The 99,829-nt window shown below is 41.6% G+C and carries 90 protein-coding genes, 4 tRNA genes and 2 rRNA genes (2 of these 96 only partly in view); 43 read left to right on the top strand and 53 right to left on the bottom strand.

Annotated elements, in window-relative coordinates; all coding sequences use genetic code 11:
• The 5 genes from H0W64_12450 to H0W64_12430 all read right to left on the bottom strand — a co-directional run.
• Positions 1-1,858: ribosomal RNA gene (locus H0W64_12450) — 23S ribosomal RNA — on the bottom strand; it reaches 1,104 nt to the left of the window's first position.
• A gap of 364 nt (positions 1,859-2,222) precedes the next feature.
• Positions 2,223-2,295, bottom strand: a tRNA-Ala gene (locus H0W64_12445).
• A 25-nt stretch (positions 2,296-2,320) separates the two neighbouring features.
• Positions 2,321-2,394, bottom strand: a tRNA-Ile gene (locus tag H0W64_12440).
• 174 nt (positions 2,395-2,568) lie between these two features.
• Positions 2,569-4,107, bottom strand: a 16S ribosomal RNA gene (locus H0W64_12435).
• The 16S and 23S rRNA genes sit together here with 2 tRNA genes alongside, the layout of an rRNA operon.
• A 208-nt stretch (positions 4,108-4,315) precedes the next feature.
• Positions 4,316-5,512: a tyrosine--tRNA ligase gene (locus H0W64_12430; protein ID MBA3662529.1), complete on the bottom strand. Its 1,197-nt coding sequence runs from the start codon at positions 5,510-5,512 to the stop codon at positions 4,316-4,318.
• A 260-nt stretch (positions 5,513-5,772) separates the two neighbouring features.
• On the opposite strand from H0W64_12430, the gene H0W64_12425 reads away from it, so the two are divergent.
• On the top strand, positions 5,773-6,870 hold the full coding sequence (locus H0W64_12425; GenBank protein ID MBA3662528.1) for a transglycosylase SLT domain-containing protein: 1,098 nt from the start codon (positions 5,773-5,775) through the stop codon (positions 6,868-6,870).
• Positions 6,871-6,882: 12 nt separating this feature from the next.
• Here H0W64_12425 and H0W64_12420 read toward each other — a convergent pair whose 3' ends face one another.
• Both H0W64_12420 and recG read right to left on the bottom strand, forming a co-directional pair.
• Positions 6,883-8,181, bottom strand: a complete 1,299-nt coding sequence (locus H0W64_12420; GenBank protein ID MBA3662527.1) for a hypothetical protein — start codon at positions 8,179-8,181, stop codon at positions 6,883-6,885.
• A gap of 120 nt (positions 8,182-8,301) precedes the next feature.
• The gene (recG, locus tag H0W64_12415; protein MBA3662526.1) at positions 8,302-10,368 is read right to left on the bottom strand and encodes an ATP-dependent DNA helicase RecG; all 2,067 of its coding nucleotides are present in this window, start codon (positions 10,366-10,368) and stop codon (positions 8,302-8,304) included.
• A gap of 199 nt (positions 10,369-10,567) precedes the next feature.
• Here recG and H0W64_12410 point away from each other — a divergent pair.
• A tRNA-Leu gene (locus H0W64_12410) sits at positions 10,568-10,651 on the top strand.
• Here H0W64_12410 and H0W64_12405 read toward each other — a convergent pair.
• The 4 genes from H0W64_12405 to hfq are packed head-to-tail and all read right to left on the bottom strand — an operon-like array spanning position 10,633 to position 13,834.
• Positions 10,633-11,967: an adenylosuccinate synthase gene (locus tag H0W64_12405; GenBank protein MBA3662525.1), complete on the bottom strand. Its 1,335-nt coding sequence runs from the start codon at positions 11,965-11,967 to the stop codon at positions 10,633-10,635. The genes H0W64_12410 and H0W64_12405 overlap by 19 nt on opposite strands.
• A gap of 11 nt (positions 11,968-11,978) precedes the next feature.
• Entirely contained in the window at positions 11,979-12,179 is a 201-nt protein-coding gene (locus tag H0W64_12400; GenBank protein MBA3662524.1) for a DUF2065 domain-containing protein, read from the bottom strand.
• A 60-nt stretch (positions 12,180-12,239) separates the two neighbouring features.
• Positions 12,240-13,496, bottom strand: a complete 1,257-nt coding sequence (gene hflX, locus H0W64_12395) for a GTPase HflX (protein MBA3662523.1) — start codon at positions 13,494-13,496, stop codon at positions 12,240-12,242.
• A gap of 20 nt (positions 13,497-13,516) precedes the next feature.
• Positions 13,517-13,834, bottom strand: coding sequence for an RNA chaperone Hfq (gene hfq / locus H0W64_12390; GenBank protein ID MBA3662522.1), 318 nt, complete (start codon positions 13,832-13,834; stop codon positions 13,517-13,519).
• Positions 13,835-14,191: 357 nt separating this feature from the next.
• Between hfq and H0W64_12385 the strand changes: the two genes are divergently transcribed.
• Complete coding sequence (locus H0W64_12385) at positions 14,192-14,902, top strand: hypothetical protein (GenBank protein MBA3662521.1); 711 nt, start codon at positions 14,192-14,194, stop codon at positions 14,900-14,902.
• Positions 14,903-14,943: 41 nt separating this feature from the next.
• Here H0W64_12385 and H0W64_12380 read toward each other — a convergent pair whose 3' ends face one another.
• On the bottom strand, positions 14,944-16,617 hold the full coding sequence (locus H0W64_12380; protein MBA3662520.1) for a M4 family metallopeptidase: 1,674 nt from the start codon (positions 16,615-16,617) through the stop codon (positions 14,944-14,946).
• Between the two features lie 432 nt (positions 16,618-17,049).
• Between H0W64_12380 and H0W64_12375 the strand changes: the two genes are divergently transcribed.
• Positions 17,050-17,967, top strand: a complete 918-nt coding sequence (locus H0W64_12375; protein MBA3662519.1) for a DUF1338 domain-containing protein — start codon at positions 17,050-17,052, stop codon at positions 17,965-17,967.
• 68 nt (positions 17,968-18,035) lie between these two features.
• Here the strand turns inward: H0W64_12375 and aroK are convergent, their stop codons facing one another.
• From aroK to pilM, 5 genes are read right to left on the bottom strand one after another with little or no spacing between them, the layout of a single operon-like run.
• Complete coding sequence (gene aroK / locus H0W64_12370) at positions 18,036-18,572, bottom strand: shikimate kinase AroK (GenBank protein ID MBA3662518.1); 537 nt, start codon at positions 18,570-18,572, stop codon at positions 18,036-18,038.
• A complete protein-coding gene (locus H0W64_12365; protein ID MBA3662517.1) occupies positions 18,569-19,795 on the bottom strand; it encodes a hypothetical protein in 1,227 nt (408 codons plus the stop codon). The genes aroK and H0W64_12365 overlap by 4 nt, the downstream gene beginning before the upstream one ends.
• A gap of 1 nt (position 19,796) precedes the next feature.
• Positions 19,797-20,597 (bottom strand): pilus assembly protein PilP, encoded by an 801-nt coding sequence (locus H0W64_12360; protein MBA3662516.1) that lies wholly within the window; start codon positions 20,595-20,597, stop codon positions 19,797-19,799.
• Positions 20,597-21,118, bottom strand: a complete 522-nt coding sequence (locus tag H0W64_12355) for a hypothetical protein (protein ID MBA3662515.1) — start codon at positions 21,116-21,118, stop codon at positions 20,597-20,599. The genes H0W64_12360 and H0W64_12355 overlap by 1 nt, the downstream gene beginning before the upstream one ends.
• On the bottom strand, positions 21,112-22,041 hold the full coding sequence (pilM, locus tag H0W64_12350) for a pilus assembly protein PilM (GenBank protein MBA3662514.1): 930 nt from the start codon (positions 22,039-22,041) through the stop codon (positions 21,112-21,114). The genes H0W64_12355 and pilM overlap by 7 nt, the downstream gene beginning before the upstream one ends.
• 195 nt (positions 22,042-22,236) lie before the next feature.
• On the opposite strand from pilM, the gene H0W64_12345 reads away from it, so the two are divergent.
• Positions 22,237-24,606 carry a penicillin-binding protein 1A gene (locus tag H0W64_12345; protein ID MBA3662513.1) on the top strand — a complete coding sequence of 790 codons (2,370 nt, stop codon included), beginning with the start codon at positions 22,237-22,239 and terminating at the stop codon, positions 24,604-24,606.
• Here H0W64_12345 and H0W64_12340 read toward each other — a convergent pair.
• Together H0W64_12340 and ubiA are read right to left on the bottom strand one after the other, a co-directional pair.
• Positions 24,603-25,715 (bottom strand): 4-phosphoerythronate dehydrogenase, encoded by a 1,113-nt coding sequence (locus H0W64_12340; protein MBA3662512.1) that lies wholly within the window; start codon positions 25,713-25,715, stop codon positions 24,603-24,605. The genes H0W64_12345 and H0W64_12340 overlap by 4 nt on opposite strands.
• A 33-nt stretch (positions 25,716-25,748) precedes the next feature.
• On the bottom strand, positions 25,749-26,612 hold the full coding sequence (ubiA, locus tag H0W64_12335) for a 4-hydroxybenzoate octaprenyltransferase (GenBank protein ID MBA3662511.1): 864 nt from the start codon (positions 26,610-26,612) through the stop codon (positions 25,749-25,751).
• Positions 26,613-26,677: 65 nt separating this feature from the next.
• On the opposite strand from ubiA, the gene H0W64_12330 reads away from it, so the two are divergent.
• The 10 genes from H0W64_12330 to H0W64_12285 all read left to right on the top strand — a co-directional run bounded on the left by H0W64_12330 (position 26,678) and on the right by H0W64_12285 (position 37,610).
• The gene (locus H0W64_12330) at positions 26,678-27,358 is read left to right on the top strand and encodes a class I SAM-dependent methyltransferase (protein ID MBA3662510.1); all 681 of its coding nucleotides are present in this window, start codon (positions 26,678-26,680) and stop codon (positions 27,356-27,358) included.
• 7 nt (positions 27,359-27,365) lie between these two features.
• Positions 27,366-28,019 carry a DedA family protein gene (locus tag H0W64_12325; GenBank protein MBA3662509.1) on the top strand — a complete coding sequence of 218 codons (654 nt, stop codon included), beginning with the start codon at positions 27,366-27,368 and terminating at the stop codon, positions 28,017-28,019.
• A gap of 110 nt (positions 28,020-28,129) precedes the next feature.
• The gene (locus H0W64_12320) at positions 28,130-28,591 is read left to right on the top strand and encodes an acetyl-CoA carboxylase biotin carboxyl carrier protein (protein MBA3662508.1); all 462 of its coding nucleotides are present in this window, start codon (positions 28,130-28,132) and stop codon (positions 28,589-28,591) included.
• A gap of 27 nt (positions 28,592-28,618) precedes the next feature.
• Positions 28,619-29,959, top strand: coding sequence for an acetyl-CoA carboxylase biotin carboxylase subunit (accC, locus tag H0W64_12315; GenBank protein ID MBA3662507.1), 1,341 nt, complete (start codon positions 28,619-28,621; stop codon positions 29,957-29,959).
• A 307-nt stretch (positions 29,960-30,266) separates the two neighbouring features.
• Positions 30,267-30,551: a DNA-binding transcriptional regulator Fis gene (gene fis, locus H0W64_12310; GenBank protein MBA3662506.1), complete on the top strand. Its 285-nt coding sequence runs from the start codon at positions 30,267-30,269 to the stop codon at positions 30,549-30,551.
• Positions 30,552-30,727: 176 nt separating this feature from the next.
• A complete protein-coding gene (locus tag H0W64_12305; GenBank protein MBA3662505.1) occupies positions 30,728-31,606 on the top strand; it encodes a DotU family type IV/VI secretion system protein in 879 nt (292 codons plus the stop codon).
• Positions 31,542-34,976, top strand: a complete 3,435-nt coding sequence (tssM, locus tag H0W64_12300) for a type VI secretion system membrane subunit TssM (protein ID MBA3662504.1) — start codon at positions 31,542-31,544, stop codon at positions 34,974-34,976. The genes H0W64_12305 and tssM overlap by 65 nt, the downstream gene beginning before the upstream one ends.
• Positions 34,969-35,694 carry a dienelactone hydrolase family protein gene (locus H0W64_12295; GenBank protein MBA3662503.1) on the top strand — a complete coding sequence of 242 codons (726 nt, stop codon included), beginning with the start codon at positions 34,969-34,971 and terminating at the stop codon, positions 35,692-35,694. The genes tssM and H0W64_12295 overlap by 8 nt, the downstream gene beginning before the upstream one ends.
• A gap of 33 nt (positions 35,695-35,727) precedes the next feature.
• Positions 35,728-36,309 carry a hypothetical protein gene (locus H0W64_12290; protein ID MBA3662502.1) on the top strand — a complete coding sequence of 194 codons (582 nt, stop codon included), beginning with the start codon at positions 35,728-35,730 and terminating at the stop codon, positions 36,307-36,309.
• 191 nt (positions 36,310-36,500) lie between these two features.
• Positions 36,501-37,610, top strand: coding sequence for a hypothetical protein (locus tag H0W64_12285; protein ID MBA3662501.1), 1,110 nt, complete (start codon positions 36,501-36,503; stop codon positions 37,608-37,610).
• A gap of 174 nt (positions 37,611-37,784) precedes the next feature.
• Here H0W64_12285 and H0W64_12280 read toward each other — a convergent pair whose 3' ends face one another.
• The 19 genes from H0W64_12280 to H0W64_12190 form a co-directional block, all read right to left on the bottom strand.
• On the bottom strand, positions 37,785-38,135 hold the full coding sequence (locus H0W64_12280) for a hypothetical protein (protein ID MBA3662500.1): 351 nt from the start codon (positions 38,133-38,135) through the stop codon (positions 37,785-37,787).
• Positions 38,136-38,230: 95 nt separating this feature from the next.
• Complete coding sequence (locus H0W64_12275; GenBank protein ID MBA3662499.1) at positions 38,231-41,257, bottom strand: type IV secretion protein IcmB; 3,027 nt, start codon at positions 41,255-41,257, stop codon at positions 38,231-38,233.
• A gap of 20 nt (positions 41,258-41,277) precedes the next feature.
• Positions 41,278-41,901 (bottom strand): HNH endonuclease, encoded by a 624-nt coding sequence (locus tag H0W64_12270; protein MBA3662498.1) that lies wholly within the window; start codon positions 41,899-41,901, stop codon positions 41,278-41,280.
• An 18-nt stretch (positions 41,902-41,919) separates the two neighbouring features.
• Positions 41,920-42,309: a type IV secretion protein IcmD gene (locus tag H0W64_12265; protein ID MBA3662497.1), complete on the bottom strand. Its 390-nt coding sequence runs from the start codon at positions 42,307-42,309 to the stop codon at positions 41,920-41,922.
• A 65-nt stretch (positions 42,310-42,374) separates the two neighbouring features.
• Positions 42,375-43,034: a hypothetical protein gene (locus H0W64_12260; GenBank protein ID MBA3662496.1), complete on the bottom strand. Its 660-nt coding sequence runs from the start codon at positions 43,032-43,034 to the stop codon at positions 42,375-42,377.
• A gap of 156 nt (positions 43,035-43,190) precedes the next feature.
• On the bottom strand, positions 43,191-44,282 hold the full coding sequence (locus H0W64_12255) for a hypothetical protein (GenBank protein ID MBA3662495.1): 1,092 nt from the start codon (positions 44,280-44,282) through the stop codon (positions 43,191-43,193).
• A gap of 110 nt (positions 44,283-44,392) precedes the next feature.
• Positions 44,393-46,684, bottom strand: coding sequence for a hypothetical protein (locus H0W64_12250; protein MBA3662494.1), 2,292 nt, complete (start codon positions 46,682-46,684; stop codon positions 44,393-44,395).
• On the bottom strand, positions 46,684-47,985 hold the full coding sequence (locus H0W64_12245; protein ID MBA3662493.1) for a type IV secretion protein IcmK: 1,302 nt from the start codon (positions 47,983-47,985) through the stop codon (positions 46,684-46,686). Before H0W64_12245 ends, H0W64_12250 begins: the two co-directional genes overlap by 1 nt.
• A gap of 3 nt (positions 47,986-47,988) precedes the next feature.
• Positions 47,989-48,645: a DotI/IcmL/TraM family protein gene (locus H0W64_12240; GenBank protein ID MBA3662492.1), complete on the bottom strand. Its 657-nt coding sequence runs from the start codon at positions 48,643-48,645 to the stop codon at positions 47,989-47,991.
• A 152-nt stretch (positions 48,646-48,797) separates the two neighbouring features.
• On the bottom strand, positions 48,798-49,487 hold the full coding sequence (locus H0W64_12235) for a DotI/IcmL/TraM family protein (protein MBA3662491.1): 690 nt from the start codon (positions 49,485-49,487) through the stop codon (positions 48,798-48,800).
• Positions 49,484-50,098, bottom strand: a complete 615-nt coding sequence (locus H0W64_12230; GenBank protein MBA3662490.1) for a DotI/IcmL/TraM family protein — start codon at positions 50,096-50,098, stop codon at positions 49,484-49,486. Before H0W64_12230 ends, H0W64_12235 begins: the two co-directional genes overlap by 4 nt.
• A gap of 14 nt (positions 50,099-50,112) precedes the next feature.
• Positions 50,113-50,331 (bottom strand): hypothetical protein, encoded by a 219-nt coding sequence (locus H0W64_12225; GenBank protein MBA3662489.1) that lies wholly within the window; start codon positions 50,329-50,331, stop codon positions 50,113-50,115.
• A 13-nt stretch (positions 50,332-50,344) separates the two neighbouring features.
• Positions 50,345-51,106, bottom strand: a complete 762-nt coding sequence (locus H0W64_12220) for an OmpA family protein (GenBank protein MBA3662488.1) — start codon at positions 51,104-51,106, stop codon at positions 50,345-50,347.
• A 5-nt stretch (positions 51,107-51,111) separates the two neighbouring features.
• Positions 51,112-53,466: a TraM recognition domain-containing protein gene (locus H0W64_12215; protein ID MBA3662487.1), complete on the bottom strand. Its 2,355-nt coding sequence runs from the start codon at positions 53,464-53,466 to the stop codon at positions 51,112-51,114.
• A gap of 10 nt (positions 53,467-53,476) precedes the next feature.
• Positions 53,477-54,604 (bottom strand): type IVB secretion system coupling complex protein DotM/IcmP, encoded by a 1,128-nt coding sequence (icmP, locus tag H0W64_12210; GenBank protein MBA3662486.1) that lies wholly within the window; start codon positions 54,602-54,604, stop codon positions 53,477-53,479.
• 191 nt (positions 54,605-54,795) lie between these two features.
• Entirely contained in the window at positions 54,796-55,257 is a 462-nt protein-coding gene (gene dksA / locus H0W64_12205) for an RNA polymerase-binding protein DksA (GenBank protein ID MBA3662485.1), read from the bottom strand.
• Positions 55,258-55,376: 119 nt separating this feature from the next.
• The gene (gene prmC, locus H0W64_12200; GenBank protein ID MBA3662484.1) at positions 55,377-56,225 is read right to left on the bottom strand and encodes a peptide chain release factor N(5)-glutamine methyltransferase; all 849 of its coding nucleotides are present in this window, start codon (positions 56,223-56,225) and stop codon (positions 55,377-55,379) included.
• Positions 56,225-57,307 carry a peptide chain release factor 1 gene (prfA, locus tag H0W64_12195; protein ID MBA3662483.1) on the bottom strand — a complete coding sequence of 361 codons (1,083 nt, stop codon included), beginning with the start codon at positions 57,305-57,307 and terminating at the stop codon, positions 56,225-56,227. The genes prmC and prfA overlap by 1 nt, the downstream gene beginning before the upstream one ends.
• Positions 57,304-58,572, bottom strand: a complete 1,269-nt coding sequence (locus tag H0W64_12190; GenBank protein MBA3662482.1) for a glutamyl-tRNA reductase — start codon at positions 58,570-58,572, stop codon at positions 57,304-57,306. Before H0W64_12190 ends, prfA begins: the two co-directional genes overlap by 4 nt.
• Positions 58,573-58,657: 85 nt before the next feature.
• On the opposite strand from H0W64_12190, the gene lolB reads away from it, so the two are divergent.
• The 3 genes from lolB to H0W64_12175 all read left to right on the top strand — a co-directional run bounded on the left by lolB (position 58,658) and on the right by H0W64_12175 (position 60,562).
• Entirely contained in the window at positions 58,658-59,311 is a 654-nt protein-coding gene (gene lolB, locus H0W64_12185) for an outer membrane lipoprotein LolB (GenBank protein MBA3662481.1), read from the top strand.
• Between the two features lie 162 nt (positions 59,312-59,473).
• Positions 59,474-59,548: transfer RNA gene (locus H0W64_12180), tRNA-Gln, on the top strand.
• Positions 59,549-59,614: 66 nt separating this feature from the next.
• Positions 59,615-60,562 (top strand): ribose-phosphate pyrophosphokinase, encoded by a 948-nt coding sequence (locus H0W64_12175; GenBank protein ID MBA3662480.1) that lies wholly within the window; start codon positions 59,615-59,617, stop codon positions 60,560-60,562.
• Between the two features lie 10 nt (positions 60,563-60,572).
• Here the strand turns inward: H0W64_12175 and H0W64_12170 are convergent, their stop codons facing one another.
• Positions 60,573-61,007: a hypothetical protein gene (locus tag H0W64_12170; protein MBA3662479.1), complete on the bottom strand. Its 435-nt coding sequence runs from the start codon at positions 61,005-61,007 to the stop codon at positions 60,573-60,575.
• A 176-nt stretch (positions 61,008-61,183) separates the two neighbouring features.
• Here H0W64_12170 and H0W64_12165 point away from each other — a divergent pair, with 176 nt between their 5' ends.
• From H0W64_12165 to ychF, 4 genes are all read left to right on the top strand, one after another.
• Positions 61,184-61,861 carry a 50S ribosomal protein L25/general stress protein Ctc gene (locus tag H0W64_12165; GenBank protein ID MBA3662478.1) on the top strand — a complete coding sequence of 226 codons (678 nt, stop codon included), beginning with the start codon at positions 61,184-61,186 and terminating at the stop codon, positions 61,859-61,861.
• A 122-nt stretch (positions 61,862-61,983) separates the two neighbouring features.
• Positions 61,984-62,565 (top strand): aminoacyl-tRNA hydrolase, encoded by a 582-nt coding sequence (gene pth / locus H0W64_12160; protein MBA3662477.1) that lies wholly within the window; start codon positions 61,984-61,986, stop codon positions 62,563-62,565.
• 68 nt (positions 62,566-62,633) lie between these two features.
• Positions 62,634-63,065 (top strand): hypothetical protein, encoded by a 432-nt coding sequence (locus H0W64_12155; GenBank protein ID MBA3662476.1) that lies wholly within the window; start codon positions 62,634-62,636, stop codon positions 63,063-63,065.
• 142 nt (positions 63,066-63,207) lie between these two features.
• Entirely contained in the window at positions 63,208-64,299 is a 1,092-nt protein-coding gene (gene ychF / locus H0W64_12150; protein ID MBA3662475.1) for a redox-regulated ATPase YchF, read from the top strand.
• A gap of 157 nt (positions 64,300-64,456) precedes the next feature.
• On the opposite strand, the gene rlmB is transcribed toward ychF, so the two are convergent.
• Together rlmB and rnr are read right to left on the bottom strand one after the other, a co-directional pair.
• Positions 64,457-65,200: a 23S rRNA (guanosine(2251)-2'-O)-methyltransferase RlmB gene (gene rlmB, locus H0W64_12145; GenBank protein MBA3662474.1), complete on the bottom strand. Its 744-nt coding sequence runs from the start codon at positions 65,198-65,200 to the stop codon at positions 64,457-64,459.
• A 2-nt stretch (positions 65,201-65,202) separates the two neighbouring features.
• Positions 65,203-67,458, bottom strand: coding sequence for a ribonuclease R (gene rnr / locus H0W64_12140; protein MBA3662473.1), 2,256 nt, complete (start codon positions 67,456-67,458; stop codon positions 65,203-65,205).
• 187 nt (positions 67,459-67,645) lie between these two features.
• Here rnr and H0W64_12135 point away from each other — a divergent pair, with 187 nt between their 5' ends.
• The gene (locus H0W64_12135) at positions 67,646-67,861 is read left to right on the top strand and encodes a hypothetical protein (protein MBA3662472.1); all 216 of its coding nucleotides are present in this window, start codon (positions 67,646-67,648) and stop codon (positions 67,859-67,861) included.
• Between the two features lie 62 nt (positions 67,862-67,923).
• On the opposite strand, the gene H0W64_12130 is transcribed toward H0W64_12135, so the two are convergent.
• The 4 genes from H0W64_12130 to rppH are packed head-to-tail and all read right to left on the bottom strand — an operon-like array spanning position 67,924 to position 72,295.
• Positions 67,924-68,718, bottom strand: a complete 795-nt coding sequence (locus H0W64_12130) for a thymidylate synthase (GenBank protein ID MBA3662471.1) — start codon at positions 68,716-68,718, stop codon at positions 67,924-67,926.
• A complete protein-coding gene (locus tag H0W64_12125) occupies positions 68,702-69,514 on the bottom strand; it encodes a prolipoprotein diacylglyceryl transferase (protein MBA3662470.1) in 813 nt (270 codons plus the stop codon). Before H0W64_12125 ends, H0W64_12130 begins: the two co-directional genes overlap by 17 nt.
• 2 nt (positions 69,515-69,516) lie before the next feature.
• A complete protein-coding gene (ptsP, locus tag H0W64_12120; GenBank protein MBA3662469.1) occupies positions 69,517-71,787 on the bottom strand; it encodes a phosphoenolpyruvate--protein phosphotransferase in 2,271 nt (756 codons plus the stop codon).
• Complete coding sequence (gene rppH / locus H0W64_12115) at positions 71,780-72,295, bottom strand: RNA pyrophosphohydrolase (protein MBA3662468.1); 516 nt, start codon at positions 72,293-72,295, stop codon at positions 71,780-71,782. The genes ptsP and rppH overlap by 8 nt, the downstream gene beginning before the upstream one ends.
• Before the next feature lie 217 nt (positions 72,296-72,512).
• On the opposite strand from rppH, the gene H0W64_12110 reads away from it, so the two are divergent.
• From H0W64_12110 to H0W64_12070, 9 genes are all read left to right on the top strand, one after another.
• Positions 72,513-73,469, top strand: coding sequence for an iron ABC transporter permease (locus H0W64_12110; protein ID MBA3662467.1), 957 nt, complete (start codon positions 72,513-72,515; stop codon positions 73,467-73,469).
• A gap of 62 nt (positions 73,470-73,531) precedes the next feature.
• Positions 73,532-74,233 carry an ABC transporter ATP-binding protein gene (locus tag H0W64_12105; GenBank protein MBA3662466.1) on the top strand — a complete coding sequence of 234 codons (702 nt, stop codon included), beginning with the start codon at positions 73,532-73,534 and terminating at the stop codon, positions 74,231-74,233.
• Positions 74,234-74,340: 107 nt separating this feature from the next.
• A complete protein-coding gene (locus H0W64_12100) occupies positions 74,341-75,072 on the top strand; it encodes a 4-hydroxy-tetrahydrodipicolinate reductase (protein MBA3662465.1) in 732 nt (243 codons plus the stop codon).
• Positions 75,073-75,535: 463 nt separating this feature from the next.
• Positions 75,536-76,348 (top strand): glutamate racemase, encoded by an 813-nt coding sequence (gene murI, locus H0W64_12095; GenBank protein ID MBA3662464.1) that lies wholly within the window; start codon positions 75,536-75,538, stop codon positions 76,346-76,348.
• A 10-nt stretch (positions 76,349-76,358) separates the two neighbouring features.
• The gene (locus H0W64_12090; protein ID MBA3662463.1) at positions 76,359-77,213 is read left to right on the top strand and encodes a 23S rRNA (adenine(2030)-N(6))-methyltransferase RlmJ; all 855 of its coding nucleotides are present in this window, start codon (positions 76,359-76,361) and stop codon (positions 77,211-77,213) included.
• A gap of 35 nt (positions 77,214-77,248) precedes the next feature.
• Complete coding sequence (locus H0W64_12085) at positions 77,249-77,449, top strand: glycine zipper 2TM domain-containing protein (GenBank protein MBA3662462.1); 201 nt, start codon at positions 77,249-77,251, stop codon at positions 77,447-77,449.
• Between the two features lie 97 nt (positions 77,450-77,546).
• Entirely contained in the window at positions 77,547-77,999 is a 453-nt protein-coding gene (bcp, locus tag H0W64_12080) for a thioredoxin-dependent thiol peroxidase (GenBank protein ID MBA3662461.1), read from the top strand.
• Positions 77,986-79,488, top strand: a complete 1,503-nt coding sequence (locus H0W64_12075; GenBank protein ID MBA3662460.1) for a proline--tRNA ligase — start codon at positions 77,986-77,988, stop codon at positions 79,486-79,488. The genes bcp and H0W64_12075 overlap by 14 nt, the downstream gene beginning before the upstream one ends.
• 94 nt (positions 79,489-79,582) lie before the next feature.
• Complete coding sequence (locus tag H0W64_12070; protein ID MBA3662459.1) at positions 79,583-80,623, top strand: aldo/keto reductase; 1,041 nt, start codon at positions 79,583-79,585, stop codon at positions 80,621-80,623.
• Between the two features lie 138 nt (positions 80,624-80,761).
• Here H0W64_12070 and H0W64_12065 read toward each other — a convergent pair whose 3' ends face one another.
• A complete protein-coding gene (locus H0W64_12065) occupies positions 80,762-81,961 on the bottom strand; it encodes a M20/M25/M40 family metallo-hydrolase (protein MBA3662458.1) in 1,200 nt (399 codons plus the stop codon).
• A gap of 133 nt (positions 81,962-82,094) precedes the next feature.
• Between H0W64_12065 and H0W64_12060 the strand changes: the two genes are divergently transcribed.
• The 5 genes from H0W64_12060 to H0W64_12040 all read left to right on the top strand — a co-directional run bounded on the left by H0W64_12060 (position 82,095) and on the right by H0W64_12040 (position 85,762).
• Entirely contained in the window at positions 82,095-83,129 is a 1,035-nt protein-coding gene (locus H0W64_12060) for a fructose-bisphosphate aldolase class I (protein ID MBA3662457.1), read from the top strand.
• A 79-nt stretch (positions 83,130-83,208) separates the two neighbouring features.
• A complete protein-coding gene (locus tag H0W64_12055) occupies positions 83,209-83,460 on the top strand; it encodes a type II toxin-antitoxin system Phd/YefM family antitoxin (protein MBA3662456.1) in 252 nt (83 codons plus the stop codon).
• 2 nt (positions 83,461-83,462) lie between these two features.
• Positions 83,463-83,702, top strand: a complete 240-nt coding sequence (locus H0W64_12050; GenBank protein ID MBA3662455.1) for a type II toxin-antitoxin system RelE/ParE family toxin — start codon at positions 83,463-83,465, stop codon at positions 83,700-83,702.
• Positions 83,703-83,843: 141 nt separating this feature from the next.
• Positions 83,844-84,953: a choloylglycine hydrolase family protein gene (locus H0W64_12045; protein ID MBA3662454.1), complete on the top strand. Its 1,110-nt coding sequence runs from the start codon at positions 83,844-83,846 to the stop codon at positions 84,951-84,953.
• A 59-nt stretch (positions 84,954-85,012) separates the two neighbouring features.
• The gene (locus H0W64_12040) at positions 85,013-85,762 is read left to right on the top strand and encodes a hypothetical protein (GenBank protein ID MBA3662453.1); all 750 of its coding nucleotides are present in this window, start codon (positions 85,013-85,015) and stop codon (positions 85,760-85,762) included.
• Positions 85,763-85,856: 94 nt separating this feature from the next.
• Here the strand turns inward: H0W64_12040 and H0W64_12035 are convergent, their stop codons facing one another.
• Complete coding sequence (locus H0W64_12035; GenBank protein MBA3662452.1) at positions 85,857-87,671, bottom strand: adenosylcobalamin-dependent ribonucleoside-diphosphate reductase; 1,815 nt, start codon at positions 87,669-87,671, stop codon at positions 85,857-85,859.
• Positions 87,672-87,830: 159 nt separating this feature from the next.
• On the opposite strand from H0W64_12035, the gene H0W64_12030 reads away from it, so the two are divergent.
• The 3 genes from H0W64_12030 to H0W64_12020 all read left to right on the top strand — a co-directional run bounded on the left by H0W64_12030 (position 87,831) and on the right by H0W64_12020 (position 90,413).
• The gene (locus tag H0W64_12030; GenBank protein ID MBA3662451.1) at positions 87,831-88,139 is read left to right on the top strand and encodes a co-chaperone GroES; all 309 of its coding nucleotides are present in this window, start codon (positions 87,831-87,833) and stop codon (positions 88,137-88,139) included.
• 29 nt (positions 88,140-88,168) lie between these two features.
• Positions 88,169-89,806: a chaperonin GroEL gene (groL, locus tag H0W64_12025; protein ID MBA3662450.1), complete on the top strand. Its 1,638-nt coding sequence runs from the start codon at positions 88,169-88,171 to the stop codon at positions 89,804-89,806.
• An 82-nt stretch (positions 89,807-89,888) separates the two neighbouring features.
• A complete protein-coding gene (locus H0W64_12020; protein ID MBA3662449.1) occupies positions 89,889-90,413 on the top strand; it encodes a hypothetical protein in 525 nt (174 codons plus the stop codon).
• On the opposite strand, the gene H0W64_12015 is transcribed toward H0W64_12020, so the two are convergent.
• Positions 90,414-90,872, bottom strand: coding sequence for a hypothetical protein (locus H0W64_12015; protein MBA3662448.1), 459 nt, complete (start codon positions 90,870-90,872; stop codon positions 90,414-90,416).
• Between the two features lie 164 nt (positions 90,873-91,036).
• On the opposite strand from H0W64_12015, the gene H0W64_12010 reads away from it, so the two are divergent.
• Positions 91,037-94,471, top strand: a complete 3,435-nt coding sequence (locus H0W64_12010) for a protein kinase (protein MBA3662447.1) — start codon at positions 91,037-91,039, stop codon at positions 94,469-94,471.
• Between the two features lie 103 nt (positions 94,472-94,574).
• Here the strand turns inward: H0W64_12010 and H0W64_12005 are convergent, their stop codons facing one another.
• Complete coding sequence (locus tag H0W64_12005) at positions 94,575-95,228, bottom strand: site-2 protease family protein (GenBank protein ID MBA3662446.1); 654 nt, start codon at positions 95,226-95,228, stop codon at positions 94,575-94,577.
• 107 nt (positions 95,229-95,335) lie between these two features.
• Here H0W64_12005 and H0W64_12000 point away from each other — a divergent pair, with 107 nt between their 5' ends.
• The gene (locus H0W64_12000) at positions 95,336-96,088 is read left to right on the top strand and encodes a ZIP family metal transporter (protein ID MBA3662445.1); all 753 of its coding nucleotides are present in this window, start codon (positions 95,336-95,338) and stop codon (positions 96,086-96,088) included.
• A 68-nt stretch (positions 96,089-96,156) separates the two neighbouring features.
• Here the strand turns inward: H0W64_12000 and H0W64_11995 are convergent, their stop codons facing one another.
• Together H0W64_11995 and H0W64_11990 are read right to left on the bottom strand one after the other, a co-directional pair.
• Positions 96,157-96,582 carry a CsbD family protein gene (locus H0W64_11995; GenBank protein ID MBA3662444.1) on the bottom strand — a complete coding sequence of 142 codons (426 nt, stop codon included), beginning with the start codon at positions 96,580-96,582 and terminating at the stop codon, positions 96,157-96,159.
• Between the two features lie 100 nt (positions 96,583-96,682).
• Entirely contained in the window at positions 96,683-97,672 is a 990-nt protein-coding gene (locus H0W64_11990; protein MBA3662443.1) for a malate dehydrogenase, read from the bottom strand.
• Between the two features lie 64 nt (positions 97,673-97,736).
• Here H0W64_11990 and hemW point away from each other — a divergent pair, with 64 nt between their 5' ends.
• Positions 97,737-98,882 (top strand): radical SAM family heme chaperone HemW, encoded by a 1,146-nt coding sequence (gene hemW / locus H0W64_11985; protein ID MBA3662442.1) that lies wholly within the window; start codon positions 97,737-97,739, stop codon positions 98,880-98,882.
• Here the strand turns inward: hemW and H0W64_11980 are convergent.
• Both H0W64_11980 and trmB read right to left on the bottom strand, forming a co-directional pair.
• The gene (locus H0W64_11980) at positions 98,879-99,529 is read right to left on the bottom strand and encodes an outer membrane beta-barrel protein (protein MBA3662441.1); all 651 of its coding nucleotides are present in this window, start codon (positions 99,527-99,529) and stop codon (positions 98,879-98,881) included. The genes hemW and H0W64_11980 overlap by 4 nt on opposite strands.
• A gap of 73 nt (positions 99,530-99,602) precedes the next feature.
• Positions 99,603-99,829: the 3' end of a tRNA (guanosine(46)-N7)-methyltransferase TrmB gene (trmB, locus tag H0W64_11975; GenBank protein ID MBA3662440.1), read on the bottom strand. 478 nt of this gene lie beyond the right edge of the window; 227 of the gene's 705 nt are visible here — the last part of the coding sequence; its start codon lies beyond the right edge, outside the window — the gene reads right to left on this strand; it ends in the stop codon at positions 99,603-99,605.

The following is a 99,829-nucleotide window of genomic DNA, read 5'->3' as shown; positions in this document are numbered from 1 at the left end:
ACTTCCTCTTTCGAGTTTGCAGAGTGCTGTGTTTTTAATAAACAGTCGCAGCCACCGATTCTTTGCAACCTCTTTCTGCTCCACTCGCAAGGAGCTTCACATAATAGAGGCACACCTTCTCCCGAAGTTACGGTGTCAATTTGCCTAGTTCCTTCACCCGAGTTCTCTCAAGCGCCTTAGTATTCTCTACTTGTCCACCTGTGTCGGTTTGCGGTACGGTTTTCTAATCTTCATCACTTAGAGGATTTTCTTGGAAGCTTAGCATCAACTACTTCTCCTATACCGAAGTATAAGATCGTCATCACGCCTCAGAATATGAATGATCGGATTTGCCTAACCATTCTTCCTACACGCTTAAACTAGGATTTCCAACACCTAGCTAGCTTAGCTTTCTCCGTCCCCCCTTCGCTCCAATTAAAAAGTACAGGAATATTAACCTGTTCCCCATCAGCTACGCTTCTCAGCCTCACCTTAGGGGCCGACTGACCCTGCGCCGATTACCGTCGCGCAGGAACCCTTGGACTTCCGGCGTGCGGGTTTTTCTCCCGCATTATCGTTACTCATGTCAGCATTCGCGCTTCTGATACCTCCAGCATTCCTCTCAGAACACCTTCAACGGCTTACAGAACGCTCCTCTACCACTCACACAACCTAAGTTGTATGAATCCGTAGCTTCGGTGGATAGTTTGAGCCCCGTTACATCTTCCGCGCAAGCCGACTCGACCAGTGAGCTATTACGCTTTCTTTAAAGGATGGCTGCTTCTAAGCCAACCTCCTGGCTGTCTCGGCCTTCTCACATCGTTTACCACTTAACTATCTCTTTGGGACCTTAGCTGACGGTCTGGGCTTTTTCCCTCTCCACGACGGACCTTATCACCCGCCGTGTGTCTCCTGTGGCCTCTTCGTTAGTATTCGGAGTTTGCATCGGTTTGGTAGGACTATCACGTCCCCCTAGCCGGCACAGTGCTCTACCCCTAACTTGATTTCCCACAAGGCACTACCTCAATAGCTTTCGAGGAGAACCAGCTATCTCCGGGCTTGTTTAGCCTTTCACTCCTATCCACAACTCATCTCCTACTTTTTCAACAGTAGTGAGTGCGGGCCTCCAGAACGTGTTACCGCCCCTTCACCCTGGCCATGGATAGATCGCCCGGCTTCGGGTCTACTAACATCAACTTGACGCCCTATTCAGACTCGGTTTCCCTTCGCCTCCCCTATTCGGTTAAGCTTGCTAATGCTAGTAACTCGCTGACCCATTATACAAAAGGTACGCAGTTACCCATGATAAATCATAGGCTTCCACTGCTTGTACGCACACGGTTTCAGGTTCTATTTCACTCCCCTCTCCGGGGTTCTTTTCGCCTTTCCCTCACGGTACTTGTTCACTATCGGTCAGTAAGGAGTATTTAGCCTTGGAGGATGGTCCCCCCACGGAGCTTGCGCTCCTTCTTCAATCAGGATTTCTCGTGTCCCGACCTACTTTGCAAATGTGTGCTATAGCTACTTTTAATCTACAGGGCTATCACCTTCTATGGCTGACTTTTCCAAGTCATTCTAATAAGTCACTATATCTTACACATTTAGGCTGTTTCCCTTTCGCTCGCCACTACTTGGGAAATCTCGGTTGATTTCTTTTCCTCTCGGTACTTAGATGTTTCAGTTCCCAAGGTTCGCTTCTCTAGTCCTATGTATTCAGACTAGGATGATAGGACTTCTCCTATCGGGTTTCCCCATTCAGACATCTTCGGATCAATGCTTGTTGCCAACTCCCCGAAGCTTTTCGCAGGCTGCCACGTCTTTCATCGCCTCTTACTGCCAAGGCATTCACCATGTGCGCTTAATTTCTTGACTATATAACCCTAAGTTGCCTTACAGTTATATCCTCAGTTTACAAAGTTTAACTTGAGTAACACTCAGTGTACTTCGCTTCTTACATACCATTTTTTTAAAGAACTTTCTGTCGCAAAGGACAGAAGAAAAACGTCAACTCGCTTAACATCTTACTTCTGCTTTCTGCTGCACTTTTATTACATTTTTTCTATTTCTAATATTTCTTTTTTACTGGTGCTGCTTTTTTCTTCTTTTCTATTCTTTGTTTCGCTTTCTTCTCTTTTTTCTCAGTAACTTTACGCTTTCTTCACAACCTACCTTTATACTTTCTTCACCTCTAATTCGCAATCTCTTCCTTAACTCATTTCTTTACGCTTCCTTCACCAAATTACTGGAGCCAGTCGGGATCGAACCGACGACCCCCTGCTTGCAAAGCAGATGCTCTCCCAGCTGAGCTATGGCCCCCGTGTCTGCCTTCCCAATTTGTTAGTGGGCCTGGGTGGACTTGAACCACCGACCCCACGCTTATCAAGCGTGTGCTCTAACCAACTGAGCTACAGGCCCCTTAGACCTTGGCAGCGAACCTAATTCCTAAAACCAATCTTCTTTAACTTCATCACCCTTGCACAGGCAATAAAGCAGCACCAATCATAGTCAAAAACCTATAACCGATGCTTTCTGGTCAAATCAAGAGTGAATAATGTGCGCGCCTAACAAGAATGTGTTTTATTTGTATTTCGTAAGGAGGTGATCCAGCCACAGGTTCCCCTACGGCTACCTTGTTACGACTTCGTCCCAGTCATGAATCATACCGTGGCAGGCGTCTCCCTTTCGGTTAAACTACCCGCTTCTGGTACCATCCACTCCCATGACGTGACGGGCGGTGTGTACAAGGCCCGAGAACGTATTCACCGCGACAATGCTGATTCGCGATTACTAGCGATTCCGACTTCATGAAGTCGAGTTGCAGACTCCAATCCGGACTACGAGACGCTTTTTGAGATTGGCTCCCCTTTACAGGTTGGCGACCCTCTGTACGCCCCATTGTAGCACGTGTGTAGCCCTACTCATAAAGGCCATGATGACTTGACGTCGTCCCCGCCTTCCTCCGGTTCCTCACCGGCAGTCTCCTTAGAGTCCCCAACTTAATGCTGGCAACTAAGGACAAGGGTTGCGCTCGTTACGGGACTTAACCCAACATCTCACAACACGAGCTGACGACAGCCATGCAGCACCTGTCTCTGCGCTCCTTTCGGCACCCCAACCTCTCAGTCGGGTTCGCAGGATGTCAAGAGTAGGTAAGGTTCTTCGCGTTGCATCGAATTAAACCACATGCTCCACCGCTTGTGCGGGCCCCCGTCAATTCCTTTGAGTTTCAACCTTGCGGCCGTACTTCCCAGGCGGAAGACTTATCGCGTTAGCTTCGATACTGATAGGTTCCCCTACCAACATCTAGTCCTCATCGTTTACAGCGTGGACTACCAGGGTATCTAATCCTGTTCGCTCCCCACGCTTTCGCGCCTCAGCGTCAGTATTATGCCAGGTGGCTGCCTTCGCCATTGACGTTCCTTCCGATCTCTACGCATTTCACCGCTACACCGGAAATTCCGCCACCCTCTCATATACTCCAGCTGTATGGTTTGCGATGCGCTTCCCAGGTTAAGCCCGGGGCTTTCACATCACACCCTTACAACCGCCTACGCGCCCTTTACGCCCAGTAATTCCGATTAACGCTCGCACCCTCTGTATTACCGCGGCTGCTGGCACAGAGTTTGCCGGTGCTTATTCTGTCGGTACTGTCAATCTGCTACCATTATCCGATAACAAACTTCTTCCCAACCTAAAGGGCTTTACAACCCGAAGGCCTTCTTCACCCACGCGGCATCGCTGGATCAGGGTTGCCCCCATTGTCCAAGATTCCCCACTGCTGCCTCCCGTAGGAGTCTGGGCCGTGTCTCAGTCCCAGTGTGACTGGTCGTCCTCTCAGACCAGTTACCGATCATCGCCTTGGTGAGCTCTTACCTCACCAACTAGCTAATCAGACGCAGGCCCCTCCATTAGCGCCACCTTGCGGCAGCTTTACTCTCTCGAGTTCATGCGGTATTAGCCAAAGTTTCCCTTGGTTGTCCCCCACTAATGGGCAGGTTCCTACGTGTTACTCACCCGTCCGCCGCTCGTCATCATTTAGTATTGCTACTAAACATGCTACCGCTCGACTTGCATGTGTTAGGCGTGCCGCCAGCGTTCAATCTGAGCCAGGATCAAACTCTCCACTTCTTTGAAACTGACTGCGCCCTGATACTACTCAGGACTCGCTGCACATGTTTATTCTCATAAACATATACGCTATATTCCTCACTCACCTCTCGGTAAGCACGCACATTTTTCACTCTCAATTTGTTAAAGATCATTCGCTTCAGAAGTCCGGCATTCTACACCCTCACAATTTACTGTCAACATTATTTCTAAGATTTTTTTATTTATTTTAAGTTAGTGTAATTTTTGCAAATTTAAGCTTACCGACTTGTAAAATAACTTCCTGATTTGACGGAATCTGCAAGTTTCTATCCAATATTTTTTCGCCATTAATCCGCACTGCGCCTTGTTGAATCAATCGAGTTGCTTCAGAGTTACTTTTAGCAAGGAAAGTCATCTTCATAAGGACTGGCAAAGTTAAATCCTCTGTTGCACTAAATTGAAATTGTTTTATTTCCTCTGGCAATTTTCCTTTTTGAAATTGTGAAACAAAATTGTTTTGGGCAACTTGTGCAGCTTCATTATTATGAAAACGTGCGGTAATTTCCTGAGCAAGAATAAATTTAATATCGCGAGGATTTGCTCCATGCTCGACTTGCTCCCGCAGTGATTGAATTTCGGCTGTAGGCTTGAAACTTGCGAGTTTAAAGTAAATCCACATTGCATCATCTGATAAAGACATCACTTTACCAAAAATTTGTTCCGCAGACTCATCAACACCAATGTAATTATTGAGCGACTTTGACATTTTCCGCACACCATCTAGACCAGGTAATAACGGTAACGTGATAACGGTTTGCGGCTTTTGGCCAAAATGCTTTTGCAACTCGCGTCCCATTAATAAATTAAACTTCTGATCTGTCCCACCAAGTTCAATATCAGCTTCCACTGCAACTGAGTCATAACCTTGCAGTAAAGGATATAAAAATTCATGGATCGCAATGGCCTGGTTATGAGTAAAGCGTTTATGAAAATCCTCACGCTCAAGCATGCGGGCAACGGTATGCGTTGCGGCTAGCTTAATTAAGTCGACCGGTTTTAATTGGTTAATCCAGGTTGAATTCAAGACGATTTTAGTTTGCTTTGGATCTAATACTTTATGGATTTGATTTTGGTAAGTCGCTGCATTCTCAATAACTTGCGCAGCCGTGAGGGGGGGACGAGTTTCGCTTTTTCCAGAAGGATCGCCAATCTGCCCAGTGAAATCGCCAATAATGAGAATAACTTCATGACCTAAGCTTTGAAATTGCTTTAATTTATTTAGCACAATACTATGACCTAGGTGCAAATCAGGGGCAGTCGGATCGAGCCCTAACTTCACTTTAAGCGGTTTTCCCAGACGAAGCTTATCAATTAAGTCCTGCTCTAATAGAATTTCTTCGGTTCCCTGCTTGATCATTGCAAATGTTTCTTCAAACGTACTCATCGCACTTTCCTCTCCAATGTGTTGCGTTCGCAATTATGGCATACCCCCAAAGTACACAAAACAATGAGATTCATCTTGAATGCATAGGTTGATTTAAGCCACCTTTAAGGTTTTTTGATTTTTATTTAATCATTTGTTAAGCCTAAGCAAAAATAATTTCACTTTTTAATACTTAAAATATGAACAATTTATGTCAATTTGTAATTTTTTGATCAAAAAAGTGTTTGAGAGGGGTAGTCGGCTTCTGTAAGATACCCCGGATGCAAATATTAACTAGTGTTTCTAAATATCTACTTTTAGCGTTATTGAGCTGTGCATTGTTCCTAACTTGGTACGGTAGTACGCAAATAACCTTGACCACCCCTCTACCCCCGGAAGAAATTGAGAGCGGCGCTTCCACTTATTCCTATTCTTACTCTTATTCCACTCCAGGTGCGTCCACCTCACGAGCGCTTGCTAGTATAACGGCTGCGGACGTTCTCCAAGTCCCGAGCGACGTATTCAAAAAAATAAAAGGCACGCCGCTCGCGCACACCTCCGATTCAATTTGGAAGACATTGAGCAAAGAATTTAAATTAAATCATAATGTCCAAGCATCTGAAGTCCAAAAAGAAATACGCAGGATTCAAGCTGATCACACACGCTTTTATGCCATCTTAAATGCTGCCGCCCCTTATATTTATTATATTCACCAACAAACCCGTGCCAAAAATTTACCGGCAGAAATAGCGCTCATTCCCTACGTAGAAAGCGAATTCAATCCAAACGATCGCTCAACAAAAGGAGCGACTGGATTGTGGCAACTCATGGTCGGTACCGCTCATGAGTTGGGCGTGCAAGTGAAGGCGGGTTATGATGGAAGACGCGATGTCGTGGCATCAACCCGAGCAGCCCTTGCTTACTTCAAAGATCTTGGTGAATTGTTTAAAGGTAATTGGTACCTAGCCATTGCTGCTTATAATTGTGGCCAAGGACGCGTGGCTAATACGATTAAGAAAGCTAAGAGTAGTAATTATTGGCAATTAACAAAGCTTCCCACTGAAACAAAATATTATGTTCCCCGCTTAATGGCCGTCGCTGCTGTGATTAAAAATCCAGAAAAATATGGCGTCAAGTTACCTGAAATTAAAAATAAACCTTATTTCACTGAAGTAAAAAGTAAAAAAATAGTAAACCTTGCGAAAGTTGCCCAATCTACTGGGGTGAACATTAAAACTCTTAACTCACTGAACCCGGATTATAATAAAGGTGTGATTACCAAAGGTGGCGCCTATTCTTTATTAGTTCCTATTGAGCAAGTTGAGAAAGTAAAATTATCGTTGCCGATTCTCGAAACTTCTAAAATAACCAAAAAATAACGTTTACCTTTATTAACTGTGATGAAATCCTAGCGTATTTTTGATCTTTTCAATATTCGCCGCAATATTTCGGGTCGTACCCGTGTAAAAGAATGATAAGCCCGCACTGGTCGTCAACCCCCCGCCTGTGAGTAGACCCGCATGAATCAATCCCTGGGTTATTAATCCAAAGCCAGTACTCAGTGCAAGGGGAGCTAGCATTGATGATCCTCCATAGGTCGCAACAATTGATAGGACCGTGGCGGTGATGATGAGGGCTCCGACTACTGCAACGAGCGCACCGATCACTTGTTTAGCAGTTGAAGGTGCACCTAAAACAAAAGGTACGATCTTCGATAGTCTACGCTGCGTTACTTTATCACGGGGATCTTTAAAAGCAGCATCGGCATATAATAAAGTCAAACTATAAAGTTTATAATCAACAGGTTCCTTCATGGATAAAAGATCAGCCACATTTTTCTCGATAGAATTCGCTAATGTGTTTTCCATATTTAAATTATTTTTTTGGATTTTAGATAATAACGTGGGCCGTTTATGTTCCGGCTGGCTTAAGGCTGTATTGAGGTTGCTCTTCACATCTTGCAGCACACTATTAAAATAGGCTTTCTCAACCTCTGCGTAATCTTCAACTTGAATAGCAAAAAGTGAGTCTGGATTTTTTTTAAGTTCTTCTTTCAATGCCTTAAAATACTTAACCGACTCACTCTCTTGATGATGATGCAAACTTTCCATAAGTAATGACTCAAGAAAATCCGCAAAATTTTCATTTTCTTTCTCGGCATTAAACTCAATGTCTTGCAACATAGCCCATAAAAACCCACAAAGCTGTTGATATCTAAGTTCACAATAAACAGGATCGGCAGATAATTTTTTGTCTAGAGCAAATACTTCTAATTTCTTTTCTATTCGATGCAGATGATATCGAACAAAAAAATCTTGGTTCGCTGGATGATCCTCATCATAGACTAAGAGCGCTGTTTTAATGGTTTCGAAAGCATTGCGAAACTCTTTCACTGAATGCGGTTTCACCTGACGCGGCGCTAAGTGGTGATACGCAAGACGAGTTTGTTGTAACGTTAATGCCGAAATCTTTTTTACGCATCGTTCATAACGATTATTGTCGTTCCAAACGCCCAAATGTTTTAAAGCAGCAGCATTCCTACTATTCCGCCTTGCCGCCTCTTCCTCTTGCAATAACTTTGTCGCTTCAGTGCGTTTAATTTGAATGCGGGATTCTAATAGAGCCTTTTCCTCTTTCCAGGCTACGCTGTTCTCTAATTTACGTTTTTCTCTTAAGGTTAATTTGCGCACGGATAAGCCCTCAAAGTGGTCTACTGGGGACTCTCACCTTAACAACTTTTTAAATTGGGTCAATGATTTTAACTAAAATGCATGAATTGATTATTATTTGATCTATTTAAAAGCCCATTATTAAATTTCCCCATAGCTGAGCCGAGCATCTTTATTTTTTACGAGCATTTTTTGAACATCTTCCGGCCTATTATTCATTAATTCTAAAGCGGTTTGGTGAACAAGAGGCAACAATTGCTTATCACGGATAATGTCAGCTAATCGAAAAGATATTTCTCCAGTCTGCTTGGTGCCCAGCAATTCGCCCGGACCTCTTAAGGCCAAATCTTCCTCAGCTATTTTAAATCCATCCGTTGTTTCTCTCATCACCGTCAAACGGGCTTTAGCGTATTCCGAAAGGGGCGCACGATAAAGTAAAATACAATGGCTGGCCAATTCACCCCGCCCGACGCGCCCTCTCAATTGATGGAGCTGGGACAAGCCCAATCGCTCAGCATTTTCAATCACCATAACGCTAGCGTTGGGTACATCCACCCCCACTTCAATAACAGTTGTTGCAACTAATAAGTGAATTTCATGTCGCTGGAATTGCTGCATTACCGCTTCTTTTTCGGAAGCAGGCATCTGACCATGAATCAAGCCGACTTGGATACCTGGCATCAAACTTTGTAATTGAAGTGCAGCTTGAGTCGCTGCCTCGCCGGGGATAACCTCCGACTCCTCAATGAGAGGACATACCCAATAAACCTGCCTTGCCTTCTGACATGCCTCACGAATGCGATCAATTACTTCCTTTCTTTTGTATTCGGGCATCACACTTGTCACGATGGGTGTTCGACCGGGTGGTAATTCATCAAGTACGGAACAGTCGAGATCTGCATATAGACTCATCGCGAGGGTTCGCGGAATAGGTGTTGCCGTCATTATTAATTGATGCGGATACAACCCATGGGCAATGCCTTTTTCGCGTAACTGTGCACGCTGCTCGACACCAAAACGATGCTGTTCATCAATAATAATCAAGGCGAGATTTTTAAATAAAACTGCTTCTTGAAAAAGTGCATGGGTACCCACTACAACTTGCGCACCCCCGGAAGTCATTAATTCCAAGGTTGCTTTACGTGCACTACCTTTCGTTTGTCCAGAAAGAAACACCACATGGATACCTAAAGGTTCAAACCAACTTCTTAAAACACGATAATGTTGCTCCGCTAACAATTCGGTTGGCGCCATCATGGCTGCTTGAAATTGTCCAGTGACAGCTCGCAAGGCAGCAAATGCCGCAACAATTGTTTTTCCTGAACCAACGTCGCCCTGCAATAATCGTAACATCGGTGATGTTTGCGCCAAATCTTGCTCTATTTCTTTTACGACGCGTTGTTGCGCAGCCGTCAAGGAAAAGGGAAGTGAGTCTAATAATTTTTCTTTTAAATTTCCTTGCATCAGTAAAGCAGGGCTTACATGTTGCTTCGCTGTATTTTTAAAATTTAAAAGCTGCAGTCGATGAGTAAGCAATTCATCAAAAATAATACGTTGATGGATTTTAGATTGTTTTTCATTAAGTGTATCAATCAAATGATGGGTCGAGGGTTGATGAATATCGCGCAGGGCAGTTTTAATATCTGGAAAGTGATGCTCATCTAACCAGGCTTGCGGTAGAAATTCCTCAATACAGCAAGTTTTGTCTAGCCAAGTTAGTGCTTGTGCTGCCAGTTGACGCCAAGTTTTTTGGTACAAGCCCGCAGTTGTTGGGTAAATTGCTGTGTAATGCGGCAGGGGCTCGGGCAATTTATCAAGAACGACATTTATTTCTGGATGAACCATTTCTCGACCAAATGCTGTAATGCGAACCTCACCAAAACATTGCAATATAGTACCGGGTAGAAAAATATTTTTCTGAAATGCCATCACATTAAAAAAACGTAAAAAAAGACGTCCGGTCTCATCTTGTAGTTCACACATCATTTTGGTCCGACCACGCGTCGGATGATCGATAGAAATAATTGTGCCTTGACAGAGCTGCTCTTCACCAGGCTTCAGTAGCTTGATGGGGATGATGCGACTTCGATCTTGATAACGCTGCGGAAAATGCAATAACACATCCCTGATCGAATAAATATTTAAGCGAGCGAGGAATGAGGCAATTTGTTTTCCTACTCCGCGCATCTCTATGACGGAACTAATCATTGGATTTTGTTTTGGCGACACGGAAAATTCTCTCTTTCTACAAACAATGCTTTAGCATAAAGATAAGCTAATTCATTGACAAAAAATAATGCGGAAGTATAAAGTGCGACTACTTAGGATAGAAGTCAACTTACTAGAAGTTGGTTGCGCAAGGCGCAAACCAACTTCTAGTAAGAAAACATTTTATCCGAAGCGCCCAGCCGGGGTGGTGGAATTGGTAGACACGCAGGTTTCAGATGCCTGTGGGGGAAACCCCGTGGAGGTTCAAGTCCTCTCCTCGGCAAAAAAAGCATCTTGCTGCACATCTTGCGCAAAGGGATGATGCAAAATAATTGTATCTTTACGATCCGATCCCGTTGAAACAATATCAATCGGTACCCCGGTTAACTCTTCGATATGTAGCAAATATTTCTGAGCATTGGTGGGCAATTCATTAAAGTGCCGAATGGTGGCGGTCGAGGTTAGCCATCCCGGTAGCTCTTCATAAATAGGTTCGCATTGAGCAAACAATTCTGTATCAATGGGAGGATAATCATAAATATCATGACCGACACGATAGCCTGTGCAAATTTTAATGACTGGCAACGTATCCAACACATCCAACTTTGTAATGCATAAACCAGAAAAACTATTGAGTTGGATGGCGCGTCGCAATACTGCAATATCTAACCAGCCACAGCGTCTTGGCCTGCCGGTCACTGATCCAAACTCATGGCCCTGTTCCGCCAAAGTTTTTCCCACTTCATCGTGTAACTCTGTGGGAAAAGGACCTGCTCCGACGCGTGTCGTATACGCTTTGGTTATGCCCAAAATATAATGGATATTTCTTGGACCAAACCCTGTCCCTATACAGGCAGCACCTGCTGTCGTATTGGAAGAAGTAACAAAGGGATAAGTGCCATGATCAACATCAAGCAGACTGCCTTGCGCACCTTCAAATAAAATATTTTCTCCATTTGAATAATGTTCAGCGAGTTTAAGTGCAACGTCGGCACGCATTTTTTCTAGACGCGGCTTTAAACGTAATAAACTATCCTTCACTAACGCTTTATCAATGGGTTCTTGGCCATGATAGTTTTGCAAAATAAAGTTATGGTAATTTAAGACTTCTTCTAATTTTGCATTTAAAAGTTTTTCATTAAATAAATCGCCAAATCGAATGGCGCGCCTGGCAACTTTATCTTCATACGCAGGTCCAATGCCACGCCCTGTCGTACCGATTGCAGCTTTACCTTTAGCCACTTCGCGGGCTTGGTCGAGCGCTACATGGTAGGGTAAAATTAAAACACACGCGTCACTGATCAGTAGCCGGGAAGCGACATCAATGCCACGGCTTTCCAATTCTTCCATTTCTTCTATCAAGGCAGTCGGTGAAATGACCACACCGTTGCCGATGAGACATTGAACATGCGGATGCAAAATTCCCGAAGGAATTAATCGCAAAATTGTTTTTTGATTATCGATGACCAAAGTGTGACCTGCATTATGGCCACCCTGGAAGCGGACTACTATATTGGCTTTTTCCATGAGCAAATCAACAATTTTGCCTTTACCTTCATCGCCCCATTGGCTTCCTAAAATTACAACTGTTTTACCCATAACGATTCTCTTTATTTAAAAAATTCACGCGCGACGATGACGAGGCCAAGTCCAAAAACCATACTCAGAAAGCCAATGATACGGAGCGTACGATCACTCACGACCATCATATGCTGCATACCCTGGCGCCACTTTGGTGGTGATAAGAATGGAAGAATCCCTTCAAAAACAAATAATAATCCGATTGCCGATATTAAAATAGACCACATCATGCGGTTACTCCTCTATTATTGTGGCATGATGGAACAAAAGCTTTAAAAATGCTTTTTATATTAACGGAAAAGCTTTTCAAACTCTACTCGAGGCATTCGAATAGTCAAATAATAATTACCGGCATCATCGGACTCTTCGGCAAGCACCGCATCTTGTGCGTAAAGTTTCGCCCGCAATTTGCCATCTTTCGGCGTTAAAACCAGCTGAGAATTTACGATATCGTGTTGTAATTTTTCAGCAATCGCTTTGGCCAATACATCAAACCCTTTTCCTTCCTTTGCTGAAATGAAAACCCGTTTGATTTTTTTATATTCATCGCGTTCAGGTGTCTCGGCATTCAAAAGCATCGTTTCGCTTTCGCAAAGATCGATTTTGTTATACACCAAAATCGTGGGGACCCCGCTCGCTTCAATACTATTAAGAACATGCTCAACTTCTTCGATATGTTGATCTTTTAGTGGGTCGTGCGTGTCAATGACGTGAAGAAGCAAATTAGCCTCACTTACTTCTTCTAACGTTGCATGAAATGCTTTGATTAAATCGTGCGGTAGATGACGAATAAAGCCAACGGTATCAGCCAATATGACAGCGCCAACTTCAGGCAGCTCAACGCGACGCAATGTAGGATCAAGTGTTGCGAATAATTGATTAGCAACATAAACATTCGCGCCTGTTAGATAATTAAAGAGCGTCGATTTACCAGCATTGGTGTAACCAACTAATGCAACCGTTGGCACCACCGCTTTGCGTCTTGCCCGCCTCGCAAGCTCACGCTGCTGACTTAATTTTACTAAACGCGCATCAATCACTTTAATTCGATTACGAATTAAACGACGATCCGATTCAAGTTGTGTTTCTCCAGGGCCGCGCAAACCAATACCGCCGCGCTGTCTTTCTAAATGAGTCCAACCTCGTACTAACCGAGTGGCCAAATGCTTTAGTTGAGCGAGTTCAACTTGCATCTTTCCCTCAAAGCTTCGTGCGCGCTGTGAAAAAATATCAAGAATTAATCCTGTTCGATCAAGAACACGAAGCGATGTAAGACGCTCTACATTACGTTCTTGCGCAGGAGATAAAACATGATTAAAAAGAATTAATTCAGCGTCATTAGCCCGAGCAGCCTCAGCTATTTCAGCAGCTTTGCCAGAGCCAACAAAATACTTTGCATCAGGCACACGTCGTGTGCCTGTCACAACTGCAACAATCTTTGCCCCCGCAGAACAAGCAAGCTCTTTAAACTCTTCTAAGTCTTCTTTCAAGCCCGTAGGGAAATTGACATGGACTAAAACAACGCGCTCGGAGTCGCGCTCTCTCAATAGACTGTCCTCGTTTATTGTTATTCTTGGTTAAATCCAGGTTTTGTATTAGGAATGTTATTTATATTGTTTTTATTACCATTGCCGTTATTAGTATTGTTATAACCATTGGTATTATATTCAAAAGGAGAAGTAACGTTGCGGGCTGGAACAATTGTGGAAATGGCATGCTTATAAACCATTTGACTGACAGTATTTTTTAATAAAACAACAAATTGATCAAATGATTCAATCACACCTTGAAGCTTGATTCCATTCACAAGATAAATAGATACAGGAATCTTTTCTTTTCGTAACGAATTCAAGAAAGGATCTTGTAAAGATGGTCCTTTTGTCATTTTTTACTCTCCAATAATGATGTTAAAAGCCTCGTTGCCGAGGTTACACTTGATGCTCATCCATGTTCACACTCGAATACCTCCGTGTCGGGATCTTCGGTAGGGTAGGAAGTTGTGATATGCTATACTAACTTGCTCTATTTACCAAATATTTCCATGTTAATGAGCAAGTTAAGAAGCCCGAAGAATATAGCGAATCTAGCTACAACAGGCAACAATGATATTCTCTTACATAATTTTCAGATAACTCATTTACCCATTTTTATTAAAAAATCTGATCATTTGCTAACCGAATTCTCAATTTTGTTGTATTATTTAAATTATTTTCCGACGAACCAGCCCTATAGAGATTAAAATATGAACAATCCTACCTTAACGAAAACATGCAGTAGTTGTGGAATTCAAAAGCCGCTTGCTGCGTTTCTAGAGATGGGAGGACCAGAAGGCACCACCTACGGAACCATTTGCGCATCTTGCCGTAAAGCAAATCGAGACAAGCCTCGTAATAAAGAACACGATGACTCAACCACGAGTCACACGGGGTTAAAAATTGATGCTAAAGCCAAAGTCCAAGATGATACGGACAAGAAAGAACGTTTAGTACGAACTGAAGAAGAATACTATGAAGAACGAGAAAAAGAGTTTGAAGAAGACAAACTTCAGACTAAAAAATCTCAAGTAAATATCAAAGCACAAAAACAACACCGAGAATCATTTTTAAATCGCCGTCCACTTGTCGAGACCAATAAAACACCCCCCGTAATACCTGCAAATGCTCCAAGTGAAATTGCACGACAAGAAGAAAAAGCAGACTTTACTAATCCTTTCATCGATACGCAAATTGCTGGAAAAATCAAGTATGCGGCAAGCCCCACTCATCAACAATTTATGAAACGTCTACCCCAAAGCGCGCCCGTTCGACAAGCTGCGGAACAAGCGCAAAAAGGGGCGGCACAGAAAATAGAAAATGAAAAAGCCCATATTAAAAAGGCTCAAGAACAAAAGCGTGATAATGCTTCAACGGAATATATTGAACAGAAATGGAGTCCTAGCTCGAGACGGCGATGAACTTTATATTCCCGCGGGGAATCCCGCGGGAATCATAATGATTAGCAATCTTTCGTGCTAATTTTTACTTGGGTGAAGGCATCACTGATATCTGCGATCTCTTCCTGGCTAAATTTTAAATCTTTTGCCGCTTTTAAAGTACCACAAGCAGCTTGAACAAAAGTGGAACGTGGCACCCAGTAGTTCATGTTCGCATGTAGCATCACTTCAAAAGCTTTTTTCACATCCCAACCCGGTTTCGTTCCTAAAATATAAAAGAAGTGATTGTAAACGCCACTGCTGTAATGAACGTCTAAATTCCCTGTATATTGTGAGGCATCATCAATGGAACACCAATTACCAGGACGTTTACCTTTACAATCCTTACTTGGCTTATCCATGTATCGCAACGCTTCATTTTCAGCTTTAAAAATTTCCGGACCAATCTGCCAACTATTTTTTTCCGGACCATAAGCATAAACTTCAGCTGCTTGAGCTGCCATATCAGAAAAAGCTTCATTCATACCGCCTGATTGGCCATAGTAATTTAAATTGGAATGTTGTTGCGTAAACCCATGACTCACCTCATGAGCTGCAACACCCAATGACGTTAGGGGATAAAACATTCTTATGCCATCGCCAAATGTCATTTTTGAACCATCCCAATAGGCATTATCCATGTTCGCGTGAACAACCATAGTTAACATCATAGGTTTGCCACCTTGAGTCAAAACAGGAACGCCATACCATTCAGAATACATGTTCTTGATAACAGAACCGCCGAATAACGCGTCATTATCAGGAGAATATCCGCCATTCACTGCATCAAGTTCAGCATCCCAATAAATTTTATTATGTTCATCATTAACTTTGTCGCAATCAAAAGAGGGTGTGACGTTTGAACGATTGTGTTTAACAGTAACATCATCGTTCTTAAGCCAGCATTTTTTGGCAGTATCCTCACGGGTTATACTTAATTTGGTGAGATGGTCCTTCAAACCATCATAAACAGTTTTACCCATTTTTTTATTACCACCAAATCCACCGCCTGCGGTTACAGCTGTTTCAATGGTTTGAATATCATCCCAGTTTGCATAAGTTGCGAATGAAACGGCGTCTAAAACATAAACAGGTTTAGCCGGCAAAGATCCGTCTTTGATTGGATCAACATAGAAGTGAACTTCATAAGCCCAATGTGCTTGATTATGATCATCTAAGTAGACAACTAATCGACTAGTTTGATCTTTAGCATTTACTTTTAATCCAAGTTTACTTTGATAAACTTCGATCGCTTTTTGTTGGGCACGTTTTGCTTGCGCTACTTCAAAAATATAATGAGGGGTATTATTTAAATCCTTCTCTAGCCCTACAAATAATTCGCCATTCATTGAACCATTGTGAGTGACTGCATTACTAATCATGCCAGGAATATTATGACTTGCCGGTTGACCTTGTGGGATGTGAATAATGGCATCACCACCGAGTACGGGATAGCCAAGATAAGTTTGTTGAATGCGAACGTGAACGGTTTTATTGAAGTCCACAGAGCGGCTCATTTCACGAATGGAACTACTATGGGAATTTGATAGAGATTGAGCAATCATCGCTTGAAGAACCGTTAGCTTTTGATGACTAAGGTCAATTGACTTTGCAGCATAACTAGCTGAAAAACTCATACTAAGTGGGATCGCTAACAATAGGCTTGAAATTACAGATCGTTTGGAATTAATACCCATTGAACATCTCCTTATGTTTTCAACGAAACATCCCTAAATGGCATTGATGAGGACCACAAAACGGATGATTGCTCCGACAAGAGCGAATTGGGGAAAAGCGGAATTTTGTAAATGAGCAAGGCTAGAAGTCTTTACTACTCTATACGCAGCTCTTACTGATGTAAAGTTAATTTAAAAAAAAATGAAAGAATTTTACCATGCTCTTTCGTAACATGGAAGATACATTTGCGACCGCTTAATTCAAAAATAAAAACAACATATGTGCTGAGACTTTTTATATAAAACTGTGCGCTTTTAATTAATTTTGATTGAAACATCAAAGCAAGGTGAGGAAGAAAAATGGTAACCTCATGCTGTTTAATGATGAGAGAGAAATGACATTTTCGTGACGGAATGATAACGTAGGCTCGGTAAAATTATGTAGGGTTTGGCATGTTAGATAGATTGCGACATAAAATTGTGCAATCCCTTTGGGAAAAATATCGCAGTGTTACACCACAAATGGTTATCATTGAGCAAGCACTTTACAAAAAACATGTGACTACTCTTTATTTGGATCATTTTGCTGTCATTGATTTACCAAGCGAGCATTCGGGGATCCCGGTTCTCACCTCGATTTTTTCGGCATTGGGATATGAACCAAAAGGTAAAGGTTACTTGCCAGAGAAGCAAAATGATTTTCAATGGTTAAGCGAATCTCAGAGTTGCACCTTACCTGCTATTGACGCCTTACCGCAAGCCGTTGTCGCTGATTTCAGGCTCGAAGCTATGCCTATTGAAATTAGCACCATCATTACCAAGTATGCAACGCAAGCAAAAAAGATCGATATTAGAAGGATTCAGCAACTCGCTCAGGAAACTGCACAGGGAAATGAACAATCTTCCACTCAATTAGAACGCATGATCCTTTCTTATCTAGAAGGCCGGGATTGGCCAAAACCTACCTTAAATGAATTCAAAACTGTGCAGCGTTTCAATGAGTTGTTAGCATGGGTGCTAGCATTTGGTAGAAGGCCTAATCACTTTACGTTATCGATTCATTTGCTTTCATCCTTTAAAAGTCTAGAAAATTTTCACGACTTTCTAAAGACGTTGAATATTCCTCTTAATGTAGATGGCGGTGTGATTAAAGGAGGAGAAAAAGCAGGGATCGCTCAAAGTTCAACGCTTGGAATGATGAGTGATGCGGCATTGGCAGACGGTACGCTTACATTACCTTCAGGGTTTGTAGAATTTGTTTGGCGCTATCCTTTAGATTCAATTGCACAGCCTAAAAATTGGCACGATTATTTTACTGGGTTTATTCCGCAACATGCTGATCATGTCATTCAATCCCTTTACGATAAGTGATTGAGAATAGAACCCTCCATTGGAATAGCGTTACAAAGCAATTCAAACTTAAAGCAACCCTAGCTGCGTCAATCAAAATTCTTTTTATTCATTCCCAACCAATTCAAAATGTCGGTGCAGACATCACGGACGGAGCGACTATCAGTGATAACCGTGAAATCCGCAATATTTTCATAGAAAGGTTCGCGCTCTTTCCATAATTTAATTAAAACTTCTTGCGGGTTATCGCCCTGCAATAAAGGACGTTTTTTATCTTTTTTTAATCGACTAAGTTGCGTTTCAAGGGTAACTTCCATATAGATCACCATGCCGCGGTGCTTTAAATAATCACGAACTTCCGGAGTCTCGACACAGCCACCCCCAGTGGAAAGAACTATATTTGATAAACCGCTCAATTCATCAATCGCCTTCATTTCTCTTTGGCGATATCCTTCTATCCCTTCCAAATCAAACAGCCAGCTTAAAGAAACACCAGTTTTCTTTTCAATCTCTTCATCCGAATCAAAAAATTCTTTATTGAGTTGTTTTGCTAAATATCGGCCCACGCTGGTTTTTCCCGCACCCATGGGACCGACTAAAAAAATATTATTTTGTGGACTATTCATAAATTATTGGCAACAATTTTAGGGGTAACAACAATTAATAACTCTCGCCTGCTCTTTCGCTTACTTCGTTCGCTAAATAAAGCACCTATCAAAGGTAATTGTTCAAGATAAGGAACACCAGCTTGAACATTCTCCTGATTCGCTTCGTAAATTCCACCTAAAACAACAGTGTGACCCGACTGAACTAATACACTCGTTACAATTTGCCGTGTACTAATCGTCGGCACGCCTTGAATTAATTTATTATTCGGGCGATCTTGATTTATAGCAAGTTGTAGTAATACTTTATTGCCAGGCAAAATTTGTGGTGTAACTTTAAGACTTAAGACTGCCTTTTTAAAAACCACTGCTGTGCCCCCACTTTCGCTGACTTCTTGATAGGGGATCTCTTCACCAGCCTCAATTGATGCAGTCTGCTGATTCGTCGAGAATAAGCTTGGACTAGAAATCAGTTCAGCATGGCCTGCCTTTTCCAATGCGGATAATTTTACATCTAATCGTTCACTGTCCGCTAGCACAACAGAGGCCAGACTGTATTGACCGCGTTGTGTTTGCCCTTGTTGATGCCGTGGCTCGCTCGACGAAACAGTTGGCGCTACCGCAAAGGACAAGCCAAGCTCTTTCTCATAATCATGATCAATACTGGCAATTCGCGCTTCTATGACAATTTGCTGAACAGGGATATCAACGCGTTTCAATAATTGGCGAATCATTCTAAGTTTCGAAGCACTGTCTTGAATACAAATAATATTAGCACGTTCATCCACGCGTAACGTACCGCGTGCAGACAATAGGGAAACACCGTCCTGCTGAACCAAGTGAGCAATATCTAGTGCTTTTGCATATTTAATTTGCCAAATGATCGTTAAGAGCGGCTCATGTAACGCTTCCGCTTCTTTCCATTTATGGCGTTCGTCATGGTGCTTTAATAATGCCGAGGTGGGCGCTACAAAATAAGCTTCGCCCTCTTTCCAAGCTACCAGATTGTGGGCAGCAAGAAGCAGTTTAAAAGCACTGTGAGCGGAGGTTTCTTGCAATTGCAATGTGACATTACCTTTCACTTGCGGACTAATCATTACATTCATATTCAAAAATTGAGCTAAAGCTTGAATAGCTTGTGGCAAATCCATTTGCTGCATGGAAAATTTAAAGGGAACTGCATGAACAGCATTGTTACTTAAAATCCAGAAACCGATCACAAGGAAAAATCTTAACCATCTCATTTTAATTAACCTTTAAGTGCATCACAAGTTGCTGTGATTGCTGGGTAATGAGATGTACAGCATGACTATCAATCGCAACAACTTTATTTTTTTCTACTCCCAACAAAGCACCAACTTTTACATGGATAATTTGCAACGTTGGTAAGCGAATTAGAGCTACAGCTTGAGAACCTTGTTGTAATAGGCCGACTAATTGCAACTGTTTAAATGGATAGTTGATTGTCGTATAAACGGCATTAAAATTTTGCAATTGAGAGGGGTTCGAACAGAAAAGCGATCGGGTTTTTTCTTTCAAGTTAATGTTAAGCTTTTCGCACCATTGTGCTTTAACCGCCCATAAATCCATTTGCATTTGATAATCTCCAGTGACGAGTCGGCCATACTTAAAGTTGGTAATAGCAATAGGTAATGCATTCTGTACCATTGTTTCGATAAATCCTGTGACCTTATTAAAAGGACCCCTTATCTTTAGGTGTAATTTGCTTACTTCCTGGCTCACTTTATCTTCGAGAAAATTCAGTTGAATAATATCCACTGCATGTTGCGTAGCAATTTCTCTTATTGTCTCTGTGACTTGTAGGGAAAAATTTGCCTCATTGAGCAGCGCTTTAGAAAGATTTGTTTCCTTTGCAGGTAGGATAGGTAAGGAAGAAGTCACATCCATTGAGGGGACTGATGTATCACGCGTGGCAATTATTGACTTATATTGATGATATAAAGAATCCACATCAATAATCCAAGCGATAGCGCCTAAACCGAAACCCACCATCAATCCGTATAACCACCTTAACCGATACATCATTAATTTTTTTCAATGAACAATGACTGGAATGAAGGATATTGTTCAATACCGCATAGTTGGAAGCTAATATTGCTTTCTTGCCATTGAATCTGTTGAAGCTTAACTTCACTAAAATGTTTTAAGTTCACCCAAGTTTTAAGGAAATGGGTTAAATCAGCTAATGAAGCAGCCACTCCTTTAAAAATAATTTTATTATCTTCACGACGCATACTCGTAAAGCAAAGTGCATCCTGATGCGGATGATGTAGGATTTCAAACAAATCGATGATGTCATTTTGATGAAGTTTTAATTGAGTTAAGAAACTTCTTTCTCCTGTTATCAGACCAGGATTGTCCTCCCGCTCCGCTTCATACTGTAAGGATTTACTATTAAGATGATTCAAATAAAGAGATAAGACTAAGTGAGCTATGAGCCAGATAATCAATGTCAATAAAATGAAGGCTAGCATTATTTTTTTTATTTCACTTTGTTCAAATTCGTACTTAGCTTCGCGCCAATCCAATAAATTGAACTCTACCATTTGGGTACGCGGCGCATGGCTGCACCGCTAGCTGCCAGTAAATAATGAGCATCTTGTTTTAATTGCGCCTGTCCAAGATGGGCGGCAGTGATAAAAACCGAAGACAAATCAAATTGCCGCAAGCGTTTAGCAACGATCGGTGTTATTGCAAATAAGCGTTCAACTTCAGTGGATTCCCCAGACACAGTCAAACAAGATAATTGCTGGGTTTGTTGAAGGGATAAACCAAACTCAATGTTATCTTTTAAAACATGGTCTAGCTCCTTTTCATGTGAATATTGCCATTGAGTATGAAATAAAATACGCTCATCATTAAATAAAACTAAACAAGCATTACGGTCCGTCAATTGCAAAAGCCCCTGAACTTGTTCTGTGGGCAAAAAATCAAAACCGTGAGTCATCAGCCGAATTAAAGCATAGAGATCGATATCGATAATCTTGACGTGGAAGTTAGTGACGGTATGAATCGCTTGGACAACTTGCGTTACTAAGGCCTCTTTTGCTACGGCAAAATAAATTTCATGACAGTCTTCTTTAGTGCAGAGCACAGTGTAATCAATACATAATGCCTCTTGACCGTAAGGTGAGGTTTGAACCACCTCTTGTTTAATTGCTTCAATAATCTCTTCCGATGTTGAATAACGCGGTACCTGTATAATTTGCATTTTGACCCAATGGGCGGGTAAGCAGAATGACACTTGGATTTCCTTGGCTGGTAAACTTTCCGCCAAGGTCGACAGTGCATCAGTTAATGCTTTCACTTGAATAAGATCATCGACGATTAGAGGTGAAGTAACTTGATGTCGAATAACGTATTCTAAAACAAAAGAATTTCGAGTTTGACGTAATTGTACTAATCGAATTTCATGAGGTTGAATATCTAACCCCACGCAAGATATGTGTTTATTTAAACCAAATTTCAAAATGGCCTCCGAATAAAAAAGGGGTAAAGGTAAAGGTTAGAAATAGAGTTAAGAGATGAAAAAAGAAATGGAAGGATATTTTCTGCGAAGTCAAAAAAAAGCTGATACAATAGGCAACAATGGAGGGAAGGGTTGAACGTTTGAGAGCATGCTAATATACTTTACGCCCCATAAAATGCAAGACTTTTTTCTGCCATGAATCGTTTTCTTGGTTTAATACGTAAGCTCATTATTCTTTCACTGCTGCTTTGCACAGTTGCTGTGCTTGGTGTTCTTTATTACATCGAATATGAGTTGCCTGATATTGAAGCGTTGAACACCGTTCAACTACAAGTTCCCTTACAAATCTTCACGCATGACAAAAAGTTGCTTGCAACTTTTGGCGAAAAACGACGCATTCCATTACCGTATCGTGAAATTCCACAACCCCTCATTCAAGCTGTTCTTGCTACTGAAGATCAGCGCTATTTCAAACACAAAGGGGTGGATATTCAAGGCTTAGGCCGGGCTGCCGTGCAACTCGTTTTAACGGGTAAAAAATTGCAAGGTGGAAGCACTATCACGATGCAAGTTGCACGAAGTTTTTATCTATCGCGTAATAAAACTTTTGGACGTAAATTACGTGAAATTCTATTAGCGATCAAAATTGAAAATAAATTAAAAAAAGAAAAAATTCTTGAACTTTACTTAAATAAAGTTTTCCTAGGCAATCGCGCTTATGGTGTAGAGGCGGCCGCTGAAATTTATTATGGGAAACATTTAAACGAACTCTCGATCGATCAATACGCTGTATTAGCAGGCTTACCAAAAGCGCCTTCCACGCTGAATCCTTTGGCTAACCCGCAAGCGGCGCTCAAACGACGTAATCATGTTTTAGGTCGAATGCATGAACAAGAATATATTGATGATAAAACTTATGAAGCAGCTTTAAAAATGCCGTTAGATGCAAGTTATCATGATTTGCGTACTGAAGTGAAAGCCCCCTATGTTGCAGAGTTAGTTCGCGCACAATTAGAACAAATGTATGGCGATAGTATTTATACCGATGGCTTTCGAGTCTATACAACAGTGGATAGTAAGCTGCAAGATCTCGCCAATCTTTCCGTCCGCGATAATTTACTTGCCTATGACCAACGACATGGCTATCGCGGCCCAGTTGCTAACTTCGGATCACCTGAGCTTGATCGAGTTGATGCTTGGCAAATTAAATTACGTCGCATTCCACAAATTAGCAATCTTACACCTGCCGTCGTTTTTGAAATTACACCGCGGTCTATTACCGTCATGAATGATAACGGGGACTTTATTATTATTCCCTGGGAAGGTTTAGCGTGGGCACGTAAACAAGTAAGCCCTGACTATCTTGGTCCAAAACCACACTCGCCTCAGCAAGTCGTCGCGCTGGGTGACGTCGTTTACATCCAACCCCAACAAAATAATGGTTATCAACTCGCTCAACTCCCCAAAGCCGAAGCGGGCCTTGTCGCTTTGAACCCCCAAAATGGTGCAATTCTAGCGATGATGGGTGGTTTTGATTACAACCATAGCAAGTTTAATCGCATTACGAATGCCGAACGCCAACCTGGCTCAAGCTTCAAACCCTTCATTTACTCCGCCGCGCTTGAACGGGGTTATACCTTAGCAACTGTTATTAACGACGCTCCGCTCGTCATTGAAAACCCTAACGACAATAGTTTATGGCGACCCCAAAATGTCAATCATAAATTCTATGGTCCAACGCGTTTACGGACCGCTATTATTGAATCACGCAACCTTGTTTCAATCCGCTTGCTAGCTTTAATGGGTGTTCCATACGCGATTCATTATTTAAAACGTTTTGGTTTTGCTCCAAGTCAATTACCACCTGGCTTATCACTTGCCTTGGGCACAGCGCTCGTCACACCTTTGCAAATGGCACAAGCATTTGCAGTTTTTGCAAATGGTGGAATGAAAGTTGTTCCTTACATCATTGATACCATCCAAAATTCGCAAGAAGAAATTATTTATCAAGCTAAACCCCTCGTTGCTTGTCAAAATGATTGTGGGAATGACGTGGTTCCAGCACAACGGGTCATCTCCCCGCAAAATGCTTTTCTAATTACTTCAACTTTGCATGATGTGATCCAACGTGGAACAGCGAAACTTGCTAAAAATTTAGGACGTAATGATTTAGCTGGTAAAACAGGAACTACGCAAAATCAAGTTGATGCTTGGTTTGCAGGATATAACCCGGACATTGTTGCGATCTCGTGGATGGGATTCGATCAACCGCAATCGCTTCATGAGTATGGTGCCCAAGCGGCCTTACCGATGTGGATGCAATTTATTCAAGAAGCATTAAAAGGGAAACCCGACCGGCCCTTGCTGCAACCAGAAGGGGTTGTCAGTGTTCGAATTGACCCTTTATCAGGTCGACGTGCTACTGCTAACGATACAGTGGCTCAATTTGAATACTTCATGCTACCCTTCTTGCCTGATAAAGACGATACCGATGACCTGTCTTATAGTGACCAAGATAATCAAGAAAATGTCGATTCACCCCCTGATGTCGAATCAATTTATTAAAGTGTTGTTATGTTTAACGCTTTGAGAATTTGCTGATCTTCTCCAGGCAGAGGGGAACTCATAATATTGGTAAAGCTAAATTCATATCGATAATTAAATTGTCGGCGCATTTCATCAAAAGCCTGGCCTGGATCTTTAGCAGAGCAAATCTGAGAACGCATCATCGCAGTTAAAATGACTGGGTTAAAAATGCCAAGAACAATATCTTCCCACTGATGACTTTCTCCGGCGAAATTTAAAGTTTGTTTCGTCAAAGACAAGGCAGGAATATCTTTAGGATGAATGATTTTCTTTTTGCAGGCTTGATCATAAATCATTTCGATTCCACGTCGCTTACTTTGAACTGAATAGCCAGCAATATGAGGCGTTGCAATAAGGGCCTGCTTTAATAAGTTTTGATTAATACAAGGTTCTTGCGGCCAAACATCCAAACACCAAATTAAATGCTTACCGTGTGCTTCAAGCGCGGGAGGAGAAATAATATCGCCACGAGAAGCATTGATGATTACGCATCCTGGCTTTTGTTTTCTTAAAAAATCATCATCAATGCAATGATAAGTGGGGTAAGAACCCTCTTTCGTTAAGGGAACGTGGAGCGAGATAATATCCACCCCCTCGATCTCGGCTAGTGCTGTAGAAATAAAATGTTTATCCGCCAGAGCACGAGGAGGATCGCACATGATCACTTCCATTCCTAATATTTTTAATCGCTCCACTACCAATCGACCAATATTACCTACACCAATAACAGCAGCTTTTAGTTTGCGATCAGGAAGTATTTTTTTTCGTTTTAATGCGGCAATCATGCTGACAACGTAATCAGCGACCGGCGGTGCATTGAAACCTTTTGCAAAAGCATATTGAATCGCTGCTGCTTCTAAAAACTGAATATCAAGATGATCAGCACCCGCGGTTATACTTCCCACAAATTTGACGCTACTTCTTTCTAAAAGGGATGCGGTAACTGGGGTAATAGAGCGCACCAACAACATATCTGCGTCTTTGATATCAAGAGGTTCTATTTCACGTCCGGATTTTAAAATTAAATCACCGTAGCTTTCAAAAAAATCTTTGATAAATGGGATTTGAGAATCCGCGACTATTTTCATATAAAAGTTACCATGCACTTATTTTTTTTAATTTTACGAGTGAGCAAAATCCCAAACGATGCCTAAAAAAATAACCATGCCCACCCAATTATTATTCTTAAACGCGAGAAAGCAATCAGCAGGGAGCCGCGATTTAATTAAAATATTTTGGTAAGTAAATAAACCAGCCACGACTACAAGAGTGACGTAATAACCTAAATGAAGTTGATCAAATTGACCGACCAAAATCATGAGGGTCATAAAGATAATTTGTAATAGAATAATTATCAAAAGGTCAAAGCTACCAAAGAAAATAGCAGTTGAACGGATTGGAATTTTAATATCATCTGCCCGATCCACCATCGCATACATGGTGTCGTAAATAACCGGCCAAACCAATGCTGCTAAATATAAAATCCAGGCTGCAAAAGGCACATGTCCCGTCATTTCTGCATAAGCCATTGGGATACCCCAGGCAAAAGCTGCTCCTAAGAAGATTTGTGGCGTATTTAAGAAGCGTTTGGTGAAGGGATAAACTAGGGTTAACGCAGCTCCAACAAAAGCAAGTTGAAGCGTTAAAGGTCGACAAAATACTACCAGGATGAGGGCGATTGAAAAAAGTACGATGGCGAGCGAGACTGCTTCGAATAGGGTTAAAACCCCTTTTGCTAAAGGCCGATTGCGTGTACGAGTGACTTGCGCATCAATTTTACGATCTGCGATATCGTTAATTACGCAACCGACAGTGCGCATGATAAAAACACCAGCAATAAAAATACCTAATGTTAGGGGATTAGGTAAACCCTGCGCTGCCAACCAAAGAGCCCATAATGTCGGCCAAAGTAGCAACAATGCACCGATTGGTTTGTCCAATCGCATAAGCTGAGCATAATAATTGAGTTTCAATGTTGTCTTCATAGCGATAGCAAAGATGATAAAAAAACCTGTAGACTAAAGATAATTTTCAACTCGAAGCTTACTAAATGCCGCTAATTTCTGCTACTCCTGATATATCTCAACTAACCATCGAAACGAATGAGCAACGCACTTCTCTGGTGTATTACGATGAAAAAGCCAAAAAACAATCCTTTTATATCGATTTTAATACCCAGCAAATGGCTTACCGTCTAAAAAAAGCGACGCTTCGCAATGAATTGTTAGCAAGAGCTATAGGCGCTAAACCGCGTGACGGCATTAAGCTTGTCGACGCAACTGCAGGGTTGGGACGGGATGGTTTTTTGTTAGCCTGGCTTGGTTTTAACATTACATTAATTGAGCGCTCCACTACGCTTTGTCTTTTATTAGAAAATGCCTTGAATCGCGCTCAGAACAATAGTTTACTGGCCAAAACTGTCGGTCGGATTGAATTGGTTCAAGCGGATGCATTAATATGGTTAAAAGAAAATCCAGCAATTGATGTAATTTATCTTGATCCAATGTTTCCGGTTCGGAAAAAATCAGCTGCGGTTAAAAAAGAAATGACTTTATTACAATCTTTAGTCGGTCAGGATGAAGACGCTAGTAAATTATTTGAACAATCCTTAACTTGTGCCACCCAGAGGGTTGTGGTAAAAAGACCGCGGTTATCTACTTTTCTCACCGATCAGCATCCCAATTTTTCACTCACTGGTCGAAGTGCACGTTTTGATATTTATTTGGTCTAATCACGCTATGGAATATATTCAACATATATTAAGTTTTTTAGTTCACATTGATGATTATCTCATCGCCTTTGTTTCGCACTATGGCGTTTGGACTTACGTCATCTTATTTTCCATTATCTTTTGTGAGACGGGTTTAGTTGTTTTCCCCTTCTTGCCCGGCGATTCTCTTTTATTTGCTGCAGGCAGTATTGCAGCAACGGAAAACGAACCCTTAAATATAGGCTTACTTTTCTTTCTCCTTACCCTGGCTTCCATTCTTGGCAACAAATTAAATTACTTGATCGGTGTACGAGTTGGCCCTCGGGTTTTTAAAGGCAGTAAGTATCGGCTTTTTAGTAAAAAACATTTAGAAGACGCCCACCGTTTTTATGAAAAGCATGGGGGGAAAACTATCATACTGGCTCGATTCGTACCAATTTTGCGCACTTTTGCGCCTTTTGTGGCAGGAATAGCCTACATGAGTTTGTCGCAATTCTCTCTTTATAACATTGTTAGTGGTCTTCTTTGGATTGGCACGCTTCTCTATGCCGGCTATTTCTTCGGTGGATTACCTTTTATTAAGGATAATTTTTCAATCGTCGTTTATGCAGTCGTTGCTTTATCACTCCTTCCTCCCCTCTTCGCTTTCTTATATCGACGATTTATCCCCGATAACGGATAAGATAATAAGATGCTGGTAACAACCGGCATTATGCAACATCTAGACAAAATTGTGTCAATATTGCAGAATGCACAATCTTTAAGTAACTTACCTTGTGGAGAAATGCGTCGATGGACATGCGAAAAATTAAGAAATTAATTGAGCTCATCCAAAAAACTGGGGTCGCAGAAATTGAAATCAAAGAAGGTGAGGAATCGGTTCGTATTACCCGCGAAGTTAAGCAAAGCGGAGCGCCCATGATGATGGCAGCAGCTGCGCCGCAAGCCAATCAGCCTATAGCAACTGCGCCGTCCGAAACACCAACTCATCCTCAACCCACTGACGCTTCAACTCAAAATAAACATACTGTGAAAGCCCCTATGGTCGGCACCGTGTATCTATCCGCAACACCGGGTGCAAAACCTCTTGTTGAAATAGGCCAAACAGTTAAAGTTGGTGAAATCTTATGCTTGATTGAAGCCATGAAAATGTTTAACCAAATCGAATCGGATAAAGCGGGAACCCTTACTGCGCGGCTCATTGATAATGGTACGCCAGTTGAATTCAATCAGCCGTTATTCATTATTGAATAAGCCACCACACCTAGGATGAATCATGCAATGCTAGATAAAGTATTAATTGCTAATCGCGGTGAGATCGCCCTTCGCATTTTGCGCGCCTGTAAAGAATTAGGTATCAAAACTGTAGCTGCTCACTCCACTGTCGACCGAGATTTACTGCATGTCAGACTTGCAGATGAATCAGTTTGCATTGGACCGCATCCTGCGGCCCTTAGTTATTTAAATATTCCTGCCATTATCAGCGCAGCTGAAATCACAGATGCCATCGCTATTCACCCAGGCTATGGTTTTCTTTCAGAGAATGCCGACTTTGCTGAACAAGTCGAAAAAAGTGGATTTATTTTTATCGGCCCCCATCCCGATACTATTCGACAAATGGGAGATAAAGTTGCAGCCATTAACTTTATGAAAAAAATTGGCGTGCCCTGCGTGCCAGGATCAGACGGCCCTATCGAAGAGGATGATACGCACACCATCAAACTCGCGCGTAACATTGGTTATCCAATAATTATTAAAGCAGCTGGTGGTGGTGGTGGACGAGGGATGCGTGTGGTTCACACTGAGTCGCATCTTATTAATGCGATCGCTTTAACTAAAAGTGAAGCGAAAGCTGCCTTTAATAATGACAAAGTTTATTTAGAAAAATATTTACAAAATCCTCGCCATATTGAAATTCAATTGCTTGGCGATGGGCACGGCAATGCCATTTATCTTGGCGAGCGCGATTGCTCTATCCAACGCCGCCATCAGAAAATTATTGAAGAAGCACCCGCGCCAGGGATTACTGAAAAGCAGCGAGTGCAAATTGGTGAACTTTGTGCCAAAGCTTGCCGTGATATGAAGTATCGTGGTGCAGGTACCATGGAGTTTCTATACGAAGATGGTAAATTTTACTTTATTGAAATGAATACGCGGGTCCAGGTTGAGCACCCCATTACTGAAATGATTACGGGTGTTGATATTGTCCGTGAGCAATTGCGCATTGCAGCGGGTGAAAAACTTGCATATACCCAAGATGAAATCAAGATTCGAGGGCATGCGATCGAGTGTCGAATTAATGCTGAAGATCCACGTACGTTCACACCATCTCCTGGAACTATTTCTTATTTTCATGCTCCAGGTGGTCCAGGCATCCGCGTCGATTCCCACATTTATAGCAGTTATAAAGTGCCGCCTTATTACGATTCTTTGATTGCGAAAATTATTGCTTATGGTGAAACGAGAGAATTAGCCCTAGCAAGAATGCGTGAAGCGCTGGACGAAACAGTTATTGAAGGCATTCGCACCAATATTCCTCTCCATCAAGATATTTTGCGAGGCAACTCATTTCAGAAAGGTTTGATTAATATCCATTATCTTGAAAAATGGATGAGTATGTAGTCCCTCCTGCTATCTTGTGGAGTCAGTAAAAATTCTTAAGTTCTGATCTTTTTGTGGGCAAGTTAAATTTGATTTGCCCACTTTTACAATCCTTGTATTAACTTTAACGATCTTCCTGCTTGTCATACTGCTTTTCTTGATTTAAAAGTAGATAAGGAAAGCATTTTTCGCTTACCAGCCGAAATAATGATACTGACTTGTAATAAAGAACTAGGGCAACACGAAGGGAAAAGAGATTGATCTAACAAAGAACAATGGTTACAATACGTGCTGGATCATGAACAATCCCGGTAAACCGAGGAATAATATGGCTATAAATACTTTAGAAAAAACAAATACAGAGTTTGAATTAACTCAAAAAAACCAGCCCTTACATGACAGCGTTAGGCAAGCGCTTGAGAATTACCTTTCTCAACTTAAAGGACAGATGCCTAGCAATTTGTATGAGCTTATCTTGGCTGAAGTGGAAGCTCCGTTAATGGAAGCAGTCATGGAGTATACGAAAAATAATCAATCTCGAGCTGCAATTGTCCTTGGCTTAAGCCGCGGTACGTTGCGCAAGAAATTAAAATTATATGGAATGCTTGAGTAGTCTCCTTTTTGCTTACCTTTCTGCATGAGAATATCCCTGTCTAAAAACAGGGATATTGTTTTATATACCACTTGTCTAAGCATGGATTAAATTCCCATCTTCCGAGGTATCGGTATATAATGCTGCTGTCTGGTTTTTCATCAGATGCGTGAGCCTAATTTGGGAGATTGTGCAGTATGATTGCAACGCCAAACCAACAAGCTCCAAAAGAAAATCTCGTCACGGTGTTACCCACTGAGGCTGATTTTGAAGCTAAGCGTTTTGACACTGTACCCAGCCCTTTAAAAACTTTATCCGCGCCATCACAATCACTGCTAATTAGCCGTACTTTCAATCATCATCCCAGTGCAGGTCTCAATCCTTTAGTGGATGCTGCTAATTATTTTTTTTCTATTACGGGAAAATTAAAACAGTTAAAGTCATATCGGAAGTTAAACAAGTTACAAAATGAATTAATGCAAGAAATTAATTCATTCCAAGAAACAGCACAAAGTCACGGTTATAATAGTGAATACACCATTGTATGTCGCTACTTACTGTGTGCAACTTTCGATGATGTTATTGCTAATACACCCTGGGGTGGACAAGATCAATGGGAACCTTATTCCTTACTAGCAGCCTTTAAACAACACACCTATCATCAAGATAAATTCTTCAATATTCTTGAACGTGCAGTTAAAGAGCCTGCAATTTATATCGATATGATGGAACTCATTTATATTTGCTTAAGCATGGGATACAAAGGACAGTATCGTGCCACCGAGCATAGCCAATATCAGCTTGAACAAATTACCAATAATTTGTATAAACATATTCGAGCTTATCGAGGTAGCTTTAGCAAGGCGCTCTCACCCACACCACTTAAAACAAAATCAGTATCTAAAGTTGCAGAAAAACGTAACACCCACCCTTTATTTATTTTGTTTGTAAGCGCTTGTGTGGTGATGGCTATTTTTATCAGTTTGGGTTATCTAATGGATGTTATATCGAATGAAGCGTTCAAAAATATTAAGCAAATTCAAACCCCTGTTTCTACTGAAACAAGCAAACTATGAACTTTTCTCACAAGTAATTACCTCACTCGCTTTTCTCTTTCTCCTTTCTTTAACGATTTGGTTTTTCGGCCCTTTTATTACTTATCATCATGCGTATCCTTTTGCAGACGCTGAAAAAAGAACTTATGTGGTTGCATTCCTTTTCCTAACTTGGATGCTCAAGTTACTTATTTATGATTTAAATAAAACTAACTTTTCCATCATCCGCGAAACGACATTAAGAAAAAAAATGCAACATTTACAAGCTAGATTTGTAAGTGCGTTACGTTTTCTAAAAAAAACAAGTGTCCCCCACCTCGGTCAACGTATTCGATTGAAAAACTTACCGTGGTTTCTTGTCGTTGGCCCTAAAGACGCGGGAAAAACCACCTTATTAGCACAAGCCAATATTCATTATATTTTGCAACGGCACTTTAAAGAGACCATGCGCTATCGACTTCCTGCATCACACCACCCTGACTGGTGGATCACGCGGGATGCAGCATTCATTGATGTACCCAGTAATTATTTATTTAAAACAGATGCTCATAAATCGCAAGCTTCATCAACTAAAACGTATAGCATTTGGCAGTTTTTTTTAAGTCTTATCCAAACTTACCGTGGGAAAAGTGGTTTAAACGGCATCGTTATTGCATTACCTTTCCCTGATGTCATGCGTCAAAATGAAGTGAAGCAATTTCATCTTGAGATGCGCGATCTTTGTCAGCGGCTACATGAATTACAAAAGTATTTTAATGCTTCTATTCCTTGCTATATCCTGATTACCAAGTGCGATTTATTACCGGGCTTTAAAGAATTTTTTGCCGAATCTACTCATGAAGAAATCAATCAAGCGTGGGGAATCGCTTTAGCTGATAGCCCACTTGCTAATGTACACCAACTCTTTAATGATCGTTTTAATGCGCTTATTAAAAAACTCAATCAACAATTATTATGGCGCCTTCACCAAGAACGTAACCCCATGGTGCGACCGGCTATCAAAGATTTTCCGCTTCAGGTTGAACGATTAAAAGCCTTAGTTGCCGATTTTTTAAAAAAAATGGGGGCTGCGCAATTAAAAATTAATATACGCGGCGTTTACTTAACAAGTGCTATGCAACCTGCGTCGGAAAAAGAGCCTACCGTTATCGAAGAAATCAATTCGACTCTTCGCACTGTTGCACTTTTCAAAGCGCCTACGCTGCAAAGCCGCGCTTACTTTCTTAAGCAATTTTTAACGCAAGGTTTACATTCACAACCACGTTCGCACACTACAACCGCTGCAGTATGGCGAAGACGCTTCGCCTATGTGGTAGCTTTTGGTATGGTGGCCTCTACTGCGTTATTGTTTAGCAGGGATTTTGAACAAGGTGTTAAACAAGCCTATTCTATTCAAAATTATTTAACGGATTACCAACTCGCTATCCAAAAAAATCAAAACTCGCTTGAACACTTGATGTTAGCCAGCAATCTATTGAACACTTTAGATAGTCTCGCTCAAAAGACTATCGTTAAATTTAACTTATCTACTTTATTAACTTTTTATTCTCAAAAATCGGAAGAAAAAGCTCATCAAGTTTATGCTGCGGCTCTCAGGGACATTTTACTTCCTGAGGTTGGAAATTTTTTAGCTGATATTTTAAAAAACCCTGTCAACAAAAATGCCGAATTTGTTTATGCTACGCTTAAAGCTTACTTAATGCTTGGTGATCCTGCGCACTTTGACCAAACTTTTTTTCTCACAACGACTGAGCAAGCCCTGCAAGCAAATTTTGATAAAGCTAAATTACAACGGTTTATCCAACACCTACAACTAGCCACCGCTCCCCCCAAGGAACTACCCCTTAATACCAAACTCATTGTTGAAACACGGCAATTTTTACAATCACTGCCGTCCTTCCAATTGGCTTATGTCATTTTAAAAAATACAAATAGTAATAACGTTCCACATGAAATTAACATCGGTACAACAAAGAGTGCTGCAACTGTATTTACGACACATGATATTACGAATCAAATCCCAAAAATGTTTACCTCTTCCATCTTCTCTCAGATCATCGCAAGTGAAGTTACAACTGCCGCTGAAGAAACAACGCAAGGTAACTGGGTGTTAGGTAAACCGATACAAGCTTCACAAGTTGATGTATCAACACTAGCCGATCAATTACGTACAGCATATGTGAATAATTACATTGATTTGTGGGAAAGTGTTTTAGCGAATATTCAACTCCATGAACCACGTGATTTATCTCATCTTGATGCCATGATTCAATTGTTACTTAGTAATGATTCCCCGCTTTTACAATTATTAAGAACGGTACATGACAACACTTTTTTTGAGCCTGTTTCATCAGCTAGCCCAAAATTACAAAGCATGGCGCTTTTATTAACAAAAAGTCACGATGGCACAGATCAACTTTATCAAATATTTTCTGGCTTACAGCATGTTCACGCCTATTTAAACAGCATTTTAAAAGCTGAAAATCATAAGAAAGCCGCCTATGATGCAATGTCTTATCACATGCAAAACAGCGGAGCGCCCGATGCACTGTCCTCGTTACGCCTCATTGCGGATAAAAGTCCTGACCCCGTTAAAATTTGGCTCAATAAAATTTCAAACACTGCATGGCAATTACTCATGCGTGATGCCGGCCAGTATTTAGATACATCTTGGAATGACAAGGTGATGGACGTTTATCGCACTCATATTGCTGATCGTTATCCTTTTAATCAACAAAGTGAAGCCGAAGTATCCTTACCCTCTTTTATTCACTTTTTTGGCAATCCTGGGTTAGTGATTAACTTTTATAATCAATATTTGCAGCACTTGATCGATAAAAAAAATCACCACTGGCAATGGAAAACACTGCATGGAATGCCACTTCCTCTATCCAGCGCACTTCTTCCCCAAATTCAAAAAGCGATGCTCATTCATCATGCTTTTTTTCCAAACGGTGATGATAAGTTATTCGTTCAATTTAATGTCCAACCCTATCAATTTGGTAAGCAAGTTATGCGCGTCAAATTGAGTATTAATGGGAAAGAAATGATGGATGATCAATCAAGTGGTAACGCTCATCATTTAGTTACGTGGACTGATACGAGTTCACAAAAACATGCAGCTTACGAAATAACTTTAGCTAACCAAAATCCCGTTCGCCAAAATTTTCCTGGGGAATGGGGATGGTTTAGATTAGTTAATCAAGCCTTTGAGAGTTCGCTTTCCAAAAAACAATTGGTCATTAACTTGTCCCCTCAATTGCTTGCCAAATATTTAATTTATACAGAAGGACAAAGTAATCCCTTGCTCAGCTTAAAAATGCCGGAATTTGATTTGCCTAAACACTTGTATATTGAGCCAAACAATAATAATGGAGACTATCATGCTTGACGCGCATAACATCACTTACGAAGATGAAGGACTTTCATTTGTTGGGTATATTGCCTTCCCCGCAACCCTAACTCAACCCACGCCTGCCATCTTAATTATTCACGATTGGTCGGGAAGAAATGAATTTGCGTGTGAACAAGCCCGGAAGATTGCAGATTTAGGCTACATTGGTTTTGCTGTTGATATGTTTGGCAAAGGAATGGTAGGCACAACCACGGAAAGCAAAATGAAGCTGATGCGACCTTTAATGGATGACCGAAATATCATTAAAAAGCGAATGTTGAAAGCTTTGGAAGTTGTGAAAGGTTTAGATCATGTTGATCAGCAACATATTGTCGCAATGGGATTTTGCTTTGGTGGATTATGTTGTTTGGACTTGGCACGGACGGGCGCGGATCTTGCAGGGGTTGTAAGCTTTCACGGTCTGCTGACAGCGCCTGATATTGATAATCAGGGTCCTATCCTTGCCAAAATTTTGGCACTGCATGGTTATCAAGATAAAATGGTTACGCCTGATCAAGTCATCGCGTTTGGCAATGAAATGTTAAAACGCCAAGCAGATTGGCAACTCAATATGTTTGGTAATGCGATGCATGGATTTACCAATCCTCAAGCCCATGATGAAGCAGCGGGCATTCTTTATAATAAAGAAGCTGCCACGCAAGCCTGGCGTGCGATGCAACTCTTTTTAAACGAAATATTTGATAAGCGAGTTTAAATTAACTTAAATTTACAAAAGGGAAGTAAATCTATGAAAGTTATTGTCAAAGTATCTGGTTTATTATTTTTGTTTCTCAGTGTTTCATGTTATGCAGCAACGCCTGAAACAACCGCTACTCCAGCGCCCGCCCCTGCAGTAACAAAGCCTGCGACTCAACATACTTTCCCTGAAACATTAGAACTTGGTGGAAAATCATGGAAGCTTGATAATTTTCAAGCTGACAATAATTTAACTTTAGGGGAATACGTAACCGCCAATCAAACTGTTAATAATTGGCAAGAATTAATTACTTTTCAAAAATTTAATTTTACGATGAGCAAAAATTTTACGCCGAAGCTATTTGCAGATAAAGAAGCAGAGGAATTACGCAATCAAAAATTAAAAATTATTTATAATTTAATTTCTTCAAATGAACAAGAAGCTATGATGGAGTTTCGCGTTGAAGAGCCAACAAAAGACCAACAAGATGAACTACAACGTATTGTTTTAACGCCTGATCAACGATTAGTGATTTTACATTATGTCATTAAAAAATCAGACATGGGCGAAACGGAAAGAAAAGTCTGGTTAGAAGCCCTTAAAAGTATTGACGTTAGCAAACTTAAACCATAAGACGATCTGCACCCTGTAGGCTTAAAACCTATCTTTTCTTAGCCTGCAGGGAGTTTCTCCGCAACACCTTCAAAGCGTATTTTCTGCACCAGACTGTAACCTTATGTTTCATCATATATTTCTTACCCGCTTTATCAAAGCTAATGTCGTACTATACTATTAGTATCAATATGAATTTAAGTGCTCTTAATATGCCTTTTAAAATACCAAGCTCAGATGGAAAGGAATTCAAAGAAGTCTCTTTGGAAGAAGCCAGCGTTTGGCTTAATAATCAGTTTAAAAATACCCTCCTTCCAAAACAAAAAGATGCTTCCTTGGTTTTTTTTAAATTTATTCCCCTCAATTTTACTGTGGACCCGAACAATAATAACTTTCTAAACCAGAACAACAATAACTTTTTAACAGAGGCAAAAAAATTATTTATAGGCGAACCTCCAAAAATAGGCGCGCTGGAAACTGCAGCGCGTTATGGCCACTTTGAACCCTTTGCTAAACTTTTAGAATGGTTCTTACTACAATTTCCAGAAGAAAATGCTAACAAAACACTTTTTGATAACCTAGAAAATTTTGCACGAAGCAATGTAGCTTCTGGTGAATTGATTTTAAAAACGCTTAAAAATGTTACTGATATGAAAAAGAAAACTGCTCTTAATTTACATTTAAAGCAGTTGGATGAATATATTAAGGAATATTCGATTGATATTACAAACCGAGCTGGAAAACTCGTAGATCCTATCATCTCTCAGTTAAAGCTACTAAGTACCGTGGCCGAAATTAAGCGCATTCCTCAAGAAAGCTTAGATAAACTTGATGTTATTTTAAAACAATTTAAACGTGTTGAAGACTGGGAAACTATCATTCAACAAAAAATTGAACAACTTAAGGCAAAATATGATGAATGCATAAACCTGGGTATCGAGGATACCAATCCAATTTTGCAATCCATTAATGCATTTAAGGAAATCGATAATTTTCAACTCAAAAAAATTATTACAGACCACTTTTTTTCTGAAGAAAGTTTTCTAAGAAAGATTACGACCATTCCCCTCACCATGCGGTTCCGAAACCCATTCAGTAGCTTTGAAAATTCTCGATTTAAAAACTTAGTTTTAGATTTAGACTTGATAGAAAAGACCTTGCCTGAAATGATTGAGGCAAAACAAAAAGTAAATAGAGATTTAATTCAACAACGCAATCGAAACTTTTCTCCTAATCAAACTAATATCAATGTGGTTCAACAAGATTTAAGACCAAGAGATAAGGATTCAAGGGATACTGCTGTTAAAAATAATAACAAGTAAATATCCGCATCTTTATTTGGACTAACTTAAAAAAAACTTTTTGAATTTAACCATACCCCGCAAGAGAGCGGGGTAATAGTAAGTAAACGAAATTTAATACATATTGAAAGTGACATAGTGGGAAGGTAACATTTCTAATACATTACAAAATCCCTGCGAAATTATTTACCTGGATCATGATAAAGCTCTTGTTCTCAACTGAGGAAATTGCGAAGCAAACTGTGGTTTTGGTTCTGGCTGTACATAGGATCTTGCTTTACTAAATAAGGACATGGCATTGGAAGAAACTGCTTGTGCTGAATTTTTGAAGCCATATTCATGGGCTGACAATAAACTAGAAGCAATAGCGCATCCGAGAGAAAAATTCTTAACGGTCGCATTATTTTGCACTGCAGCAATGCCTGCATTTAAAAAAAATAAAGCAGCAGTGGCTCTCGACAATTTGTAATTAGGCGCATCAGCATCTATTAATTCTAATAAAGAATCTTTGACACCTTCAGCAATAGAAATGGCACGATTTTGCATAAGAGATTTCCTTTAATTATTTTCCATTAATAGCTCAGAAATATTATGCCGAATAACTCGAAAGATCAATTGCAAGCAGAGTTGATAAAAAGCGATTATTTAGGCAAGCTTTTCACATCTGGATTGATTGAGTACGCTTCTAAAATTTCTTCTAGCAATTGATCAGCAATACTCAAATTACTATCTTCCTCAATCACGCCTTGTTTTTCTCGCAGCATGGTCAACCTGGACTCAATTAAACCTTTGACAGAACCTGTAGGAAAAAGATTGGCTAATAATCGACGCGCTTCTTTAGGCCCCAATCGTTGATACAAACGATTACGTAAACGGGCATCCTCTGCGGTCGTACTAAATGCCCATAATTCAATAGGCCCTAGCGTATTGGTTAACAGTTGAGTATTCATGCCATTCTTTGTTGAGAATTGCGCGAGAAATGTAGCCCCACCTTCCCGCGGACCATGAACACGTGTTTTAAGCGCAATTCGAGCTGTATCTGATAACCCAAAAATTTCTGTGGACCGACGAATTGCTTGCTCAGGTCCTGCATCCATAATGAATACTGACGTTCCAAATTCAACCATGACTGGATCAAAATCATCCAGTGATTGCGATATCAAAGCAATTTGTACATTCCACTTTCGACCTTCGCGCATATCTAAAATTACTTGGTCGCGCACAGCACGGGCTTTAGAAGTACGGTGAAATTCATCATAAACAATGCGCTTGGAATCTTCGCGAATTTCTGCAATGCGAAGACGATGAAATTCATGATAGGCTTCAGGAATGTCCGATAATGAATCTTCGGTAAGATAATAATGTCGGGCCAAAGCATAACGCGCCAACATATACATCACTGCTGTTTGGCGTTCTGCTGCATCACCCCCACTTTTAGCAACTTCATCTAAATCGAGTGACACAATACGTGCTTCACCAATATCAAATTTAGTGATGTTAGAAAGTATGGGATATTCCCGCACAGCGCTCGAAATCATCCGGCCAAAAGCTTGGATCAGTGGTTCACCTGTGGGGGCTCGAACTTGGCCGTATAAATCTTCAATGACTTGGGTTCGACAAATAGCAGCCGCATCGGCAAGCAAAGGCATCGCATAACGTTGGGCGAGCATGGCTTCATGGTGAAAGCCTGCTAAAAACAAAGCATCTGTTACTTCCCACCACGTTGTTCGCTCATCCTGTACAAAGCCAATTTCACCTAAAATATCATCAACAATAGCTTCGATGCCTTGTGTGTAAGGATGTGCTTTACCTTCATCAGCCAAATTTTTATACATTTCATCAACAACTAAACCCGCCATGTCGGAAATGCCATCGTAAGGACGCTCGGCACCCAGCGGCGTTGCTAATAACGTAATAAAATTAACTAGAAATCCACGCTCTTGCGGCGAAGGGAAACGACAACCAAGCTGAGTGTCGAACGGATTGATTGAATAGTCTGGTGTCATGCGTAAGCGATGATATGCCACAAAATGCTTTTGCTCATCACTCAGCGCTTCGCGCAACAAGGAAATTAATCCACTACTGGAAGGACCTATATCGATAATGGCAATGCGGGGTAATCGGGTAATACCACCCGACAAGCAGAGCGCTAAGTTAATCGCGTTCGATAAAACTGATTTACCCGAACCGGGTCGAGCATACATTAAATCGATCCAGGTTGTTTGCTGAACTGAGCCTGGTTGATACGGCCAAGGCTTTCCATCTGGCGAGCGTAATAGTAAAGCGCCATATTCCCAAGCTGATGCGGGACGTGTGAAGGGAAGCATATAAACCACATCAGAGAGCGGGGCAACAGAAGGAGTTGCCACGCTATTGGCACTAAATCCGAGTAAGCTCGAAGCAAATCCGGCAAATACGTCGCCTGATACTTCAGAAACTTCACAACTACCCCATCCTTCGACTGCTTTTGAGAGCTCGGCAGCACGGGTACGTAGTAAGCGGATATTACCTTCAGGTGCCCAAGTGGCTAAACTAACTTGCAACTTCACCACCGCATCGTCGGTATTCGTTTCTATATCGCGAAGTAACTTAACAGAATCGTGCACCAGCCCATTTTGCGCCGACGTAAAACTTAAAATAGCTGACATCATTGATTTGAAACTTAGAGTAGCAAGACCTCCACTTTCAATTAGAAATGAAATACGCCAAGGCACGCGTGTGGGTAACGTTCTTGCAAACAAAGCAATAAAAGTTTTTAAATCTTGGGGAAAAAGATCAATAAAGAGTGGCGTATAGATACGATCGCCTACCCTCGCCGTGCGCAAATCAATTGCAGTCGCGTCCCTGGGAAAAATTTGTCGAGCAAGCGGCGGATACATAAGACCAGATAATTCCCCCGCAAGCGGACGCGCTTCATGAATAGGAATTTTATCACCCGGTAAAACAGCGCGCCAATCTTTCGAGGTAAAATCTGCATCAGCAACATAGCGCATCGCATAGACGGCAGGGTGAATTTGCAATAAAACTGAATAAATATTTAAGGCATTCATATCCGTAACAACGGAACGCACAAATGACGCATGGGATTCACGTAAATCAGGAATAGCCGCAATTAAATTTTGCCCATTGCGAAAAGGCGGGATATCGTGTTCGCGGATAAAATTGAGTTTATCTTTCGTTGCCCTTTTTTGCTGTTCGCGCGTGAGCGAATAAGGTCGCGTCCATAAAACAAAATATAATTCTTCACGCGCGCAAAATCTTGAAAAATAATTGATGCGCTCATTGAACAAATCATCTAATTCTAAATTGAGTCGTTTTGCCGTTGCTCTAGCCGGCGATAAAATATCTTCAATTTCTGGCTTCACTGCTTCGCGATCATAGCCAAAGAAAACTTGAACGACATGGCCTGGACGTTTTAAGGTTGCTTGTAAGCTTTGCGTTAACCCTTGGTGGATTGTATTGAATTCTTCTTGGCCGATTAAACGTGTGACACCAAATACTCGAATAACAGAAATGAGCGAGCCGTCGCGGGCAACAAGTGTATAGTTATCGTCCGCTGTCTCTAAGTCACAGTAGGATTCAACAGTTTGTTTTAATTCAGTGCTAAACCAAGCCAGCACTGAATCAATGCTATCTAGTAGTGGATCAATGAACGTACGGTCGCGCATCCTTCACCTTTCAAACCTTATTAATCAGAAGGTGTTTCTTCGCTTAACTCAGCAAGAGCCGCTGCCGCCCAGGTATCCAGCTGGATTCGGAATTTTGCATGCGAAGGCAATAGTCGCATTTCTTTGAGAATATCAATTTTTTTTTCCGGAAACCGTTCTTGATATTCAATGACCATTTGACCAACTGTGTTGGGATTACTTGTTCCTGAGCCTAATTTATTTTCAACAATTTGGCTACGGAATTTAAGACTACGATAAATCGATTGGGCACTGTCTTGGTAACCTGTATTGTTACCCATAGCGCAAAATAAAACATGACAAAAACTGTTTAAGTCAGCTTGGCTAAGTTCAGGTAAGTAAATAAGTTGACCCCCTCCCATTTCATCTAAGCCTACAGCTTGTATAAATAAACATTGGGAACAAAAACAGCAAGCAGTGACCAAATTGCTCAATTTATTGTTACTATAATTTCCATCTAAATTAACCACTTCTTGGAATTCTTTAGCTTGAAAAGCACAGTACTGACACGTATAGGCATCACGAGCAAATACACGTTTTTCTACTGGCAGGAATGCTTTATCCTGCTTACGTCTGACGAAAATTCGCCAACCCGTTAAATTCACTGCCAGTTGAAGATCATGCATAGCTTTTTACGTTACACATTAAGAGGTTGGTTTAGGCGCGCCAAATGTTTCAATACCGGAAACGCCAGCTACGGTGCCACTTGCACCAAATAATGTTTGTCCAGACACTTTGAATACAGTTGGGATAAAAATAAGCGCTGCACCCACAAATAACAAAGCGATTGGTGTACCGATTGGAATTTGAGTTGGATTATCTTTGTGTGCTTTAAACTTCACAATGGCGCCCACCGCAAAAGCCATACCAGCGACATAAGCAGCTGCAGTGACTAATTTTGCAATGTTACCCACGTTCGAAGTGACTTGCGCTGCGACCGAACCAAAACCTGAGATTTGCGCAGCAAGCGCTGCACTGCCAGCAACAAAACAAGCTAGCGCAAATGCACCCAAGATTACATTCTTTTTCATCATGTCGTCTCCATATTTTAAATTAAACTCTGGACTTCCTAATTTACAATCTTAAAGATGCAACTAGTTTAATATGTACTTAATCCTAAAGTAACATTTATCACTTGCACAAACTGATAAATGTTAATGCATAATATACCACCAATGATATAAGTTAGCCCTTTTGCAAATGTCCCGGGTTGATTGCCCCCATGACCGCCGAGATGACTCAATGTTAATAATCCGCGTATAAAAGCGATGGTCCCGACAAATTGAACGACAAGATAGCAGACATTAATAAATTGCGACCATTGATCTTCTTCTTGCAAATAACCATAGGGATTGGGATCTGTCCAGAAAGTACTTAAGCCCATTTGGACGGAAGTCGGAATGTAAAGCAACATGGCGCCTGTTGCGAGTAGAATTAAAGGCGCTTTCACACTGTGTTCTTGAGACATCATAGTGCGGGATTCGCCGAGATGTTTCATCCGAATGATGCCAGCAATAATCAGATACATTCCCATAACATAGGCAAAAGCTGTGACCAATCGCATTAGGTTGGGAATGGTTTTCGAAAAATTAACCAACATATCTTGCGCGGAAGTGGAAGATACTTTTGCCCCACCCGGCAAATCGATGGTTGTGGTTTCTGCTGCTGCAAAAATAGCGGAAGTCACTAAACATAAAAAAATAATAATTAAAAATTGATGCACAACCACCCAGCATTTCTTACTTTGGCTTGGCAACATAGGCACCTCATTCTATTTCGCGGTTGTCATCCCTGCTTTTCCCTATGATAACAATCATAGTGGTATATAAAAACATTTGCCCATCCTAGTCTGGTTAACTCAGGATGGGCAAATGTGATGAGTAATTTAATGGCTCATCATGCAAATTTAAATGAGCTAAGTGCCATTCCCATAGGAAAGCGAAACGACTTTATTACCCGTGTTAATTTCAACGACACCATCATAAGGGTCAATTTTAATAACCCGACCGGTATTTTTAAGCATATCACCTTCAGCAACTGTAACCGTTTCACCACTATCTGAGCGTAACCAAGCTCGGCCGGGGATAATGGCTTGAACGCTGTAGGGAAGAACACGACCCGGGGATATGATGACTTGCGGCTCTATGTTCTTAGGTTCCGTATTTCGTTGCATCATGCTTTGCACCAATTTCTGCATTTCAGCTTCCATAGCAGAAACGCGAGCAGACATGCTTTGGACTTGCTCCTGCAATACTTTATTTTGCGTCGCAAAATCATTAACTCGCTGGCCATAATCAGCTTGTAACTGAGCGATAAGTCGCTCGTTACCAGCCATTAATTGCGCCATTGCTGCATCCAATCCGCCCGGGACTTGTGCACTAATCGGTGATGTTGTACTCGTATTTAGAACATAAGCAGGCGTTGCGGTTGGCGGTGGAGATTGCATGGGCACCATGTTAGGCAAGGGCTGTGTTGATGGTGACATAACAGTGGGTGGTGTTGGTGGCATCACGGAAGAAGATTGCACCACTTGAGGTGGCGCGCTTACGACCATCGCCTGCGCCGGTGGACCCTGTAACGGAACAACCTGGGTTGCTTGGGGTGCACTTGCAACGGGTGGTGATGAAGCTTGGACTACGGTCGCCGTAGGAATAACTGCTGATGGTGCTGCGGGCGCAGTTACGGTTAATTGGGAAGGTTGAGAAACTTGGGCGGGCGTAGTGGTAATGGGTTGCGTTATAACTTTGGGTTGAATGGTTGGATTAATTTCAGTCGGTTGAGTACTGGTTGGCGCAACCATTTTATAAACAACAAACACCAGAACCAAAAACACGACTAAACTAATTAGCATGCGCTTTGATCGTGAGAGACGATTTAGAAAATTCTCTTTACTTGGAGGCGTTTCCTTAGGCGTTTCAGGTTCAACTTCGTAGCTAACGTCATCGTCAGAAAAATGATACTCACTTTCCTCTGGCGATTCGAATTTGTCTTCACGATCATTCAACATCTTTTAAAGCCTCTCTTATCCTTAAATGGACTTGCATTAAAGCTTATCATTGATACTCATATTATAGATGATTTAAGCCGATCCCTTGGCCCATTTCTTCCAAATAATCCTTAGGTTATATCGTCCATAAATAATATACCGAGACCAACGCCTGAATCTACTTTTACCGTTGGCGGGATATTTATATAATTTTGAACTGCTTGGCCTAACGTTTGACCTACCTGGCCTAAGCCAACAAAGAATTTTTGCTTCGGATCAAGCTGCGGGTAAGTGGAACTCGTGCCAAAAATACCCGTCGTCGCAGTTGAACCAGACGTTGTAATGGCTGAAGCATAACCTTGCAGGAATGCAGTTGCCATGATCGCCCCATATCGTTTCAAATAGTGGTAGTCAACATCGCTTGCCATTACAACGCGCGCCGTGTCAGGATCAATCGCATAACCCTGAATCGTTCTCGAGCGCGGCCAAGCTTCCATATTCATTCGGGTGAAATTGAGACTGACCCGATCAAGTTGACCTGCGACCCCTTTCGTAGTCACCATTTTACCCAATAATTTAGCGCCCTTAAATTTATCACCGACGACAGTTGCCATGACAGGCGTATCGGGATAATCACTATTAACAGCAGTATCTAGCACGGCGAATAAAACGGTACCCGCTTTAATAAAGGCTGGAGCAAGTTCATCCGCACCCGTAATCGTTGTTTTTGAACTGGTGCTGGTCCTGGTTGAGGTAATTTCTCTACCCTCTGCATCCAATAATTTATAGGATCCTTCACGATGCATCATAACAGGTGGTTGCCATGCCGAAATTAATTGCTGAGCCTGCCCTGCCATATTGGCCATAATATTTTGGATACGAGCAAGACGATCTTGAGATGTTTCTTGCGCAACTTGGGTTTGAGCTACGTTAAATTCACCTGCTGTAGGAACATTCGTTTGGGCCGCTTCGCCTTGACCAACGCGTTGCTGAAGCTGGGCAAATTCATCGGATCCTCCAGTTGCCCCTTGTAAGGCAGCACGACTGGTTAAAGCTGCATATTCTTGCATTAGTTGCGCCGCTTGCTCAGGTGTTAGCAGACCTGCAGCAACCGCACGCTTAAGCTCATCAGCATAAGAAGAGGGGCTTGCATTATTCCCTTGCAACAATGCAAGGTTTTTTGCCATTTCGCGTAAACCTTTCACTTTCTGGTAATCAGCAATTTTTAATTTTGCGATTTCAGGCGTTAATTTTTTTTCTGTTACTAATTGGTTAATAGCTGATTGGAAAGCATCGAGCGTTACATCTTGCTGAATCATTCCAGCGATTTGACTTGCAACTTCTGGGGTAATTTTTCCTTCTTGTAATAAATCTTTTAATTCAGTAAAGGCAGCAGCCTCAGCTTCCTTAATAAGTTGATCAATTGACTGGCTCGGACCAATCTCTGCTTTTTGCTCTTTATATTCATCGATTACTTTGTTGGAAACCACAGGGGTCATTCTACCTGCTGCAACATAACGCTGCATGGCTGCAACAAAAACATCAACCGGAACCAACCGTGTTTCTAAATCTTCAATCTCTTTTTCTACATCTGCCGTTAATTCACCTGCTTGCACCATACGACGCAAAATACCAATACTGCGCATTACAATTTCGCGCGCACGTTGTTGGGCATATTGGGCAAGCAATTGTTGTGCCATCGCTGGAGAAATTTTTCCTTGCCGGACAAGATCCTGGAGCAAGGCTGCATAATCACTCGGCGTTGCTTTTCCTTTCTGAGCATCAAGTAGTAGCGTCGCTGCATCAATGGGCAACTGGCCGTTTTTAATTAAACCATCCATCACTTGCGCACTATCTTGTAACAAGCGATTGGCATATTGCTTTTTGTATTGATCCAGTAAAGCACGGGCTTGCTCGGGGGTTAACTTACCTTGCCTGACAAGTTCGTTCAGGGCGGCAGCAAACTCATCAACAGATGCATTTCGATCTGCAAGTTGTTGCAACGTTGATGCAAGCTCAGGCGCAAGGCGACCTTGCTTGACCCAATCATCCATGAGCAGTTTTACATTGGCAGAATCATCGGAACAAATAATGCAACCGGCAGTATTGGGTTGCTGGCCGATGTTGATAACGGTAGGGATCGCACTCCCGCCCGTCATCTGCGCCTGTTGCGCAGCTTGCGCATTCGCTTGTACTAAAGCACGTTGATATTCAGGCGTCAGCTGTCCCGCTGGTACCGACTGCAACCCTTGTGGTGCATTAGCAATACGCGTAGGACCGGTGGTTTCTGAGCCGCCAAAAAGAAAGCGGCTAAGAAAGTAGACGATTAAAATAAAGGCAACCACGGCTGCAAATATAAAAAAGATTCGGGCGCGAGCATCTAAGCGTTTTAAAAAATTGAAACGAGATAAATCAATCGCCATTACCAACCCTCAATTCGAAGTTCAGCAGGCTCTCCATATTTGGAAACTAATATAGAGGAGGTTTTAGGAAGCTCATAAGCATGCATGCCATCAGGACTAACCATGGTGCCGATCCATCCTGGTGAAAGCAGGGTTAAGCGCGTACGAAGATACATTTTTTCGCCCATCGAAAACGCCTGTGCATCCGCACCGATTACACGCATTGTTTTACTTCCGGGAGGTGGAATGCCATCTAAAATTCCTAAGAGTAATTGATTCGCAGAGTCGGGCAGTGTACTGCCGATCGGCAAATCTTTCGTATTCGGACCGATCCCGGGCACATGGACATCGACGCGATAATCTACGACCCGTTGTCCAGAGACAAGTTCTAAAGTGACAGGCGTGGGTAAGCCTACTAATCGGATAACAATGTCACCATCGGTATAAGGCAAGATTGATTGCAAGAGCAAGATGTTACTTTTACCGTCCCACTGAATCGTAACCGCTTTCGGATTGCCAATATCAAACGCAGCAATAGGCCATGGTGATCCCGTTGAATCCACAAAAACTAATGAACTGACATAACCCTGCGCTAAACGTACGGCGGGGGGGGTCGTGCCTGGTGCTAAGTTAATCATCAAAGTAGAAGAGACAGGTTTAGGCGGGACGACAGGTGCGACGGCGGCGGCACGTTGAGACATATCAATTTGTTGGCGCAGTTGCACAATTTGCTGAGGAGAAAGGGGCATATTTTGCTGTAGCATCATATTAAATGCGATAGCAGAATCTGGCGTCATTGGAATACGCGAAGGTGGTGCGGATTCTAGCATGACTTGCTGGCTCTCTTCATAGGTAAGCGGTTTATGCCCTTGATAAACAATTCGCGGTGGTGGCGGTTGTTTCGTAGGTGGCATGGATTTCGGAGTTGAATTATTAGTTTGTAGCCACGCATTAAAATCGCCCACCGTGGGTGGCGCGCTCGGCGGAGAAAAAGTGATAGGTGGGGGGCTGAGCGAAGCAGGAGGTGGCGTGGGTCCACCAATTCGGCTAGTGTTTTCAACTTGCGAGACGGGCGCCGGAATATTACTGGGTGGCGCTGGTATGGATTGTGTGGAAGACGAAGAAGTTGTCGCCGTCACGTTAGGTGGTGGTGGGGATGCAGGCGGTGGTCCCGCGGATGGCGATGGCGATATTTGCGAGGCTGCGTAAGCAGGTTCAGGAGATGCCGGAGGCAAATCACTACTTTGCTGCGCTACAGAGGAATGAACGACTCCTAACATCATCAAGCCAAAACAAGTCGCCATTCGTAATAAATTAGCCATGTTTTATCCATTACTGCCTAACTGACTTCCCGCACTTTTGACCACTAAAACATTACTAATGGCCACACCGGTTAAGTTATTAAGGGTCGAAACTCTGACCACGAGCACTTGTAATGTCAGCGTTTGTGAATTTGTTCCGCTATAACCTGCATAGTTTATGGTAAGGGGCATTTGGACCCACCACCCATAAATACCTGTTTCTGAAACCAGCCCTTGATTGAATAGGAAAGGTGCGCCTGCAGGAACGGCGCTGACAAAAATCTTGTAAGATTGCACCTTATTATAGTTCGCATAGATGTTCAATTGATTCTGAAATACCTTCCAACCTTCCGCCGTAAAATACGAGGTAATGTCTTTTAATTGATCATTGTAATTCATAAAATCAAACATAAAAGATTTTGGTAAAACGTCACTAACCCACTGCAAGAGATCGGGAGTAGTCAAGTAGGGTTGGCTTAATGGAACCGCAGGTTGTACACGCCATTCTTTTTCAACCATAAAAGTTTTGGGTGGAGGTTGATTAAGGTATAAGTAAAGCGAAATGCCAATTAAAAGTCCCAGGGCAATAATCATGCTGAGGATGATTAATAAAACTTTACCGAATGAATCGCGATAAAATTCATCACGAATTTCGACAACTTCTATTTCCTCGTCAGCCATCTTGCCTCACTGGTAAATCATCCTTGTTTTTACGTGATGATCTGAAAATATATACTACCTTAGCTATTTTTGCATCCCAGAAACATTAAAGGATCACTTCCCATTTTAATTCTATTAACTATTTAAAATGAGATGTAACTCTGCACTGAATGTTAAGTGCCGCCGGTAGAAACACCTGAAATTTCTTGAGTCTGATTAGTGCTGGTTGGCATGCGGGCAATAACTTGAACAATACCAAGCCCATTGTCGCTTTGGATAATTTCTTGGCGTTGAACAATAACACTGACATCCAATGGGTTAGCAAACTTAGACTTTTCATCAAAAGGTGGAATCCAATAATTCACCAACATTCGCATGTTGAAACGCCACGCGTAAGCACCGCCTAGAATACCTTGCGTTACAATCGTTGGTTGATCAATTACTTTGGCACTAAACACCATTTTACGTTGCGTTAACGCTACTAAATTATTGTTAGATTTAAGCGAATTCATAAAATTGGTCCAGCCATACGTGGTGAAGTACTTTTGTGAAGACTGTAATTGGCTTCGATAATTAACAAAATCCATTGAAAAAGATTTTTGTAAAGCGTTAATAGTCCAGTTCATTACTTCGGCATTAGACATATTGGGAACTGTAACGGGCACAACTTGAATGAGCCTCCCCACACGATCACTTGCAAAATAAAGTGGTTTTGTTGGATTGCGAACAAGTGTGTAAACCACCCAAATGAGCGTGATAATAACAATAAGAGAAAGCAAAAAAGCAGCAAGTGCCAAAAAATGCATGCGTCGATAGAAGGCATTCCTTTCAAATATCATTTTAAGTGCATCAGTGTGCTTCATGTTTGCGCCATAATGAATTGATCAATACCAATGCCTTGCGGATTAACATAAGTGGGAACGCGAACCAGGGATAAAATTACATAATAGTTACTTTTGGATGTCGTATTGGCACTTTGATAAATAACCAAGAATGGAATTTGCACCCGCCAAACATATTCTCGGCCCGGCAAAGGTCCTTGATTGGAAATAACGGGTGTACCCGCTACCACACCATTAACAAATAATTGGTTTTGTACAATTGAATCAATTAATTTTTGTACTGAGGTTAAAAACATTTGCCAACCTGCGTCAGTAAAATAGGGTCGTGCCAATTTGAGTTGATTATTATAATTCACATAATCGAAGCTATACGCAGTCGTCGCAGCTTTTGATGCCCAACGCAAAATAGTCTCAGGCAATAAATTCGGCGCGTCATACGCACGCAAAACCATTTTTTCTTGATTAGATTGTTTTGCTATAAACGAAGGTAGCGGGCGATTGAACATTTGATAAAGAATAAGACCAATCATAGCCATGAGCAAACAAATAACACCCATCAATCCTATAAAGAAGTAATGATAGTAACGCTGATAAAATCCATTACTCTGCGTTAACAATTTTCGAGCTCGCATGTTTACGCCCTGATTTAAGTCCCGGTAATTGCCGGTGGCATGGGTAAAATCATTCCGGTCGTGGTATTGGCATAAAAACTTTGTGTCGGTTGAAATAAAATTAAATAAATTACGATGGCAAGCAACACATAAATAATAAAGATACTACCGATCATCCACCGTAACATTTTATGAAATTGATCACGATAAAAATCACTATGAAGCCAAGCATTTTGCTGTCTTGACGCCAACATAATTTGAATCCTTTTAGACGTATAATTTTTCTAAGGTTATTTCAATTCTATAATTATCGCTTTCATCCCAAGTCGCAGAAGTACTATCGACCAATTTTGTACCACCGCATCCGCTTGCATAAAGGACACGCGCTTCTACACCCGAAGCTTGCAAGAATCTCGAAATAGCGTAAGCCTGCTGATTGGAAAGTGCAAGATCAGTACTCGCAGAGCCAGTATCGTTGGTGTAGACCGTGATTTTTACCAGCATTTTCGTGTAACGGTTGATGTAGCGTGCGACCATATAAAGTGTCGAGTAAGCTTGCGGTTTAATCGTTGCTGTATAAGCTTGAAAGATGCGTGCTGAGGGGAGAATGACCATCACTTGATCGCCAAGCACAACTAAGGTGGCACCCCGGTTCTCTAGTTTATCCTCAAAGTTAGTATTGGAATCGATGTAAGCGCCGTAACTCGCGCCTAAAATTGCACCTGTTGCAAGTCCCGGCAACACACCAATACCTGATGCAAAAAAACCCGTTATGCCACCGGCTGCGCCGCCAAGAAAAGCTCCCTTGGTGGTTTGATTGGTGTTTTGATAGGCTTCTGCAATATCGCCGTTGTATACGCCATTGAATAAATTTTTAGCATTCTGCACTCCCAAGTCAATATTAGTTGAAGTGGTCCGCGTTACATTCGATGAAGCACAACTGATTAACATAAAAGAAGAAAAACAGAGTAGAGAAAAGCACAGGAATTTGATGTGTATGCCACCCAAGGCACGCAATAACATCCACACGATTGCTAAGATTCCCCTTCCTGAGACTTGGTCTTAAGAGAGGTTACATAATCACATAACTCATTTGCGATTGCTACAACTTCCTCGCTCGGTAATAACAAGCCTTCAACCAGCGGTGGATAATCTGTTGCAATCGACATGTCTTTAATAATTTCGGTGGTCATAGGTGAAGCTTGGGCCGCGGTCCGTCCCATTAAGCGCTCGAGTAATTCAATCTTATCTTTCGTATTAGCCTTAGTTATTAAAGGTGCGCTAAATCTTTCAAAATCCTGCTTGCCGACCAAGGCCTTGACGGTATCGTCCAGTGCGACTTTCGTAAAAATATTAAGTCGCCCATCAGTAACTTCTTCCACCTCTTCAACTTCTTCAGGAACTTCCCCATGACGATTATGGAAAGCTAACAAAGCGGAAAGCGAACGCTCAATTGGATTGGTTTCAGGAAAGGATGCAATAGTGTCAGAAACAATTTGAATTTCTTCACCTTCATCTTGTGAAGCTGCAAATAAAGCATCACCTTCGGCAAGCGCTTCATCGAAGCGATCCATGCGATCTTCAATATCAACTAACAAGCGGCCTAGCGGCGGTTCAACTTTCAAGAATTGATTAATTCGCATCCGTTCCACAGGCGCGGGATTAGCGAAAAACATTCTTGCACGGATAATTTTAGATTTAAAAAAGATATGCGCTTCACCTTCACGTTGCTCTTTTAAATCTAATAGATCAATACGCTGACGTTTTTCCGAAGATGCACTACGGGAGTCCATATAGTTATTGAGCAAGCTGCCTGCATTAGTTTGGAAAGAATCTACTTTAGTGACATAAGATTCACCCGCAGTCTTTTGGAAAAACTCCCACGTTTCTAATGGATCTTCAAGTTTCATGCAAATTTTAATATTGGTATTGGCGCCAATAGAGGCTGCTTCTTCTTTTGATGCTTTTTGAAATGCGGGCAAATCTTGTCCGGCAAAGATAACTGAGAAGCCAAGGGAGCGCGCCTGAGCAGGGACGACTGCAAAACCTTTCACCGCATAATAACCATATTCATCTAAAATGCACATATAAGGTGTATCAGCATTGGTAGGTTTACGCGAAATAACTTCGCGGTACGTTCCTTCCACGGATTCTCCCAACCCGGCGGCCATCATCGCTTTAAGTGAAGCAATAATTACTTTACCTAAACTCGCCAATTCGTCCGGTGATTTTTCTAAAGCCGGTAAAAGCACAACTAAGACCCGACGATTTAATACAACATCGCGTAAATCTACTTCTGCTAAGTTAGTACGGATGATGTGGCCATAGGTATCCGCAAGCGAACCGAATACGCGCGTCAATTGCATGGTGATAAAACCATGTTGCTCTAAGACTTGGGAACTCTGTTTACCTTTTTTCGATTGGTCGTAACCAGGTAAGTTGATGAGGTAATTAGTAATGGGCTCTAAAATAAGGTCCGGTGCATCAGCTAAGCTTACTGGTTCTTGATTGTCACGTGGAAACATTTTATCCATCGCAATGGCTTCAAGTCGGGAAAGCTGGAAATAGTTTCGCACCGTATTTGCATCAAGTAAGAGCTTGCCACCGTCACGCATAAACACGAGCACTTTCATCAAGGCTTCGACAAACACAATAGCGCGACCCTTCCACATATCTCCATCTGAAGATTGAGAGCCGGAATCCATTAAACTGACGACTAATTGCGATAACATACTGGATGAACCGTTACAGAAAGGATTCATCGTATTGGATAACCGTTTTTCTTGCGCACCCACGACATCGCGCGCGCCCGTCATAAAGTTAATCAATAATAAATCATCTTCTCGTCCCATAGATCGACACATGGAAAAGACTTTTGCAAAAAGAGAGTTATCCCCTTTGCCGTCAACGTATAAAAATCCACTTCCTTGAATCAAAGCATTATAGGAAAGAGAAACTAAAGCTTCAGTTTTACCACTACCCGTTGAACCAAAAATCAGCACATGGGTACGCATATCTTCATTGTTAAACCACAATTCATCATTATCAAGTTTACGATTACCAAAGAAACTTATGCCACGCGCTTTACGAGGTTTATTGGTCCCCGGGGCTAAATCATTGTAATCCATCGCTTGCGAACGCAGGGGCATACGAAAAGGAAGTTTAGATTGACGGGTATAAGCGTAAATAAAAATAAGAATACCGATAATGCCAATAAACTCGGTTATCGCCGGCAGAATAAACGCAGCAATTGCAAACCCCACCATCAGACATGCGCTATTGACAGGATCTTTAAAAAAATCGACGACTTTCATCCCGAGCGTGCGAGTGTCTCGGAGCAAAAGTTGCGGCGATAATTCGTGTTGTTCTTCTAAACCCCGTATGGGCATACCTTATACCTCACTCATCTGGTCGATATACCACTTCTTTTAATGCAAGCTCTAAAGCTTTGGTTGCTTCTTCAACCATGGGAACAAGAATCCGTCGCCCCGCTTCCTTCTCGGAAATCCAATGGCCATAAATTCCTGCAACTTCAGCAAAAGGAGTTTGGCGACCTACCGTATTCAAGGTGTACCATAAGCGTCGATCAAGCGGTTTTAACCACAGAAAATCTGCACAAGCTTGTACACCATCATCCCTTGCTCTTTCGAGCATTGAAGCCATGACAGTTAAAACGTAGGCATGGGAGGATGTAATTTGCTGTACAAGTTTAGTATTTACATGTTTATTGAGTAGTTCTTCTACCCCCGAAAAGTCGAGCTTTGAAGTTGAGGTTGCGCTTAACTGCGCTAAAATTTTAGCAGCGGCTTTACTATCAGCATTAATGCGGGCTGCAAAAATTGCGAATAAAGCTTTGGTATGGAGCGGTAAATATTTAACATCTTGCCACATTGCACCCAGTTGTAGAGCAAAAAGTTTATTGGCTTCACCTCGCTTTAACACAATATCAACGCGATCCCATTCGCGACGCTGCATTCCCTCACGGCGCTGGGGACGTACTTCTTCTAATAATTTATAACGTTTACAAAACTGCATGGGTGTTAAAGCCATAGCCCATGGACCTTTATCAATATCGACTTTAAGTAAGTCCAAATTAACTGTCGGCGAAATTTGGGGCCAATTGGTTTGTTCCAATTTAGCAAATTCTTTCATTGAATAAATTTTACGAAAAACACGCGTCGTATTGCCGAGATAAACGACAAAAGCGAGAATGAACAAAATAATGACGAAGGGAAAACGTAGAATATCCCCTGCGCCTTGCCCTAAGGCAACAAGTTCAGGAAATTTTACGATTGAGGGATTGATCATTGCCTTTTCGATGGCACCCCGAAGTGGAGCAAAATAAACAGCATTGAATAAGCTTAAAAAGTCTACTTCATAGAGTTTAAGAAGAAGATAAAAGTAAACAATATAACTCTTAAAGGCATACCAAATCATGCCGATCGTGGCAAATATCGCAGCTATACCCCAGATAATACCACTGGAGTTATCATTGCCACCTGATTGTTGAGGGGCTGCACCTGCCATGATCTTTACCCTTGTGCTAAGCAAATCGCCCCGAAAATCGGGGCGTTTATGCAACCTTAATTATAGCTTATCTTAAAGGAAGATTTACCTTGCAACCGGTAGCCTCAGCGCTAAAACAGAATTCGGCGTAAAATCTTAGCCTTGTATCCTGAATTTACCGGAGAGGAAAAGGTAACGGGTGCTCGGAATGATTAATATTCTTCTTCCTGTTTTTGTTGTTTTTCTTTAATTTCATCTAAGGTTTTGCAATCGATACATAGCGTTGCCGTTGGACGGGCCTCTAATCGACGCAAACCAATTTCGACGCCACACACCTCACAATAACCATAATCTTTTTCCCGAATTAACTCGATTGATTCTTCAATTTTTTTCAATAACTTCCGTTCTCGATCGCGGGTACGCAATTCGAGACGAAAATCTTCTTCTTGGCTAGCACGATCATTGGGATCAGGATAATTGATGGCTTCTTCCTTCATGTGGGTTACGATTTTATCGCCCCCTTCTAGAATGCGCTGACGAAGGGCAAGCAGAATCATGCGGAAGTGCTCTTGCATTTTGGCACTCATATACTTTTCAGTTTTTTTGAGCTTATAGGGATTAATCCCCAACACTTCTAAGCTCGGCTCAAAAATGTCTTTTTCTTTAGCTGCCATAATATTTTCTCCTACCCTGAGATAAATTGTAGTCCAAGATTGACACCTATACCAAAAAAATTGCCTCATCAGCAACAGAATTATACCTATTACTTGGAAGCGTTTCGGTTAAGCTCCAGTTAAGTGCTTGGTTTTTTCCCTAATGTTACGCGATCATGTCCAGCTAGATCCTGAAGTGTGGCAACTTCAATATAACCATGCGCGGTAAAAGTAGCTTGGATCAATCTTGCTTGCGCAAAGCCATGCTCCAGCAATAAATATCCCTGTGGCTTCAAATGATTAAATGCGGTTTGAATAATTGCCGTTAAGTCTTCCTGCCCTGTTTCCCCGCTGACTAAAGCATCCTTAGGTTCAAATTGTAATTGAGCTCGATTCGCTTCAAATTCTGATGAAGTTAAATAAGGTGGATTACTAATAATTAAATCAAACAGGATAGCAGGTAAAGCGTGGCACCAATCTCCTTGGTAAAAACGAACATTGTGAAGATTCAAACGTTGCGCGTTAGCCTTTGCAACTTCGAGTGCTTTACTGCTTCGATCTGTCGCAATGACTTCGCTGCCTCGCAAATCGTAAGCAAGTGATAATGCAATCACACCGCTTCCTGTACCCAGATCTGCAAGAACAGGATTGATGTTATTGGCAACTAATGCCTCAGCACAGGTAATTAATAATTCCGTTTCCGGACGCGGAATTAACGTATCAGTGGTGACGTGGAAACGATGACGCCAAAATTCTTTTTCATTTAAAAGGTAAGCAATTGGAATACCGGCGAGACGCTGCGTTAATAGAATTTGTAACTGAGCAAGCTCACCATGGGTTATTTCTTGCTGGGGCCAAGCTAGAAAGTGTGACCGAGCAACTTTTAAAACATCACCCAGTAAAACTTCTGCATCGAGCCTTGGGGTTTCGCTAATGGTAGCTAGCCGTTTTTCACTTTGCTGTAGCCACTGGGTGACGGTGATCGACATTATTCCCCTAATGAGGCAATCAAATCAGCAGTATGTTCTTGCATTAATGCTTCGACAACTGCTTTCAAATCTCCCTCCATAATTTGTGGGAGTTGATAGAGAGTTAAATTGATCCGATGGTCAGTCAGCCTGCCCTGCGGGAAATTATAAGTGCGGATTCGTTCGGAACGATCGCCGGTGCCAACTAAATTACGACGTTTCTCAGCTTGTTGTTTATGCTGTTTATCGCGTTCAGCTGATAAAATTCGTGATTTCAATAAAGAAAGAGCACGAGCCCGATTTTTATGTTGAGAACGTTCATCTTGGCATTCCACCACGGTTCCCGTAGGAAGATGGGTTATCCGAATGGCTGAATCAGTTTTTTGAACATGTTGTCCGCCAGCGCCTGAAGCACGAAAAGTATCAATGCGCAAATCTGCGGGGCTAATTTCTATGCTTTCAATTTCTGCAAGCTCAGGCAACACTGCGATGGTACAAGTTGAGGTATGGATACGACCCTGCGCTTCAGTCAACGGTACGCGCTGCACACGGTGCACACCGGACTCAAATTTAAATCGTGAAAAAGCGCCATTACCAATAACTCGCAAAATAATTTCTTTATAGCCCCCATGCTCTCCTTGACTCTCACTGATCATTTCAATACTAAACCCTTCTTGTTCAGCATAGCGGGTGTACATACGTGCGAGATCGCCTGCAAAAATTGCAGCTTCATCACCGCCGGTACCTGCCCGGATTTCTAAAAAGATATTATTGTTGTCATAAGGATCATTGGGTAGGAGGGCTAGCAATAATTGCGCTTCAAGTTCTTGAATATTCGTCTCAATGTCTTGAATTTCCTGTTTAGCCATTTGGATAACTTCCGGATCACCTTCGGCCAACAGCATTTTCGCTTCTTCTAATTCTTTAGCGTATTGTTGATGGCGATTGAAATTGCCAACATACGGTTCAAGTTGCGAATATTCTTTGGATAAATCGCGATAACGATTTAAATCTTTAGTGACAGATTCGTCAGATAAAAATATTTTAACTTCTTCATATCGATTCACGATACTTTTTAATTTTACTTCAAGGGAAGGTTTCATAAGCGGGCATCTTCTACATCAGGCAAGGCAAATAATTCTTTTGCAAATCGCAACAATTCAAAGTGGCCTTTGGCACCGGCTGCACGAAGCTGAACGGAAGGAGCATGTAATAATTTTTGCGTGAAAGAACGCGCAAAAATTTCCAATACTTCCTCTGCATTAGCTCCTTGATGAAGTTGACGTTTGGCTTTCACTAATTCGGTTCGGCAAATGGATTCAATTTGACCCCGATAAGCTCGAATAGTATGCGTAATATGTTCGTGTGAGTGAATTTCTTGCATAAAATCCTCACTGGCTTGCCGAATCATTTCACGCGCTTTACTCGCAGCATGCTCTCGTCCTTGACGATTCATTTCAATAATCGTTTTAAGGTCATCGATACAATACAGATTGACTTGATCAATGTCGATCACTGCGGAGTCAATGTCTCGGGGGACAGCAAGATCAATAAACGTAATGGGGTGGTGATGACGTTCAGCCATAATAGGTGTTAGCAATTGCTTGGTCACAATAGGATTAATACTTCCTGTGGCTGAAAAAACAAGATCCGCTTTTTTTAAAGCATCGACAAGATCCTGAATCGGTCTTGCTTCAACATTGAATGTTTTGGCAAGTCTAATTGCTTGCGATAAACTCCGGTTTAAGATCGTGACCGTCTTAGTTTGCTCAGCTTGAAAATAACGTAGCAATAAATCTGCAGTTTCTCCCGCACCCAGCATCACAATTGAAACGTGTGAAAAATGTTTTATTTGCGATTTCGCAAAGTGAACTGCTGCTGATGCAACCGACACAGGACAAGCCCCCACCGCCGTCGCTGTCCGAATTTCTTTTGATACTTTAAAAACCTCTTGGAATAAACGATGAAATAAAGGACCGACCGCAGAAGCAGCACAGCTCTCAGAAAAAGCATCTTTCATTTGGCCAAGAATTTGTGGCTCACCTAAAATCATCGAATCTAAACCACAAGCCACTTCCATAATATGTCGAACGGCAGCTTCACCTTCATGGAGATAAATCACATCATGCAATATTTCATCCGACAAGGTAGTTTGAGCTGAGAACCATTCATACAATGCATTCACATCATGCGTTACGCAATAGAGCTCTGAGCGATTACAGGTAGAGAGCAAAACTGCTTCTTCTGTAAATCCGCAGGTTAGTAAATCTTGCAGATAGAGCCCTAACTTTTCAAAAGGGAAAAACACCTTTTCACGTACAGCTATGGTTGCTGTTTTGTGATTGATACCGAGTGCGAAAATCGCCATGGGATTGCCAAATTATAGTTTTGGGCATATTTTATGCTTAAACTCTCAAGAAAAACAAAGGAAACTTATCAATAAGGAATATATTGTGAAGCAATCAAGGATTTTAATAAGCGCACCACTTTTAAGTGTATTGCTAACAAGCTGTACAACTATGACCTCTCCCACTCCCCCCTCTTCTGCCGTAGCAGCGCCGGGAGTCCCCGTAACTGTTACTCCAAAACTAAATCCGCAAATGACTTGGGATGCGCGAAAGAAAATATTGCAAGCAATCAATACCTGGCGGATTTCCGGAAAAATTGCCGTACGAACCCCACAAGAATCAGGGAGCGCTTCGATTAATTGGTCTCAGCAAGGGAGCCAATACCAAGTTTCGCTGATGGGACCTTTAGGGGCTAATGGGATGAAATTAGCGGGTGGTCCAGGACATGTTGTGATGACGACTGCTAATGGAAAACACTTTAGTGCACCGAGCGCAGAACAACTTTTATCCAAGCAATGGGGCTATCATATACCCATTTCGAGTCTTCGATATTGGGTGCGGGGCTTACCGGTTACAGGCGTCCCTTTTAATGCGCGATACGATCAATCCAACCGAATAACGAGCTTAGTCCAATCAGGATGGAATGTTCAATTTGCAGGCTATGCTCTACAGGGCGGTGTTGAGTTACCCATGAAGGTATTTGCAACTTCACAAGCCATGGATGCCAAAATCATGATTTATAATTGGCAGATTGGCTAGCTTCTTCATGGTTTAAAGGGAAGGGCACAAATCGAAATGACTCTCTTCCCTTTGAGCGCGTTATATTGATGACTATAAAAATTAAGAAAATCCTTCCTTAAATCAATTGACACTCAACTTGCTCATCAGCAAAATAGGCGCTCCTTAAGGTTAGAAAAAAATTGGGGTGTAGCCAAGCGGTAAGGCACCGGGTTTTGATCTCGGCATTCCTAGGTTCGAATCCTAGCACCCCAGCCAAATCATAATAAAAATAAATATCTGATATACTCTTCGCAGTCATATCTCGAGCCCAAGGATCGAATCGTGCCAGAAATAATGTTGTTCCACGGTAACGCTACAAAAGAACTGGCTCAACAAGTTGCAGCTCATTTAAATTTACCTATTGGTAAAGCGCACGTTGGTTGCTTTAGTGATGGTGAAACCATGGTGGAAATCGAAGAAAACGTTCGTGGTAGAGATATTTTTATTATTCAATCGACGTGCTCTCCTTCTAACGATAACTTAATGGAACTTTTATTATTAGCAGATGCCTTACGACGCGCATCAGCTGCCAAAGTTACAGCGGTTGTTCCTTATTACGGTTACGCTCGACAAGATCGACGCGTTCGCTCAGCCCGGGTACCTATTACTTCTAAAATTGTGGCAGATATGATGGCTGCCGTTGGCATTACCCGACTGGTAACCGTTGATTTACACGCCGATCAAATCCAAGGCTTTTTCTATATGCCTGTGGATAACCTTTATAGCACCCCAATTATGTTAGAAGACATTCATCAAAAAGCTTACCAAAATATCATGGTTGTTTCGCCCGATGTCGGCGGAGTTATTCGTGCTCGTGCTATCGCCAAACGCATTCCTGGTGCTGATCTTGCAATTATTGATAAGCGTCGGCCGCGTCAAAATGAAGCACAAGTTATGCATATCATTGGAGATGTAAAAGACCGCGACTGTATTATTGTCGATGATATTGTTGATACGGCAAGCACATTATGTCGCGCTGTCGAAGCCTTAAAAGATCACGGTGCTGCTAAAGTGGTGGCTTATGTGACGCATCCTGTTTTCTCTGGCAAAGCTATTTCGAATATTCAAACTTCCTTGCTAGATGAAATTGTAGTAACTGACACGATCCCACTTACTGAAGCCGCCACACAATGCGAGCTCATTCGTTGTTTAAGTTTAAGCAACATGATCGCCGAAGCAATCCGACGCATTAGCGGCGCAGGATCGCTTAGTCGTATGTTTTTAGAATAAATTTAAAACACTATGCCGTGTTGATCGTACAAGTGACAAAATCATATCCAGCTTTACAACCACTTATTGTACCTTTGAGACCAAAATCATTGACATGAAGTTTGCTACTTACAAAGGCTACCCGCTTTTGTGTGCTATCTTGTAAATCACAATAAAAATTCACTCCTTGTTGGTCTGCAAACGTTTCAATCCGCATTCCTACTGTTTTTAGCTTTAAACTACCGTGATACCCCTGGTTTAAAAAGCGCCCCTGGGCGACAAGTTCGCGTTTTTGATTTTTCCAAGTGAGATTGGCTAAACCGTGAATTAAATAATAGTCACCTTTTGTGCCCATCAGTACATATTCTTGCTCCTTACAAGAAACATCAAAATTTATTGCAGCGGCGGCTGCGGCCGTACTTAAAAGTAAAGAAAGAGCGACCCCTGCACAGGTTTTTTTAACCATATTCTTCTCCTCAAAATAGGCTGATTCTTAAAATTTTCCATTTAAACAGAAACCTAGTTCCCCTACCAGCTCCTTTGCCACTTCAACGCTTTCTTAAAACCTATTTCCATGTACAATAAGCATCCCATTCTGGTCGCGGAGTGGTTTATTTAACAATTAAAGTTGGAGTTTTACCCATGGCTATTAAAAAATTCGAAGTCGAAGCTGCAATCCGGAGTAACATCGGGAGAGGTGCGAGCCGCCAGCTACGTCGTGAAGAAAAAGTACCCGCAATTATTTATGGTGGCGGCAAAGACCCTGTGGCATTGACATTGGCTCATAATAAAATTTCTAAATCATTAGATAATGAAGCATTCTATTCACACATTTTAACGCTCAAAATTGATACAGACAGTGAAAAAGTAATTCTGAAAGACGTGCAGCGTCATCCCTTCAAACCTAAAATTCTTCATGTTGATTTTCAACGTGTTCGCGCTGATGAAAAATTATATATGCATGTGCCCTTGCACTTTATCGGTGCCGATAAAGCACCCGGTGTACGTGAAGCAGGCGGTGTTATTTCCCACATTATGTCTGATGTTGAAGTAGCTTGTTTTCCTGATGATTTGCCAGAATTCATTGAAATTGATTTAAGCAACATGCAGCTAAATGAAACCTACCATTTATCTGACTTGGTCTTACCGAAGGGTGTAGAAATTGCGGCGCTCGTTCAAGGCAACAATAGCTCTGTTGTTTCTATCCATATCCCTCGTGCAGAAGAAGAGGAAGTTATTCCAACAGAAGCACCAACTGCTGCTGAAGTTCCAGCCATTGCACAAAAAGGTGACGAAAAGAAAGAAGGCGAAGGCAAGTAAACTTACTTACATAACCTTGATGGCGTCTGTGCCATCAAGGTTAATTTTCTTCTTCTCTGATTCACCCCTTTACACATTCACGCTATGATTAACTACCCAAGAATAACCTAAAGGCTTTTTTCGTGTTGCCTCTTCGACTAATTGTAGGACTTGCCAATCCTGGTAAAAACTATGCTGAAACACGCCATAATGCCGGTGGTTGGTTTGTAGAAAACATCGCAAAAGCTGCAAAAATTATGTTACGTCAGGATTTTAAATTTCACGGCTGGCTTGGGTCTGGCAACATCGATGGTCAACCTTGCTACTTACTCATTCCTTCTACCTACATGAATGAGAGTGGCAAAGCCGTACGCGCTGTTATGCAGTATTATAAAATCGAACCTGAATCGGTTTTGATTGCCCATGATGAACTTGATTTAAATGTGGGTACGGTCAAATTAAAATGTGATGGCGGAGATGGTGGCCACAACGGTTTAAAAGACGTCATTCGTCATCTTCATACCAAGCAATTTAACCGACTGCGTATTGGGATTGGACGGCCTGCTCATAATAAAGAAGTTATTGACTATGTATTGCATCCACCCAGCAAAGCCGATCGGATCGAAATTGATTTAGGGCTAGCACAAGCACAAGCCGTGTTACCTTTACTTCTTAAAGGTGAAATTTCGAAAGCAATGCAAGCTTTGCATACCCTTCCGCAATAAAAGCTTGTTTTTACCTAAAAATTTTTAAATAATCACGTCGATACAAAATTATTCAACAAGGAATTACCATGAAATTTTTACCAAAAGCACTCAGTTGTGCTGCAATGGCTTTATTTTTAGCGACCCCTGGTTTTGCTCTGAAACAAGTCGAATGTCCACCTCTTTCTGCTATTCAATCGCATGCTAACTTTGTTCAAGCTCAACGCGCATTTGATAACATGTGGGCGATGAATGCTAATGCGTTCAAAAGTAACGGCAACGACTGGAACGTTATCTTAGGTGTGGATTTACCAGGTGTATCAACACCTCAGCAAGCCTTAGAGGCTGGCACGGCGTTTTACAAAAATCATGTAACTTTAAGTGAGCCATCACAGGCACGAGAAGAACGTGGTTACCAGATTTGCATCTATTTCCAAGGTGAGAAATCATTTGTGGTTGCTGTTAACCCACCTTTACTTATTGAAGGCCAGTTAAATAGCATTCGTAAGTTCATGAAATAAGTGCTGCCCTTAGATGCCCCGTTCTTTAGAAGGGGCATCTATTTCTTAACAAGCACAATCGATAACCTGCACACTCCTGCATAATTTGATACCATACTCCCCAATTTAAAATAAAAACGTCAAGTTAAGTCGCGAGGAATTCATGGGATTAAAATGCGGAATTGTCGGTTTACCCAATGTTGGTAAATCCACCTTATTTAATTGTTTAACAAAAGCCGGTGTTGATGCTGCGAACTATCCCTTTTGCACAATTGAACCCAATGTGGGGATCGTTCCCGTGCCTGATGCGCGTCTCGATGCACTTGCAGCCATTGTGCAACCCCAAAAGATTTTGCCTACTACCGTGGAATTTGTCGATATCGCAGGCTTAGTGAAAGGTGCTGCGCAAGGCGAAGGTTTGGGTAATAAATTTTTAGCACATATTCGCGAGACGGATGCGATTGTGCATATTGTTCGTTGCTTTGAAGATGAAAATGTTACGCATGTGAGTGGCAAAATTTCCCCAAAAGAAGATGTGGAAGTTATTAATACAGAACTTGCACTTGCAGATTTGGAAACGCTCGAGCGTGTCATGATTCGTACGCAAAAAAATGTGCGGGCCGGGGACAAAATCGCCACCGCCGAACTTGCTCTTCTTGGACGCCTTAAACTCCAATTAAATGAAGGTAAACCTGCACGCGCTTTAGAGTTTAGTAAGGAAGAAAAACCATTCATCCATTCACTTCACTTGCTAACCATGAAGCCCATGTTATTCGTGGGTAATGTGTCAGAAACAGGGTTTAAGAATAATCCGTATCTCGATGAGTTAACCGCAATTGCTCATGCAGAGCATGCAGAAGTTGTAGTGATTTGTGCCTCAATTGAAGCAGAAATTGCCGAGCTTGAAGACGATGAGAAAAATGAATTTTTAGCAGAACTTAATTTGAGCGAACCGGGTTTGGATCGTTTAATCCATGCCGGGTACAGATTACTGGGCCTTGATACTTATTTTACCGCGGGTGAAAAAGAAGTACGTGCTTGGACTATTCATGCAGGAGTCACAGCGCCGCAAGCCGCTGGAGTCATTCATACTGACTTTGAAAAAGGCTTTATCCGGGCTGAAGTGATTGCTTACAATGATTACATTCAATATAAAGGCGAACAAGGTGCAAAAGAAACGGGGAAATTACGTCTTGAAGGGAAAGAGTACATTGTAAAAGATGGGGATGTTATTCACTTCCGATTTAATGTTTAGTTTCATTACGTATTTTGGTTGAAGTTTCGGTTACGAGGTGTAAGGTGTCCCGGGTTACGCTTCGCTTCACCCGGGCTACATACGAATGACAGAACGTTGCGGCCAAGCGAGTAATTGTTCCAGGGTGAAGCGAAGCGTAACCCGGGAACAATTGTAACTACCGGCGTTGTCGAACAATTTCGTACAAACAAACTCCTGCAGCAACGGATACATTAAGACTACTAATGCGGCCCAGCATGGGGATATTGACCAACACATCGCAATGTTCACGTGTTAAACGACGTAATCCTTTTCCTTCAGCGCCTAAGACCAAGGCAATGGAGCCTTGCAACTTCAGATCATAGAGTGTTTCTTTCACGGCATCATCGGTGCCATAAATCCAAAAACCTGCTGTTTTAAGAATTTCTAGCGTACGAACAAGATTAGTAACTTGAATAAAAGGAACACTCGCCACTGCACCGCTTGCAACTTTGGTAACAGTCGGCGTGATACTTACTGCATTATCTTTGGGTGCGATAATCGCTGCCACCCCTGTTGCATCAGCAGTGCGAAAGATAGCGCCAAGGTTATGCGGATCTTGAACGCCATCCAAAACTAAAATTAACGCGGGTTGTGGCGCGGCTTGTAAAATTTCTTCAATGTTATTTTCGTTTAACATGCGCATTGGTTTGCATAGCGCTGCAATACCCTGATGGTTACCATCTTTAGTCATGCTGTCTAATACATCCCGTGACACATAGGAAATAGCAATGCCCTGCTTTTGACTTAGTTGTGCTAACCGTTGCGTTTTGTCATCACGACGTGTCTCTTGAACATACAAATGAAGTATGCGCGACGGATCGACAGTTAAGATGGATTCTAGGGAGTGTAGGCCATAAACCCACTCTTGATTCGCTTTCATAGTTATCGTTTTTTCTTTTTAGGCGTTGTTTTTTTACGCATTGGTTTTTTGTTTGCTTTACCCACTACTTTTCCACCGCTCTGGGCTCGTTCCGATTCTGGCAAAACAAAATTAATTTCACCTTGATCTAAATCCACTCGTGCAACTTGGATTTTAATACTATCGCCTAACTGATAACTACGACCCGCACGCTCTCCGTGCAAGGTGTGCTTGATCGAATCAAATTGGTAATAGTCTTCCGGCAAAGCACTAATGTGTACGAGACCTTCAACATAAATTTCTTTCAATTCAACAAAAACACCAAATCCCGTGACGCCAGAAATCCTGCCTTCAAATTCTTGACCCACTTTATCCATCATGTATTCGCATTTTAACCAATCTGTCACTTCTTCCGTTGCATCATCGGCGCGACGTTCAGTCATGGAGCAATGTTCACCCAACAATACTAATGAATTGTCATTCTCCATCTTCTTTTTACGAGCCAACACTTGTTTGATAGCACGATGGACAACTAAATCAGGATAACGACGGATAGGCGATGTAAAGTGAGTATACGCTTCGTAAGCTAAGCCAAAATGTCCCTTGTTATCGGGACTGTAAACTGCTTGGCTCATCGAACGTAACAATATAGTTTGAATCATTTGTGCATCGGGTCGATCTTTTACGACACGCAAAATATGAGCATAATCAGCCGGGACAGGAGCTCGGTGCGTCGGCATTTTCAAACCCATTTCTTGAAGGAAGCGTTGTAAATCGTGTAACTTTTCTTCCGTTGGACCTTGATGAACACGATAAAGTGCAGGCATTTCATTCTTGAATAAATATTCAGCTGTACTAATATTTGCGCAAAGCATGCATTCTTCAATAACCCGATGAGAAGTAAAACGCTCGTAAGGAATTATTTTTTCTATTTTGCGATCCGATCCGTAAACAATTTTAGTTTCAGGAATATCAAAATCAATAGCACCCCGACCTTGTCGGGCTTTATGCAAAGTATTAAATAAGGAATAGAGCGAAATAAGGTGCGGAACCACTTCGGAAAATCGATCGCGCACGCGCTGATCGTTTTTCTCCATCATCAAATGGACTTGTTTATACGTTAAGCGGGCTTTAGAGTTAATCACAGCTTCGCTAAATTTTGAACGCATGACTCGACCTGTTGGATGAATAGTCATCTCACAAACCATTACTAATCGATCAACATTAGGTCTGAGCGAACAAAGATTGTTGGATAAAGCTTCGGGTAACATAGGTATAACACGAGCAGGAAAATAGACGGAATTGCCGCGACGATGCGCTTCAACATCTAACGGTGTATTTTCTTTTACGTAATAACTCACATCGGCAATAGCAACATAAAGTGTCCATCCACCTGCTGGTCGTTCAACGCAATAAACTGCATCATCAAAATCTTTTGCATCTTCCCCATCGATGGTAACGAAAGGGAGATCACGTAAATCATTGCGACCACTTAACATCTCTTCAGTCACTGTAGGCGCAAATTGCGCAGCTTGGCTTTCTACATCTTCCGGCCAAATATACGGAAGTTCGTGATTTCGAATAGCGACATTAATTTCCATACCAGGTGCCATATGATCACCTAGAATTTCGATGACTTCGCCCAACGGACGTGAACTTTTACTGGGTTGCGCAGTAATGCCAACCACAACCATTTGCCCTTCTTTGGCATCATGAATAGCATCCAGAGGAATAAGGATATCTTGGCTAATTCGTTGATTTGCAGATTCGACATAATGAACGCCAGATTCTTGGCGCAAACGACCTACAATTTGCTGGGTATTACGCTCAAGCACTTCTACGATCATCGCTTCACGACGACCGCGCGTATCGATATTGGCAACACGAACTAAGACACGATCCCCATGGAATACATTGCGCATCTCACGCGGGCTCACGAATAAATCATCTCCACCGGAATCTTTTACGACAAACCCAAAGCCATCTTTATGACCAATTACACGGCCGGCCAGGACTTCCATTTTTTCTAAGGGGCCATAAGCGCCTTTACGATTTCTTAACAGCTGACCATCTCGCGCCATCGCAATTAATCTTCGACGTAAAGCTTCTTGCTCTTCTTCTGAAGATAATTTCAATTCATCAAGCAATTGAGGAAAAGTAGCAGGGCGGCCACGCTCGCCGAGATATTCGAGAATGTATTCTCGACTTGGAATAGGATGCGGGTATTTCTCAGCTTCCCTTTTTGCGAAGGGGTCTTTTTTATGTTTAATCTTTGCCATTTGAACCTATATTAACGTCCCAAACCTTCCCTATTGATTACTATTTTCTTTAATTCCATTTAATCTTCACCGAGCATAAGCGCTAAGTTTGTCCATTGCAACAATTCAGCAAAGATATTGTTATTGTACGAGATCAAGCAATACAATCGATATAAGGCTCTTTCATTACAACCATAAGGACTGTGTTATGCAATCTTTGGCTCGGATTATCAAATGCCTTATTCTTTGCACTGCCTTAAGTGCTTGTTCTTTCAACAATTCCGATCAAGTTAGACAAGCTGCCTGTAATAACTTAAAAAGTAAAATCATCTTCAATGCAGCGACCAGTGACACACGACGCGCCGAAATTGAACGCGCTCAACGCCCCCTCGATCAATATACTTACGATCGAAATTGTACTTAGGAATTTGCTGGGTTGCTTTAAGTTTTTAAGCTTAATTTGCTTCACATGGAAGCAAACCATCCCTAAACTGCGACCTGCCCCTTAATATGGGGGTGGGCTTGATAGTTGTGAATTTCAATATCGTCAAAAGTATAATCAAACAAGGAAGCCGGTTTGCGCTTGAAATGCAGCGCCGGTAGCGAATAAGGTTCGCGGTTAAGTTGGGTTTTAACTTGGTCTAAATGATTGAGGTAAATATGACAATCACCCCCCGTCCAAATAAAATCGCCGGGTTCAAGATTACATTGCTGAGCAATCATGTGCGTTAGAAGGGCGTAAGAGGCAATATTAAAAGGGACTCCTAAGAAGGAATCGGCTGATCGCTGATAGAGTTGACAAGAAAGCTTCCCGTTGGCGACATAAAATTGAAACAGTAAGTGACAAGGCGGCAAGGCCATTTCGTCTAATTCACCGACATTCCAAGCATTCACAATCAAGCGTCTTGAATCCGGATCTTGTTTAATCCGCTCAACCAATTGACTCATTTGATCAATGGTCCGTCCATCTTTGCCTCGCCATGCTCGCCATTGCTTGCCATAAACGGGTCCTAAGTTCCCTTCTGCATCCGCCCATTCGTTCCAAATACTGACCCCGTGCTCTTTTAAATAAGCAATATTGGTATCACCCCGTAAAAACCATAACAACTCATGAAAAATACTTTTAGTGTGCAATTGCTTGGTCGTTAGAAGCGGAAATCCCTCGTGCAGTGGGAAACGCATTTGATAACCAAACACACTCAGCGTGCCAACACCTGTACGATCAACTTTACGTACACCTTGATCTAAAATAAATTGTAAATAATTAAGATATTGTTTCATGAGACTTCTCAATTTTAGGATGTCGGCAATAAGCCCAAGCGATTAAAATAATACCAACGATCACCAAAGGTATGGATAAAAGCTGTCCTTCGGTCAGCCATCCAAAAGCAATATAGCCAATCTGCACATCAGGTTCTCTAAAAAACTCTACAAAAATACGAAACAGACCATAACATAAGGCAAACAACCCCGAAACTGCCCCCAGCGGTCGAGGTTTGGCCGAATAGAGCCACAAAATCGCAAATAAGATGATTCCTTCTAAGAAAAATTCATACCATTGCGAAGGGTGACGGGGTAGTGGGCCGCCGTTTGGAAAAACCATTCCCCAGGGTACATCGGTCACACGACCCCATAATTCACTATTAATAAAATTACCGACGCGACCTGCCGCTAAACCTAAAGGGACGGCAGGAGCAACTAAATCAACAAGGGCAAGTGTCGGCTTTTTGAGGATGCGAGCATAAATAATTAAAGCAATAATCACCCCTAATAAACCACCATGAAAAGACATGCCGCCCTTCCATGTTTGCAAAATAAGAAGTGGATTACGCCAAATCACTTCCCAATCATAAAATAAAATGTAGCCTAACCGCCCCCCAAGAATCGCGCCCATGGCAGCATAAAAAACAATGTCGGAGAGTTGATTCTGAGTAAAACCACGAGGGGATTGATGGATCCGCCATGCAAGAACGGCCCAACAGACAACAAATGCAACTAAATACATTAAACCATACCAATATACGGGCCACGAAAAAACATGGAAGGCAACTGGATCAATCGGGGGATACTGCAACATAGTTATCTTCCTGCTCGAATTAAATGACCTAAACCTGCGCGCTCGAGTGCTAATTCCATATGACAACGAATCATGACTGCACTTTCCATAGTTAGGACCTCTTGCAATAACTTGGCGGCTTTTTTATGCGTGATGTGCCTGATAATCCAGCGTATCCGTCCCACAGAGGAAGCATTCATGCTCAATGAGTCAAATCCCATAGCAATGAGTAACATGACAGAAGTTGGATCGCCCGCCATTTCACCGCAAATGCTGACGTGCTTTCCTTCTTGATGACCATTTTCCACCACTTGAATTAAAGCACGCAAAACTGCGGGGTGTAATGAATCATAAAGATTAGCAACTCGCGGATTATTACGATCTACGGCTAATAAGTATTGCGTTAAATCATTACTTCCTACGGATAAGAAATCGACGCGCTTGGCAAGTGCACGGGCTTGATAAACTGCAGACGGCACTTCAATCATCACCCCAATTTGTGGCATTTCAATTTTGCAACCTTCTTCACACACTTCCGCATAAGCCTTACGAATAAGCCGCATCGCTTCATCGACTTCCGTTACATCGGTGATCATGGGTAACATGATACGTAAATTATTTAAACCGACGCTGGCCCGCATCATGGCACGAAGTTGGGAAAGAAAAATTTCGGGATGGTCGAGCGTTATACGCATGCCGCGCCACCCCAAAAAGGGATTATCTTCTTTGATAGGGAAATATGGTAACGGTTTGTCACCCCCAACATCCAGTGTCCGGATAATGACAGGTCGGGGTGCAAAGGAAGATAACAATTGGCGATAAATAATGCGCTGCTCTTCACCGGAGGGAAATCGATCACGCATCATGAAAGGAATTTCCGTTCGATATAACCCCACGCCTTCAGCACCTGCTGACAAGGAAATACTTATGTCAGCACCTAAACCTGTGTTAACCATTAAAGCAATGCGATGGCCATCGCGTGTTAATGCAGGTAGATCACGCATTTCTTCTAACGCTGCATCTAATTTTTGCTCTTCTTCTAAGAGACGTTCAAATTCAGCTCGTAATGTTTGACTGGGTGAAACATAAATTTGGCCATAATAGCCATCGACAATAATTTCTTTTCCTTGCAATTCATAAATGGGGACATCACCTAATCCCATGACTGTAGGGACTTTCATGGCACGTGCTAAAATAGCCACATGCGAATTGCTCGACCCTTTACCGGCAATCATGCCAGCAAGGCAACCTTCTGGTACTTCAGCTAAATCATTAGGTGTTAAGACTTCGCCAACTAAAATTGTTTTATCGCTATATTTTGGTAAAGAACGGTCATTTTTTTGTAAGCAACCTAAAATGCGTAATCCTAAATCTTTAATATCTTCAGCACGATCACGCATATATTCATTATCAAGACTTTCTAAGCGGCGCACATGTTTACTGATGACGCTACGTAAAGCGCCGGAAGCCCAATTACCGCCGCGTATTTCTTGAGCCACTTCAGTTCCCAAATCGGCACTATCAAGAATTCGTTGATACACATCAAACAATGCCCGTTCTTCGGGGGGCAAGCTGGGATAAAGACGTTCACTCAATAAACGTAAATCTTCACGCACTATCGAAAAAGCATTTTCAAGTAATTCAATCTCAGTATTAATATCGTCAGGCTCGCGATCTGGAACAGAATCCAAATCAAAAGGCACGTAGACCGTTACACCCACACCAATACCAATGCCAGGCGCCCCCGGCACACCTGTGTAAACTAATTCATGACGTCTTTCTTTAGAAGTTTCTAATAGTTGGCTTAATGCCCCGGTTGCTTCCGCATGCGCAATAATCGCAGCGAGCTGTGTTGCTAAGGTGACAAGAAACGCTTCTTCTGCCTCATCATAACGTCGGGGTTCTTTTTGCTGAGCGATTAACACACCTAAGACTTGACGATGATAAATAATCGGAGTGCCTAAAAAAGCACGATAAGCTTCTTCTTTTACTTCTGCGATATGTAAAAAACGCGGATGCATTTTTGCATCATCAATATTGATGGGTTCTTCTCGCTCACCAACCAAACCGATTAATCCTTTATTGATGGGAACACGCACTTTACCTACAGCTTTTGGATTCAGCCCTTGCGTCGCCATCAAAACATATTCGCCATGCTGCCGATCGAGTAAAAAAATAGAACATGCTTCTGTTGCGAGCGCATTCGCAATGCGTTGCACCATAATATCCAGCGCTTCCCGAAAATCAGGAGCGCTTGTTACTTCTTGGATAATATGGCGCAAAATATTAAGCATCGGGTTTTTTTTCTGCCGTCAGTTGGATAAAGCGTTTCGATAAAACTATTTTAGCAAATTCCTTAAGGGCCATTACATAAACACGACGCTTAAAGGTGACAACCTGCCGCAAAGGATACCAATAAGAAACCCAGGCCCATGAATCGAATTCAGGATCTTCATTAGCTTGTAAATCGACTTTTGCATCTTTATTGGCTAGTTTCAATAAAAACCATTTTTGTTTTTGGCCAATACAGATGGGTTTTGCATAATGTCTGACTAATCGAGTCGGAAGACGATAACGGAGCCAACGCCTTGTGCTACCTAAAATTTCAACATCTTCTGGATTTAAACCAACTTCTTCTTTCAACTCTCTGTACATGGTTTCTTCAGGCGTTTCCTCTTCTTTCATCCCACCTTGCGGAAACTGCCAGGCAAGCATGCCAATACGTTTAGCAAAAAAAACTTGCCTATTATTGTTGACTAAAATTATTCCTACGCCATAGCGATAGCCCGCTTTATCAATCACTTTTTGTCACCTATAATATGTAGCCTTGATTGAGCGCCAGCGAAAATCAAGGTCAACAGATCAATAATTACACCCTGATTTTCGCTGGCGCTCAATCAAGGCTACATATTAAAAAAAGCACCATCGGGTATAAAATTGCCTTAGTAATTAAAAATGAGTGCGTTTTCACATACCGCATTGTTCCAAAATATTCTTGATTGAGCAAACGGATTCCCACATGCGTCGCGATTATTTACTAATCATGACAACGATGTTCTTTGTCCTTTTTAGTGTGTTTTTTTCATTATTACAGGGAAGCACAGCCATCCCTGTTCAAACCCTCTTGCTGCCTAATGCATTAGGTGAGTGGCATCCTGTTTTAAGCCAAATTCGTCTTCCAAGAACGCTCGGTGCTTTTGTAAGTGGTGGTTTACTAAGTTTGGCAGGCATTTTAATGCAACTCTTGTTACAAAATCCGCTCGCTGACCCTTATATTCTCGGTATTTCTGGCGGTGCTGCTTTTGTAACTTTATTAATGATGCTTTTTGCAACGACTGCATTCAGCATGGGTTTCAGTGCATTGATGGGTGCCTTACTAACCATTATGATGATTTTATTGTTTGCCAAAAAACATCGATGGCACTCCCATACTCTACTTCTTATTGGAATGGCGCTTGCTTGTATTTTTTCCGCAGGGATTAGTTTTATTTTAATTTTATCGCCCGATAAAAATTTACATAGCATGTTATTTTGGCTGACGGGAGATTTAAATGGACGTGATTTTCCTTATGGCGCGCTTACCGTGCTAAGCGGTGGTTTATTTATTTCGCAATTATTGGCACCCGGTTTTAATATTTTGGCACGTGGCGAAAGAGAAGCTTTAGTGCTGGGTTTAGCTGTACAACGTTATCGCATAGGGCTTTATTTTTTAAGTGCAGCACTCACTGCTACCGCGGTCACCCTAGCAGGATGCATTGGTTTTGTCGGCTTGATCATTCCCCATCTCACTCGCCGGCTGGTGGGCGTGGATCATCGTGTATTAATCCCTTTAGCAACCGCGCTTGGGGGTAGTTTAGTCGTCATTGCTGACACTTTAGCTCGCACACTTTTTGCTCCCACGCAGTTACCCGTTGGAATTGTCATTGCCTTTATTGGTATCCCTTTTTTTATTTGGCTTCTTCCTAAACCATCATGACACTTCGCATCAATGCTTTGACAATTAAACAAAACAAAACGATTTTGGTTGAGGATTTATGCTTGACCTTAAAAGCTTGCGAGATATGGGGAATTGTTGGACCCAACGGGTGCGGAAAATCAACGCTTCTCCATGCGCTTTGTAATTTACATAAACCCGATCAAGGCAATATTTTTTTGAATAATGAGCGTCTCGAGACTTTACATCCCAAGGCTGTTGCCAAGCAATTAGGTATTCTATTACAGGAATATCAACCGTTATTTCCGCAAACTGTTTTGGATTATTGTTTAGGTGCACGTTTTCCACATTTGGGTTATTTCGAGCGAGTAGCAAAGCAAGATAAAATGCTGGTCCAAATCGCACTCGAGCAAGTCGATTTATTAAAGCAGCAACAAAGAACGATCCATGAACTTTCAGGCGGGGAAAAACGTCGGTTACAAATCGCGAGTTTACTCGTCCAAGCTCCTACGATTTATTTATTAGACGAACCCACTAATCATTTAGATATTCATTATCAAATAAAAATTTTAAATTTATTTGCAAACCTCGCTCAAAATCAGCACGCCACTGTTATGATGGTTTTACACGATCTCAATTTAGTACAAGCATTTTGCAATCACGTATTGTTAATTTTTCCTGAAGGTAAAACCCTGCAAGGTGAAACCGCAGAAGTCATGACCGAGACGAATCTTTCATTGTTGTATCAACATCCGATTTATCAAGCACATCATGGCATGAGGCGTTTGTGGCAGGCTGGAACTTAGCCTCATGGAGAGGAAGTCATAGAAGCCATCGATGAAAACCATCTTGCCTTGCCCGTCATCTCAGCAATGCGTTAAAATGCCCAATCACTTCTTCCCTTGAGATTGCCATGATAATTGATGTGCTGGTAAATGGTGCAAATGGTCGGATGGGTCAAGCAACGGTTCAAGCATTGTTAGCCAACCCAAAATTTAGAATCGTCGGTCAAACGGGTCGGCAAGATCAGTTAGCGCAAACAATAAAAGCCACTAAGGCCAAAGTTGTCATTGATTTTACCGCGCCACAATCTGCCTTTGACAACACCCTCATTATTTTAAATTCAGGCGCCCATCCCGTGATTGGTACCAGTGGAATGACGCTTGAACAAATTGGTGATTTACAAAAAAAAGCAGAGGCTTTAAAACGCGGCGGTATTATTGCACCGAATTTCTCTCTGGGGGCAATGTTAATGATGAAATACGCCAAAGAAATTGCCCGTTATTTACCTCATGTTGAAATTATTGAAATGCATCATGATCGTAAGCTTGATAGCCCTTCAGGAACAGCTTTACGCACAGCTGAAGTGATTGCAGAGGCACATTTAGAAGCAGCTCATCAACCTCAGCAAGAAATCGTGGCAGGCTCGCGTGGCGCCAATTACAAAGGCATTCCTATCCATGCCATTCGGTTACCTGGCTTGCTAGCCCATCAGCAAATTATTTTTGGTGAGACAGGGGGCACACTAACCTTACGTCACGACAGCATCAGTCGAGAAAGTTTTATGGCTGGCGTTTTAATGGCGAGTGAAAAAGTCATGGGGATGAAACGTTTAGTTTATGGTTTGGAAAACATATTGGTTTAAATAAAAAGGGCGAGGTACGCCCTTTTTAACGTACGCTAAGATCTAGCCTTCACCTTTGTAAACAGGTGTTTTGTTACAGCAGGTCTTTGTGTAGCAACCTGTTACTGCCACGCTAGCCATCATTACCACTAAGATAATTCCTGCTAATTTTTTCATGACAACTCCTTGTAAGCTAGTTTCTAGCCTTCGCCTTTATACATTGGGGCTGGTTGGTCACATGTTTTGTTGCAGCAACCGGTAACTGCAACGGAAGCCATCATTACTGCTAAGATAATTCCTGCTAATTTCTTCATTGCTCAACTCCTTTTGTTTACTTAAGTAAAAACAAGATAACAGTTCTATTATAAGAAATGTGCGATGAGGTTGACCACTGGCAAAATTTGACCACCTGCCTTTTTATAATGCTTTCATCCCGCAAAACACACGTTATAATAAGAGATCTCTTATAAAAACAATGACTAATATGAAGTCACCTTCTCTAGAAAGACCCATAGGAATATTTGATAGTGGTATCGGCGGATTGACTGTCGCTCAAGCTATTGTAAAAATTATGCCCAAAGAAAATATTGTGTACTTTGGTGATACAGCGCACATGCCTTATGGCGAAAAATCTGCTGCTGCAATTCAAGCCTATGCGGTCAAAATTGCACATTTGTTGATTAGCCAAGACTGCAAGCTTATTTTAATTGCCTGTAATTCTGCATCAGCTGCAGCTTATGAGTTAGTCAAAGAGTACAGCGCGAGCCAATCTTTAGTGATGAATGTGATCGATCCAGTCGTGCGGTACATCAAGGAAAAGTATCCAAAAAAACGCGTAGGACTCATTGGGACCAGACAAACAGTCAATTCACTTATTTATAAAAAGAAAATTGACGAACTGAATTTAGGAATTCAACTATCGGCTTCTGCTACGAATTTACTGGCTTCAGCAATTGAAGAGTTTGGGAATCACGACATCATTGATGATTTACTCAGAGTGTATTTAATGCATCCCAACCTACAAAATATCGATGCCCTCGTGCTTGCTTGCACGCATTATCCAATCATTAAAGATAAAATTTCTAACTATTACCAAAAACCAATTGAACTAATCGATTCGTCGGACATCGTTGCGCAAGCAGTCAAATTAAAACTAGAACAGTGCAACTTATTAAATCACGATGGCAACAGCAAAAAATCATTTTATGTCTCCGACTACACTGATACATTTGCAGCGAACGCAAAATTATTTTTTGATGAAGACATTTCACTAGAACATTATCCCCTTTGGGATTAGCTTTACACTCATGAATTATAATCACGCTTATCACGCCGGTAACTTTGCCGACGTTTTGAAACATATTGTTCTCATTGGACTCTTTGACGCCCTGCTTCGCAAAGATAAACCGTTTTGTTATTTAGACACCCATGCTGGGCGCGGCTATTATGACTTGTCGAAAATGGCGCAGAAGACACAAGAATATGAAGAAGGCATTTTAAAAATTCTTGCTGAAGACAATCCACCGCTCCTGGTGAAAAAATATTTACACGCTGTCCGTGAACTGAATCAAGAATTAGCGGGCTCTAATCAATCACCCTTAAAATTTTATCCTGGTTCGCCACTTCTCGCCCAGCGTTTTAAACGAGAGAGTGATTCATTAATTGCTTGTGAATTACATCCCGAAACCTTTCAATTTTTAAAAAGTAGTATGACGGGGATTACCCAAGTTGCAATTCATCATATTGATGGTTATCTCGGATTAAAGGCTTACCTGCCGCCGAAGGAACGTCGAGGTTTAATTTTAATTGACCCACCTTATGAAAACCGGGATGAATTTAAGAACATTATTGCAGCACTTAAGATTGCGCTAAAACGCTTTGACCATGGAATTTACATGGTTTGGTATCCAATTAAAGACCCTTACCAAGTTCTTTATTTTAAAAAACAGTTGCAAACGCTTGATCAGACTATCCTCATGATTGATTTTACAATTCACCCCCCAATCGCCCAGTTTCTTAAGGGTTGTGGCTTAGCGATCATTAACCCGCCTTATGGATTTCAACAAACAATCAATCAGTTATTGCCCTGGCTTTGGAATGCTTTAACAATCAATCATCAAGGAGGCTATTCCACCTATTTGCTAAATTCAGCGGTAAAATAATAGGTGAGTACTTATTTACGGACGAGGGGCCTCATATGAAAAAAATAATCTTATCTGCTTTAGCATTATGTTTCTCGATAACGTTCCTTATAGGCTGTACTAATCGTGATATGGGCACTGTAGGCGGCGCCGCTTTAGGGGGTGTTGCAGGTAGCGCATTAACCGGTGGTAGCGCACTTGGTACAGTTGCAGGCGCCGTTGGTGGCGGATTAATCGGTCGATCTGTTTCAAATTAAAATCCAGCTTAATAAAAATTAAGCCTGCTTTTGCAGGCTTTTTTTTTATTAGACTTTAATGCTATTCTCATCTCCCCTTGATGATGAGACAAATCCTATGATAGTCGTGGGTAGTGAAGCACCTGATTTTACCTTACTGACCGATACGGGCGAAACCGTAACTTTAAGTAAAGTAGCAGGCAAGAAAGTTTTATATTTTTATCCCAAAAACAATACGCCCGGTTGCACGAAAGAAGCATGTGATTTTCGCGATCGAATTGATGTCTTTAAAAAAGAAGGGGTCGAAGTCTTTGGTATTTCCAAAGATAACCAACAAAGTCACGCCAAATTTAAAACCAAATATGGTCTGCCTTTCACTCTATTAGTCGATGATCAAGGCAATGTGTGTGAACAGTACGGCGTGATTAATAAAAAAAGTTTATTTGGTAAAACTTTTTTAGGCATCAAACGCTCTACTTTTTTAATTGATGAACATAATATTATCCGCGCCATTTGGCGTGGTGTGAAAGTACCCGGGCATATCGAGCAGGTTATTAATGAATTCAAGTAAACCTATTAAAACAGCCATCAATCCAACCCGTTCCCAAAATTATCCAGAATGGTATCAGCAAGTCATCAAAGCTGCGGATATGGCAGAAATTTCTCCTGTGCGCGGCTGTATGATTATTAAGCCCTGGGGTTATGCTTTGTGGGAAAATATTCAAACCATTTTAAATGGTCAATTCAAAGCAACGGGACATAAAAATTTATATTTCCCTTTGCTTATTCCAATGAGTTTTATGCAAAAAGAAGCAGAGCATATCGAAGGGTTTGCGAAAGAATGCGCCGTCGTTACGCATTCACGTCTTGTTAAAGATGAAGACGGCAAACTTATTCCGGGTAGCCCCTTGGACGAACCTTACATCATTCGTCCCACCTCAGAAACCATCATCGGTGATGCCTTTTCAAGATGGATTCAATCCTATCGTGACTTACCGTTACTCATCAATCAATGGGCTAATATTGTTCGCTGGGAAATGCGTACGCGAATTTTTTTACGGACCACTGAATTTTTATGGCAAGAGGGTCATACAGCGCATGCGACCGCCGAAGAAGCGCAGCAAGAATCCTTAATGATGTTAGATTTATATGCAAACTTTGCTCAAAACTATTTAGCTATTCCAGTTATAAAAGGTGAAAAAACAGAAAGTGAACGATTTCCTGGCGCGGTTAACACGTATACGATTGAAGCCATGATGCAGGATAAAAAAGCATTGCAAGCAGGTACTTCCCATTTTCTTGGTCAACATTTCTCGAAAGGATTTCAAATTAAATATTTGAGCGCAGCAGGTAAAGAGGAATTCGCCTGGACGACCTCTTGGGGGGTTTCAACGCGGTTAATCGGTGGATTAATTATGACGCACAGTGACGATAATGGTCTTGTGTTACCGCCAAGAATTGCACCCCTTCACGTTGTGATCTTACCTATTGCCCATAAAGAAGAAGATAAAACGAGTGTCTATCAATATTGCTCTGAGCTTGCCGCTCAATTACGTGAGATAACTTATCATGAAGGTAAACTCCAAGTTGAGATTGATGCTCGCCCATTAACCGGTGGAGAAAAAGCGTGGAGCTGGGTGAAAAAAGGCGTTCCGCTGCGCGTTGAAATTGGAAACAAAGAATGCGCTCAACAAAGTGTTTTTCTTGGTCGTCGCGATAAAACTTATCAAGAAAGAACCAGTGTTAATCGTGATGAATTCGTTGGAAGTATCGTTAACATCCTTGATGAAATGCAAAATAGTTTACTTGAACGCGCCCGTGAATTTCGTCAAAGCAATACCCAATTCATATCGAGCACGAAAGCATTTTATGAATTCTTTGAAAAAGAAGGAGGCTTTGCTGAAGTGTATTGGGATGGTGGAGATGAGTTGGAAAGTAAATTAAAACAAGATTTAGGCGTCACCATTCGATGCATTCCATTTGACGATGGTCGATCTGGCCCTTGTTTATTTACAGGTAATCCAAATGGGAAATTAGTTGTATTTGCAAAATCATATTAGCTTCTTAAATTTAGGCAAAAATAAGACTTAATAGATGAATTACTTTGTTAAAACTTTGATATCTCTCTCCGGTTTACTATTAATAGGTGCAACAATGGCCGATGCTCATTCCCTTAATAAGCGCTTCGTTCCCAAGCTTGGACAATCTGTTAATTTTTTAGGTTTAGGAACGGTTGAGTTAGGTCGTGATTGGGGTATTGCAGGTACAGAAAGTTTACATCCCAGCGAAGAAATTGCTCAAGCAGTCTTAGAAGCAGCCATAGATCGCGGCTTTGATATAATCGATACTGCCTCTTCTTATCAGTTAAGTGAAGAAAGGATTGGCCGCTACATACCGCGTAATGAACACAACTATCTCCTGATCACCAAGCCAGGCGAGCATTCTATTAAAGCGAGCGATCCGCGTTGTAAGGTTAAATCTTATGATCACATTTATTGTAAAAAGCCGGGGGGTATTTATGATTTTAGTAAAGCGGCTATTCTTAACGATATCAATATTAGTCTCGAGAAATTAAAAGTTTCACAATTAGATATTGTCTTACTCCATCTTGCGAATGAAACTGCTGTTGAAATCTTAAAAAAAGGTGAAGCCTTACAAACTTTACATGAATTAAAAAAAGCCGGGAAAATACGCTTTATTGGTGTTTCAGTAAACGGAGACGCACTCGATCTTGCGATTAAAGAAAATATTGATGTCATTGAATTTGAATACAGTCTTATTAATCGCAACAATGAAAAATATATAAAGCTTGCTCATGACAAAGGGATGGCAGTGATCATTCGCGGTGGATTAGGCACGGGCTTATTAACTTCAGCCGTTGCAAAACACCTTGACGATCCTAATTTACCTTATGGAAATAAAATTCGGCATTTAATGAAATTAGTAGATGGTAATTATGATAAATTAACGCAACTCTCACTCGCATTTTTATATCGAAATGAAGCGATTAGTACAGTCATTGTCGGCGCCGATCGCGTCTTTTATGTGGATAAAGATATTCAATTACTAAACACATTTAACAACAATGAATTGCTTGATAACGCAATCCGTATTGCGGATCATTACCCGACCCCTGAACAATTCACTGAAGCCATGGGGGAATATTATTTTAATGACAGCGTCTCGTCTAATTAAACGGATGGTTTTTCAGCTTACAAAGGGTTTTCCTAGCCTACTGAATAATACGTTGCTGCTTCACGGGATTGTATAAGCTGAAAGCATTTTTATTTACAATCTTCGAATGGAACTTAGACCCATTAATTTAAATGGCTCTTACAACATCGCTAGTTCAACTACAAAAACTAAAGCTAGCTTGACAAAATCAGTCATTTTATCAAATGAAACTTTTTCAAAATTATCTTTATCAGTATAACGAAAAGGCGTTCCTCCTTCATCTCGCGTTGTAGAGACAGGATAGGCAACTCGATTATTATTTTGGTACCACACCATGTGATCGCTACAAGCAAATCCGCAACGTACTGCACTCACAGGCAACTTAAGATAAATGGCGACAAGATCAGCGAGGAACGTTGTTAGGGCAGCATCGGTTGCATCATCCACCAAGCCAATGCCAATTTCATTTTTTTGTTTAAACCCAGTTTGATCCAGATGCAACACGGCATCGATATTTTTATTTTGACGATTGAATTGTTCAACAACACTTTGCACGCCCAATTTACCTGCCTCACTCCCGGCATACCATATAAAGTAAATCGACTTATCGAAAGTAAAGTTAGAAGCCAATAATATTCGTGCTGTTTGTAATAGCGTTACTGTGCCTGATCCATTTACATTAGCGCCTGGTTGAAGCATGCGACCGCTTTTTAATGTGTCAAAAGGTGTACCCAGGATAATGACGGGCACACCGTCTTTGGGGCCCAGACGTAGTACGATAGAAGGTTGCTTGTCGTGATTGAGTGTTGCTAAACGTGACACTTCGACATCTGTGCGTGGAGAATCAACAATCCATTCTGTTAACCATTGTTGAATTAATTTGGCAGCTTTCATTCCTTCTGCAGAATTAACATAACGGTCGGCTAAATTCGTTAATTGAAATAATTGTTGCTGCATTTGCAATGAATCTATTTCGTTAAATAACGGAGGAACTTTCTCTTGAGATTTAATTTTATACCGTCTCGTAAAGTCACTGGGGTGAGAATTTAACTTAAAATTTTCTAAAAAATTTTCAACACCATTTTGTCCTTGCAAGTTATATTGATGCCAACTTGCAGTGACATTCATAAAACCTTGACACTCTTTCCGCGCAGCTAACCGCATTTGTTGGAAAGTCGCTAATTTATTAACTTGAATTAGCCGTAAATTATCTTTTTCACCTAATATTTCATAATTAAATTTTTTCGAGAGTAAACAACGTGACACAACAAGAATTTGTTTTTTGTCCAAAGCCAGGGAAGGTAAAGCAAGACAAAAGAAAAATACAACCAAGATTATTTTTTTAAGTATATTTTGCATAGGGTGTGCCTCATCATCGCATCCCAACTCTACCCTCATCGCACTTCCGCTACAAGCCGCTGCCCCTCGATTTCGCTGCGTCTTTATGCTACCCTCTAGCGCAAATTTCGTGCTTATTGAAAAGGATAACCAGATGCCCATGAATGAACTTAAATCAACGATTGAAAAATTATCTGCTAAAGGTAAAGGTATTTTAGCAGCCGATGAAAGCACGGGCACGATAACTAAGCGCTTTGAAGCTGTAGGTATCGAACCGAATGAACAATCCCGTCGTGATTATCGTGAATTGCTCTTGAGTACACCGGGCTGCAATCGATTTATAGCTGGGGTTATTTTGTTTGAAGAGACACTTAATCAAAAAACCGAAGCTGGAATACCTTTTCCAGAGTTTTTACGACAAAATGATATCTTACCTGGTATTAAAGTTGATAAAGGTCTCATTCATCTTGCTAATACCCGCGATGAAAATATAACCCAGGGCTTAGATGGACTGCCAGAGCGTTTAGCTGAATATAAAAAGAAAGGCGCAACCTTTGCTAAATGGCGTGCGGTGTATACTATTTCAAAAGATTCACCGAGCAAACTTGCCATTAAAACTAATGCAGAAGTCTTAGCTAGATATGCTGCAATTTGCCAAGAGCAAGGCATTGTACCTATCGTTGAGCCGGAAGTATTGATTGATGGTGATCATACCCTAGCTCAGTGTGAGATGGTAACTGAGCCCGTTTTACATGCACTTTTTAATGCCTTATACCGCCACCACGTTCAGTTAGAGTATATTGTTCTCAAGCCAAGCATGGTTATCTCTGGTAAAAGTTGCCCACAAAAAGCGAGTGTTAAAGAAGTCAGCGATGCCACCTTACGTATTTTACGCCGTACAGTTCCTGGTGCTGTGCCTACCATCAATTTCTTATCGGGTGGTCAAACTTCTGAACAAGCCACTGCACATTTAAATGCAATGAACCAAGCTGGAGCTTTGCCTTGGAATTTAAGCTTCTCCTATGCTCGAGCACTACAAGAATACTGCATGAAAATTTGGGAAGGCCAAGCCAAAAATAAAACAGCTGCGCAAAAAGAATTTTTCAAGCGCGCGAAACTAAATAGCTTAGCAGCTGAGGGTAAATATACTGAAGCCATGGAAAAAGAAGACATTTCCTTCGCAGCCTAACTTTAATCATCGATGAGCATGCGAACCTTATGCATGCTCATTCGGCAGGATGCCTGACACCAATCAAAAGGATAGTGATATGATTTCAATTACAACGATTGATGCTAAAGAAGAATTTTCCGAACTCATCAATCGCGTTCATCATGGTAAAGAGCGTGTTTTACTGACTAGACGAGGTAAAGATGTTGCAGCCATAGTGCCAATTGAAGATTTACTATTACTCGATGCTTCGCAAAATAAAAGTGATCTCCAAGAAGCTGTTGAAGCATTGAAAGAAGCACGCCATCAAGGCACCATTTTATTGGATGAGTTTAAGAAAGAAGTAACCTAAATATGGTTACGACACCCTACCACATCAAAATAGCGCCCGCCGCACATCGCCAACTCCGCGCCCTATCCACTAAATATCAAAAGCTCATTATCAAATTGCTTGATGCACTAAGCTTTAACCCCCGCCCACCGGGTGCAAAAAAGATTGAAGGGATGACGGGACTTTATAGTGAAGACGTCCCGCCCCTCCGTTTAATTTACAAAGTAGAAGAGCAAGAAGTATTATTGTTGCTCATCAAATAAAAGACTCAGTATGATAGGGACTCACGGTAGCTTGAAAAAAGCACGCAGCATGATAAGCCCAGGTGTGAAGGCTCCTTGGGTTGCAGGCTACGTGCCTCCGGGCTATCTTTATGCCACCTTTTATATAAAAGGAAAGATTTCATGAGAGCATGGATGCGCTATGGATTAACTATCTTATTATCTTGTCTAACGTGTTCGGAAACTCTATTGGCTTGTACGGATATTCGCGTCACCGCGAAAGACGGTACGGTGCTGATTGCCCGCAGCATGGAATTCGCGCTTGATCTGCAATCAAATTTAATGAGTTCCAATCGCGGTAGATTATTTAGTGCTGCATCTCCTACCGGTGCTGCAGGTTTAACGTGGCAAGGTAAGTTCGGTTATGTTTTTTTGAATGGATTAAACATTGACATGGCTGTCGATGGGATGAATGAAAAAGGCTTATCGTTTGGGGCGCTTTACTTACCCAGCTTCGCCTCTTATCAATCGGTACCTGTGGGGGGCGAGAAGCAAGCCTTACCTTATTATAATTTAGGCGATTGGATTCTTAGTAATTTTGAATCGGTAGAACAAGTAAAAAATGCAATTGGAAAAATTTATGTTTATGCCTCTCCGATCCCTGGAATGGGCGATACCATCTTTCCTCTCCATTTTTCTGTTTATGACGCACAAGGCCGCGGGTTAGTCATTGAATATGTCGGTGGCAAATTAAAGATGTATGATAATACCGTCGGTGTCTTAACTAATTCCCCGACTTATGACTGGCATCTCACCAACTTAAATAATTACGTGCACCTCACCCCTAAAAATCCACACCCTGTGGTTGATAACGGCATTACCTTCGCAGCAACGGGCCAAGGATTTGGTATGATTGGTTTGCCAGGTGATATCAGTCCTCCTTCGCGATTTGTCAAAATGACAACCCTATTGAATGTTGCGACGCAACCCCTCGATGCAGCGGGAGCCATTAATCTGAGTGAACATCTTATGAATAATGTTGATATCCCCAATGGACTTGCTCGGGAAGATGATGGCAACAAAGTAACGACTGAATCAACCGAATGGGTGGTGTTCAAGGATTTAACGCATCGGGTCTTTTACTTTCGAACCTATACCAATCTTGCACTACGCGGTGTCGTCCTCGATAAAATAAATTTCGAAGGGAATGCCCCGCGGTTAAAAATGCCGATTGCAACTCCGCCAATGATCCAAGATATGACAATGAATTTTAACGGTGCGACGATTCGATAATTAAATGAAGGTGGATAGGCTGTTCTATCCACCTTCAACAAGATTAGAAAGGAAGCGCTATGTTAAAAAAATGCTTGGCGTTATTTTTACTTTGCAATGCAGCCCTGGCAGCTGATGCGAATAATCCTCGGTGGCAGTTTGATATTGCGCCTTATCTTTGGGCCATGAATATGAATGGACGCATCGCAAGTGGTCCTGTGACCGCTCATATTAATCAAAACTTCAGTGATATTTTGCGCGAATTTGATGGGGGAGGCATGCTGTTCTTGCAAGCACACAAAGGTGCCTTTGGTTTATTTGGCAATGCTTTGTATGCGGTTTTAAGCCAAAGTAAAGATGTCCGTACTTTTGATGCCAAATTGAAAACCCGCTTTGGTCTTTTCGCAGGCGGTTTATCCTATATTATCTTTCAAGAAGTTTACAAAAACTCTCGCTTGCAACTTGAGCCCTATATTGGAGCTCGGTATACGATGAATGATGCAAGACTCACCATTGCCTCACTTGCCGGGAGCAATAACCAAAGCTGGACCGATCCGCTCATTGGAATGCGTTTAAATTACGATATCAATCAAAATTGGGTAACGCTTTTTGCCGGTGATATCGGGGGCAAAAATACATCTACGCAATATAGTTATGATTTACATGCATTTGTAGGATACAAACCCAGTAGTTGTGCGCTTAGGCAAACTAGTTTTTATTTAGGCTATCGTTACCTCTATCAACATTACGATCGAGGTGAAGGGTTGACCCGCTTTGAATGGAATATGCGTTTATTTGGTCCTGTATTAGGCGTCAATTTTAATTTTTAACTGCCTTAGAATGCGTGCTTGATTCTTAGATAACCCCCATCCTCTCCGATTTAGATGTAGGTTAAACTTATATCTTCATGCGCCTGAAACTTCTTTAATCTTCACATTGATTACAATGATCCCCTGGTGGGGATTCCACTTTACGCGCGACTAATACACTACCGGTAATGGGATTTGGACGAAAAACTGTGCATCCTTTTAAACCTAACTCATAAGCTTCCGTATAGACATTCTCTAAATCCGCAAAAGGAAAAGTCTCGGGTAAATTAATGGTTTTAGAAATGGCATTATCAATGTAAGGCTGAACAGCCGCTTGAATTGCCAAATGTTCTTTAGGCGTTAGGGCATCAGTATCAATCCAGGCTGGAGGTAACCCCACGTTGCCATTTTCTTGCCAGCGTTTTAAAGCATAATCTTTAACTTCAAAGGTGAGGATATCGCCGTTCGCCGCCCGTACATGACGATCGTAATCGCCTTTAAAAATCGGTTCGATTCCATTTGAAATATTATTGGCTAAGAGACTAATAGTTCCTGCAGGCGCAATAGTATTATGATGGGAATTGCGAAGACCATTGTGTTTGATTGCGTTTAACAGACTCGAATCCAGCCGTCTCACAAAATCTCCCTCGAGATAAGCCTTTTCAAATAAGGGGAACGAACCTTTTTCACGTGCAAGTTCAATTGATGTCGCCCAACTTACGTAGGCGACGCGTTTCATCATTTCTTCTGCAAACTTACAAGACGCAGGGCTTCCATAAACAATGCCTAACATAACCATCGCATCGGCTAAACCTGTCACCCCTAGTCCTAGTCGGCGGGTCGCAAGCGCTGCGTCCTTTTGGACTTCGAGCGGATAATGGGATACGTCGACAATGTTATCTTGAAAGCGCACCCCGAGCGCTACGGTTTCCTCAAGTGCCGACCAATTGAGTTGTGCTTGGTCGGTAAAAGCGCCAACCACAAATTGGGTTAAATTCACGGCACCTAAATTACAGGCACCGTAAGCAGGGAGAGGAATCTCCCCGCAGGGGTTGGTGGCATTAATTCGCTCACAGTAATAAAGTGGATTTAACCGATTAATCGTATCGGCAAAAAGGACCCCAGGTTCTGCGTAGTTGTAAGCTGAAGTAATAATTTTCTTCCAAAGTTCACGTGCCTTCACCACTCGGTAAATACGACAAGGTACATCCATTAAAGATTGACCCCATTGGCGATAGACAATAGAGGAAGGTAAAGTTTTTCCTTCCTCCTCAAGAGGAAAAATCAAAGGCCAATCATCATCTCTTTTAACGGCTTGCATAAAAGCATCGGAAACCATTACGGACACATTAAAGTGACGCAAAGCTTGGGGGTCACTTTTGGCTGTAACAAACGCTTCAATGTCAGGATGATCGCAGCGCATGACGCCCATCATCGCTCCCCGCCTTGCACCGGTTGATTGCAATACGCTGCAAGTGGTGTCCCAGATGCGCATGAATGAAACTGGACCTGAGGCCGTGAGGCCTGTTTTCTTCACCCAATCGCCCTTCGGCCTCAGCACCGAGAAATCGTAACCCACCCCACCCCCTTGTTGCAGGGTTAGTGCGCCTTCTTCTAAAGCATCAAAAATCCCCCTGATTGAATCAGAAGGTATATCCATAACGAAGCAATTAAAAAGGGTCACACGATGGGCGGTGCCAGCACCGGCAAGGATTCGGCCTCCCGGTAAAAAGCGAAAATTTTCAAGGAGATGATAAAAAGCTTTTTCCCAATGGGTGCGCTCAGATGGCGCTTCTGCTAAAGTCACTGCGCGTGCTACTCGCCGCCACGTGTCTTCAATGGTTTGATCTATAATGGTTTCTTCACGACGATAGCGATATTTAATATCCCAAATCGTCGTAGAAATCGCTTCTTGGAGAATGGGGTTCATTTTCTTATTTTACCATGCCTGTCTTTTCGGCTTTTTTCCCTATTTTTCTTTAAGCCCTACCCCTTGAAGCATTTCTTATCGTCCCTATATATAAGCAGAGCCTAACCATTGGGTTTGGCCCTGATAAAAGATTCATTAAACAGAAAGGAGAGATAAATAATGTCTTCCAAAGCTACTAAAAGAATTCGTCCCTTATCGGACCGAATCATTGTCGAGCCAAAAGAATTAGAAACAACAAGTGCGGGCGGAATTGTTATTCCAGATACAGCCTCTGATCGTGAAAAACCAATGGAAGGAACCGTGTACGCCGTTGGTACCGGGCGTTACATTGATGGTAAACTTCAGCCACTCCAAGTTAAAGAAGGTCAGCAGGTTTTATTTGGTAAATATGCTGGCACCAACATCAAATTAGAAGGTAAAGAATATCTCGTCCTGCGTGAAGAAGATGTTATGGGCGTGCTTGAATAAGTTTAACTCGAAAAATAAAGGGGAACATCATGGGTGCAAAAGAAATTGTCTTCAGTGAAAATGCCCGTCAAAAGATGGGAGAAGGCGTTAGAGAATTAGCAGAAGCCGTTAAAATTACGATGGGTCCACGTGGACGAAATGTGGTTATTGATCAATCTTACGGCGTACCATTAATCACCAAAGACGGTGTAACGGTCGCAAAACAAATTGAATTCAAAGAAAAATTTAAGAACATGGGTGCACAGTTACTTAAGGACGTTGCATCGCATACTTCTGATGAAGCAGGCGATGGCACAACGACTGCAACTGTATTAGGTCATCAAATTTTTGCTGAAGGCTTAAAATTAGTTGTCGCTGGCTACGATCCGATGGATTTGAAGCGCGGCATTGATAAAGCAGTAGGCTATGCTGTAGAACAATTGAAAAAGCTTTCTGTACCTTGCAAAGATGATAAAGCAATCGCTCAAGTTGGTACTATTTCTGCTAACTCTGATGAAGCCATTGGCCGCACCATTGCTGATGCGATGGCAAAAGTAGGTAAAGAAGGTGTTATCACTGTTGAAGAAGGCTCTGGTTTGGAAAATGATTTAGCTGTGGTTGAAGGGATGCAATTTGATCGTGGTTATCAGTCCCCTTACTTCATTACCAACCAACAAAATATGTCAGTTGAAATGGATAATCCTTACATCCTTATCACCGACAAGAAAATTTCTTCGATCCGTGATTTATTACCTATTCTTGAAGCAGTCGCTAAATCTGGACGTCCATTATTGATTATTGCTGAAGACGTTGAAGGTGAAGCGCTAGCAACATTGGTTGTGAATCATATGCGTGGCATCGTTCGAGTTTGCGCAGTAAAGGCACCCGGCTTTGGTGATCGTCGTAAAGAAATGCTGCAAGATATCGCAACATTGACCAAAGGTCAGGTTATTGCTGAAGAAGTGGGTCGCACCTTAGAATCCGCAACCTTAGCCGATTTAGGTTCTGCAAAACGCGTTCATATCACTAAAGACAACACCACCATCATTGATGGCGCCGGTGAAAAAGGTGATATTCAAGATCGTATCAAGCAATTAAAAGGTCGTGTTGACGACACCTCTTCTGACTACGATCGTGAAAAGTTGCAAGAACGTATTGCTAAATTAGCAGGCGGCGTTGCTGTCATTAAAGTAGGTGCAGCTTCTGAAATCGAAATGAAAGAAAAGAAAGCCCGCGTTGAAGATGCTCTACATGCAACACGCGCAGCTGTCGAAGAAGGCGTTGTACCAGGTGGTGGTGTAGCTTTAGTTCGCGTTATGCAATCCTTGAAGGATTTTAAAGGCGATAACGAAGCACAAAGCGTTGGCGTACAATTAATTGCACGCGCACTTGAAGCACCTTTACGCCAAATCGTTACCAACGCGGGTTACGAAGCTTCCGTTATTCTTCATAAAGTTGTTGAAGGTAAAGGTAACTATGGCTTCAATGCTGCAACAGGCGTTTATGGCGATATGTTAGAAATGGGTATTTTGGATCCAACCAAAGTAACCCGCACAGCATTACAACAAGCAGCATCTGTAGCCGGTATGATGATTACCACAGAATGCATGATTACCGATTTGCCGAAAGAAGACGCTCCAATGGGCGGTGGTCACGGCGACATGGGTGGCATGGGCGGCATGATGTAAGCGTCAAGCTTTGCAAAAAACCCCGCTTTCCGCGGGGTTTTTTTTAACCTTAACCGCGATGCTCTACCAAAAGGATTTTCAAATGGCTTCACCTTCCCTCTACATTATTGACTTTGATTTCACCGTCACGACGATCCATATGCACCATCGTTTATGCCAAGCTATTGGGATGCGATTAGTTGACGCTCAAGATTTTGAAGCATTATGGGAACTGGTCAAAGACATTCCGCCAACGGGATCAGCCGAACTTTGGCGCACGCTGATATCAACGATAGAAAAGAACGGTCACTTAGTTGCGATTGCCTCCTTCAGCGAATTCCCGACACTAATCATCCGTTACTTTCAAGAAGTGATTGGCATTAAAAATATAATGGTTGAATCATGGCTGCCACGCCCAGGACAAATTTCCAATAAGAATGAACATATTCGTTTCATTAAACGTCGTTTGAACTTTCAAGGTGAGAATGAATGCATCACGCTCATTGATGATGATGAAAATAATTTGCATGCAGCAGCACAAATGCACTACCACACAATAAATGTTTTACCTGGTGATCCCAGTGGAAGACACATTCAAATGATTTTAGAAAAAATCCCAACCCTTTAATTACAAATCTCTTCTTAATTCCGATTCATCCCAGGCAATGCGTAACGGATCGTTGAGGTCTAATTCTTGAATACCTTGCAGTAAACTTTGCTTAGCATATTGAAGGGCTGCCGCCATAATTTCTTTTTCTTTTACGGTTAATTCTGGTTTATCTGCCCATGTTCGCGCGGCTTTAAAATGCCGATGAAATTCAGCAAAAATTGCATTGCGTTCTGCGGGTGTTTTATCTGCTCGCATCTTCACAAATGTTGCGAAAGGGGTAGTTGCATAACGCAAATGTTGGGTGGCGGTAAGTAGTTGAATGATATGGCTCGTCATGAGACTGGGCGTTTTTGATAAATAAAATTTATCGATTAAAGATTGTATTTCATTATCCTGATAAGAAAACGGACCCCGCTGTAATGCCGCTTCGGGCTCATCTAACAAAAAATCTTTAAAATTTCCTTTGTTATCAACCATCTCAATTTTCTCCGCCTTACTCTTCTTTCTATTATAGTAGGGTCCCTACACTTATTGGAGAACTTCCGTCAACAGAAATTTATGATTTATTTGATGGCCTTAAGGCATTTTTAAGGAGACTTACCTATTTTTAAGGTAATGCTTCATAAAAATTGAGGGTCATAATGAGTCAGAATCATTCAGCCAAGTTAAACTTAACGGCTTTAAGAAATGAAGAGTTGGGCTCCCATTTTTACAAGGGGAAAGCTTTAGGTCAGGGCGCGTTTGGCGAAGTCACTCTCATGGAATATGATGGACAGTCATTGCAAGCTAGCCACCCCGATCTCCATTCACTTCTGATCCAAAGAGGCGGCAAATTTGCAGTCAAAAAATTAAAAAAACCGCCTGGAATTTCCTCTGCGGAATGGGCTAATGCACAAGCTGATTTTGAACGTGAACGAAATTTAGTGGTTGAATATTCTGAAGCGTACCTGAACTCCAATTCACAACAAGAAAGTAAATTGCCTGTGGGGATAGCTGCAACCATTGCAGGTGTACCGTCGATCATCTTTGATTATTTACCGTGTGAAGGCAACATGGAGTCCTTCTTTGGCATGTTGCAAGCTAACGCACATGTAGGAAGAAACCGAGCTAACTTGGGTGTGAAATATGGTCAAATGATGTATGACGCTTATGAAGGTTTAGCACAATTGCATGCTGAAAATATCCTCCATTTGGATTTTTCACTGCGAAATTGCTTGCCACTCTTTGGCAATCCTGTTGCCGAAGCTAAATTAACTGACTTAGGATTTGCCAGAAAACTACCAGACGGTAAAGAAGTAATGAAGGAAGTTGCTGAGAAATTTTCAATATTGTGGTCTTCACCCTTACGTCTGCAGAAACGACTTGTTACAAAGCAAGAAGATTTACATGCTTTCCGTGTAAGCCTTTTGGAAGTGGCTGCAGGTCTTTCTGGAAATTATGATAATTTTTATCGTTTCGTTTCCCCCACAGGTAATTATTGCTCGAGAGACAGTGTTGCTACTTGGGTGCATGCTCAGCATTCAAGTGATTATGTTTTTGCTCAATTTTATGACAACGTACTTAAAGTATTAAAAGAACCGGTCATTAAAGAAGAGGATGACACTGCAAATGATTTAATTGCGAAAGTATCCATGAAGATGGAAGCAAAAATGTTTATCGAAAGTTTTCAAATGTATTTAGTTCCCTCTATGGAGAATGGAAAAAGATTTGAACAACTGAAACCGGAAGAAGACAAACAATTACTTCTACATTGTTATGATAAATACATTACAGCGGTATTGAGAGAGAAGTTATTTTTACTTCAAACGGATGCTATCTCTGCAAAGACCTTTGCAGAGGATGTAACCCGTCTATTAGCAAGCCCTTCAACGCCTTTTTTTAAAAATGGCGACCTCTATTCCAATGCCAAAGACTTAGTAAGTTACATAACAATGCAGTCCTTCATCAATTCTTCTCGTTTGGTGGAAGTTGAAAAGGATCAACCAAACTTGGCTTATTTACTGAATGAATATAGTAATGAGATCACAAATGACATCATCTTAGAAAAAGCAATTTCCAAAGGGTTGCAAACGTTAAGTGAGGCAATTACTAAACTTCATCGATTAAGAACGCCTTCAACCATACTTAGTGCTGAAGATTTTGAACCCATCGATACCGACGTGTTAGAACAGAACTTACCAACACTTAAAGCCAATCTTTCCTATGCTTCAAATGGCAGATTTGCTTATTTAGTGCAGCGTTTAGATAATTTGGAAGTGACTTTAGCGAAGACCAAACGTGCATTGATCATGAGCGAACCGTTGATTGCATTGCGTCGTAGTCAATTTGAAGGCTCCGAAAATAATGCCGAACCCCTTACTTTATCTGCTGGATCTGCTGACCAATCCTCTATTCTAAACTCATCTACCCTTTCCGATGCGAATCGTCCGCGTTCTGATGTGTTAAAAACTAGAGATTTAAGACACCCCGTCGATCCAGCCAGCGGTTCAAACATAACAAGTCAGCCAACAATGGGACTTCCATCTAATTACGCTACCGTAGATGTAAAAAGTAATCCTCCAAGCGCGCTGCCTTCTAATTACAGTGCCGTAGGCAATGAGAATTTGACTTTAAATAATGTAAAACCAAGCTTAACTCGCAAGCCAACTCGTAATTATGGTGAATGGTCCGTCTCGATTAAAGCAAGTCATTATAGTGATTTAAAATCCGATCCACAGGTCAATGAAAAGCCAAATAAGGAAAATGCCAATCGTCTACGATCCAACGTCTTAAGAGCGGAATCCTCTCGATTACCCTCTAAACAAGCTAAAAATGAAAAAAGAAAAGACTCTATGAGCCATCGAACCGATGTAAATAACTCTGCAGCAACTAGAGCAACTTCTATAGCAAAGGAATCTCATTACCAGGTGTTAGTTCCTCAAACTGAACTTCCTAAAGGTGCTAAGCCCTCCGATGCTCCTACAAATGAACCAAGCATTTCTCATCAATCCATTCCCGAGAGAAACGATTCTGCAATTCATCATGATCGGGGCGAGAGCCTTCGTAACCCCATCACCACTAATTACCAAGGCTTGCCTCCATCCACTGGTACGAAGAGCGGTCCTTACGCGAATTTTCGTCCACGCGCCAATGCATTAAGAGGAGCTGAACCCCAACGTACACCTGAAGGTGGTGCCCATCATGTTGCTGAGAAAAAAGATTCTTTAGTTATTAATACTAAGGAGCAAGACGTGCGTCAGCATGTTAAGGCTTATTACCAAGGTCTTCCTAACCGCAATAAAACGAACAGTAGTCCTTACGCAAATCGTCCGCATGCTTTAACTGAACCAGCCTTAACCATCCCTAAAAAGAGTGAATACGGACCCATACCCTTAACGACAACACCCGTATTACCCCCGATAAATAATGCAACGAAGCGTGATATACATGCAAATCGCCCGCATGCTTCACCGGAACCGACATTAAGGTTTCCAAAGAAAAGTGCTCAGGGTTCCTTACCCTTAACAAGTGCGCAACTGTTGCCTTCAATGAAAGCAGAACTCGCTCTAAATAATGCACGTGCGCAAATTGTTTTAACCCCAAAAAAACCACCCCTGATATTAACTAAAAAAAGACCCTGGTGGAAAAACACCTTGACCGAAAGCCGAGCCGGATTACAAGCTGTATTTGACTCCAAACCAAGTGCTTATCCCAACAGTGAAAAATACAGACACGTGTTAGATAACATGGTTAAGTATGGTTTAAAACAGAAACATGATAGTTGGGGTCAACAAAGAACGGCTAAAGTCTCTCAAATTTTATATACATTGTGGAAAGACTGTCCAAATGAAAAAGAAATGTTACAAGTATTAAACCGAGCGTTAATAGATCCAACTTATAATTTTCATTTTAATAAGAAGCACACTGGTGATACGAATCTTGTAAAACAGTTAAAAGAATTACAAAATATTTTAAAGCAATCCGCCGTGCCTCCTGTAAAAGGCGTAAACAACTTAGGTCTATTTGCCTCGCGTGAAGGAAAATCTTCAAGCCTTCCTTTGTCTTCCTCTTCGAAGAATAAAAACTTCACAAAATAAAAGACTAAAGTGACACCGCAAGTTCCATTCTAACGAACGCCGAAGCGATGCAACTAAGCTTCGGCATTAATGAAGATTCAAAAAAAAGAAAACGGCCTGGCTACTATAGTGAGAATAAATTCCCAATTGCATTAATCAGAAAGAATACCATCGGACCCATGACTTTATTCAAAATGCCGGTAAAGAGTAAAACAATAAGAATAAGGAAGCTGTAGGGTTCAATCATAGACATATAATGGGACCATCGCGGTGGTAGGATGCTGCCTAACACTTTGCCCCCGTCAAGTGGTGGAAGAGGAAATAGGTTTAAAACAGCCAGCACCACGTTAATCATCACACCCGCACCACCCATATAGGTTAACGGGATGCCAATCCATTCTTGGCCCCCTTGCTCGAAACTAATACCAAGTTTAGCGATAGCACCCCATAAGAGAGCCATCAGCAAGTTAGAAATGGGGCCGGCTAACGCTACGATTGCCATATCGCGACGGGGATGCCGCAAATTACGCGGATCAACAGGGACCGGTTTTGCCCATCCAAAGATAAAATTAGAGACGGTTAACATAAGAATGGGAACGAGCACTGTTCCTATTGGATCAATATGTTTGATGGGATTGAGACTTAAGCGTCCCGAGAGTCGCGCTGTTTGATCACCAAACCAAGACGCCACCCAGCCGTGAGCGACTTCGTGCAAGCTGATTGCAAACAAGATGGGAATTGCCCAAATTGCTATTTTTTGTATTATAGTTAACTCCATGGGGCAAGTATCCATTATCTTTATTTTTTTCTCAAGTTTGCAACACAGATGCTGGCTAATTTTTTAAAATGTTTTAGGATGTACCTCCAACTAAACAGGGTCTTTCAGTGAATTTAATTTTATACAAAACGCTAGCCGCGATTCTGGTCTTTTTTGTAAGTCTTTTAACTTCCCTTTATCCACTTAAAAAAACACGCCAGGAAGGATATGGGGAAACCTCTCATCTGGGAGAAGCGCTCGCTAGTGGTATTTTTTTAGGGGCTGCTTTTTTTCATATGTTACCCGATGCCATTCGGAGTTTCGCGGCTTATTACCCCCTTGAAACTTTTCCTGTACCTGAGTTAGTTTGCGTCAGCGGCTTTTTATTCTTATTGTTTTTAGAACGTTTGTCTTTTGCAAAGTCTTCTGTGATCTCAGTTCCTTATGTCCTCGCCTTCACGCTGATGATTCATGCATTAATAGAGGGGCTCGCTCTAGGAATGGGCCCAAGCCTCACCGAAACTTTGATGTTATTTATCGCAATCATGGCCCATAAAGGCTCCGAAAGTTTTGCATTATGTGTTTTGCTGTTGCAACATCATCTCAATTTAAAACGCATTTTATTTATTGTTATCGTATTTTCTTTGCTAACTCCCCTCGGAATTTGTTTGGGCACATGGCTTGACATTATTTCGTTAGGTTCGCGAGGCGTCATTATTGCCAGTATGTTTAATGCATTTGCTGCAGGCAGTTTTCTTTATATCTCAACTATTCATCACGTCCATTTCCACAACCATGCGCGCGGCATCAGAAGTATGATGGAATTTGCCTCGTTGTTTTTAGGCACCACGATTATGGGTGTGATTGCCATTTGGGTCTAAGGACCTTAAAAAAAACCCCGCATCATTGCAGGGTTTTTGGTATCAAGATTAAACTGGAAGATAAACGGTTATAGAATTTTACCTAACATCAACCCTGTGAATAGTGCAATACCGATGGACTTAAGTGGATTTTTTTTAGTATAACTGATCAAGGTATCTTGCACTTCGGAAGATTTTTGACGAATGTTTTCCGCGGAATGTTGAATGCCATCTTTAACACATTCAGCATAATCAGCTGCATTCGATAATAGTTGCTTAGCTCTTGATTTCACTGCTTCAAACCCTTCGCTTTCGAAAAAATGATTAATTTCTTCTTCCAATTGTTTTTCTGTATAACCATAGGCTTTTTTTACTTTGCCTACGAATTCGTCATACGTGCCTTCCAATTTTTTAATGTCGCTGTCGGTTAACTTGCCAAAATATTGTTTAATTTTGCCTTGAATTTCGTCAAAGTTACCTTCAAAAATTTCACTAAAATTATTTGCATTACTCATAACGACGAACCTCGTATTATTTTTTAAAAGAGATTTTCACGGTGATGTTATTATACATATGGGCAATTTATTGTTTTTCAACCCTATGTATTCTGCCATCTTATTTGATTAATCCCAGTGCTCGGACTGCATCGCGTTCTTTACGCAATTCATCCAGAGTTAGTTTAATTTTTGCACGACTAAAGTCATTAAAAGTTAAGCCTTGCACCACGTGCATTTCATTATTTTCCGTTCGCACCGGCATAGAAAAAATTAAGCCAGGATCAATGTCATATTCGCCCTTCGAGCAAAAAGCCACTGAAAAAGATTCTTGATTGGCGGTATTGTGCGTTAAATGAAATACCGATTGTAAAGCAGCATTGGCAGCGGACGCAGCTGAGGATGCACCGCGCGCTTTAATTACTGCAGCGCCACGTTTTTGAACGGTTTCAATAAACTCGTTTTGTAACCAATTTATATCATTAATGACTTCTACAACTGGTTTTCCTTCAATTTTAGCATGATAAAAATCAGGGTATTGCGTGCTCGAATGATTGCCCCAAATATTCATATTTGAAATGGACGTAACATCTACGCCGGCTTTAACAGCAAGCTGACTACGGGCGCGTAATTCATCCAACATTGTCATGGCAAAGAATCGATCTTGTGGAATATCGGGCGCATTATGCATGGCAATTAAACAATTCGTGTTACAAGGATTACCTACCACAAAAACGCGGACATCACTTGCAGCATGATCATTAATTGCACGGCCTTGGGTCGTGAAAATTTTACCATTAATATTCAGTAATTCTGACCGCTCCATTCCCTCTTTACGGGGCACAGAACCGATTAATATAGCCCAATTCACGTCTTTCATGGCCACATTGACATCATCTGTCGTGACAACATTTTTGAGCAAAGGAAAGGCACAATCTTGCAATTCCATTGCAACGCCTTGCAGCGCTCCCAAAGTTTGCGGCAATTCTAATAGTTGTAATTCCACTTCAACATCAGGTCCAAACATCTCTCCTGCAGCAACTCGAAACAGAAAAGCGTATCCGATTTGACCCGCGGCGCCAGTAATGGCGACCTTGACTCGTTTTTTCATTGACTAGACTCCTTCGCCGCACTCATATAAATTGGGCAGCTAGTTTAACGCTGAAAGTGTCCAGATGCCAATTTCACCTGAAAATATCCCCTTATCTTTGTATATTCACGTACCTTGGTGCGTCCGAAAATGCCCCTATTGCGATTTCAACTCCCATGAATTAAAGGACAATTTACCGGAGCAGCTTTATCTCGCAGCACTTGCCCAAGAATTAGAAAGTAAAATTGAAATGCTAAACGGTCGTTCAATTCGGAGTATTTTTTTTGGTGGTGGCACCCCGAGTTTACTATCCGGTCAAGCCATTGAAACCATATTGACTCATATTCGCACGATTTTGCCGCTTTCAACTGCACTTGAAATAACGTTAGAAGCAAACCCCGGCACGGTCGATGAGAATCGATTTAAAGCTTTTTTCCAAGCGGGCGTGAATCGTTTATCGCTGGGTGTGCAAAGTCTGCAATCCGATAAGCTCGAAGTCCTTGGACGCATCCATGATCGTGCGGGCGCCGTGCGCGCTATTCATGCTGCGCAAAAAGCCGGGTTTGAAAACATTAACATTGATTTAATGTATGGCTTACCTCAGCAATCCATAGCGGATGCGCTGGATGACTTAAAAGAAGTTATGGCGTTCAAACCCAACCACCTATCGTGGTATCAACTTACCCTTGAACCCAATACTTTTTTTTACCATCAACCCCCCGTCCTTCCCCATGAAGATCTTATTTGGGATATGCAAATTGCTGGACATGCGTTGTTGGCAACCGAAGGGTATGCACAATACGAAGTTTCAGCCTATGCAAAACACAGTCATGCTTGCCAGCATAATTTAAATTATTGGCAATTTGGTGATTACTTAGGGATTGGCCCCGGCGCACATAGTAAATTAACCTTAACGGATCAAGTAATTCGTTTTGCTCAAGTTAAAAATCCGCGCGATTATTTAGATGCCAATAAGCGCAGCCAATTTAATCCAACTCCTCTAACCACGAATGATCTTGTTTTCGAATTCATGCTCAATGCTTTGCGCCTCACTGAAGGCATCAGCGTAAAATTATTTACCGAACGTACTGGATCAACCCTGTTGCCGATTCAAGACATTTTACAAGAAGCAATAAAACGCGACTTGCTTATCCAAAGCGATCAATGTTTATGTCCAACAGTGAAAGGTCAGCGTTATTTAAATAATTTAATGGGAATGTTTTTGCCTTAGTCACACAAAAATTGTCCGCAATAGCGATTCACAAAGTGATAGGCAAAACCGATTGCATAATAATCTATATTATTAAAATAATGAACGTTACTAAGACGCGTATAAGAAAGATCAACGACCCAATTACCGTTAAAAGTATAGCCGGCGCCTAAGGTATAGGTCGGTTTCACATAGGTTTCATATTTACTTTTATTGGGCGGAGGCATACTAATGGTTGTTGAAGTTCCCTGATAAATAACAGCAGCACCTGCCTTACCATACACTTCGAAAAGATCGCGGAAAGAGAACGAACCAAGTAATACAAAATCAACAGTAGCAATACCACTTTTGGAAGTAGAATTAGTATTAATCTGACTTTGATTGAAATTAACGACGGTGTAATAAGTTCCACCGATCTCAGCGCCTGCATAATTATTAAATTTATACCCAAGATAAGGCCGAACGGCACCCATTTGTTTATTAGGTGTTACTGAAATGGATTGGGTAAAGCCAGCATCATTAACTAAACTTGCTTGGATAGGCTTGCCATTATTACGAGCAAGTCCTGCCATTAGCCCAATATATAATCCTTCACCTATCGCATACGTTAAATTGGTCCAGCAAAACAGAAGCGTGCAAAGAACGATTTTTTTTCCTGTGCAATTCATTCGACTTCCTTTTTATTTTTTTTTGGCATTGTCATTAAACGATAGACAGATTAAGGGAGCAGGAACTTATTGTCTACCTGGAATGTAACAGGTATTCAGCCGATGCTTCTTTCACAAATTGCAAATCCCAAATACTCCGTCCTTCCTCTATTGCTCTTCGCTCAAATTTCGTCACTACGGGCCGCAGTAAAGAGCGCTGAATATATTTACCTGTATGAGAACGATTACAAAATGCTTTATTTAAACTTAGCACCGCTCGCATGTGTTGGGCGTACTCCTCCCAGTCAGTTGCAAGATGCA

This window comes from Gammaproteobacteria bacterium (assembly GCA_013816845.1).
Classification (GTDB): domain Bacteria; phylum Pseudomonadota; class Gammaproteobacteria; order DSM-16500; family DSM-16500; genus Aquicella.
This window is presented reverse-complemented; position numbering and strand designations above follow the sequence as displayed.

What these genes read in the sequence shown, in the direction of transcription:
- H0W64_12430 (MBA3662529.1), bottom strand. Translation starts at nt 5,512, where the DNA reads ATGAGTACGTTTGAAGAAACATTTGCAATGATCAAGCAGGGAACCGAA.
- H0W64_12425 (MBA3662528.1), top strand. Translation starts at nt 5,773, where the DNA reads ATGCAAATATTAACTAGTGTTTCTAAATATCTACTTTTAGCGTTATTG.
- recG (MBA3662526.1), bottom strand. Translation starts at nt 10,368, where the DNA reads ATGATTAGTTCCGTCATAGAGATGCGCGGAGTAGGAAAACAAATTGCC.
- H0W64_12405 (MBA3662525.1), bottom strand. Translation starts at nt 11,967, where the DNA reads ATGGGTAAAACAGTTGTAATTTTAGGAAGCCAATGGGGCGATGAAGGT.
- H0W64_12400 (MBA3662524.1), bottom strand. Translation starts at nt 12,179, where the DNA reads ATGATGTGGTCTATTTTAATATCGGCAATCGGATTATTATTTGTTTTT.
- hfq (MBA3662522.1), bottom strand. Translation starts at nt 13,834, where the DNA reads ATGACAAAAGGACCATCTTTACAAGATCCTTTCTTGAATTCGTTACGA.
- H0W64_12385 (MBA3662521.1), top strand. Translation starts at nt 14,192, where the DNA reads ATGAACAATCCTACCTTAACGAAAACATGCAGTAGTTGTGGAATTCAA.
- H0W64_12380 (MBA3662520.1), bottom strand. Translation starts at nt 16,617, where the DNA reads ATGGGTATTAATTCCAAACGATCTGTAATTTCAAGCCTATTGTTAGCG.
- H0W64_12375 (MBA3662519.1), top strand. Translation starts at nt 17,050, where the DNA reads ATGTTAGATAGATTGCGACATAAAATTGTGCAATCCCTTTGGGAAAAA.
- aroK (MBA3662518.1), bottom strand. Translation starts at nt 18,572, where the DNA reads ATGAATAGTCCACAAAATAATATTTTTTTAGTCGGTCCCATGGGTGCG.
- H0W64_12365 (MBA3662517.1), bottom strand. Translation starts at nt 19,795, where the DNA reads ATGAGATGGTTAAGATTTTTCCTTGTGATCGGTTTCTGGATTTTAAGT.
- H0W64_12360 (MBA3662516.1), bottom strand. Translation starts at nt 20,597, where the DNA reads ATGATGTATCGGTTAAGGTGGTTATACGGATTGATGGTGGGTTTCGGT.
- H0W64_12355 (MBA3662515.1), bottom strand. Translation starts at nt 21,118, where the DNA reads ATGGTAGAGTTCAATTTATTGGATTGGCGCGAAGCTAAGTACGAATTT.
- H0W64_12345 (MBA3662513.1), top strand. Translation starts at nt 22,237, where the DNA reads ATGAATCGTTTTCTTGGTTTAATACGTAAGCTCATTATTCTTTCACTG.
- H0W64_12340 (MBA3662512.1), bottom strand. Translation starts at nt 25,715, where the DNA reads ATGAAAATAGTCGCGGATTCTCAAATCCCATTTATCAAAGATTTTTTT.
- ubiA (MBA3662511.1), bottom strand. Translation starts at nt 26,612, where the DNA reads ATGAAGACAACATTGAAACTCAATTATTATGCTCAGCTTATGCGATTG.
- H0W64_12330 (MBA3662510.1), top strand. Translation starts at nt 26,678, where the DNA reads ATGCCGCTAATTTCTGCTACTCCTGATATATCTCAACTAACCATCGAA.
- H0W64_12325 (MBA3662509.1), top strand. Translation starts at nt 27,366, where the DNA reads ATGGAATATATTCAACATATATTAAGTTTTTTAGTTCACATTGATGAT.
- H0W64_12320 (MBA3662508.1), top strand. Translation starts at nt 28,130, where the DNA reads ATGGACATGCGAAAAATTAAGAAATTAATTGAGCTCATCCAAAAAACT.
- accC (MBA3662507.1), top strand. Translation starts at nt 28,619, where the DNA reads ATGCTAGATAAAGTATTAATTGCTAATCGCGGTGAGATCGCCCTTCGC.
- fis (MBA3662506.1), top strand. Translation starts at nt 30,267, where the DNA reads ATGGCTATAAATACTTTAGAAAAAACAAATACAGAGTTTGAATTAACT.
- H0W64_12305 (MBA3662505.1), top strand. Translation starts at nt 30,728, where the DNA reads ATGATTGCAACGCCAAACCAACAAGCTCCAAAAGAAAATCTCGTCACG.
- tssM (MBA3662504.1), top strand. Translation starts at nt 31,542, where the DNA reads ATGAAGCGTTCAAAAATATTAAGCAAATTCAAACCCCTGTTTCTACTG.
- H0W64_12295 (MBA3662503.1), top strand. Translation starts at nt 34,969, where the DNA reads ATGCTTGACGCGCATAACATCACTTACGAAGATGAAGGACTTTCATTT.
- H0W64_12290 (MBA3662502.1), top strand. Translation starts at nt 35,728, where the DNA reads ATGAAAGTTATTGTCAAAGTATCTGGTTTATTATTTTTGTTTCTCAGT.
- H0W64_12285 (MBA3662501.1), top strand. Translation starts at nt 36,501, where the DNA reads ATGCCTTTTAAAATACCAAGCTCAGATGGAAAGGAATTCAAAGAAGTC.
- H0W64_12280 (MBA3662500.1), bottom strand. Translation starts at nt 38,135, where the DNA reads ATGCAAAATCGTGCCATTTCTATTGCTGAAGGTGTCAAAGATTCTTTA.
- H0W64_12275 (MBA3662499.1), bottom strand. Translation starts at nt 41,257, where the DNA reads ATGCGCGACCGTACGTTCATTGATCCACTACTAGATAGCATTGATTCA.
- H0W64_12270 (MBA3662498.1), bottom strand. Translation starts at nt 41,901, where the DNA reads ATGCATGATCTTCAACTGGCAGTGAATTTAACGGGTTGGCGAATTTTC.
- H0W64_12265 (MBA3662497.1), bottom strand. Translation starts at nt 42,309, where the DNA reads ATGATGAAAAAGAATGTAATCTTGGGTGCATTTGCGCTAGCTTGTTTT.
- H0W64_12260 (MBA3662496.1), bottom strand. Translation starts at nt 43,034, where the DNA reads ATGTTGCCAAGCCAAAGTAAGAAATGCTGGGTGGTTGTGCATCAATTT.
- H0W64_12255 (MBA3662495.1), bottom strand. Translation starts at nt 44,282, where the DNA reads ATGTTGAATGATCGTGAAGACAAATTCGAATCGCCAGAGGAAAGTGAG.
- H0W64_12250 (MBA3662494.1), bottom strand. Translation starts at nt 46,684, where the DNA reads ATGGCGATTGATTTATCTCGTTTCAATTTTTTAAAACGCTTAGATGCT.
- H0W64_12245 (MBA3662493.1), bottom strand. Translation starts at nt 47,985, where the DNA reads ATGGCTAATTTATTACGAATGGCGACTTGTTTTGGCTTGATGATGTTA.
- H0W64_12240 (MBA3662492.1), bottom strand. Translation starts at nt 48,645, where the DNA reads ATGGCTGACGAGGAAATAGAAGTTGTCGAAATTCGTGATGAATTTTAT.
- H0W64_12235 (MBA3662491.1), bottom strand. Translation starts at nt 49,487, where the DNA reads ATGAAGCACACTGATGCACTTAAAATGATATTTGAAAGGAATGCCTTC.
- H0W64_12230 (MBA3662490.1), bottom strand. Translation starts at nt 50,098, where the DNA reads ATGCGAGCTCGAAAATTGTTAACGCAGAGTAATGGATTTTATCAGCGT.
- H0W64_12225 (MBA3662489.1), bottom strand. Translation starts at nt 50,331, where the DNA reads ATGTTGGCGTCAAGACAGCAAAATGCTTGGCTTCATAGTGATTTTTAT.
- H0W64_12215 (MBA3662487.1), bottom strand. Translation starts at nt 53,466, where the DNA reads ATGCCCATACGGGGTTTAGAAGAACAACACGAATTATCGCCGCAACTT.
- icmP (MBA3662486.1), bottom strand. Translation starts at nt 54,604, where the DNA reads ATGGCAGGTGCAGCCCCTCAACAATCAGGTGGCAATGATAACTCCAGT.
- dksA (MBA3662485.1), bottom strand. Translation starts at nt 55,257, where the DNA reads ATGGCAGCTAAAGAAAAAGACATTTTTGAGCCGAGCTTAGAAGTGTTG.
- prmC (MBA3662484.1), bottom strand. Translation starts at nt 56,225, where the DNA reads ATGTCGATCACCGTCACCCAGTGGCTACAGCAAAGTGAAAAACGGCTA.
- prfA (MBA3662483.1), bottom strand. Translation starts at nt 57,307, where the DNA reads ATGAAACCTTCCCTTGAAGTAAAATTAAAAAGTATCGTGAATCGATAT.
- H0W64_12190 (MBA3662482.1), bottom strand. Translation starts at nt 58,572, where the DNA reads ATGGCGATTTTCGCACTCGGTATCAATCACAAAACAGCAACCATAGCT.
- H0W64_12170 (MBA3662479.1), bottom strand. Translation starts at nt 61,007, where the DNA reads ATGGTTAAAAAAACCTGTGCAGGGGTCGCTCTTTCTTTACTTTTAAGT.
- H0W64_12165 (MBA3662478.1), top strand. Translation starts at nt 61,184, where the DNA reads ATGGCTATTAAAAAATTCGAAGTCGAAGCTGCAATCCGGAGTAACATC.
- H0W64_12155 (MBA3662476.1), top strand. Translation starts at nt 62,634, where the DNA reads ATGAAATTTTTACCAAAAGCACTCAGTTGTGCTGCAATGGCTTTATTT.
- ychF (MBA3662475.1), top strand. Translation starts at nt 63,208, where the DNA reads ATGGGATTAAAATGCGGAATTGTCGGTTTACCCAATGTTGGTAAATCC.
- rlmB (MBA3662474.1), bottom strand. Translation starts at nt 65,200, where the DNA reads ATGAAAGCGAATCAAGAGTGGGTTTATGGCCTACACTCCCTAGAATCC.
- rnr (MBA3662473.1), bottom strand. Translation starts at nt 67,458, where the DNA reads ATGGCAAAGATTAAACATAAAAAAGACCCCTTCGCAAAAAGGGAAGCT.
- H0W64_12135 (MBA3662472.1), top strand. Translation starts at nt 67,646, where the DNA reads ATGCAATCTTTGGCTCGGATTATCAAATGCCTTATTCTTTGCACTGCC.
- H0W64_12130 (MBA3662471.1), bottom strand. Translation starts at nt 68,718, where the DNA reads ATGAAACAATATCTTAATTATTTACAATTTATTTTAGATCAAGGTGTA.
- H0W64_12125 (MBA3662470.1), bottom strand. Translation starts at nt 69,514, where the DNA reads ATGTTGCAGTATCCCCCGATTGATCCAGTTGCCTTCCATGTTTTTTCG.
- ptsP (MBA3662469.1), bottom strand. Translation starts at nt 71,787, where the DNA reads ATGCTTAATATTTTGCGCCATATTATCCAAGAAGTAACAAGCGCTCCT.
- H0W64_12110 (MBA3662467.1), top strand. Translation starts at nt 72,513, where the DNA reads ATGCGTCGCGATTATTTACTAATCATGACAACGATGTTCTTTGTCCTT.
- H0W64_12100 (MBA3662465.1), top strand. Translation starts at nt 74,341, where the DNA reads ATGATAATTGATGTGCTGGTAAATGGTGCAAATGGTCGGATGGGTCAA.
- murI (MBA3662464.1), top strand. Translation starts at nt 75,536, where the DNA reads ATGAAGTCACCTTCTCTAGAAAGACCCATAGGAATATTTGATAGTGGT.
- H0W64_12090 (MBA3662463.1), top strand. Translation starts at nt 76,359, where the DNA reads ATGAATTATAATCACGCTTATCACGCCGGTAACTTTGCCGACGTTTTG.
- H0W64_12085 (MBA3662462.1), top strand. Translation starts at nt 77,249, where the DNA reads ATGAAAAAAATAATCTTATCTGCTTTAGCATTATGTTTCTCGATAACG.
- bcp (MBA3662461.1), top strand. Translation starts at nt 77,547, where the DNA reads ATGATAGTCGTGGGTAGTGAAGCACCTGATTTTACCTTACTGACCGAT.
- H0W64_12075 (MBA3662460.1), top strand. Translation starts at nt 77,986, where the DNA reads ATGAATTCAAGTAAACCTATTAAAACAGCCATCAATCCAACCCGTTCC.
- H0W64_12070 (MBA3662459.1), top strand. Translation starts at nt 79,583, where the DNA reads ATGGCCGATGCTCATTCCCTTAATAAGCGCTTCGTTCCCAAGCTTGGA.
- H0W64_12065 (MBA3662458.1), bottom strand. Translation starts at nt 81,961, where the DNA reads ATGCAAAATATACTTAAAAAAATAATCTTGGTTGTATTTTTCTTTTGT.
- H0W64_12060 (MBA3662457.1), top strand. Translation starts at nt 82,095, where the DNA reads ATGCCCATGAATGAACTTAAATCAACGATTGAAAAATTATCTGCTAAA.
- H0W64_12055 (MBA3662456.1), top strand. Translation starts at nt 83,209, where the DNA reads ATGATTTCAATTACAACGATTGATGCTAAAGAAGAATTTTCCGAACTC.
- H0W64_12050 (MBA3662455.1), top strand. Translation starts at nt 83,463, where the DNA reads ATGGTTACGACACCCTACCACATCAAAATAGCGCCCGCCGCACATCGC.
- H0W64_12045 (MBA3662454.1), top strand. Translation starts at nt 83,844, where the DNA reads ATGAGAGCATGGATGCGCTATGGATTAACTATCTTATTATCTTGTCTA.
- H0W64_12040 (MBA3662453.1), top strand. Translation starts at nt 85,013, where the DNA reads ATGTTAAAAAAATGCTTGGCGTTATTTTTACTTTGCAATGCAGCCCTG.
- H0W64_12035 (MBA3662452.1), bottom strand. Translation starts at nt 87,671, where the DNA reads ATGAACCCCATTCTCCAAGAAGCGATTTCTACGACGATTTGGGATATT.
- H0W64_12030 (MBA3662451.1), top strand. Translation starts at nt 87,831, where the DNA reads ATGTCTTCCAAAGCTACTAAAAGAATTCGTCCCTTATCGGACCGAATC.
- groL (MBA3662450.1), top strand. Translation starts at nt 88,169, where the DNA reads ATGGGTGCAAAAGAAATTGTCTTCAGTGAAAATGCCCGTCAAAAGATG.
- H0W64_12020 (MBA3662449.1), top strand. Translation starts at nt 89,889, where the DNA reads ATGGCTTCACCTTCCCTCTACATTATTGACTTTGATTTCACCGTCACG.
- H0W64_12015 (MBA3662448.1), bottom strand. Translation starts at nt 90,872, where the DNA reads ATGGTTGATAACAAAGGAAATTTTAAAGATTTTTTGTTAGATGAGCCC.
- H0W64_12010 (MBA3662447.1), top strand. Translation starts at nt 91,037, where the DNA reads ATGAGTCAGAATCATTCAGCCAAGTTAAACTTAACGGCTTTAAGAAAT.
- H0W64_12005 (MBA3662446.1), bottom strand. Translation starts at nt 95,228, where the DNA reads ATGGAGTTAACTATAATACAAAAAATAGCAATTTGGGCAATTCCCATC.
- H0W64_11995 (MBA3662444.1), bottom strand. Translation starts at nt 96,582, where the DNA reads ATGAGTAATGCAAATAATTTTAGTGAAATTTTTGAAGGTAACTTTGAC.
- H0W64_11990 (MBA3662443.1), bottom strand. Translation starts at nt 97,672, where the DNA reads ATGAAAAAACGAGTCAAGGTCGCCATTACTGGCGCCGCGGGTCAAATC.
- hemW (MBA3662442.1), top strand. Translation starts at nt 97,737, where the DNA reads ATGCCAATTTCACCTGAAAATATCCCCTTATCTTTGTATATTCACGTA.
- H0W64_11980 (MBA3662441.1), bottom strand. Translation starts at nt 99,529, where the DNA reads ATGAATTGCACAGGAAAAAAAATCGTTCTTTGCACGCTTCTGTTTTGC.